We start from the raw sequence: 88,699 nt of genomic DNA on the forward strand, positions 1-88,699 counted from the left end.
AGAGCTAATGGGCCTTTACGACCAGTATCCGCTTTACCTTCGGCGCAGGCTTTGGCGATATGGCCAAATGTGTCAGAACCTAGATCCCCAAACTTGGCAGCGTCACCAGCAGCGCCCACGCCAAAGGAATCCAACATCATTATAACTGTACGTTTCATAATTCTTCCTTAAAGATCCGAAGCTCGAATATAAGCATAGATCTCAGGTGTTTTTTCTGGAGCGACTTCATCGATATGAATCGCTTTTTTCACCGCTTCTTCTGCCTGCGCAAAGGCTTCTTCAGATTGCGCGTGGATCACAGCAATCGGCGTAGAAGCATCAATTTTATCGCCAAGGGCACAGACTTGCGTCAAACCAACACTGTAGTCGAGTGCATCACCAGGTTTGCGACGACCACCACCTAAGGTAACCACGGCTAAACCGAGTTCGCGGGTATCCATGCTGTAGGCATAACCTTGGGTATCCGCAAAGACAGGGCGAATAATTTGCGATTGCGGTAAGTACTTACTGTAGTTTTCGACAAAATCGACGGGGCCACCGAGGCCTGAAACCATCTTGCCAAAGATCTCGGCAGCACGGCCATTATCGAGTACACGGTTTAACTTGGCACGGGCATCCGCTTCATCAGTCGCTAAGCCACCAAGGAGTAACATCTCGGCGCAAAGACCCATAGTCACAGCGTACAGACGAGGATTACGGTAAGCACCGGTTAAGAAGTCGATGGCTTCTTTCACTTCAACCGCATTACCCGCACATGAGGCTAATACTTGGTTCATGTCGGTGAGTAAGGCCGTCGTTTTAGTACCTGCGCCATTGGCTACCGCTGCAATGCTGCGAGCAAGCTCTTCAGAGGCTTCGTAAGTTGGCATAAATGCGCCGCTACCGACTTTAACGTCCATCGCCAATGCATCGAGACTACAAGCTAATTTCTTAGAGAGAATAGAGGCGGTAATGAGGGAGATGGATTCGACGGTCGCAGTGTTGTCACGGATGGAGTAGAAACGTTTATCGGCGGGGACCAGATCGCCAGTTTGGCCAATAATCGCCACACCAACGTCTTTAACCACTTTGCGGAACAATTCACTCGAAGGTTCGGTTTGATAACCGGGAATAGCGTCGAACTTATCGAGCGTACCGCCTGTATGTCCGAGTCCGCGACCCGAAATCATCGGCACATAACCACCGCAGGCAGCGGCCATAGGGCCGAGCATAAGACTAATCACATCACCGACACCACCTGTACTGTGTTTATCGATGACTGGGCCATTAAGACCAAGTGATTGCCAATTGAGTACAGTGCCAGAATCGCGCATTGCCGTAGTCAAAGCGATTCTTTCATCCATATTCATGTCATTGAAATACACAGCCATGCCTAATGCGGCGATCTGACCTTCCGACACTGCATTAGTGGTAATGCCCTTAACGAAGAACTGGATCTCTTCGGTACTTAAGGCTAACCCATTGCGTTTCTTACGTATAATTTCTTGAGCTAGAAACATGATACTGCCTCCAAGCTAAATACTAATACAACATATCCGTTATTTAGCTTTGCAATGAAACATCAAAACTGTAGCAATATTACAATCACATGCTATCGAAGTTTTGATGTTTCCAACTAGATTTAGGTCACACTTAATTAGTTTCGATATACGATTTTGGTATTAATCGAGATGCAATGTTCGATTAATAGCCTTGAGTCGGCTTAGGCGCATCGGCTAATTCTAACGTGTGTAACAAGCTATTGAGTAAGCTTGAAGCACCAAATCTAAAGGTACGTGGAGAGACCCAATCCGCACCAAGAATACGCTCAGCCACACCTAAAAACTCTGCAGCTTGAGCAGCATCACGTACGCCGCCAGCAGGCTTAAAGCCTACTTTGGTGTTCTTCTCACTGATCACAGTCAGCATGATTTCAGCCGCTTCAAGGGTTGCGTTGACAGGCACTTTACCGGTAGACGTCTTAATAAAATCAGCTCCGGCATCGATAGACAGTTCAGAGGCGCGGCGAATAAGCGCAGGATCGGCTAATACACCCGATTCAATGATGACTTTCAGCAATACTTCGCCACAGGCTTCTTTACAGGCTTTGACTAACTCATAGCCGACTGTTTCGTTGCCTTCCATCAGCGCGCGGTATGGAAATACCACATCCACTTCATCGGCGCCATAGGCAACCGCTGCACGGGTTTCTAATACCGCAATAGCGATATCGTCGTTACCGTGTGGGAAGTTGGTTACTGTCGCGATTTGAATGTCTTCGGCGCCCAATTCATCGAGGGTCTTACGTGCGATAGGAATGAAGCGAGGATAGATACAGATGGCAGCAGTATTACCCGCTGGCGTTACCGCTTTGTGACACAGGTCGATCACCTTCTGATCGGTATCGTCATCATTTAAGGTGGTTAAATCCATAAGTTCGATGGCGCGTTGTGCTGCTTTTTTTAAATCAGTCATAATAGCTCTCCAAAAGAAAAAACAAATAAATAGAAATCAGTCGCTTATAAGCAACGCTTAGAGGTGGCATTATTTTGATTATTTTTATATGGCCGGGCCTTCAGGCGATGCCGAGTAATTTGTGTAGGGCAAATTACATATTTATTAGGTATTCAATCTTGCCTATACATAACTAGGCATCCTGACACTTAAATTGACTATAAGTGATCACGACTTGAATCCTTGAAGACCGGAAGAGAGGAGACGAATAATATCTTGTTCCTACTTTTCCGCGAAAAATCCGTTTTAGCGCGAGAAAAACACAAACCTTTATATAAACGCACTGCTCAAATTATAAATGGGTTTAGATAAAGATTCATGACACATAAAAGATGGAGCCGCCATCGCGGCTCCAACGGCTCTTACAAGAAATTAAAACTTGTAAGTAGCAGACAGGTAGTGTGACCAACCTGTTGATTCTAGAGCCAGTGCACCAGCACCGTCTTCTAACAGGTAAACGTCTTTGAAGCCTTTCAGGCCATAGCCCAGAGCGTAACGATCTGAGTGCCAGTATAGACCGAAGAAGATGTTACCACCGTTAGAGGTTTTTGGTACGAAAGCAGTCTTGTCTTCGTCAGCACCGAATTGGTAATCGATATAACCTTGGAATGACAGGAAGCTCTTGTTGTCGAAGAAGTAGAAAGGCTTGAACCAGTTAGCAGAGAATTGGTAACCGTTCCACTCTTTAGCGTTCATGTCGTAGAAACCGTACAGGTTCATACCTGTTTTGCCTAACCAAGGCACGTTTACGTCAGCACCAACACCCCAGAAAGTAGAGTTAACGCCTTCACCGTTCAGACCATCCCAGTTGAACAGAGTAGAGAAGTAAACTTCTTGTACTGGGCCGAAAGATAAATCTTTACCCGTTAATGCATCGATAGAAACACGTGGAGCAAATTTCATGAACAGTTTGCTAGTGCCAGAACCTGGGTTCTTGTCACCGTTGCTGCTTGATTGGTTTGCTAAGTTGAATACGTCAACATAACCATAGAGATCGAATACACCAGAACGGCCGCCGAACTCCATTTCTAAGTAGTTGTGTTGGTCGCCAGTAGCTGGGTTATCAGGCTTTTCGCCGATAGAGTACATAGCGTTGAACTGCATCCACTTGTAGTCAGAACCGTGAAGGTCAGTACGGTCTGCAGCAAATGCGTTGCCGGAGATTGCTGCTACTGCTGTAGCGGCTAAAGCTAAAGTTTTAACGTTTTTCATCATCAACCCCATTATTTTGGTTGCTACCGTCTAGGGTAGCGTTCTTTTTGTGGCGCTCGCATTTTACCTCGATTAAAAAAAATCTCAATAATCTTGCGTAAAATCACGAACACAAAATTCTTAATTGTGAACAAAGTCGCGACTTATTGTTTACGACTAATTAACTTAACCGTACGTCACGACCGTAAGACAGCATCACAGCTAAAGTTTAGTTGTAATCTGACCTATACAATCGGAGAAACTATTCACTACAGGAATCACTACTGGAAAATGGTTGAATTAACTTAGGTCCTGCCCTGCATGGTCAGGACCTAGTTAGTGGGGAATCTCTCCCCAACGTTTCTGTGCTTAGATAGCTAAGAACAGACCCGCAATTGTTGCACTCATTAAGTTAGCTAACGAGCCTGCGATAACCGCACGAATACCCATTTTAGCTAAATCGTGACGACGGTTAGGAGCCATAGCACCTAAACCACCCAACAGAATCGCGATAGAAGACAAGTTCGCAAAACCACACAGTGCAAACGAAACAATCGCTTTGGTTCTGTCGGTCATAGCTAAACCAGTTTCAGCCACAACCATACCGCCATCAGCGATGTCTTTTAAGTATGGAGCAAAGTTCAGGTAAGCTACGAATTCGTTAACAATGATCTTTTGACCAATGAAAGAACCAGCAACTAATGCTTCATTCCAAGGCACACCGATAAGGAATGCTAAAGGCATGAACACATAGCCAAGGATCAGTTCCAGTGTTAAACCTTCAACACCAAACCAACCACCTACACCACCGATGATGCCGTTGATCATAGCGATCAAGCCAACGAAGGCTAACAGCATTGCACCTACGTTCAGCGCTAAATGCATACCAGATGAAGCACCCGCAGCAGCAGCGTCTAATACGTTAGCTGGCTTATCAGGATCTTCTGGTAATTCATCCATGTCGTTTTTAGCAACTTCAGTTTCTGGGTGCATCAGTTTAGCCATTAATAGACCACCTGGTGCCGCCATGAATGACGCAGCAACTAAGTACTCAATAGGCACGCCCATTTGCGCGTAACCAGCCAGTACTGAACCTGCAATAGAAGCTAAACCACCCACCATGATCGCAAACAGTTCTGATTGAGTCATAGTAGGAATGAATGGACGAACAACTAACGGCGCTTCAGTTTGACCAACGAAGATGTTAGCAGTCGCAGACATAGATTCAGTACGGCTTGTGCCTAATGCTTTTTGCAGACCACCACCGATGATACGGATGATCCACTGCATTACGCCTAAATAGTACAGAACGGCGATTAGAGAAGAGAAGAACACAATAACTGGCAACACGTTTACCGCGAAGATAAAGCCAAGTTTGAAGTTAGCTAAATCACCGAACAGGAAACCGATACCGTTTTGTGCATAACCGATAACGCTAGATACGGCGTCAGATACACCTTTCAGGATATCTTTACCGACAGGAACGTACAGTACAAAACCACCGAAGGCAGCTTGGATGGCTAATGCCCCACCCACAGTACGCAAGTTAATTGCTTTTTTGTTATTCGATAGGAGGAAACCTATCGCAAGTAGGACGACCACCCCTACTAAGCTCATCAATATATTCATTAACCATCACCCTATTGTTAACACTTTTTAATTATGTTGTTAATCAACCTATTTCCGAGTCAGATTATACCCGAGAGAAAGTCGAAAATCGTCGTTTTGATCAAAATTTTGGAGTTTAATTTCAATCGCTTAGAGCAAAATGCTATTGCGACATACACCTGTTTAACCAAAAACAACTAAAGGTCAAACAGTTGCATTGCATTCGACACCAAGTGTTCTGATATTAGAACACTAGATTTTTTTTGCAAAGTTGCAATTTTGTCTATAAAAAGTACAGCATTAGCGGGTTGATTGCGTTTTTCGGTAACATTTAGCGGAGTCATGGCAGGAGAATCAGTCTCAAGTAGGAAACTTTCTAAGGGCAATTCACTGACAGTTTTGAGCAGTTTTTTCGCATTCGGATTCATCACTAAACCACCAATGCCTAGTTTAAAACCTAGCTTAGTGTATTCGAGTGCAATATCAGGACTGCCAGAAAAGGCGTGTATTACGCCCGCTTTTGGGAGTTTATGGCGCTTTAAATGGAATAGCACCTCTTGATGTGCCTTTACCGCATGGACGATAACGGGCAAATTCTGCTCATAAGCAAGCGCCAACTGAGCGTCAAAAAATGCTAACTGGTTGCTCCAATTGTCAGCATAAAGTTTGTCTAACCCACACTCACCAATGGCAACAAAACGGGGACATTCTCGTAACTGAGCAACCTGTAATGTTAATTCTGTGATGGCCTTATCAACATCTTCCGGGCAAAACCAAGGGTGGATCCCTAAGGCAAAATAACACTGGTATTGCTCAGCAATGGCCAATTGTTTAGTCCAGTGTTGTGGTGATACTCCTGGGATAATCAGATTATCGATGCCCGCATGATGCATACGCTGTATGACTTGATCGCGGTCACTATCAAACTCGACAAAATCGAGGTGCGCGTGAGTATCTAGCATCATCAATCTGTCACTCCGTTTTTGTGTCTCCATTCGATGATTGCGCTTTTATTTGACAATCAGCTTTAGTTCGAATTAGTGGCGGATCTTCTAATCTTGGCATGCAACAACGGCGATTCTCGGGCGTGAGTCCCATCTTGTCGCACCAACGGATATAAGCCTGCCACGCGCGAGTTATCCAACTTATCATCAGTCACCTCACAAATTTTAGATACAAAAAAGGCGGTGAATCACCGCCTTTAACCCTAGAGCTACTTACCTGTTAGTGCTCGCGCGTTTTAGCGAACTCGATATCAGGGTATCTTTCCATTGAAAGATTTAAGTTAACCATAGTTGGCGCAATGTAAGTTAAGTTATCACCACCGTCGAGCGCCAAGTTTTGGCTACACTTGCGGCGGAACTCTTCTAGCTTACGCTCATCTTTACAATAAACCCAGCGCGCAGTTGAAACGCTAATACCTTCGTAAATTGCCTCAACGTTGTACTCGCTCTTTAAGCGGCCAACAACCACTTCAAACTGGAGTACACCCACGGCACCCACGATCAAGTCATTGGTATCTAAAGGACGAAACACCTGCACAGCCCCTTCTTCAGATAGCTGAACTAAGCCCTTAAGTAATTGCTTTTGCTTGAGCGGATCGCGCAGACGAATACGGCGGAACATTTCGGGCGCAAAGTTAGGTACACCGGTAAAGCGGAACTTTTCACCTTGAGTGAACGTATCGCCGATACGAATGGTTCCGTGGTTATGTAAACCAATAATATCACCAGGATACGCCACTTCAGCGCGCTCACGGTCGCCCGCCATAAAGGTCAACGCATCGCTGACGTTAACATCTTTGCCGATGCGTACATGGTGCATCTTCATGCCTTGCTCATAGCGACCAGAGCAAACACGCATAAAGGCAACACGGTCACGGTGTTTAGGATCCATGTTTGCTTGAATTTTAAACACAAAACCGGTGAATTTTTCTTCGTCAGGCATGATCATCCGCACATCACTTTCACGAGGTAGCGGTTTAGGTGCCCACTCCACAATACCATCGAGGATATGGTCAACACCGAAGTTACCTAATGCGGTACCGAAGAACACTGGCGTAAGCTCACCCTTTAAGAAGGCTTGATGATCAAACTCGTTTGATGCTCCGCGAACCAGTTCCATTTCATCACGCAGATCAGCGGCATAGCTGCCAATCGCTTTATCCAGATCAGGGTTATCGATACCTTCAATTACACGGCGCTCTTGAATTGTGTGTCCCAAACCGCTTTGGTATAGCACCACTTCATCGCGCAGAATATGGTAAACACCCTTAAATTCTTTACCGCTACCAATAGGCCAAGTAATAGGCGCACAGGCGATATTAAGTACGTTCTCGACCTCATCCATCAGTTCGATAGGATCGCGAATATCACGGTCGAGTTTGTTCATAAAGGTCACGATAGGTGTATCGCGCAGACGGGTCACTTCCATCAATTTGATGGTACGATCTTCAACACCCTTTGCGGAGTCGATAACCATCAAGCAAGAGTCGACCGCCGTTAAGGTGCGGTAAGTATCTTCCGAGAAGTCTTCGTGGCCAGGGGTGTCGAGTAGGTTAACGAGCGCGCCACCATAGGGAAACTGCATGACAGACGTTGTAATCGAAATACCACGGTCTTTTTCCATTTCCATCCAGTCAGACTTAGCGTGCTGACCCGACTTTTTGCCCTTAACGGTACCCGCTTTCTGCAGCGCGTTTCCGAATAACAGCACTTTTTCGGTAATGGTGGTTTTACCCGCGTCGGGGTGCGATATAATCGCGAAGGTGCGACGTTTATCGACCTCTACTTTATTGTCTGACATTTAACCTATGCACTCGTATCGCTAAAAAAGGCGCAAATTATAGCGCCTCAGTGCGTGCTTGGCTAGGCAAAGCCCAAGATGAGCCTCGGGCGATAAGACTTATTTTGTGCCTTCGAGCAACCCTTTGACCTTTGCCAGCTCAATTCGCGCATATCTGTGCTCAACAAAGTCATAAATATTAGTCGCAAGGGCGAGACGGAAATAATTTGCAGCCTCTTGATATTGCTTATTGGCAATAGCCATTTTGGCAAGATAGAAATAAGCTTCACATAAACGTTCAGCATATTCTTTAGGATGAGTGAGGCCTAACTTGGCATCGGCAAATACCTGTTCACGACTCTTAACGCCCAAATAATAATCAACAATCACGGTTGACCATGCATCCGCTTCAAGCCCCTTACGGTGTTCCTGTAGCTGGCGTTTAGCCTCAACGGCATTATCCTTTGATTGGATCAAATACAACCATAATGCTCGGTAACCATCTTTATTATCGGCAGCATAGAAGGATTGCATATCTTTTAAGGCAAGATCGTTACGGTCACCATAATAAAGCGCGATACCACGATTCAAGTAGGCATAATCATAGTTTGGCGATAACTCTAATACACCATCAAACGCCTCATAGGCACTATCGTATTCCCCCTCTTGGGTATAATAAATACCAAGGAAATTATAGGCATCGGCTAAGTCTGGTTGCAATTTTAGCGCTTGCATAAAATCGATGCGCGCCATTAAACGCAAGCCCACGCTGTCGTAAATTACCCCACGATCATAATGGAAACGAGCGCGCTGCTCGTTGGTCAATTCAACAGCTGATAAAATCTCATTGAGCTTAGCAAGGGTCACCTCGACTTTATAATCAGTCATCACCGGGGCGATAACCAATTTACCTTCAACGTCATTTTGGTTGTCTAAGGGGGATTGAGTGGTCGCACATCCAGCCAACATCAAGCTGGCACCCGCCAGCACAGCAACAACAGCGGTTCTAATTTTAAGACTCATCCATTTCTACCTTTTTAGATTCCCAACTCACGCAGAAGAATGTTCATGATAGCAATCCCACAACTGGACTGCTATTGAGGAATAGCATTAAACACAACTTTATTAAACCCAAACAAACAAAAAGGAGATCAATTGATCTCCTTTTAGTCACGTCACGTCGAAACTGACACCGATAATGTCTGTTTAGACCATTATTCAGCAGCTGGCTCTTTAGTCTGTGCTTCTTTGATTGACAGTCTTACACGGCCTTGACGATCCACTTCCATCACTTTAACGGTGACTTCTTGGTTCAGTTCAAGGTGGTCAGAGACGTTAGCAACACGCTCATCGCTGATTTGCGAAATGTGCACTAAACCATCTTTACCTGGCAGAATGTTAACGAAGGCACCGAAGTCAACGATACGGATAACTTTACCGTTGTAGATACGACCCACTTCAACTTCTGAAGTGATTTCTTCGATACGACGGATAGCTTCTTTGGTGGCTTCACCATTAGAAGAAGCAATTCTAACTGTACCGTCATCTTCAAGCTCGATAGTAGTGCCGGTTTCTTCAGTCAGTGCACGAATTACCGCGCCGCCTTTACCGATAACATCACGGATCTTCTCTGGGTTGATCTTGATAGTTGTGATACGTGGAGCATGGTCAGAGATATCATCACGGTGCGAACCAATCGCTTGATCCATCACGTTTAGGATATGTACACGTGCGCCATAGGCTTGTTGCAGTGCAATTTCCATGATTTCTTTGGTAATACCTTCGATCTTGATATCCATCTGCAGTGCAGTCACACCGTCACGGGTACCGGCTACTTTGAAGTCCATGTCACCTAAGTGGTCTTCATCACCTAAGATGTCAGACAGAACCACAAAGTCATCGCCTTCTTTCACTAGACCCATAGCGATACCCGCTACAGAAGTCTTGATAGGTACACCCGCATCCATCAGCGCAAGAGACGTACCACAGACTGATGCCATAGAGCTTGAACCGTTAGATTCAGTGATTTCAGAAACCACACGTACACTGTATGGGAACTCTTCAGCAGAAGGCATTACTGCGTTGATACCGCGCCATGCTAACTTGCCGTGGCCGATTTCACGACGCTTAGGTGAACCCACCATACCTGTCTCACCAACAGAATAAGGAGGGAAGTTGTAGTGCAGCATGAAGCGGCTAGTGCGCTCGCCCATAATGCTATCAATCTTCTGTGCGTCACGCTCAGTACCTAAAGTACAAGTCACCAGCGCTTGGGTTTCGCCACGGGTAAACAGTGCACTACCGTGGGTACGTGGTAATACGCCTGCCAATACGCTTAATGCGCGAATCATATCTGGCTCACGACCATCGATACGCGGCTCACCACGGATGATGCGACCACGAACTACTTTCTTCTCTAAGCTACCGAGCAGACCATCAACTTCACGTAAATCAATATTAGGATTGCTTGCTAATAACGCTTCTTTCGTTGCAGCTTTAACAACAGCAACTTGAGCATAACGATCTTGCTTTACTTGGATTTTATACGCATCGCCTAAACCCGCTTCAGCAAGCGCTTTGATTTGAGCAACCAGCGTTTCATCTTGCACTGGAGCAGTCCAATTCCAAGCTGGTTTACCGGCTTCTGCTTTGAATTCAGCAATCGCTTTGATAACCACTTGTTGTTGGTCGTGACCATAAACCACTGAGCCTAACATCACTTCTTCTGGTAAGGCTTGAGCTTCTGACTCAACCATCAATACCGCGCTCTCAGTACCTGCAACAACCAAGTTTAGTTGGCTGCTTTCTAACTGAGTCACTGTTGGGTTCAGTACGTATTCGCCATTGATGTAACCCACACGCGCCGCACCTAATGGACCGCTGAATGGAATACCCGAAATGGCAAGCGCCGCCGAAGTACCGATCATCGAAATAATATCGGGCTCGATTTGTGGATCGACAGATACCACAGTGATGATAACTTGAACTTCGTTGGTGAAACCATTAGGGAAAAGAGGACGAATTGGACGGTCGATCAGGCGAGCGATTAATGTCTCATCTTCTGAAGGACGGCCTTCACGCTTAAAGAAACCACCAGGAATTTTACCCGCTGCATAGCTCTTTTCTTGATAGTTAACAGTCAGAGGAAAGAAGTCACGGCCTGCATCGGCTTCTTTTTTACCTACAACAGTGACTAACACTGTCGTGTCACCCATACTCGCTAACACGGCTGCATCAGCTTGACGCGCTATAACGCCTGTTTCCAGGGTGACTGTATGTTGACCATACTCAAAACTCTTTACAATTGGATTCACGTGACCCATTCCTTAATTAATGACCTTGAATTACGCGCGTAAGTATACTGCAATTATGAACCATAGATAAAGAGCAGATAATGATGACAAACGGCTATCTTTTCACTAAAGTGGTTAAATCAACAAAGAGTTATGCTCTACAGTGATATAGGCAATCCCCTCTGGTGAAAAATAACAATTAAAAGGAAGATCTGAATGACGGGTCGTTTTAAATCCCTAACTTGGAAACAGACTAACCTCGTCGTTTTTACTGCGTTATTTTTTGCTATCGCTATTTTTATTGTTGAAATTGCCCTTGTGGTAGTGTCCACCAAACATCAACTCACGACCACTCAACAGGAATTACTCGATTCGGTAGAACAACCCTCTGCTAATGCCGTTTGGGCACTAGATGATAATCTCGCAAGACAAACCTTAGAATGTGCAATAAAAGTTGAGCATGTAGGCTCAGCAGTCATCGAACTCGATGATGGCTCCATGTTTGTGTCAGTGAGTAATAATCAAAAAACCAGCTCACAAACTTTTATAAGCCTCAGCAATAAACTGTTTGATGATCTTAAAGAAATTTCACGCCCACTGTATCGTCCCTTCTATTTCGAAGGCACACAAAAACAACAGCTTATTGGCACATTGACTATTTTCTATGACACACAGGAACTGACTAATACCCTCTTTAGCCAACTCAGGTTTAGTTTTTTTGCAACCTTAGCCCGTGCACTTTTGCTCACCTTGGTATTATCTGTCGTCTTCCACCGCTTCTTAACCCAGCCGATAGCCCGGATAAGTGAAGCAATCGATAAAATCGCACCCGATTCGCCCGACGAAAACCTGCTCCCCATGTCCAATGCCCATAAGGATGATGAATTGGGACTGGTAACGTCGAAATTTAATCAGATCTTAATTCAATTTAGTCAAACCCAGTCAAAACTTCGAAAAATGGCAACACGAGATCCACTCACCGGATTGCCTAATCGTACTTTACTGCTCGAAACAATTGCCGTCACAATCCAACGCTCTAGAGTACACAAACGTAGCTTTGCGCTGATGTTTATCGACCTAGATCGCTTTAAAAATATTAATGACTCCCTAGGACACGCCCTTGGCGATCAATTCCTCGCCCGTATCGCGCGCATCCTCGAACGTGTAGTGGGTGATAAAGGCACAGTATCTCGCCTAGGCGGTGATGAATTCGTTATTTTAGCCGACTCAGTTCACTCTCCTGACCAAGCTGCTGATTTTGTCGATAAACTCTTAGTGCAACTTAATGTACCCATCCAATTGAATGAACACGCGATTCACCCTGCGGCTTCTATCGGAATATCTATCTATCCTGAGGATGGAAATAGCGCCGAAGATCTTATCCGCCATGCTGATATTGCGATGTACAGTGCAAAAGCGGCAGGTTCTAATCAATGGGCTTTCTTCAAACAGCAAATGACAGAACGAGCTGCGGTTAGACTTCGGACAGAAGCATCACTACATGATGCACTGAAAAATAATGAATTTCTGCTCTACTTCCAGCCTAAGCTTGATCTGCAAACAGGTAAAATTACCGGATGTGAAGCCTTAATCCGTTGGCAAAAAGATGGCCGCTTAATTAGTCCCATATCCTTTATTCCGGTGGCAGAGGAAACCGGCATTATTATCCCTATCGGTCGCTGGGTGATAGAGCAGAGTTGCCGAGTACTGCGGGAGTGGCAGAAGAAATATAACTATGCCATTCCTATCGCAATTAACGTCGCCTCACAACAATTTGCCGACGCAAGCTTAGTCTCTGATATCAAACAAATGGCGCTACGATACCAAATTCAACCAGAGTTATTAGAAATAGAGATTACTGAAACCTCATTAATGAATGATATAGAACTTGCTATCAACAAATTAGAACAACTTAAATCGGCAGGATTTGGTATCGCGGTAGATGATTTTGGTACTGGTTATTCCTCCCTATGCTACTTACGCCATCTGCCAATCACCACCATGAAAATTGATCGCTGCTTTGTTTCCGATCTTCCCAAGGATAGTGCAATTGCATCAACAATCTTGATGTTAGGTAAGCAATTAAACCTAACTATTGTGGCTGAAGGGATTGAGAACGAGCTGCAACTCGATTGGCTTAAGAGTAATGAGTGCCAGATAGGTCAAGGCTTTTACTTTAGCCAACCTTTACCACAGGCTGAATTTGAGACGCTATATATTGCCAGTCAAACAGCAACCATTAGTAAGATTGATGGATTACGTGGTGCCTAATGTACTGAGGATATAGTTCAACATACTGAATTTTAGGCAATAAAAAAGGAGGCTTAGCCTCCTTTTTTACGTTAATCGACGAGAGATTAACGACGTAAACCTAACTTTTGGATCAGCTCATTGTAACGTGTAGCTTCGGTACGCTTCAGGTAAGCTAATAACTTACGACGAGCGCTAACCATACGTAACAGACCACGACGTGAGTGGTGATCGTGAATGTGCTCTTTGAAGTGATCTTGCAAATGGTTGATTTGAGCAGTTAACAGCGCAACTTGAACTTCAGTTGAACCAGTGTCGTTTGCGCCACGGCCAAATTCAGCCAGGATTTTTGCTTTCGCTTCAGTACTTAGTGACATGTGTCTCTCCAAATATAAAATGTGAATCCCTAGCCGATCACTAACTCAGCCAGAGGGCGCGCTATTCTACCCATAATCTTTGGCATGCGCAATAAAAGCGGTGGAATAATATCCGAGCAAATCCATTAAGATGCTTTAGGTTCGTCGTGAATAACGACTAAACGCTTCGGGGCCAGTAAGCCATCATCATTCATCTCACCGATACCAACAAAACGACGTGCAGTCCCTAAGGTAATCCGTACCAGCTTATTTGCTTCTAAGTTCGCGACTCGCACCGCTTGACCTTGCATTAAGTAAGCTGCACTCGCATCAGGGACATTGACCTCAGGAAAATCGGCAACCGCCGTATCCATAGGTAACAGTAACGAATCCAACAAACTGCTTGGATCAAGTTGTTGTTCCTGTGCTTTAGCGACTAAGGCTTCTAGCTGCTCAAGAGTGACCATTTTATCGTAGGGATAATGTGCAACTTGAGTACGGCGCAGCATGATCACATGGGCGCCACAACCGAGCATTTCGCCTAAATCGTCAATAATAGTGCGAATATAAGTGCCCTTAGAGCAATGAATGTCTAAGGTTAGCTCATCGCCTTCTAGACCGATGAAGTTCAGTTCAAAGACAGTGATTGGACGCGCCTCACGGGGCACTTCAATCCCCTCACGGGCATACTTATACAAGGGTTGGCCTTGATATTTGAGCGCTGAATACATGGATGGCACTTGCAAAGTATCGCCACGGAAATGCGCTAAGGCGGACATTAACTGCGCCTCTGTAAACTCGAGCGGGCGTGTTTGTACGACTTCGCCGTCTGAGTCGCTGGTATCGGTACGTTGTCCTAGTTTTGCCGTGACCAGATAACGCTTATCCGAATCGAGCAAATGCTGGGAAAACTTAGTCGCTTCACCTAAACAGATTGGCAGCATGCCCGTCGCCAGTGGATCGAGCGCCCCCGTATGCCCCGCTTTGTTGGCATTAAAAAAGCGCTTTACTCGCTGTAATGCAAAGTTGGAGCTCATGCCAGTAGCCTTGTCCAACAATACAATACCGTCAATAAAGCGGCCCTTTGAACGTCTTGCCATTACGCTTTACCTTCGGTGTCATCGCTCTCGTCAATGTCATTATCAACAACATCATCTTCAGCGCTACCAAACTGTTGTTGTTTGGCTTTATCGCTGTTGATGACTTGGCTGACAAGATTAGACATACGCATGCCTTCAACCAATGAGCTGTCGTAAACAAAGCGAATTTCTGGCATCACGCGCAATTTCATGCGGCCTGCCACTAAGGTGCGAATATAAGGAGCGGCAGCAATCAGCGCGTTCAGCTTTTCTTGCACAACTTCTTTGTCTTCTTCAAAGAAGGTGACAAAGACTTTGGCGTAACTTAAATCGCGAGAAACATCAACGTCATTGACGGTCACAAAACCAATACGGGGATCTTTCATGTCGCGTTGTAGGACAACAGCCAGCTCTTGCTGTAACTGCTGGCCTATACGACGTGTACGACTGAATTCTTTTGCCATAATAGAGTTACCATAATAGCTAATGTCATTAAATTGAAAGGGCGGCTAATGCCGCCCTCTTTATCGTTACAGTGTACGTGCCACTTCGACGGTTTCGAATACTTCGATTTGGTCACCCACGCGGACATCGTTGTAGTTCTTAACACCGATACCACATTCCATGCCATTGCGAACTTCGTTAACGTCATCTTTAAAGCGACGTAATGATTCGAGTTCACCTTCGAAGATCACCACGTTATCACGCAGAACGCGAATTGGTGCGCTACGCTTGATGGTGCCTTCAGTCACCATACAACCAGCGATTGCGCCCAGTTTTGGTGATTTGAACACGTCACGAACTTCAGCCAGACCGATAATCTGTTGTTTGAACTCAGGTGACAGCATACCTGTCATCGCCGCTTTCACTTCATCAATCAGATTATAGATAACGCTGTAGTAACGTAAGTCAACACTTTCGTTTTCGATAGTCTTACGCGCTTGCGCATCGGCACGCACGTTAAAGCCAACCATAATCGCGTTAGAAGCCGCAGCTAAGGTCGCGTCGGTTTCAGTCAGTGCACCTACACCACGAGCGATGATGTTTACTTTCACTTCGTCGGTAGACAGACCCATTAAGGAGTCGGTAATCGCTTCGAGTGAACCTTGAACGTCTGCCTTCAGAACGATGTTCAGTTCTTTCACTTCGCCTTCGGTCATGTTCGCGAACATGTTTTCCAGCTTAGACTTCTGCTGACGCGCTAATTTCACATCACGGAACTTGCCTTGACGGTACAGCGCAACTTCACGTGCTTTACGCTCATCACGCACAACGGTTGCTTCATCACCGGCTGATGGCACACCTGACAGACCTAAAATCTCAACAGGGATTGATGGGCCAGCTTCAGTGATTGAACGACCGTTCTCGTCCTTCATCGCACGGATTTTACCGTACTCTAAACCACATAGAACGATATCACCTTGGCGCAGTGTACCTTCTTGAACCAGAATCGTTGCTACAGGGCCGCGACCTTTATCCAGTTGAGACTCAATAACCACACCGGCAGCCATACCATCACGTACCGCTTTAAGCTCTAATACTTCAGCTTGTAGCAGAATACCTTCAAGCAGATCATCAACGCCTTCACCCGTCTTAGCAGATACGAAGGCAAACATGTTGTCTCCGCCCCATTCTTCAGACATCACGCCGTGCTGAGACAATTCGCTCTTCACGCGGTCGATATCGGCTTCTGGCTTGTCCATCTTGTTAACTGCAACAATTAATGGCACGTTACCCGCTTTAGCATGTTGAATCGCTTCAATGGTTTGCGGCATAACACCGTCATCGGCAGCCACAACGAGTACAACGATATCCGTCGCCTTAGCACCACGAGCACGCATTGCGGTAAACGCAGCGTGACCAGGGGTATCTAAGAAAGTGATCATGCCGTTTTCGGTCTCAACATGGTATGCACCAATATGCTGAGTAATACCACCGGCCTCACCCGCTGCCACTTTCGCGCGGCGGATATAGTCAAGGAGCGATGTTTTACCGTGGTCAACGTGACCCATAATGGTTACAACAGGTGCACGAGGCTCAAGCTTCACGCCGCCTTCTTCGTCACGCTCAGAAAGTACTTGTTGCTCTAATTCGTTTTCACGAATAAGTACCACTTTGTGGCCCATTTCTTCAGCAACTAATTGGGCAGTTTCTTGATCTAACACTTGGTTGATCGTAACCATTGAGCCCATCTTCATCATTTGCTTGATGATTTCAGTCGCTTTAACTGCCATTAAGTGAGCAAGTTCTGCTACTGTAACTGTTTCACCGATACGCACATCACGGTTAACGGCTGCTACTGGCTTATTGAAGCCATGAGCCATTGATTCTGGCGCTGTGCTGCGGTTACGCATGTGTTTTTCGCGACCATCGCGAGCATCTTTACCACCACGTTTGGTTTTGGCGGTATTTTTGTTACGCGCACGACGGCCACGTTTTTCTTCATCCATATCCGACGAATCTTCGGCAGCGCGAGCCACTTTAGAGGTAGTGATATGGTGATCGCTATAGCGCTCAGCTTCTAAACGTTGACGCTCTTCTTCGGCCCAACGCTTAGAGTTTTCTTCTGCTAACAGACGCGCTTTTTCTGCCGCTTTGGCGGCTTCTTCGTCTTGTTTACGTTTAGTCGCAGCTTCTTGTACTGCTTTTAAACGTTCAGCTTCCAAACGAGCTGCTTCAGCTTCTGGTGACATATCTTTGGCTACTTTCACTTCCGCTGCCGCTTTCGCTTTTGCTTTCGCTTCAGCTTCTGCCTTCGCTTTCGCCTCTGCTTCCACTTTAGCCTTAGCTTCGGCTTCTGCCTTCGCTTTCGCTTCAGCTTCTGCTTTGGCCTTCGCTTCGGCTTCTGCTTTGGCTTTAGCCTCTTCTTCCGCTTTAAGCACTGCGTCACTCACATCACGTTTAACAAAAGTACGGGTTTTACGCACTTCAACTTTAACGTCTTTAGATTGACCACCATTACCGGCCACACTCAGGGTCGATACGGTTTTACGTTGCAGCGTCATTTTAGTCGGCGCATTATCGGCGCCATGTTGCTTCTTCAGATAATCCAGTAACTGCTGCTTCTCAGCTTCAGACACGTTATCAGTGTGGCCTTTCTTAATTCCGGCCTGAGAGAATTGCTCAATCAGACGTTCAACACTTTTACCCACTTCCGTGGCCAATTTCTCTACGGTAGTATCTGCCATCAGTTAAATCCCCCTGTTGATCGACTTATGCTTCTTCGCCAAACCAACAGATGTTGCGGGCAGCCATGATCAGCTCACCTGCTTTTTCTTCTGTCAATTCTTCAATTTCGATCAAATCATCAATGCCTTGTTCAGCCAAGTCTTCTAGAGTCACGATACCTTTGCTCGCTAAAACATAGGCTAAGTGTCTTTCAACACCTTCAAGTGCTAATAACTCTTCACTTGGCTCCACACCATCTAGTGCTTCTTCGGATGCGAGCGCTCGAGTTGAGATCGCAGCCTTAGCACGTTCACGTAATGCTTCGACGAGATCCTCATCAAAGCCATCAATTGCCAATAATTCTGACACAGGTACATAAGCCACTTCTTCGAGCGAAGTAAAACCTTCATCAGCCAGTACTTGTGCAAAATCTTCATCTACATCCAGAGATTTCATAAATAAGCTCTTCACCTTAGCGCTTTCGGCTTGGTGTTTCTTATTCATGTCTTCCACTGTCATCACGTTCAGTTCCCAGCCTGTTAACTGAGTCGCTAAACGCACGTTTTGACCATTGCGACCAATAGCCTGAGCTAAACTTTCCGCTTCAACAGCGATATCCATTGAGTGATTGTCTTCATCAACGATGATAGAAGCCACATCAGCTGGCGCCATGGCGTTGATCACATATTGTGCTGGATTATCATCCCACAATACGATATCAACACGCTCACCACCGAGTTCATTCGATACCGCTTGCACACGTGCCCCACGCATACCAACGCAAGCACCAATTGGGTCGATACGACGATCGTTCGATTTCACTGCGATCTTAGCGCGAGCACCAGGGTCACGCGCCGCGCCCATCACTTCGATCAGTTCATCGGCAATTTCCGGCACTTCAACACGGAACAGCTCAATCAGCATGTCAGGCTTAGTGCGAGTTAAAAATAACTGCGCACCACGCGCTTCAGGACGAACAGAGTAAAGCAATGCACGAACACGATCACCAGGACGGAAAGATTCGCGTGAAATCAAGTCTTCACGGAATAATACGCCATCAGCATTGTTGCCTAAGTCCACAACTACACTTTCGCGGGTTGCTTTCTTAACGACACCAGTGATCAGCTCACCTTCTTTATCTTGGAACTGCTCAACCACTTGCGCACGCTCAGCTTCACGTACTTTTTGTACGATCACTTGCTTAGCGGTTTGGGTAGTAATGCGATCGAACGCCACTGATTCAATTTGGTCTTCAATAAATTCACCTGGTTGAATCTCTGGATCTTCGAAACGTGCTGCTTCCAGCGTAATCTCACGGTATGGATTTTCTAACGCAACACCGTTGTCATCAATTACCATCCAACGGCGGAAAGTTTCATAAGCGCCAGTTTTACGGTCGATAGCAACACGAACGTCGATATCACCTTCGTATTTTTTCTTGGTAGCGGTAGCCAGAGCAGTCTCCAGCGCTTCAAAAATCTTCTCGCGTGGAACGGCCTTTTCATTTGAAACCGCTTCAGCGACTAGCAGAATCTCTTTATTCATTTTGTCTTGCCTCGTTCACCTTGAAACCATCAAAACTTTGCGATGATGTTGCCTTTACGGATATTATCCAAGGCGACAACCAGCTCTTTACCATTTACTTTCACCGACAGCATTTGACCGTCAACCTGAGTAATGGCGCCTTTTAAATTACGACTGCCCGCGACAGGCATAGTCAGTTGAAGCTTGACATCCTCGCCGATATAGGACGCATATTGCTCAGCAGTGAACAGCGGTCTATCTACACCAGGCGAAGAAACCTCTAAGGTATATTCAGTAGAAATAGGGTCTTCAACATCGAGCACAGCACTGACTTGGCGACTTACGTTGGCACAATCTTCGATATTGATGCCATTCTCACCATCAATGAACACGCGCAGGACTGAATGGTTACCCGCTTGAACATATTCAATGCCCCAAAGTTGGAAGCCGAGTGCTTCCACAGGCACTGTGAGCATGTCTGCCAGTCTGGATTCTAATGTTGCCAAATTTGACCCCCGAAAAAACAAAAAAGGGCTTAATAGCCCTAGTAAAACGCCGTAAACAATACGACAAATTTAAAAGTCCCAGACAACAAAAAACCCCGTAATGACGAGGTTATTAGCTTCAAGAACCTGTAAACCATAATGAATTAAACAACATTCATTACTAGGAGCTGGTTGCGGGGGCCGGATTTGAACCGACGACCTTCGGGTTATGAGCCCGACGAGCTACCAAGCTGCTCCACCCCGCGTCAACTGTGTGCAAGTATATTGACTATCGTCTTTGCTTGCAATAACTAAGTCAGTTCTTGTTTGGACTTACTTAGTTTAATTATGGTGCCGAGAGCGGGACTTGAACCCGCACGTCCGTTAGGACACAGCCACCTCAAGGCTGCGCGTCTACCAATTTCACCACCTCGGCGACACCTTTTACTAGTCAGGAATTTTGGTTTCTGACTTTTCGGTTGCTTGATCAACTGGCTGGGTAACCTGTTCATCAGCACCTAAATTTTTCCATGCATCTTCATTTTTTGCGTGGTTTGCACTTAAGTTGCCGATCAGCAGACTCAACGTGAAAAACGCAATGGCAAGAATCGCCGTTGTCCGTGTCAGGAAGTTACCTGAACCGCTTGAACCGAATAAGGTACCTGATGCACCGACACCAAAAGAGGCACCCATATCAGCTCCTTTACCTTGCTGGATTAAGATTAGGCCAATTAAACCTAATGCAACCAACAAGTAAACAACCACTAAAACTTCATACATATTATGCGCTCATCGCTATGGTACACAGACTTAAAAACTCGGTAGAGTTTAAACTGGCACCGCCAATCAGTCCACCATCAACATCAGGTTGGGCAAATAAATCTGCTGCATTACTCGGTGTCACACTGCCACCGTACAAAATCCTGATATTTTCTCCGATAAACGGAGACACTTCAGAGAGACGCTTGCGTATAAACGCATGTACTTCTTGTGCCTGCTCTGGTGTCGCACTCTTACCAGTCCCTACAGCCCATAATGGCTCGTAAGCGATAATGGCGTTATCAAAAGCCATAGTGCCATTTTTCTGGATCACTATGTCCAGCTCTTCTGCAATCACCTCAAAGGTACGTCTTGCTTCACGTGCTGGACCCGATTCACCCACACATAAGATGGGGGTTAAACCGTGCTTTTGTGCAGCGGCAAATTTCTCCGCTACGATATTACTCGTCTCTCCGTACATACGGCGACGTTCTGAATGCCCGATAATCACATATCGGCATCCGCAATCTTTAAGCATCTGACCCGAAACTTCTCCGGTATAAGCGCCAAAGTCATGTTGACTTAAATTTTGAGCGCCCATCCTAACAAGTGAACCGTCTAACGCTTCCTTGTTTGCTTCTAGCAGTTGCCTGACGCTTTCTAGATAGATAGAAGGCGGGCATAAAACCACTTCAGCTGAATCATTTTGGAGCTTTGAGGCAAACTTCTTGAACAACTCTTGGGCTAGTGCCGCACTGCCGTTCATCTTCCAATTGCCAGCTACCATAGGACGTCTGAGTGCCATCACTGTCTCCTCTGAAAGCGGCGTGAATAATAGCGAACCACTTATTAAGTTACAATAGCTAAATTCGAATTTTTTCAGATATTAGGTTGGAATGCTTACTTTTTACACGCCAAACCCTGTTCCTGCTCATTAATGCAGCTAACACCTTCATTTTTAATCGGTATCAGCTGCACTCGACTAAAGATTGGTTTGATTAGCTCGCCGATTTTACCGCATCTGCAATCAAATTAGCGTGCGCTAACACAGCATTGTGATCATCACCTTCAACCATCACGCGAATTAACGGTTCAGTACCTGATTTGCGTAGCAATACGCGACCTCGAGCGCCCAGTTGTGATTCAACCAGAGCTTGAGCAGCTTTAACTTTATCAGAGCTTAATGGATCGTGTTCACCTTCAAAACGCACATTCACCAACACCTGTGGCAACATTTCCATTGGCGCAGTTAACTGCTCTAAGGTTGCGTTTTGACGACGCATGGCCGCCAGCACCAAAATACCAGCAACAATACCATCACCGGTCGTGCCATGGTCGAGGTTAAGAATATGCCCCGAGTTTTCACCACCGATGCGCCAATCGAGTTCTTTGAGTAACTCCATCACATAACGGTCGCCCACTTTAGAGCGAGCAAAGGGAATATCCAACGCCTGAAGTGCCAAATCAAGGCCAAGGTTAGACATTAACGTCCCCACCACACCTCCGCGTAACACACCACGGGCCTTGGCATCACAGGCTAGGATATAAAGAATTTGATCGCCATCGATAACTTCACCGCGGCTGTTGACCATCATAATTCGGTCACCATCGCCATCGAGCGCAATCCCTAAATCGGCACTTTCGGCCAAAACAGTTTCGCAAATCTTCGCCATGGACGTTGCGCCGACTTTGTCATTAATATTGACTCCGTTTGGTTTATCACCAATGGCAATGACTTCAGCGCCTAACTCGCGAAATACCGCTGGTGCGATGTGATAAGTAGCACCATGGGCACAATCGACGACAATTTTTAACCCTGTTAATGTGTGATCTGCAGGGAAATTACCTTTGCAGTATTCGATGTAACGGCCGCGTGCATCTTCAATTCGTGACACCTTACCCAACAGATGTGATTCAACACACTCTAAGGGCTTTTCTAATTCGGCTTCAATTTCAAGCTCAAGATTATCATCAAGCTTACTGCCATCAGTTGAGAAAAACTTAATGCCGTTATCATAGTAAGGGTTGTGGGAAGCACTAATTACCACACCTGCTTCGGCGCGAAAAGTACGAGTCAAATAAGCCACCGCTGGCGTTGGCATGGGCCCCATCAGCATCACATTCAAACCCGCTGCCGAAAGGCCAGCCTCTAAGGCAGATTCAAACATATACCCCGAGATACGAGTATCTTTACCAATAATTACTTTCTTGGTGCCGCTACGGGATAACACCCGTCCAGCAGCCCAACCCAACTTTAATGCCAGCTCGGGTGTCATCTGGCCTGAACCTACCTTGCCACGAATACCATCGGTTCCAAAAAATTTACGTTCGCTCATATCGCCCCACAAACTTCAATGTGTCCCTTCGATTGGGATCATAATATTAATGAAATACTTAACAAAAATAGCCTCTATAGATATGCCTGTGTCGCTTGTAACACTTTCAGCATATCGACAGTTTCAGGGACATCATGGACACGAATAATATGTGCCCCTTTCTGGGCCGCTATCATGGCGCCAGCAAGGCTCCCAGCTAAGCGCTCAGAGGTCGGCCTAGCAAGGAGGTTTCCTATCATGCTCTTACGGGATAAACCTATCAATATTGGCAGTTCGAACTGCGCAAAACGCTCTAACTTTGCTAGCAGTTCATAGTTATGTTCTAAGGTTTTACCAAAGCCAAAACCTGGGTCGATTAACAACCGTTCCCGCGGGATCCCAGCCTCCAAACAGGCTTGAATACGCTCATTGAGAAATTTAAAGACATCGGCAATAACGTCTTGATATTCGGGCGCCGATTGCATAGTACGCGGCGCGCCCTGCATGTGCATCAAACAAATGGGCACATTCAACTGCGCCGCAGTCTCTAGTGCCCCAGGCTCCAATAACGCCCGAACATCGTTGATCAAGTGCGCGCCAGCATTTACCGCCTGTCGCATCACATCTGGTTTACTAGTATCAACCGAAATCCACACATCATGGTGTTTCGCGACATATTCTACCAAAGGGACCACCCGTGCGAGTTCATCATCAACACTCACATCGGCCGCCCCAGGCCTTGTCGACTCGCCACCGATATCGATGATGATCGCTCCTTGAGCAACCATTTCATCGGCATGCTGGCAAGCCAGTTCAAAAGAAGAAAACTTTCCACCGTCGGAAAAAGAATCGGGAGTAACATTCAGAATGCCCATGACTACGGGCGAAGCTAAGGATAAGCGTTTGGTTCCAGCAATTAATTCAAACACGCATTGACTCCATTTGGGACAGCTTGCTAGCGCGTTTCATCCGTATTCTGCGCAGTTCACTCATGTAACTGATTTATATTGAATGACAGCGCAGTCAATTTTCTAGCAAGATAAAACAAGAAAACCCCTTAACGGGGTTCTCTTTCAATTAACAAACGTTATTTAGCGGGTGACTCATCGGCATCTTTCAGCTCTGACTCAACAGGCGCTGACTTAACCACTTCGTCGACTTTAACCGCAGGTTCACCTTTGCCATTGCCTTTGTCATTTGAACCATTGTCATCTGCTTGCCAATCAGCAGGCTGACGCACTTCACGACGGTTCATCAAATCGTCAATTTGCAGTGAATCAATGGTTTCATACTTCATCAGCGCGTCTTTCATCGAATGCAGAATATCGATGTTATCCAGCAGAATTTGCTTGGCACGGCCGTAGTTTTTGTCGATAAAGGCCTTCACTTCAGCATCGATAAGCGTCGCAGTCTCATCGGACATCGCCTTGGCTTTACCCATGCTACGACCTAAGAACACTTCACCTTCTTCCTCGGCATAGAGTAATGGACCAAGCTTGTCGGAGAAGCCCCATTGGGTCACCATGTTACGGGCAATCGATGTCGCGTATTTAATGTCTTGCGAGGCACCTGTAGACACTTTTTCGCTACCGTAGATCAGCTCTTCGGCTAAACGACCACCGTAGGCAACAGAAATCTGGCTTTCTAACTTACGACGGCTTTGGCTAATCGCATCGGCCTCAGGTAAGAAGAAGGTCACGCCGAGTGCACGACCACGTGGAATAATGGTGACCTTGTGCACAGGGTCATGCTCTGGCACTAAACAGCCCACAATCGCGTGGCCCGCTTCGTGATATGCCGTCATTTCTTTTTCGGCTTCCGACATCACCATAGAGCGGCGCTCAGCACCCATCATGATCTTGTCTTTTGCACGCTCGAATTCTTCCATACCGACCACACGGCGGTTACCGCGCGCCGCAAACAGTGCAGCCTCGTTAACTAAGTTGGCTAAATCGGCACCGGAGAAACCTGGCGTACCACGGGCAATCACGCTCGCTTTAACATCTTCAGAAAGTGGCACTTTACGCATATGCACTTTAAGAATTTGCTCACGACCGCGAACATCTGGCAAGCCTACAACCACTTGACGGTCGAAACGACCTGGACGCAGCAGCGCAGAGTCCAATACGTCAGGGCGGTTGGTCGCCGCAATCACGATAATCCCTTCGTTACCTTCGAAGCCGTCCATCTCAACCAGCATTTGGTTAAGGGTTTGCTCACGCTCATCGTGACCACCACCTAAGCCTGCGCCACGTTGGCGACCTACGGCATCGATTTCGTCGATGAAGATAATACAAGGGGCTGATTTCTTCGCCTGTTCGAACATATCACGCACACGAGATGCACCGACACCGACGAACATTTCTACGAAGTCAGAACCTGAAATGGTAAAGAAAGGTACCTTTGACTCACCCGCAATCGCTTTAGCCAGTAAGGTTTTACCTGTACCTGGTGGGCCAACCATGAGCACGCCCGTTGGAATACGGCCACCCAGTTTTTGGAATTTGGTTGGATCACGCAGGTAATCGACCAGCTCTTTCACTTCTTCTTTGGCTTCATCACAGCCAGCAACGTCAGCAAAAGTGGTCTTGATTTGGTCTTCGCTCATCAGCTTGGCTTTGCTCTTGCCAAAGGACATAGCGCCTTTGCCACCGCCGCCCTGCATCTGGCGCATAAAGAAAATCCATACCCCAATCAGCAGCAACATCGGGAACCAAGAAATAAAGATCTGGGTTAAGAACCCCGATTCTTCGGCTTCTTGGCCTTTCATGGTGATGCCTTTACGGTCAAGATCATTAATTAAATCTTGGTCATACAGTGGCATGATGGTCGTGAATTTTTCGCCAGTGCGCTTAGAACCTTCGATAGTACGTTGGTCACTTTTCACTTCAACGCTGGCGACTTGTCCATCACGAACATTGTCTAGGAAAGTAGAATAATCCATCTTCTGCGATGACGAAGAAGAGGGGGAGTAACCCTGAAACACTGACATCAGCACAACGGCGATGACAACCCAGAGTATTAGATTTTTTGCCATGTCACTCAAATTACTAGACCTCATAAAGTCTTGCGATGATTAACGCTAGAGTACTACAACTTGTACCCTGTCGCCACAAGATAGACCTCACGGGAGCGTGCCCGCGACGAGTCCGGTTTACGTGTTTTTACGACTTTGAATGCCTCTTTAACCGCCTTCATATATTCGTCAAACCCCTCCCCCTGAAAGACTTTGACCGCAAAACTGCCGTTAGGTGCCAACACTTGATGACACATATCTAACGCCAACTCGACTAAATACATGGCGCGCGGCTGATCGACACCATCTGAACCACTCATGTTGGGCGCCATATCAGACAATACAACGTCAACCTTATCCGCACCGACGCGAGTTAGCAATGCTTCGAGCACTTTCTCTTCACGAAAGTCCCCTTGCAAGAAATCCACGCCGACGATGGGATCCATAGGTAAAATATCACAGGCGATGACTTTACCTTTGTCTCCAGCTAGCTTAACAGCAACCTGTGACCAACCACCTGGAGCGGCCCCTAAGTCAACAACCGTCATACCTGGGCGGATCAATTGATCCTTTTGCTGAAGCTCTTCAAGCTTAAACGCAGCGCGAGAACGCAATCCCCGTTTCTGTGCTAGTTTGACATAATGATCATCAAAGTGTTCCAGCATCCAGCGATTGGAACTGGCCGTACGTTTTTTACCTGACATTTAAAATCCGCAACAATTGAGAGTTACACAAAGGCTATATAAGGGTAGAATAGCGGTTTTTCAACAGTAACTCAGCAAAAGTTGGTAGAAATGAACTTAACAACCAAACAAAAACAGCATTTAAAAGGCCTGGCGCACAATTTAAAGCCAGTGGTGCTGCTTGGTGCCAATGGATTGACTGAAGGTGTACTCGCTGAAATTGAAAGCGCACTCGCTTATCATGAATTGATTAAAGTGAAAGTAGCCTCTGCCGACAGAGAGCTAAAAAATGCCATCGTTGATGCCATAGTACGTGAAACTCAATCTGCAAAAGTGCAACTTATTGGTCATATTCTGGTGATTTATCGTCAATCACCAGAAATGAAAATTGCTTTGCCAAGAGCGAAATAATTTTCCAGCCTTAAACAAAACGGCCACTCAAATGAGTGGCCGTTTTGTTTTAACGTCTACGGTGAATCACTAATGGGTTTAACTTGATAGTGCTCAGGGGCTAAGCCGAGAAACTCTGGCAAGGAGGTCCCGACTGAGATCGAGGAGAACGTGCCGGTTAAAATGCCGATAAACATGGCTATCGAGAATCCTTCTAGCGGCCCACCGCCCATTATCCATAGTGCTCCAACCGTCATCAGAGTGGTCCCCGAGGTCACCATAGTGCGCGAAAATGTCGCGACAATCGCTTGGTTGTTAATCTCCTGAATCGCAAGTTTGGGTTTTGCAATCAATAATTCACGAATACGATCGGCAATAATGATTGAGTCATTCAGTGAGTAGCCAAGGATAGCCAGCACCGCCGCGAGCACGGTTAGATTAAATTCCATCTGTGTCAGCGCAAAAAACGCGAGTACAAAAATGACGTCGTGTACTAACGCAAATAACGCACCAGAGGCGAGGCGCCATTCAAAGCGGTAACTCAAATAGCCTAAGATAGCTAACATAGCGACTAATAACGCGAGCCCCCCCTGCTCTGCCAGCTCTTTACCCACCTGCGGGCCGACAATACTGGTATTTAGCACTTGCACTTCGCCCAGTGGCGCTAAGGTTTGCGCAATATCCACATTGCTTTGTGCAGTGTCGGCATAACGCAATACCCAGCGCCCAGGCTCACTGGCAGATATCACTGTAACTTCTTGCTGATAAGCCGCATTCAGTAATGGCTGCAATTCGCTAGTGGTGATTCTTTTATCAAGTTGTACTTCGGTTACCACCCCGCCAGTAAAATCTAAGCCCCAATTAAAACCCTTCACGCCGATGATAGTAAGTGAGGCCAGCATTAAAAAGATCGAGATAGCGCTCGAAATATAGCGCCATTTAGTCAGATTAATATTCTTCATTTTTATACCCTCACATGACGGCGCGCATCACGCCCATAAACAAGGTTAATCAAGGCTCTTGAAGCAAAAATACCGGTAAACATACTGGTCAGAAGACCTAAGCCTAAGGTCAAGGCAAAACCTTGGATCGGACCATTACCGATGGAATAGAGCACAACTGCGGTGATCATCGTAGTGAAGTTGGCGTCGAAAATGGTTGAAAATGCACTGTCAAAACCAGTATCGATGGCAAGGGCAAAGCTTCGTCCTTCCTTTAACTTATCTTTTATCCGTTCGAATATCAGCACGTTAGTATCGACCGCCATGCCGACAGTCAATACTAGACCTGCAATACCTGGTAAGGTCAGTACTGCACCAGGAATAAGCGCTAGTAGGCCAAACAGGATCACCATATTAGAAATCAGTGCCACGTTTGCCACCCAACCGAGGCGGCGATACCAGAGCGCCATAAACAGCAAGGTAATTCCCATACCAAGACCGAGTGCGGCAAAGCCGTTTTCAATATTTTCAGCACCAAGTGTTGGGCCAATCGTGCGTTCTTCAACGATTGTCACAGGCGCCGTCATTGAACCTGCACGTAGCAACAGCGCTAATTGTTGCGCTTCTTGATAAGTCCCTGCACCAGTAATACGGAAACGATCACCTAGTTGGGATTGAATGGTCGCGACGCTAATGATCTGTTGTGTTTGCTTAGCTTTGCCCTGCTCATCCCGGCTATATTCGCTATAGGATGTTGCCATCGGCTTACCGATATTGGCGCGGGAGAACTCCGACATCTTCTGCCCGCCAATACGGTCGAGGTGAATGTTCACTTCGGCCATGCCCATTTCACCAATATTGGCACGGGCATCGACAATATGATCGCCACCTAATACGGGCGTGCGTGCCACATAAACGGGATTGCCAGATTTGTCCTTCAGCACCTGCGCGTTCACTGAACCCGATTCTTTAACCTCAAAAAAGGCCAAGCTTGCGGTCGCACCAATCACGTTTTTGGCGGCGGCGGGGTCTTGCACACCAGGCAGCTCGATGCGGATACGGTGTTCACCCTGACGCTGCACTAGAGCCTCAGTGATCCCTAACTCTTCAATACGGCTACGCATGATTTGTAGGTTTTGCTGCACCGTTAAATTACGTAACTTAATTTGCTCATCTTGAGCAAGTTTTACCACTAAGCCATTATCCCCATTGGTTAATTGCCATGTTGGATAGCTTTGCTGGATAAACTGACGTATGGCAGCACGGGCGTTATTGTCTGATGCTGAAGCATCCGTTAATGCAATAGCTATTTGTAATCCGGCATCATCGCGCGTGTTGTCAATACGCACACTGGCGCCACGGATTTGTTGTTCGCGTAAAAATTGTCTTAAGGATTCGACTAGGGCATCTGCTTGGGCTTGGTAGACAGGTTGTACATCCACATCCAGCAAAAATTGCACCCCGCCGCGTAAATCAAGCCCGAGCTTAATCGGTTCAAAACCCATATTTTGCAGCCAACTCGGCGCAGCACTCACCAATGCCAGCGTGAGTTCTTTCGGCTCACTCACCATGGATGACACTAAGGTCTTCACTAAGGTTTGCTCGCTGTCATCATTGAGTACAATAAGGGTTTGCCCATCTTCTGAGCTATTGGCGTTGCCACGTTGGGCATGCTTAACTTCGATACGCTTCACCTCAACGCCCTGCGCTTTTAATTTATCCCGCAGTTCAATAGGGGTTAAGTTAAGCCCTGCTTTAGCGCCCACCTGCACGGCGGCGTCTTCACCATACCAAGTCGGTAAAGCGCTAAATAACATCACAATAATCGTGACAATTAGCACAACGTATTTCCAAGCTGAATAATGATTTAGCAGCTTTTTACTCTGAATTTTATCCATAGATATCACTCGCATAGTTTTGCACGCTCGGATAGTAATCAGTGGCGTATTAACGCCTTCAAACATGAGCGAACAATCACTGTATGTACGGTGAAACCTGTAAACACGAATTCAACAAAGAGTACGCTAAACGCAGCAAACTCAGTGGTGATAACCGATTCAAATCCGTCTAAACCGAATGCATTTAATCCAATGCAATTCAGTCGCACCTTCGGCGTACACACCGCAGGCTTTGATGTTAGGTTATCGGGTACAGGTTTCGAATGACAAAATGCAAAGTTAATCAAAGGCATCCTTAACGACCTATGGTTCAGATGACAAACTCAAACGGTATCGTTATGGATAAGCCTTGCTAACTTGCTACAGGGAGCGGTGAGTTAAGCTGCTTGCTGACTAAAGCGATATTGGAGGTTGGAGACTTTCCAGCCGGAGATCCGCGCGGGTGAAGATTCGGCTAAGAGGGTCCAATCCGGGCGAGCATCGAGGCGAATATTTTCCCCTAATGCGGGCGCAGGCTCGGGTTCGAACTCAAAGGCCAACAGGTAAACAGGCTTCACTTCGCGCATATCATGCTGAACAAGATTGATAAAACGCTGGGAGTTAACCGGGGCAAAATTAAAATCGTCAGAATGACTAACGAATTCAGGCTCGGAACAATCGGAGGCTTGCACCTTATCAGAAGCAATGCAAACCGCTTTACTCTCGTTCGCAGTCGATTGTTCAGTTGAATGGCGCGATGTCGTATTTTCTTGCGCTGCAATTGACGGCGTATCCGCAGTCAGCACAGTTGTCACTACTGTTTTAGGCGCAAAATGCTGAGCAGTTAAGCTGCGCGGCGCATAGCCACTCGTATGGGCGATCAAAATGATCGACACACAGAGTAACATTAATCCTTGGCGCCAGAACTTAATCAAACTCAGATCCTAAAAAGTGCACGCGGCAATTTACGTGAAAAATGTTTACAGGAAAAACAACGTTTTCTTGAATAGCTTTATTAAAAACATAGAAAGTTCCAAGCATGCAGCTTAAGTAACTGCCAACTCAGAGGCAAATTAAACTTTATCCATCTTGCTAAGTTTGCACTGCAAAGAGACTTATTGCGCAGCGTGTTAAGTATCAAAAAGACATAAAAAAGCCGCTAAAAGCGGCTTTCAATGGTAAATAACCTGATGATATAAAGGCTTAGATATATTGCACCGAAATAATTTCGTAGTCGGTCAAACCACCGGGGGTCGTGATAGACACTTCATCCCCTTCATTTTTACCCACTAATCCTCGGGCGATCGGAGAGTTGACTGAAATCAGGTTTTCTTTGATGTTGGCTTCATCGTCACCTACGATTCGGTAGGTAACTTCAGCATCGGTATCGAGATTTAAGATAGTCACAGTCGCGCCAAAAATAATACGACCGTTGTTCACCATCTTAGTCACATCGATGATCTGCGCGTTAGAAAGTTTGCCTTCAATATCACGGATACGCGCTTCACAAATACCTTGCTCTTCACGGGCTGCGTGGTATTCAGCGTTTTCCTTCAGATCGCCTAATTCTCTCGCTGAGGCAATCGCTTCAGTGATTTTAGGGCGACGTTCAAACTTGAGCATATCTAACTCTTTACGCAGTTGTTCTGCACCGACAACTGTCATAGGAACCTTAGTCATAACTTCTTTCGTCTCCTTTAAACAAAAGCAACCCGTGCCGACGCTAAGGTCAACACAGTAAAATCAGGGTGGAATTGCGCTATTCTAATCGTTATGCGCGTGGGATGCATCAAGAACTGTGCACCCTTGCAGCTTACTGAAGCTAGCGCCCAGATGCTAGTAGTAAAGAATGATAGTGCGATCTTAATTACGGCAAGAGCTAAAAACAAAAATGCCCACAAACTAAGTTTGTGGGCATTAATCACTTTAGTAATAAAGTCTTAGCTTATTCAAGCCCTGCTTCGAAGGTCAAAAAGATTTCGCTTACCGTCTTATCGGCAAGGGATTTATCTGGGCTTGGACGCTCGATAGAGGCATGCAGTAGATAACGACCGGCAGCTGGCAGCGTCATCGTCACTTTACCTTCTTTATCAGAGGTTAAGCTAATTTCCTCTGGCTTGTTACGGTATAGGCTACCGTCCTTCATAATGGCTACGCTGACGCCTTCAACGGGCTTTCCATCATAAACAAATTGCAGTGTTGCAGGTTCATTCTCAACAATATCAGCAGGATGCGTGATAGGTACTAATTCTAAGTATTCACCTTTAGGTGCCAGTACCTTATCGGTTGGTTTATTGCGAGTCACATAGGTTTCAACCCTAGCAACGGTTAATGAGCCTTTAAGATCATAGGCATCCTTTGGCATGACAGCTGCGGTCGCTTTTTTATCAAGACGACTACGCACTACCTCTTCTTTTCCTTTGACTTTGTAAACCGAAAAATACCGAGGCGTAACTTCTTTCTCGAACTTATAGGTGCCGTCTTGTAAGAGCTGCACATCAAAAACTGATTTACGGCCGCCAGTGTAGCTCGAACTTGGTGAACTCGACTTGCCATCGGGTAAATACACTTTCACATCGCTAGCCGTAACAGGCTTATCAACCATAAACACTTGGTTACTAGCGGAAACATCAGAAGTAATCCAAACTGCCTCATTACTTTCTGCCGACACATTGTAGTGGCTAGGTAGAATCCAGCGGTCATGGCTGCTGGCAAATGGGCTGATGCACAGTGCGCTAACTAAGGCAACAAAACGTAATTTCATCTTCATATCCTTTTCGTTAAATACTAGGCTTAGCGAGTCATGCCGCTTAAGCGAATATCAATAACGCCAGTTTCAGTGGTGGCGGGTAATTGGGCGGTAAAATCCCCCGCCGATAAATCAAAGTTTTGTCTGACCAAATCACGGCCACCATGCTCACGCACCACTTCGATAAACACCGTGTAGGAGGCAGGAACAAGAGGTTTACCTGCATCATCTTTTAAGTCCCAATCAATTTTGTAGTGGCCAGCAGGACGTGTTGCTGAGGCGATACCATCGACAAAGCTCATATCCTCACGTCCGGCTTTACGCCACCAACGACGAATATCCTTGAGCCATTTATGGCCTTCATCCCATACCCATAGGCTTATGGTTTTAACGGTTTGGCCCTTGGCATCCTCAACCCATACAGCCACATAGGGTCTGTGATACTGGCCCTCGGTAATTTCTGGCAAGGTTAAATCCACGGTCATTTTCGGTGCGGCCAATACCGCAGAACTCACAAACAACGCACCGATAGCGGTGGTGCGAATAAGATGACGCATCATCAATCGGCTCTCCCTATGGAACAAAATAAACATAAACAAGTGCGCAGCCAGAGCTGACGATCACCATATAAAACAACGATTTTTTTAATCTCTTGGTTTGAGGTAACAGTAAATAAGCACCCGTGAGTGAGAACAAAATAATCAACAGCGCACAAAGATCGAGTACCCAAGCCCAGACACTTCCAGTATTACGGCCCTTGTGCAGATCATTTAGCACTGCGACAACGCCATAATCTAAGGTCTCGACATAGGCTTTGCCGTCGAGCAGATCGAGGGTGACTGTGCGATAGGTACCAGGCCCCTTACTCACTAGGCTGATTTCATCCTCATCGATATCGGCAGTGGTAATATCCATATCCCATTGACTTTTAAGCCAATGCCCCGCAGCTAAACGCCACTCGGGCTCCTGCGACGCAGCGGGAATTAAATAACTGGGAATATCAAACTGCTCGCGCAGTGGCTCTTGATCCGCAGACGAAAACCAATTGGGGTGATTCAAGGTGATCCCCGTAACCGCGAAAAATAGCATTAACAAAAGCAACGCCATTGAGACGTAGACATGGATAATGCGTGCGTAGGAAAGAGATGATTTACTGACTTTAAATTTCAACGACTGACTCTCAAAAAAGGTATTTCAGGGATTGCTGCCTAAAATCGCCAAAACACTGCAGAACTTAGTGCTTGTATGAAATAAAATTAATTGACTGATAGTAAATGATATTTATTATCAAAAAGCACCAAGTTTACAATCTTTACATACTCAATACGGTAGCGTTAGATAAAAGCAGCGCTGATATAGCTTGAAGGGAGACAAACTCTCGAATAAAGAGACTTTGCAACATTTGGAGAATTACAATTAATTCATATAGATAAAAAGCAACATTTGGACTTAAAATCACACTTAAAATTTACCCTCTTCCCCCTCTCGTTTACAGAATCACAATCGGCTACAATCCGCCGCCGGCGACTTGCTGGTACTTCCAAAGGAAATATCATCTTGGGTACAACTCTGCTCAAAAAAATGCGTTGCCTTAACATTATTTGGCTCGCATTAATGCTAAACGCCTGTGTTGCTCCACTATTGTTAATGTCGCCTCAAGGCCAACTGATGTGGGCACTGCTAAAACCCCTCGTAGGATTAAATCCTAATGATGTCGGGCTATTCGAACAGCCTCTCATTAAAGATCGTATGAAGTCGCTACTCGGTGATAACTATGAGACCACAGTATCTCTGTTAAAAACTGCCGACAAAATTCAACAGGAAGGCCCCTTATTTTATATGGTGTCGACTTATACTCCAGTGCCTGAAATGGCCGAAAAAGCCGGATTTGTATGGAATTCAGAAACCAACCAAATGGCAGTGATGTTATTAACGGGTGGCTCGCCAAAAATTATCTCTGAGCAGTTTACCAATCAAGCAGAGAAACTCGTTCCAAGCTGGCCAAAAGAACTGGCTGACTATACGGATCCGCAAAAACTGCAGCAAAAGGCCATAGAAGCTGGCACGGAAAAACTGCAAGAACAAATCCCAGCAGCTGCGCCCCTAAAAGCGGTTGCCACAGGCGATGTAAAAGCTACACAGGAAACGGTGCTTGAAAAAGCGGTGAACGAAGTCGCAGCTCCCACAGCAGTTAAAGAAGTAAAACCCGTACAATAACCACTACTCAACGCTCGGCGAGCTTTTTAGTCGCATTTCACTTTTATCGGTGTTAGCCACAGTGTTTATTGAACACTGTGGCTTTTTTATCTCTATAAACACCTATCTAAGCCAATTAAGCGCATCTTAGCCATTAGTCATTCTCATATCGCCAAAACACTCAGCAATGCCATAACACACTAACAATGGAGAAGAAGATTGAAAAATAGCGAAGTAACCAGAGGATGAATCGACAAGCATATACAAACGACAGAAAGCAAAAAGCCCGTCAAAGGACGGGCTTTTTAACTATGGCTGGGGTACTAGGATTCGAACCTAGGTATGCCGGGATCAAAACCCGGTGCCTTACCGCTTGGCGATACCCCAATTAACTTGTTTTAACCGTAAAGGTTGCATTTTGATGGTACGGGAAGAGAGACTTGAACTCTCACACCTCGCGGCACCAGAACCTAAATCTGGCGTGTCTACCAATTTCACCATTCCCGCATCAAAATGTACCAGATTCACTCATACAAGCATCTCTGGATTTTTACCAGATAAACCAATTGATTTACGTGGATTTAAATATGGTAGCAATGGCGGGACTTGAACCTGCGACCCCAGCATTATGAGTGCTGTGCTCTAACCAGCTGAGCTACATTGCCATGGCTGGGGTACTAGGATTCGAACCTAGGTATGCCGGGATCAAAACCCGGTGCCTTACCGCTTGGCGATACCCCAAAAACTGAGAAACATGAAATGATGGCTGGGGTACTAGGATTCGAACCTAGGTATGCCGGGATCAAAACCCGGTGCCTTACCGCTTGGCGATACCCCAACTAAAACTTGTTTCATCACCCGCTAACGCAGATGTTTAAAATAATGGTACGGGAAGAGAGACTTGAACTCTCACACCTTGCGGCACCAGAACCTAAATCTGGCGTGTCTACCAATTTCACCATTCCCGCACAGTTTCAATTTTACATCCTGAAGCGATGCTAGCAAAAGCTAGTATAACGAAATGGTAGCAATGGCGGGACTTGAACCTGCGACCCCAGCATTATGAGTGCTGTGCTCTAACCAGCTGAGCTACATTGCCACTTCGTTATTGCGCGCCCCTCGTAGCGAGGAACGGGGCGTATTATGCTTATTCGAGGTATCGAGGTCAACAGCTTTTTTTCGCTATTTTCCTTGATACAAACCGTTCGGCTATTACTTCACCAAACTGAGCAACAGATACACTAAATCAGCCTCTGTTGCCCGTATTTTGCCTAACTTTCTACAGCTTAGCCCAATAATGACTAACTTATACGTTAAACAGGAAGTGCATCACATCGCCATCTTGAACGATATAAGTCTTGCCTTCTACACGTAATTTACCCGCTTCTTTGGCGCCCGCTTCACCTTTATAGGCAATAAAGTCGTCAAATGCCACCACTTGTGCACGAATAAACCCACGTTCGAAGTCGGTATGGATAACGCCCGCCGCCTGTGGTGCAGTCGCGCCTACAGAAACGGTCCAAGCACGCACTTCTTTTACGCCCGCAGTGAAGTAAGTTTGCAGGTTCAATAACTGGTAACCAGCACGGATCACGCGATCTAACCCAGGCTCTTCTAACCCAAGGTCTGCCATAAACTCATCGCGTTCTTCAACATCCATTTCAGCTAGTTCAGATTCAATTGCAGCGCACACTGAAACCACAATGGCGTTTTCTTTTTCAGCAATGGCACGCACTGCATCTAAGTGTGGGTTATTGTCAAACCCATCTTCAGCCACGTTGGCAATGTACATGGTTGGCTTTAAGGTTAAGAAATTTAAGTAAGCAACGGCTTCTAATTCTTCCTTAGAAAGATCCATCGAGCGCAGCATTTTGGCTTCATCGAGCACTGGACGCATTTTCTCAAGGACTTCTACCTCAAACTTAGCGTCTTTATCGCCACCCTTAGCACGTTTTTGCTGACGAATAACGGCGCGCTCTAAGCTATCTAAGTCGGCAAGCGCCAACTCGGTATTGATCACTTCGATATCACGAGCAGGATCCACTTTGTTTGCAACGTGAACAATGTTGTCATCGTCAAAACAACGTACCACATGACCAATCGCATCGGTTTCACGGATGTTAGCAAGGAACTTGTTTCCTAAACCTTCACCTTTAGAAGCACCTGCAACTAGGCCTGCGATATCCACGAACTCCATGGTGGTTGGCAGTATACGTTGAGGATTAACAATTGCCGCCAGCGCATCTAAACGAGGATCCGGCACAGGCACTACACCAGTGTTTGGCTCAATGGTACAAAACGGGAAGTTTGCCGCTTCGATGCCAGCCTTAGTTAACGCATTAAAAAGCGTTGATTTACCTACGTTAGGAAGACCAACAATGCCGCATTTAAAACCCATATTCTTACCTTTCTCTCGATGATTGGCTGGCAAGTCACACTCACCAGCAAGTTTTAGTCGCACTACCCCTTGGCAGCACATTGATAAATCGTCTTGACGTTTGAATAGCGACCTATAACAAAGCGCCTACCCAAACATTACTCCGCTTTAAAGGAGTGTAATCGAGTCATGGCTTTCACCATGTCCTCTTTAAATAAAATTTCAGTTGAGCGCACGGCTTCGTCTACGGCAGCATTGATCAGCTCTTGCTCTTTCGCGGGAGCCTTACCCAATACGTAGCCACTGACTTTATTTTTATCGCCGGGATGACCAATCCCAATCCGTAAACGATAGAAGTTTTTATCATTCGCTAATTTGGCAATAATGTCTTTTAAGCCGTTATGACCACCATGGCCGCCACCGAGTTTAAATTTAGCCACGCCAGGTGGCATATCCAGCTCATCGTGGGCCACCAGAATTTCTTCAGGTGTAATACGAAAGAAATTAGCTAAAGCACCTACGGCTTTACCACTTAAGTTCATATACGTAGTCGGTATGAGTAAACGCACATCTTTACCGTGTAATACGGCTCTGGCTGTCAGGCCAAAATACTTGCTATCGGCGACTAAGCTCACACCACAAATACGGGCTAATTCTTCCACATACCAAGCACCCGCATTATGGCGAGTCTGGGCATATTCAGCGCCCGGATTGGCAAGGCCTACGATTAATTTAATTTCGCTCATGACACTCACTAATGGCACTCAATACTGCGTTAATTAGTCGATGGCAAAGCACACAGGTCGACCATATTGAGCTAATAATGCCGCTTATACTCGTTAAAAACGCGGCATTTTAGCACTCAATGCGTAAGTCAACAAATACCGAGTGAGCAAGTGCTCACAACGAGGAACTAATTGAGCCCCATCGCATACTTAAGTACAGTTTGTTTGATGGGAGAATTGATATTGGCCAATTTTAATGCGCCATTGCGAAGTAATTTAAGCGGCAAAATATCATTACTAAAGCTAGCGTAAAACACATCCATGGTGGTCATCATCAGCTGATTATCAAGGTAACGTTTTGCTTGATATTGGCTTAACACCTCGGTTGACCACCATGGTTTATCCTCAGTTAATGCCGTCTTGATGGCTGTCAACAAAGCTCCAACATCTTTAAATCCAAGGTTAACCCCTTGACCAGCAAGCGGATTAATGGTGTGCGCTGCATCCCCTAAAATCACCACATTTGGCTTAAAATAAGCCTGAGCATGCCGGCGCGTGAGCGCAAAGCTGCCCTTGGCCTCAACCGTAAAATCACTGTCTAAACGAGATGGAAAATGCTGGCGAATTTGGTCGGCCAACTGTTTATTGTTCAGTTGCATTAACTGTTTGATGCGATTGGCATCATCATACCAAACTAACGAGGCATGATTACCGGGTAAAGGTAACAAGGAACGTGGGCCGCTAGGTGTAAATTGCTGCCAAGTCACATCTTGTTGACCTTGGGCGGTTTGGATATTAATCAGCATGGCCGATTGAGCATAGTCCCAACCCGAAATCCCAATGCCCGCCCATTGGCGTACTTGAGAATTCGCACCGTCAGCGCCAACCAACAGCTTAGCCTCGAGTGAATAACCAGATTGTAAGTGCACGCTTACCGTATCAACACCACGCGCAAAGTAGGCAACGCGCTCAGGGCAAAAGAGTTGAATATTTTCCCATTGCTGCATTTGCTCCCACAGGGCGAGCTGCACTAAACGGTTTTCAACGATATGGCCTAAATGGCTAGCGCCGATTTGTGAACTATGGAATTGAGTAATACAGCCATCAAGCTCCCAAGTCTCTAAGCCGAGATAAGGCACATTACGCATCTTAAGTAAGCTGTCTAATGCGCCTAACTGCTCAAGTAAATGTTCAGAGGCAACGCTTATTGCCGAAACGCGTACATCTAATGCCTGCTCTGAAGAATAAGCCTCGGGCGTAAAGGACTCAACTACAGCAACGTTAAGTCCTTGCTGTGCAAGACCAATCGCCGTTGCCGCACCCACCATGCCGCCACCGACTAAAACCACATCAAAGGATTGCATCTCTGATGTTATCGGTGCAGATTGCTGTGTTTGGCTCATTGTTCGGCTCATCTTAATTACCACTCATATTGTTGTTTAGACTTGTCAAATGCACCTTGTCACACCATCGCCATTCGCAACAGCTGCGCTGTAAATAATGCATAGGCTGCCACACCAACCATGTAAACGTTACCGTCAGTTACCGCAACAGGCTCGATTATGCCCTATATCATGACACCACGGAAATGTTGAACGTATTTCGACTCTAAATCCATGAAGACATTGGCATTTGCTCCAGCAATAGCTTGTTGCCAATGGCAAATGTCGCACTAAGTCACCAAGAATAAATCACCTAAAACCCATCAATAGCGATAAACCTAGCTTCTTTGTGGGTATCATAATCCGATAGGATTAGCGAGTAAAAATGTGGACAACGCTGGTCAGCAGCCACAACTGCGGGTAAAATGTCGCGCTATTTTGACTGGGCGGTCCATTGGACTTTTTACAAGGCAACGACGGCTCGGGACTCTTTTTACAGGGCAGCGTAGGGCAACACAACTGATGAGCAAAAAACTCCATATTAAAACTTGGGGCTGTCAAATGAATGAGTACGACTCATCTAAGATGGCGGATCTTTTAGGCGAATACCAAGGTTACACCTTAACTGAAGAAGCAGAAGAAGCAGATATTCTGCTGCTGAACACTTGTTCTATCCGTGAAAAAGCACAGGAAAAAGTGTTCCATCAGTTAGGTCGTTGGAAAACACTCAAAGATAAAAATCCTGACCTGATTATTGGTGTGGGTGGCTGTGTTGCATCTCAAGAAGGTAAAGCGATTAAAGACCGAGCTCATTGTGTTGACATCATCTTTGGACCACAGACGCTTCACCGTCTACCGGAGATGATCGAACAAGTACGCCGCGGCGATAAAGCAGTGATCGACGTGAGTTTTCCTGAGATCGAAAAATTTGACCGTCTTCCCGAACCACGCGCCGAAGGCCCAACGGCGTTTGTGTCTATTATGGAAGGTTGTAGCAAATACTGTTCATTCTGCGTGGTACCTTATACCCGTGGTGAAGAAGTCAGCCGCCCATCGGACGACATCATTCTTGAAATTGCCCAACTGGCAGAACAAGGTGTGCGCGAAGTTAACCTGCTCGGTCAAAACGTCAATGCTTACCGTGGCGCAACCCACGATGGCGGGATCTGTACCTTTGCCGAGCTATTACGCTATGTTGCCGCTATCGACGGCATCGACCGTATTCGCTTCACCACCAGTCACCCCATTGAATTTACCCAGGATATCATCGACGTTTATGAAGATACGCCTGAATTAGTCAGCTTCCTGCACTTACCAGTACAGTCAGGTTCTGACCGCATTCTCACCGCAATGAAACGTGGCCATATGGCGATTGAGTACAAATCTATCATCCGCCGTCTGCGTAAAGCCCGCCCTGATATCCAAATCAGCTCCGACTTTATTATTGGTTTCCCTGGCGAAACGAAAGAAGACTTCGCCGATACCATGAAGCTGATTGAAGATGTAGGTTTTGACCACAGCTTTAGCTTTATCTACAGTGCGCGCCCAGGCACGCCAGCGGCAGATTTACCCGATGACGTTGATATGGAAGAGAAAAAACAACGTCTGGCCATTCTACAAGACCGCATCACTCAACAGGCCATGCGTTACAGCCGCCATATGATGGGTACAGTGCAACGCATTCTGGTTGAAGGCCCCTCGGTGAAAAACCCGATGGAACTGCGCGGTCGCACCGAAAACAATCGTGTGGTGAACTTTGAAGGCTTACCAAAACACATTGGTACCTTTGTGGATGTCGAGATTGTCGACGTTTACACTAACTCACTACGCGGTAAATTTATCCGCGGTGAAGATGAAATGGATCTGCGCCGTAACCTGCGCCCATCAGATATTCTGGCTAAGCATAAGCAAGATGATGAACTGGGCGTAACTCAATTTAAACCTTAAGGGTTTAAATCTTGGGTGAGTGTACCTATATAAAGAGGGCGACAATGTCGCCCTCTTATTTTATGGCCTTAACAACTGCTGTAATTGATGATTTTCCGTTAGCAATTATGATAGATGGCTCGTAAACTGAAATTATCTTCTGATAAGAGGCAGCGATAGCAAACTGACATCGCACTTGGCTTTCACTCAGCACTTTGCTTGGTATTTGATAATTTGCTTGTTATTTGACAATAGGAGTACTGTTTGTCCAGTAAATTAACCACAATGAATTTGTATCTCGAACCCGCAGAAACCCGCCGTTTGGCTTCACTGTGCGGTCCCTTCGATGACAATATCAAACAGATTGAGCGTCGCGTTGGCGTTGAGATAGTCCGTAAGAACAACCATTTCCAAATTACCGGATTACCACGTCACTGTTTAAGTGCCAATAACTTACTTAAGCAGCTCTATATTGAAACTCAAACGGTCAAGGGCAGCACGCCGGATCTCGACCCTGAACAAGTGCATTTGGCCATTCAAGAAGCCATTGCCCTAGAGCAGGACGACAGCGGTGACGATAAAGCCTTATTTATCAAAACCCGCCGTGGCGTGATAAAACCGCGTAACCCCAACCAAAGCACCTATGTGGCCAACATTGTGCGCCATGATATTACCTTTGGTATTGGGCCTGCGGGAACGGGTAAAACCTACTTAGCGGTGGCCGCCGCCGTTGATGCACTAGAGCGTCAAGAAGTGCGCCGCATTCTGCTCACCCGCCCTGCGGTTGAAGCGGGGGAAAAACTCGGCTTCTTACCGGGCGATTTAAGCCAGAAGGTCGACCCCTATCTGCGCCCACTTTATGATGCCTTGTTTGAAATGCTCGGCTTTGAAAAGGTCGAGCGCTTAATCGAGAAAAACGTTATCGAAGTAGCGCCTTTGGCCTACATGCGCGGCCGCACCTTAAACGATGCCTTTATTATTCTCGATGAGAGCCAAAACACCACGGTTGAACAGATGAAAATGTTCTTAACCCGTATTGGCTTTAACTCACGCGCGGTCATTACTGGTGACATCACCCAAACCGACTTACCCAAACATGTTAAGTCAGGTCTGCGCCACGCCATTGAAGTATTAAGCCAAGTGGAAGAGATCAGCTTCAACTTCTTCGTGTCTCAAGACGTTGTGCGTCATCCTGTGGTTGCTCGCATTGTCGAAGCCTATGAGGCTTTTGATCGTAAAGAGCAGGCATTAAAGGCCGAAAAAGAGCGCCGCGATAATCAACAAGCGCACCCACAAACGCAACAGGAAGTTATAAAGCATGAGTCTTGATTTAGCCTTAGATGTGCAATACGCCACGGCGAGTGACTATCTTCCTAGTGAAGAACAATTTGCCCTCTGGGTAAAAACCGCCATTGGTAATAGCATGGAACAGGCGGAGCTGACGATCCGTATCGTCGATGCCCGTGAAAGCCAAATGCTAAACAGCACTTACAGAGGGAAAGACAAGCCCACTAATGTGTTGTCGTTTCCCTTTGAAGCACCGCCAGAAATTGAACTTCCGCTGCTTGGAGATCTTGTCATTTGTGCCGCAGTCGTTGAAAATGAAGCGCGTGAACAAGATAAAACTCTAGAAGCCCATTGGGCACACATGGTTGTACATGGTTGCCTGCATCTGCTAGGTTATGATCACATTGAAGACGAAGAAGCCGAAGAGATGGAGTCATTAGAGACTCAACTCATTGAAAGCTTAGGTTTTACTGACCCATATAAGGAACAATAATTAACTGAGATACTCTCTATCAAGGTTAATGAGAAAACTATGAGTGACGATATCCCCCCGAGTACGAGCGCCCAAAAGAAAAGCTGGTTTGACAGAGTAAGTCAGTTATTTCAGGGCGAACCTCAAAATCGCGAAGACTTAGTTGATGTAATTGATGGCGCAGAACAGCGCGAACTGATATCTGAAGACACCCGCGAAATGATTAAAGGTGTATTGGAAGTTTCCGATATGCGTGTTCGGGACATTATGATCCCACGAGCTCAAATTGTCGCGATTCAAATCGACAATACCGTTGAAGAGTTGCTCGCAACTGTTATCGGTTCAGGCCATTCTCGCTTCCCAGTGGTTAACGAAGACAAAGACCATATCGAAGGCATTTTACTGGCTAAAGATTTGATCCCTTATGGTTTCTCAAACAGTGAAGAACCCTTTTCCCTTGAGCGCGTGATCCGCCCAGCGGTTGTTGTGCCAGAGAGTAAACGCGTCGATGTGTTACTCAAAGAATTCCGCTCCCAGCGTTACCATATGGCGATTGTCGTTGATGAGTACGGTGGCGTATCTGGTCTGGTAACTATTGAAGATATTCTCGAAGAAATCGTCGGTGAGATTGAAGATGAATTCGATCACGATAGCCCTGAAGACACCGAAATCCGCAAAGTCGGCAATACTGTCTACATGGTGAAGGCGCTTACGCCTATCGAAGATTTTAACGAAGAATTCAACACCCATTTCAGTGATGAAGAGTTTGATACCGTTGGTGGCTTGGTGTCCCATGCCTTTGGCCACTTGCCGGAGCGGAATGAGAGCATCATGATCGAAGGTATTGAATTTAAAGTTATCAACGCCGATACCAGACGTTTAATCCAACTCAGAGTAAAACTCCCCGATCCCAATATCGGTGAAGACGTAGAATAACCCTCTGCGTAAGAATAACTCTCCTTGTAAGAAGAATGATCCGTGCTAACTAACATTCGGGCTTTTGCCCAACAAAAGTCTCGATTGAGTGCGTTACGCCTCGTACTGGCGTTTATTTTAGGCGCCAGTACAGCGCTTTCCTTTGCCCCGTATTCCTTCTGGATCATCTATCCTATCGCCATGGCGTTAGCCCTTTGGCAGAGTGAATCCTTAAGCCCTAAAGCAAGCTTTTTCCATTGGTTAAGCTTTGGTTTTGGCTGTTTTGCCGTTGGTATCAGTTGGGTGCATGTCAGTATGGACACCTTCGGTGGCCTCCCCTTAGCCGCTTCAGTAGGGCTAATGGCGCTGTTAGCACTCTATTTAGCCCTCTATCCGGCCTTAACGGGTCTGGGTTTAGCGTGGTTGACTCGCACTAATACTCCCTCGCTATGGCGTAACCTGCTCTTCTTCCCCGCGCTTTGGGTCTTAACCGAATGGGCCAGAGGCTGGGTTTTGACAGGTTTCCCTTGGATTTGGGCAGGCTACTCCCAAACTGAAGGCCCATTAAAGGAATTGGCGAGTATTATTGGCGCCTTAGGATTAAGTTTCATTATCGCCATGGTTGCGGGCGCATTGGCCTTGTGTTTTAGCAAGCGCTACAAAAGTCTGTTGATTTTACTGCCCATCATCGCAGCCGCTACTTGGGTCGCGCCTAAGCTTTCACAAATTAAGCCGACAGGCGAGTCGGTCAAGGTCGCGCTTGTGCAAGGCAATATTCCGCAAAGTATGAAATGGGAACCCGATGCACTCTGGCCAACCCTGTTGAAATACATGGATTTGTCCCGTGAACACTTTGATGCTGACATTATCGTCTGGCCAGAAGCAGCGATCCCAGCGCCTGACTACCAAGTGCAAGACTTTTTGGATAATGCCAATAAAGTGGCCAACCTTAACCACACCTCCATCATTACCGGGATTATTAGTCGTCAACATGACGATTTTTATAATTCACTGATTGTATTAGGTAACCATAATCTGAAACAGCAAGATAGCCCAGATTATGAAAGCGATGGCAGCAACCAGTTTAAAAAGCATCATCTGTTGCCAATTGGTGAATTTGTGCCCTTTCAAGCCTTACTGCGGCCGATTGCGCCTTTCTTTAATCTGCCCATGTCCTCTTTTGCGCGTGGCGATTATCAACAACCGAACTTGAGCGCGGTAGGCCATAAAATTGCGCCGGCAATTTGTTATGAAATAGCCTTCCCTGAACAATTGCGTGACAGCGTTAATCTCGGGACGGATCTGCTGTTAACCGTCTCCAACGATGCCTGGTTTGGCACCTCAAATGGTCCATTACAACATATGGAAATTGCTCAAATGCGCGCCATTGAGTTAGGTCGTCCTCTGGTACGCGCCACCAATAATGGTGTAACCGCCGTTGTCGATGAGCATGGCAAAATCACAGCTTCTCTGCCGCAATTTGAAACTGGTGTATTGCGAGCCACAATTCCACTGGTTACAGGCCAAACTTGGTTTGCTAAAATCGGCCAAACACCACTGTTAGCCTTATGTGGAGCTCTGCTGTTACTCGGTTTTATCCGTCGTCAAAAGCAGCAACAGAATTTGAAATGATTAATCAGAAACGCACTCAAGGTTTTACCTTAATCGAACTCGTGGTCGTTATCATAGTGCTCGGGATTTTAGCGGTTATCGCCGCGCCGAAATTTATCGGCCTGAGCAAAGAGGCGCGGGAAAAAAGTCTGCTGCAACTCCATGCCAGTGTAAAAGCCGCAAATACCTTAGCCTATTCCAAGACCCAAATGCCCAGCTTACAGAGTCAAGCCGTCGCAGGCCGTGATGATATTATTGACATCGACCTCAATGGTGATGGTGTGGCAGAAACCCGCCTAAAGTGGGGTTATCTGGACAATACCGATATCGAAAAATGGATAGAGAAAGATGATAAACTCGTCATTCAATATCAAGGTATTGATATTACATATATTGGCTACGACTTGGATGCTAATACCTTAGTCAACGATGACCAATGTTATTTCCGCTATACCCAAGCAGCCGATGCCAACACACCACCGCTTTACGATATCAATGTCCAAGGCTGTTGATGGCTAATAAAAAACGACGCTAAGCGTCGTTTTTTATTTCTGGCGCATCCACAAGGCTAAGGTGTTAACGCCTCACGGGTAAACTCTTCATGGTCACACTCGGGGCAATCGGGGATCACGCCCGGAAACTCAATACTCATTTCATGGCCGCAGTTAGTGCACACCATCACCCCTTGGCTAACAATATCACCACTCTGGTAATAGCCGTGGTGTTTAAAGTCTTGAGCCAGTTCATGCCATTCCACTTGGCTGCGGTCGGTGATTTCACTTAACCAATGCCAAAGGGTGTTTTCTAGAGTGATCACCGTTGGGCTGTGGCTTAAGCTGTCGGCATTTTGCTCACGCAAAAAGCTGGCGATATCACGCTTTAAGAATTGCTCAACTAACGCGAGCTCATCTTCCCCCGCTTGTTCTTTGAGGCGTAAGAACTCCTTCCCTTGAGTGACAGACTTAAATAAATTCTTTGCAGTCAGCGAGTTATCTTCCGCAAATTGCGCTTTCACTTCGTTAATTAAGGCTTGATACAGTCCTAGTAGCGCACTACTTCTATCATTCATAACCAATACTCCTTCATAGAACCTTTTTAATGCATCGCTTCTAGTTTATTCTATGCAGATCTTATTCGCGTCGATATGGCGTTAGATCAAATAAATAGGCGGCACTGCCGGAAATAGCGTGATGCAAGAGCAATATAATCCCTCAGAAATTGAAGCCTTAGTGCAAAAGCACTGGCACGACAACAAAACCTTTGAAGTTACTGAAGATGCAAACAAAGAAAAGTTTTATTGCCTTTCGATGTTTCCGTACCCTTCAGGTCGACTCCACATGGGACACGTTCGCAACTATACCATAGGCGATGTGGTTGCCCGCTTCCAGCGTCTTCAAGGCAAAAACGTGCTACAACCTATCGGTTGGGACTCTTTCGGTTTGCCTGCAGAAAACGCCGCAATCAACAACAAAACGGCCCCAGCACCATGGACTTATCAAAATATTGAGTACATGAAGAATCAGCTAAAACTGTTAGGTTTTGGCTATGACTGGAGTCGTGAAATCGCCACTTGTACCCCAGAATACTACCGCTGGGAACAATGGTTCTTCACTAAACTGTACGAAAAAGGCTTAGTTTACAAGAAGACAGCTTCTGTTAACTGGTGCCCTAACGATGAAACCGTACTGGCAAACGAGCAGGTACAAGACGGTTGCTGCTGGCGTTGTGATACCCCTGTAGAACAAAAAGAAATTCCACAGTGGTTCATTAAAATCACCGCCTACGCCGAAGAACTGTTAAACGATATCGACACCTTAGACGGCTGGCCAGAGCAAGTTAAGACCATGCAGCGCAACTGGATTGGTCGCAGCGAAGGCGTGGAAATGACCTTTGGTGTAGCGGGTAGCGACAAGTCATTCGATATCTACACAACCCGTCCCGATACCTTAATGGGCGTAACCTATGTGGCGATTGCTGCGGGTCATCCATTAGCAGAATTAGCCGCTCAATCTAACCCAGAGCTGGCTCAATTTATTGAAGAGTGCAAAAACAGCACCACGTCAGAAGCCGATTTAGCCACCATGGAAAAACGTGGTGTCGCGACTGGCCTTTACGCGATTCACCCCATCTCTGGCAAACAAGTGCCCATTTGGGCGGCGAACTTTGTACTGATGAACTACGGCACCGGCGCCGTGATGTCAGTTCCAGGCCACGACCAACGCGATTACGAATTTGCGAAAAAGTACAATCTGCCAATCGAAGCGGTTATCAAACCTGTTGACGGCGAGTTAGACATCAGCGAAGCAGCTTACACCGAAAAAGGCGTGCTGTTTAACTCTGGCGAGTTCGACGGTTTAGACTTTGACGGCGCCTTCAATGCCATCGCCGACAAATTAGTGGCTGAAGGTAAAGGTAAACGCCAAGTAAACTACCGTCTGCGTGACTGGGGTGTATCACGTCAACGTTACTGGGGCGCACCAATTCCTATGGTGACCTTAGCCGACGGTACTGTTATTCCAACACCTGAAGATCAACTGCCGGTGATCCTGCCAGAAGATGTGGTGATGGACGGGATCCAAAGCCCAATCAAGGCCGATAAAGAATGGGCGAAAACCCAAGTTAACGGCCAAGACGCGCTGCGCGAAACCGATACCTTTGATACCTTTATGGAATCTTCATGGTATTACGCCCGTTATTGCAGCCCACAGGCTGATCAAATGTTAGATCCAGCCAAGGCTAACTACTGGTTGCCAGTGGATCAGTACATTGGTGGTATCGAACACGCCTGTATGCACTTGTTATATTTCCGCTTCTTCCACAAGTTGCTGCGTGACGCTGGCCTAGTAAACACTAACGAGCCAGCAAAACAACTGCTGACCCAAGGCATGGTTCTGGCCGATGCCTACTACTACACCAACGATAAAGGTGCCCGTGTATGGGTGTCTCCGCTGGATGTAGTCACTACCGAAAAAGACGACAAGGGCCGAGTGACTAAGGCTATCGATAAAGACGGCAACGAACTGGTTTACACCGGTATGTGCAAAATGTCTAAGTCGAAAAACAACGGTATCGACCCACAGGTAATGGTAGAAAAATACGGTGCCGACACAGTTCGTCTGTTTATGATGTTCGCATCACCACCAGAATTAACGCTGGAATGGCAAGAGTCTGGCGTTGAAGGCGCGCACCGCTTTATCAAACGTCTGTGGAAACTGGCCAGCGATTATGTGGCGCAGGATAACAGCGAAGCCTTAGACGTCAGCAAATTAACAAGCGAGCAAAAAGCGCTGCGCCGTGAAGTGCACAAGACTATCGCTAAGGTGACCGATGATATCGGCCGTCGTCAGATGTTCAACACTGCGGTTGCCGCCGTGATGGAACTGATGAACCACCTGCAAAAAGCGCCGCAAACCACAGGCCAAGACCGAGCCATTATCGGCGAAGCTTTAACTGCAGTAGTGCGTTTACTGTACCCCATCATCCCGCACGTGAGCTTCACCCTGTGGAATGAGCTGGGAAACACCAACAGCATCGAAGACAGCCAATGGCCTGTTGTGGATGAATCTGCTCTGGTTGAAGACAGTAAACTCATCGTGGTGCAAGTGAACGGTAAAGTGCGTGCTAAAATCACAGTCGCGGCCGATGCTGACCAAGCGTCTGTTGAAGCACTGGGTATGGCGGACGAGCAAGTCATCAAGTACTTAGATGGTGTTACGGTTCGTAAAGTGATCTATGTACCCGGTAAACTGCTCAGCATCGTTGCCAACTAACATCGTTGATGTGATAAACAGATGCTGTCCACAAGACAAACAGGAAACCGCGAAAACTTATGCTAATTAAACGCTTAGCTTTCGCAATCATGGCGCTGGTCATTATGACCAGCGCAGGTTGCGGTTTTAAGCTTCAACGTAGCTACCAAATCCCCGAGCAGCTCAATCAACTCAGTTTGAGAAGCTCGGACGAATACAGCGAACTCACTCGTTTGGTGCGTGAGCGGTTACGTTTGAACAACGTCAAGATTGTCGATGCTGCCAATGATGTGCCAGTGTTAAGGCTTATCACCGACTCCTTAGAGCGTTCGACCCTGTCACTTTACCCTACGGGCAATGTGGCCGAGTATGAGCTTATCTATTTCGTCGAGTTTGCCGTGGCCTTGCCGGGCAAAGAGGCACAACCTTTCAAGATTGAAATTCGCCGCGATTACTTAGACGATCCTCGCACAGCACTGGCTAAAAGCCGTGAGATGGAACTGTTAGTCAAAGAAATGCGTATCCAAGCGGCCGACAGGATCCTGCAATCCCTGGCCAGCACAGAGGTGAATTAATGCAGGGTCCAAATTAATGTGGCACTGCAATAAAATGTGGAGAGTGGTTTAAATGCGTGTTTATCCTGATCAACTCTCCCGCCATCTCAATCCGCTTCACGCTTGTTACCTGATTTTTGGTGATGATCCTTGGTTGCTCGAAACCTCCAAGGATCAGATCCGCCAAGCCGCCAAACGCCAAGGGTTTGAAGAGCGCGTTCAGTTAATTCAAGAAACGGGTTTTAACTGGGGTGACTTGACCCAAGAATGGCAGTCCATGAGCCTGTTTTCTAGCCGGCGCATCATTGAGCTAACACTCCCCAACGCAAAACCCGGTGCAGATGGTTCGGCGGCGCTACAAGCGTTACTGCAAACGCCGAATCCCGATGTGCTACTGATCCTCGAAGGCCCAAAACTCGCCAGCGAGCAGACCAATAGCAAGTGGTTCAAAACCTTAGATAGCTTAGGAATTTATTTACCCTGCACTACGCCAGAGGGCGACCAATTCAGACGTTGGCTCGACTCACGCATTGCGCACTTTAAGCTGAATTTACAACCCGATGCGCGCGCTATGTTGTACACTCTCTACGAAGGGAATTTACTCGCCGCCGATCAGGCCATGCAGTTGCTACAACTGTTAAGTCCAAGCCAGCCTATCGGTGCTGACGAGTTAAGCCATTACTTTGAAGATCAGTCCCGCTTTACCGTGTTTCAGCTCACGGATGCACTGCTGAATAATCGCCAAGACAGTGCTCAGCATATGCTGGCCCAGCTCAACGGTGAGGGTACGGCCATGCCCATTTTACTCTGGGCCTTGTTTAAAGAGCTGCAGTTGCTGCTCAGCCTCAAGAGTGAACAGGCGCAAGGTACGCCGCTCAATAGCCTGTTTGGTAAATATCGGATTTGGGATAAACGCAAACCTTTATACCAAACCGCGTTGCAGCGCTTAAGCCTCACCCAAATCGAACATATGCTTGCCTTCGCGTCCAAGCAGGAATTGAACTTAAAGCAATTAGGCCATGAAGATTGGACAGGGCTTAGCCACCTGTGCTTATTATTCGATCCCAAGGCCCACGGCCATTTGGCCCATATCAGCTTAGATTAAGGCACTGACTGAATGCGTATCGGTATTTTAGGCGGCACCTTTGACCCCATACATTACGGCCATATTCGCCCCGCGATGGAAGTTAAAGCCAGTCTCAAGCTGGATAAAATCCTGCTGATGCCCAACCATATTCCGCCGCACAAAAACACTACCCACTCTACCACAGCGCAGCGGCTCGAAATGGTCGCGCAGGTATGTGAGGCATTAACAGGTTTCGAGCTCTGTGATCTCGAAGCTAAACGCGACAGTCCATCCTATACCGTTGTCACCCTTAAGCAGTTAAGTCGGCTTTATCCCGATGACGAACTGTTTTTTATCATGGGGATGGATTCATTTATTCAGCTGCATAGCTGGCATAAATGGCAACAACTGTTTGAATTTGCCAATCTTGTGGTTTGCCAACGCCCAGGCTGGCATTTAGCAGCACAGAGCCCTATGCAGCACGAGCTTAACACTCGCCACGCGTCAATTGATGCCTTAAATCACTCGAATCAGCCACAACATGGGCGGATCTTTACCGTCGATATCAGCCCACAGGATATTTCGTCCACCCAAATTCGCTCACAACTGGCCATGGGAGAAATTCCACAGGACGCCCTCCTGCCCGTCACTTTAAATTACATTCAAAAACAACGGCTTTATTTTTCTTAGGCCGAAAATCAAGCGCTAAGAGTACAAACTCAGCCGCTAAGATCGCTAAGAGAATGTATTCCCCCGCTTAAGACTGATATACTAGCGCGCTATTTAAAATGAATGAGGTACATCAGCGTGCAGAGCGCCGAATTAAAACAGTTTGTTGTCGATAAAATCGACGATTTAAAAGCCCGTGACGTCGTGGTTATCGATGTCAGCAACCAATCTAACATCACCGACTACATGGTGATTTGTTCTGGTACATCTAAAACTCACGTTAAAGCGATCGCCGAAAATCTCGTCATCGAAGCGAAAGCCGCAGGCATTCCACCTATCGGTATCGAAGGCCGCGACAGCAGCGAATGGGTATTGGTGGATATGGGCAACGTGATCCTGCATGTTATGCAAGATCAAACCCGTGATTTCTACCAGCTTGAAAAACTCTGGTCAGAAAAGCAAGCCTAATGAAGTTGCAACTTATCGCAGTGGGGACACGGATGCCCGATTGGGTTACCCGCGGTTTTGAAGAGTATCAACGCCGCTTTCCTCGGGATATGGCGCTGGAACTTATCGAAATCCCTGCTGGTAAACGCGGAAAAAATGCTGACATAGCACGCATCCTGCAAAAGGAAGGCGAGCAAATGTTAGCGGCGATTCCTAAGGGCAATCACATTGTTACCTTAGATCTTCCCGGCAAAAACTGGACTACGCCAGAATTAGCGACAGCCATGAATAAATGGCAACTCGATGGTCGTGATGTGAGCTTACTGGTCGGCGGCCCCGAAGGCTTAGCACCCGCCTGTAAGGAAGCCGCCCATCAGAGTTGGTGCCTGTCGGCATTGACCCTGCCCCATCCTCTGGTGCGGATTGTGGTTGCCGAAAGCTTATACCGCGCGTGGAGCGTGAACACTAATCACCCTTATCACAGAGAATAGCGGGATCTTGATGTTAACGAGTGTCAACCACCCGGATGGGATCAGCTGGAGATAGCCTAAGTGTCGCCAAAAAAGCGGATAACCATGCACGACCACGCCGCCGAGGCGTCACTGTTTAAGCGTCGTGCGCTGTTCACTTTTGTTTGTGTTGTCGCCCTCCTTAGTGTGTTGGTGACCAATCTTTATCATCTTCAGGTTGAATCCTATAAAGATTATGAAACGCGCTCTAATGATAACCGCATTCGTGTCGTGCCTATCGCCCCAAGCCGTGGCTTGATTTACGACAGAAACGGCGTGTTACTCGCCGAGAACCAACCCTTTTATTCTCTCGACTTAGTGCCGGAGAAAATTGCCAATATGTCCGAGACCTTGGACGAATTAGGCAAGTTAATCGAAATCACTCCAGATGAGCGTGAAACCTTTACCGAAGCGCTAAAGTTTCACCGCCGCTTTAAGCCCTTAACCCTTAAAAATCAGTTGACCGAAGAACAGGTCGCCATTTTTAGCGTTAACCAACATCGCTTTCCTGGGATCTCCGTTGAGGCAGGTTTAAAACGTAACTACCCCTATGCGAGCCAGCTCACCCATGTGCTGGGCTATGTAGGTAAAATCAACACTCGAGATCGTGCTCAATTGGAGCGTAACGATCAGTGGAAAAACTATGCCGCCACCAAGGATATCGGTAAGCAAGGCATTGAAAAATACTATGAATCACTCCTTCACGGTACACCTGGTCATCTCGAAGAAGAAGTAAACAACCGCGGCCGAACTATCCGTACGCTTAAAATTGTACCGCCGGAGCCGGGACAAGATATTTACTTAACTCTCGATTTACAATTACAGCAAAAAGCCGTGGAACTACTCCAAGGCCATAAAGGCTCAATCGTTGCTATCGATCCAAGGGATGGCGGGATTTTAGCTTTAGTGTCGAGCCCAAGTTACGATCCCAACCAGTTCGTGCAAGGGATTAACAGCAAGGATTACAGTGATTTATTGAACGACAAATCACGTCCGCTGATTAACCGCGCTACCCAAGGCCAATATGCGCCCGCATCAACGATTAAACCCATTATTGCCCTACTGGGACTTGATGAAAAAGCCGTGACCGAACACACCCGTATTTGGGACCCTGGTTTTTGGCAAATCCCAGGGGTTGAGCGTAAATATCGCGACTGGAAACGTTGGGGCCATGGCTGGGTTAACGTCTATAGTGCTATCGTGGAATCCTGCGATACCTACTTCTATGAATTAGCTTATAAAATCGGTGTTGATCCCATCGCCCGTTTTATGGAGCAATTCGGCTTTGGCCAAAATACTGGCGTCGATATTTTTGAAGAGTCGGCGGGTAATATGCCGTCGAAGGAATGGAAACGCTTAAAATACAATCAAGCTTGGTACATAGGTGACACCATTTCAGTCGGTATCGGTCAAGGTTACTGGACCGCAACCCCGTTACAACTGGCCAATGCTACCGCTATTCTCGCCAATAAGGGCCGCCGTTTTCCGCCTCACTTATTAAGATCGATTAAAGATAATACGGCCAAAATTGACTCGCCGATTAACGAGTTACCACCGATTGAGCTTAAAAATCCGCGCAACTGGAATATCATTAACGAAGCCATGCGCCAAACCGCCCATAAGTCTCGCTTCACTGACGCAAGCTATACCGCGGCGATGAAAACCGGTACGGCGCAGGTGATTGGCGTGGCCGAAAACACGAAATACGATGCTAACAAGATTGCCGAGCATTTCCGCGATAATGCCCTCGTCGTCGCCTACGCGCCCTTTGAAGATCCTAAAATCGTGCTGGCTGTGGTAATGGAAAACGCCGGCTGGGGTGGCGCAAACGCAGGCCCCGTCGCTCGCGCTATGCTCGATGAATATATGCTCAGAGACACTTGGAAACCAACGCCATGAGTGCCCATCAACGTCAAAATATCTGGCAACGATTACATATCGACCTGCCTCTGTTGCTCGGCCTATTGGCTGTAATGGGCTTTGGCCTATTTGTTATCTATTCCGCCAGTGGTGAAGATCTTGGCATGATGGAACGCCAACTGTTTAGGATGTTTTTATCCCTAGGCATTATGTTTACCATGGCGCAAATTAATCCTGAGGCGCTAAAACGCTGGGCATTACCCATTTACCTTGCAGGCATTGTGTTACTGCTTGGGGTGCATTTTTTTGGGGAGATTAACAAAGGGGCACAACGCTGGTTGAACTTAGGCTTTATGGAGTTTCAACCATCTGAACTGATTAAGCTCGCCTTCCCTATTACTATGGCTTGGTATATCAGTAAATTCCCACTACCGCCCAAAAAACGCTATCTAGCGGGCGCAGGTGTCATTCTACTGATACCCACATTATTAATTGCTAAACAACCCGATCTCGGCACTTCTATTTTAGTTGCGGCATCAGGTATTTTCGTACTGTTTTTATCGGGTATGAGCTGGGTGATTGTGGGCGGTTTTATTGCCGCCGTGTTGGCATTTTTGCCTATTCTCTGGTACTTCCTAATGCACGATTACCAAAGAACCCGCGTCTTGACCCTACTCGATCCAGAACAAGATCCCCTCGGTGCGGGTTACCACATTATCCAATCGAAAATTGCTATTGGCTCAGGTGGCCTCTGGGGTAAAGGTTGGCTCGATGGCACTCAATCCCAATTAGAATTTATCCCCGAACGTCACACCGACTTTATCTTTGCGGTGATCGGTGAAGAATTTGGTCTGATAGGTAGCATTATCCTGCTCCTGATGTATCTCTACATCATCGGACGCGGCTTAGTCATTGCCTCTCGGGCGCAAACCAGCTTTGCCAGACTCCTTGCCGGCAGTATCACATTGACTTTCTTCGTTTATGTTTTTGTGAATATTGGTATGGTTTCAGGTATCCTGCCTGTGGTGGGTGTACCTTTACCCCTTGTCAGTTATGGTGGCACATCGATGCTGACATTAATGACAGGGTTTGGCATTCTTATGAGCATTCATACCCATAGACGTTTTGTAGATAGATAATTTTTAGGGACTTCTTAATGCCTATTCTTCGAGCTTGTTTGGCTCCACTGGCAATGCTTTGCCTCAGTTCATACCTTATTGGCTGTTCAACCGCTAACGAGTCCGCGACAACACAGCCAAGTGCCGCCGTGACCACACAGGCTCCCACACCGGTATTAACCGAGGCACCAGTATTACCTGAGGCCTTGAAGGCTGAGTTTATCAAAACCCAAATGGCACAAGGCTTTACCCAAGCCGAAGTCGAAAATTTCTTGGCCAAAGCCAACTACAACCAAGCGGTTATCGATGCGATTTCGCGTCCTTGGGAAGCTAAACCTTGGCATCAGTATTATCCGATTTTCTTAACCGAAAAACGCCTCAACGCGGGTCTGGCCTTCTGGAAAAAACACGAGGCGACGATTGCCAAAGCCGCCACTAAGTACCAAGTCGAACCACAAATTATTGTGGCTATTATTGGTATCGAAACTTTCTATGGCCAGTACACGGGTAATTATCCGGTTATCGACGCACTCTATACCTTAGGATTTTATTACGAGCCAAGAGCCACCTTCTTCCGCAAGGAATTTGGTGAATTAATGAGGCTGGTAAAAGAAGAACACTTAGATATCAATAACCTCAAAGGCTCCTACGCTGGCGCCATGGGCTTTGGTCAGTTTATTCCTTCAAGTTACCGCCACTATGCTGTGGATTTTGATGGCAGCGGCAACCGTGATTTACTCCAGAGTCCAGAGGACGCCATTGGCAGTGTTGCCAATTACTTCCATGAACATGGCTGGCAATTGCATGCCCCCGTTGCTTTACCCTTAGTGAATAGCAGTGCCAATGCACCTAAAGCCAAAGTGTGGGCAGGCGAGAAGTTACAATACAAGGTCTCTGATATTCTCTCCCCGAGCTTATCGCTAGCCAACGCCCGCGATTTAGATGCCTCGCAAAAAGCCATGCTTATCGAGCTAGAACAAGTGGGAAGTAAAGATTACTGGTTAGGGCTCAATAACTTTTATGTAATCACCCGTTATAATCGTAGCCCCTTGTATTCCATGGCTGTTTATCAATTTAGCCAACAACTGAAGCAACAACATGACGCTAAAAAATAATCTTTTATCGCTTTTGATGCTCGGCTGCTGTTTTGCGCTCGCGGCCTGCTCGAGTTCTAACTCTGGCTCAGCCAGCGTGAAGAATAAGAATATGGATCCCAATAAGGGCCGCTACGCGCTTAAAAACGATAAGATGCCCCTTAATCCACCCAATGTAGATCATGTACCGAATGCGACCCCAAAATATGAACCCTATAGCCGCCGCGGTAACAAACCCTATACGGTTTATGGTGAGTCCTATACGGTATTAGACTCGGGGGAAGGCTTTTCCGAAATGGGTCGCGCCTCATGGTACGGCGAAAAATTCCACGGTTATGAGACATCCAATGGTGAACCCTACGATATGTTCGGCATGTCTGGTGCCCATAAGACCCTACCCCTACCAAGCTACGCTCGCGTCACTAACTTAGATAACAATAAGCAGGTGATTATTCGCATTAATGATCGCGGTCCGTTCCATTCTGACCGGATTTTAGACTTATCCTATGCCGCCGCCTATAAGCTTGGTATGCTAGGCACAGGCACGGCACGCATAAAACTGGATGTCATCTATATTGGCAATAAAACCGCAACCCAATCGGCAATAGCCAATATTCAATCCTCAGGAAACCACTATATACAGTTAGTGGCTTCGAAGGATAAACAGCGACTCCATAAAATAGCGAAGGATCTGGAGAAGAAATATCAGGTCAAGACTCGTGTACAACCGGCAAACAATATGTTTAGACTACAGCTCGGTCCGATTGGTCAAACGGAGCTTGCCGACCGATTACTCATTAAAGTGAAACAAGATGGCTATCCCGAAGGCTATATGGTTTTGGAATAGTGAACACTCACATTATGGAGTCAATTTAGCTTAAAAATGCCGCAGATGAAGGAACCTTCACTGAAAACCTTTGTCGAAGGGTGGTATACTCGCGAAACTATTTTGCCTTTTCTTTCAATACAACCAAAAAGACGTGCTAAGTTAATGATGAATTTTGTAAAAAGTCCCATTAAGACATTGCTGCTAATTTCGAGTGTTTCTCTTCCTGTTTATGCTGCGCAGCCGATTGTTACCCCTGATGCACCAACCGTAGCCGCCAAGGCTTACATCTTGATGGATTATAATTCAGGCCAAATCATTGCCGAAGAAAATGCATACGAGAGTTTAAACCCCGCCAGCTTAACGAAGATGATGACCAGCTATGTGATTGGTCAGGAAATTAAAGCCGGTAACGTATCTCCCGATGATGATGTCACCATCAGTAAAAATGCTTGGTCGAAGAACTTCTCTGACTCATCGAAAATGTTTATCGAAGTGGGTAAAACCGTAAAAGTTTCTGACTTAAACCGCGGCATCATCATTCAATCCGGTAACGATGCTTGTGTCGCGATGGCCGAACATATTGCGGGTACTGAAGGCGCCTTTGTTGACATGATGAACTCGTGGGCAAAGCAGCTTGGTATGCGTGATAGCTACTTTGAAAACTCCCATGGCCTAGATTCAGAGAACCATAAAACGACGGCCTATGATATGGCACTTTTAGGTGCAGCACTCATTCGTGACGTGCCAGAAGAATACCGTGTCTACAGCGAAAAATACTATACCTTCAACGGTATCAAACAATATAACCGTAATGGTCTGCTGTGGGATAACAGCATGAATGTGGATGGTATCAAAACCGGCCACACTTCTGGAGCGGGTTATAACTTAGTCGCTTCTGCAACTAAGGACGGCATGCGTTTGATTTCAGTGGTATTAGGCACTCAAAGTGAAGCCGCTCGTAAAGCCGAAAGTAAAAAACTGCTGACCTATGGTTTCCGCTTCTTCGAAACAGTAACCCCTTACAAGGCCGGCGACAGCTTCGTGACGCAAAAAATTTGGTACGGTGATAAGAGTACCGTCGATTTAGGTGTCGCTACAGATGCACCAGTTACCGTCAGCCGTGGCCGTGCAAAAGACTTAAAAGCCAACTTTGAACTGACCAAACCACTGGACGCACCACTGAAAAAAGGTGAAACAGTGGGTCGCTTATACTTCCAGTTAGATGGCAAAGATATTGCGCAATTCCCGCTAGTCACCTTACAAGAAGTCAACGAAGGCAGCTGGTTCAGCAAATTAGTTGATTACTTTAAGCAACTGTTTTCTGGTTGGTTTAGCTAATCCGGCTCACAAAACTCAGCCACCTTCGGGTGGCTGAGTTGTTTTTGGGGGAGTATCGCCCTTGAATCGGGTATAATCGCCACCATATAGTTCCTATTAAAATGGTTATTGAGCACGACTATGTTAAACACAAAATTTGATGAACTCATGGAGTTTCCCTGCGCCTTCCCATTCAAAGTGGTTGGCGATGCCCACGAAACCTTAACGGATAGAGTAGTTGCGGTAGTGCAAAAACACGCTCCAGGTGATTATTCACCAACAGTTAAAGCATCGAGCAAAGGGAGCTACTATTCAGTGACCATCCGCGTCACAGTGACCAGCAAAGATCATATCGAAATACTGTACACTGAGCTTGCCGGTATCGAAGGCGTTCGCCGCGTACTATAAGTATTCCTCAAGGCTATAAAATGTGATCTATCTTACATTTATGGCCAAGAGGCGTATAATAGCGCCACTCAATTATAGGGGAGAGGTTGCCCTTGCAAGACACCACTTTGCATATTCGGCATCTGGGACAGCAGGATTATGAGTCTGTGTGGCATGCAATGCAGCATTACACCGACACTCGCAACAGCGACAGTCCAGACGAACTGTGGATCGTTGAACATCCACCCGTATTTACCCAAGGCCAAGCCGGTAAAAGCGAACATATTTTGAATCCGGGCGATATTCCCGTGATCCAAGTGGATCGTGGTGGTCAAGTCACTTACCACGGACCAGGGCAATTAGTTGTCTACCCTCTCCTCGATATTAAACGCAGTAAAGTGGGTGTCCGCCAGCTTGTGACCCATATCGAGCAAAGCATTATCGATATGCTTGCCAAATACGCTATCACTGCCTACGCCAAGGCCGATGCACCGGGGGTGTATGTGGATGAGCGCAAAATTGCCTCTTTGGGTCTAAGGATCCGTAAAGGCTGTTCATTCCATGGCTTAGCACTGAATGTGGATATGGATCTAGCGCCGTTTCGACGCATTAACCCCTGTGGTTATGCTGGTCTTGAGATGGTGCAATGTAAGGAACTTGGCGGCCCACAAACCGTGATTGAAGCAGGCGAGCAACTCATTATTACCTTTAGCCAACTACTGGGCTACCAACATCTAGTTCATCATCAAGGATTAGCAGCGTCATGAATAGGCCTGAACGTTTACAACCCGGAGTCAAATTAAGAGATGCCGATAAAGTCTCACGTATTCCGGTTAAAATCGTGCCCTCTGAGCGCGAAACCATGTTACGCAAACCCGATTGGTTAAGGGTTAAACTGCCCGCCTCTAACCAACGCATTCTCGATATTAAGCAAGCGTTACGCGCTAACGGCCTGCACTCGGTCTGTGAAGAAGCTTCTTGTCCTAACTTGGCAGAATGTTTTAACCACGGCACTGCGACCTTTATGATTTTGGGCGCAATTTGTACTCGCCGCTGCCCATTCTGCGACGTGGCCCATGGTCGTCCACTCAAGCCCGATGCGGAAGAGCCTGTTAAATTGGCGCAAACCATCCGTGATATGAAGCTGAAATACGTGGTAATCACCTCGGTTGACCGCGATGATTTGCGTGATGGCGGTGCCCAGCACTTTGCCGACTGTATCCGTGAGATCCGTAAGCTCAATCCCGAGATTAAGATTGAGATCTTAGTGCCCGATTTCCGTGGCCGAATCGACGCCGCTCTCGATATTCTGTCGACTGAGCCGCCTGATGTGTTCAACCACAACCTCGAAACTGCGCCTATGCATTATCGCAAAGCGCGTCCAGGTGCGAACTATCAATGGTCACTCGACCTACTGAAGCGCTTTAAAGAGCGTCATCCCAACGTGCCGACAAAATCGGGACTGATGATGGGGCTAGGCGAAACCAACGAAGAAATCGCCCAAGTGCTGCGTGATTTACGTGAGCACAAGGTTGAAATGTTAACCTTAGGCCAATATCTGCAACCGTCTAAGTTCCATCTGCCGGTTGAGCGTTACGTCTCACCAGCCGAGTTTGATGAGCTTAAAGCCCTTGCCGATGAGCTAGGCTTTACCCATGCTGCTTGTGGTCCATTAGTGCGTTCAAGCTACCATGCAGACTTGCAAGCTCAAGGTAAAGAAGTGAAGTAACCTTCGCTTTATTAGCCCCATAAAAAACAGCGCTAATGCGCTGTTTTTTTATATCTACTTTTAAACCTTAAACCGTTTCGATTAAGGCTAAATCCATCAAAATCGCATCTTCTTTGCCCTCAGCCAAAGGATAATAGCCTTTGCGACGACCGGTTTCGACAAAGCCTAGCTTCTGATAGAGTGCGCGCGCGGCAAGATTTGATTCGCGAACCTCCAGCATCAGCACCACCGCCTTGGCAGCCTTAGCGCAGTCGACAACCGCCGTGAGTAGCAGATGCCCATATCCTCGCCCTTGTTGTTCTGGCGGCAAACAAATATCCAGCAGCGTTGCCTCATCGACAATCTGCTGCACAATCGCGAAGCCGAGCAACTCGCCATTGCTTTGCATTAATCCAATAACGCGGTACAAGTGGCCAAAACAATCGGCAAGGTTATTCTCACTCATAGGATGGGAATGAGCACTCGCTTCAATGCGCGCCATTTGACTCACATCCGTTGGCGTCAGAAGTACGATTTGCAATGATTCGTTAAGGGTATTAAGGACTTGATGACTCACGGGAAAATCCAAATTAAAAGGTAACTCACGATAATGTGTACTGGACACGACTAGGCCGTTAATTGCTGCTCACGCCACTGGCAAATCTGCCCCCACAAGGCACGCTTTGCCTCACTGTGTGACAGCAAGTCCGCAAGGGGATCCGACACTAACCAAGCCACTCTGGGCCTAACCCTGTGGCGGCGTAAATCCCAAACTATGGTTTTGCCCTTATGCGGCTCAGTGTTGAACTCACAGTCATCCTTACTGATCCCTATTAAGCCAAGGACAGTATCAATCAGTGGCTCAGCGGCAGACGACATATCATCAACATCCAAAACCACTTGATAAGTTCGCACTTTAGTATCGCGAAGCTGCCAAGGAGTTATCTCCATCGCGGCTAAATAGGCAGATTTATTCATAGGGTTATTGGGGTTTCATTAGGCACTGACACCGCATAAGGATACCAGCTAAATGGGCCGAATGTTATTGCCAAAAACAGTTCATGACTCAAGTCAAACGTTTGCTTACGCTTTAATCTATAAAATAGATTTGTGGAATCTATTTTAACCGCTTTAGATGTTTAGCTTATTTGATAATCTATCTTTATTGAGTAGGACAATAGGAGGAATTTCCATGATTAACATCGGCATCAACCAAGCTCATAGAGAAGAAATCGCCGCAGGGTTAAATCAGTTATTGGCCGACAGCTACAGCCTTTACCTTAAGACCCACAGCTTTCACTGGAACGTTACAGGCCCCATGTTCACTAGCTTGCACTTATTGTTTGAACAGCAATATACCGAGCTTGCCTTAGCGGTCGATTTAATCGCCGAGCGGGTACGAGCATTGGGCGCAAGGGCATTAGGTTCCTATTCGGCCTATGCCAAGTTGACCGAAATCCGTGAAGATCAAGGTGTCACTAAAGCTGAAACCATGATCCGTGAACTGTTAAGCGACCAAGAAGTAGTGATTAGAAATGCCCGTGCGCTCTATCCCTTGGTTAGCCAAGCTAATGATGAGGCAACGGCGGATTTACTCACTCAGCGTATCCAACTCCATGAAAAAAATGCGTGGATGCTACGTAGCTTATTAAGCGAATAACCCTTTCATCATCCCCAAGCCAAATGGCCGAGCAGTCACGCGCTCGGCCATTTTTATTGGGCATTGTTTTAGGGTAAAGCTAATTTAGAGATACTTAAGCCAAGCCTGCTGACTCTGTCCTTTGTAACGGCTAAACCAGCGCACGGGATAATAGAGCAAAGGAATTAAGACTAAGCTTATCAGCCATACCCACCCCATATGCGCTACGCCAAACAGCTCACCATGGTTGGCGCCAAATATCCCTTTAGCCAGCGAATATAGCAACAGCAGCACATATAAGTGCAAGATATAGAAGAACATAGGTACAGAGCCAAACACTGCTAACCTCTGCCCCATCCAACCTAATACTATGCCTGTAGCAAAATAGCGCTCAAACACCACTAAGCCGTAGAACATCCCGCACAAGGTCACCAACAAAAAACTCAGTGATGGCGGATACTTAGTTAGATTAAATACCGACATTAAGGTTTGACCTAGGGTATCGCCAAACTGCCAAGGCAACGTCTCGCCGTAGAGATTGAACCCACGCAGCAAGCCAAACAGCAGAGCGCAGCCAAGCCCTAACAGTATTAATTTTTGCTGACGCTGCCACGCATCTCCCCCTCGGCCAAAGACGGGGCCTGCTACATAACCCAATAAAATCACGCCAATCCAAGGTAGCGCTGGGTAACTTATCTTCAGCTTAAGCTCACCCTCGGCAATTAAATAACCTCGGTCATGCAATATCGTCCACAGACTATAACCCCACTCGTCTGGCGTAAAATGGATAGGCGACAATAGGTTATGGCCAAAGACAATCAATAGCCCGAGTAATGCCATCCATAGCCTTGGGAGCTTGATTAATGCCGCGAGGGCCAACATGCTCAGTCCTATCACCCAAATCACCTGCAACCACAGGGTGTGATAATTGCCCATCCATGAGACATTAATCACCAATACTTCGAGGGCGATTAAGAATAGTCCGCGCTTGATTAAAAACTCGCGTGCAGAGCGCGGCTCGCCATAACCACGATTGGCATAAAGCCAAGCAGAAACCCCAGTTAAAAAGACGAAGACAGGCGCGCAAAAGTGCGCCGCAAAACGGCTGACAAACAGCGCCCAGTTGGTTGTGCTTAAATCCATTGGGTCGCTCACCTGCATATGCAGAAAAAACCGCTCCCGCACATGGTCGAGCAACATAATCAGCATCACTAAGCCGCGCATCATGTCGATGCTATTGATCCGCTGACGCCCTTGCAGCTGAGGCGTCTCAGGCGATGCGGCGGGTGTCACTGTGACATTAGAATTCATAGCTAACACTCACTTTAACGTTACGTGGCTCACCCGGCACGGCCCACAGCGCCGAATAACTGCTGGCGATATAGTGCTCATCCAGCAGGTTATCGACATTGAGTGCGAGACTTAAGTTGTCAGCAAGTCGAGTCGTGAAAAACATTCCAAGTAACTGATAACTCGGTAATTGAAAACTCGGATCGGCCGAATCACCCAAACGAGAGTCCACATAACGCCAACTCAGCCCTAAATGACCGTCGATAGAAAGATCATTTAAGTCCTGTTTGAGGATGATACTGCCCGTGTGTTTTGGCACATTGACCAGTGGACTTCCCGCCGGAATTAACACGCCCCAATCCAGATTCAGGCTGTCGTTCACCGTGCGAGTATTCAGGTAGGCATAGGACAAAGTCACTTGTAAGCTTTCTGTTAACTCGGCCGCGACATCCAATTCAATCCCCGTGCTCTTGGCTTCACCAAGGGTCGCCGAAAAGCCCACATTGACGGGATCTGAGGTCAAGATATTGCTCTTTTGCGCATCAAACCAAGCCAAACTGCCATTCACGGGTAACTCAAACCAAGTGTTGTTGAACTTAACCCCTAACTCGACGGATTTACTCTCCTCTGGTTCGAAGGGATTACCCGCATAATCAGTGCCTGAAAGCGGTAAAAATCCTTCCGAATAGGAGCCGTAAACACTTAACGCCTCAGACCATTGATACACTAATCCGACTTTCGGACTGACCCTGTGATCGCGTTGATCCGACAGACTCGCGTTGACCTGCTCAGCGATTTCTTGGGAATAACGGTCAAACCTTAACCCTAAATGCAATTTCCAGTGATCGGTTAACTCCAATTGATCCTGTAAATAGGCGCCCCAGGCATCTTGAGTCTCTCGGTTTTCATACAGCAGACTGACCTCTGGCTGAGCCGCGCCATATTGAGGTGCCAAAATATCGATAGCATAGGCGCCCTTCTGACCTCGATAACGGTAGAGTCCCGTTTTTAGTCGATAATGATAGGCATCCGTCCCGAGCAGCAGATTATGTCTTATGCTGCCAGTATCAAACTGGCCGCTGAGTTCGGCACGCACTGAATGGTCTTCAGAAGCGTAATCTCGATAGCGATGCTGCCGCGTCAGAGTTCGGCCATCGTCATATAAGGATTGACGTCCCCTTGCTAATTCGGCATCCGATGAGTAGCCATTTAGACTCGAATCACGATAGTTATAACCCGCGGTAAGCGACCAATCCTCATTTAATTCATACTCATAGGTAAGCTGATGCCCAGTCGCATCCACTTTAGTTGGCCCATCGTTGGGCTCGCCCAAGTAACGCGAACGGGGCACGGTATTAAAGTCGTTATTGAGCACCACTACGCCACGGTCAAATAACTGTTCTTGCCTAAGATATTCAACCTCATACAGGAGCGATGACTTATCCGACAGTTGCCAGCGCAGCGATGGCGTGACGATTTTTTTATCGCTAAATACGTAATCGCGAAAACTGTCATGCTCCTGCCAAGCACCATTGATCCTAAAGGCCAAGGTATCGGTCAGCCCCGAGGTAAAATCCCCCTCCAACCGATATTGATCGAAACTCCCTGCGGAGGCTTTTAAATAGCCTTGCGCCTCGTACTGCGGCTTTTTAGTCACAATATTCACAGTCCCGCCAGGCTCCGAGCGTCCATAAAGCGCCGAACCCGGGCCTTTGAGGATTTCCACATAGGCCACGTTCGATAGGTCTCTATGACCACTAAAGCCTCGACCACCATTAAAACCATTGATTAAATAGCCCGATGGCATGTTTTCATTCCCAGGAAAGCCCCGTAATGAAAAACTATCCCACAGTCCACCACCGTTGTTTTGCCGCGCGACACTGGCGGAATAATCCAACAGGTCTTGAAAACGTGTCAGCCCAGTATCTTTAATCAGTTGCTCATCCAGCACAGTAATCGCTTGGGGCAACTCAGTCGCCGGCACATTGCCGCGGTAAGCCTGACGATAATGAATACTTAAACGCTCTATATCATCATTAAGTCCAGTGCTATCAGTTTGCACCGCCTCAGCGGCCAATAGGGGAACACTCGTATCCAACGCCAATAACGCCACGCCCAGCACTAATGCCGAGCGCTTGTGGCTCAAATAAACAGCCATTTTTTACTCCAAAAATAAACAGCATCGTGCACCTTAGTTAAGCCAAGGCGCTCGAAAAATAAGAGAAATAGATAAAAAGCAGGAGTTAGGCTGTTAGCGGCGGCGCGCGGCTATGGAAGTGGCGCCTAAATGGCGTCTTAAAGGAAAGAACATCAAACTCAACCGAGATAACACCCTGTTGAGAAACTTGAAAATCTAACGGAGAGTATGAGATCGCATGCTGCAATTGATGCTGATGCAAACACAGCGCGCAGTGGGCCTTGGTATCATCATTGATGTGGGAAACACTGTGCAGCGCAAACGCAACAGACAGCAACACTAAGATGGCTGCAAGCCATAGTGCTAATCTTCGCCTTGTTTGTATCACAGAGCTCAAACCATACATCCTCAAACCAAATGGATTGCGATTGTATGTTAGACACTACGAAAGTTGCAAATACCTTTACTTAACAAATGTAAGCAAATGCGGTGAGAAAATTTATCGCGCGCAAAATAAAACGGCTCGCATATTTCTATGCAAGCCGTTGTTTTATTTGGCAGGGGTGGCAGGACTCGAACCCGCAACCATCGGTTTTGGAGACCGCTGTTCTACCAATTGGAACTACACCCCTGTTGACGTGGGGCATTATGCTAAAAGCACTCTCAAAGGTAAAGGACTTTTTATGACAAACTTAATTAACTGAGGAATTTTCAAACAAGTTTGCCATCTACTGTTGATTTAATTGGCATAAAGCTGAAAAAGTCGTCATGTAAGTTCATTGCAGAATGTTCAAAACCCGCTGGCAACGGCGTAAACGGTGAAAACTGATGCACTATCTATGACCCAGAAACTCACAAAAGAGTCGTGAAAACGACTTAAAGGATAAATTTAAGCGCAGTAGGTCCCATACACTCGCGACTAAATCCCCTCGCTGATGGTTAATCATCAAGGGTTGAGATAAAAATCCGCCGCAAATCATTGTCCCAAAGCTGGATAATCTTGCGGGTCTTATCCTTATTCCAAAAACACTTACCAAACAGGATAAGCCCTGCGCCCTCTAAATCCCGCTTATCTTCGATATTAAAGCGCTTAAACAGTTTGGTTTTGACCGCCTCGATTGGAATACCTATGTCTTTACTGTCGGCGGGATTGAGCCAACATAACGTCGGGTCGCTGTGGGAGATAGTGCCCCAATACATATGGGGTTTGTTATCCGTCGGATCTGCATCGGCAAAATTCATAAACAAATTCTTCGCACGCCAGCGGTACTTACGCTCATCATCGGTGTAAACCCAAAGATCGGAAGTCGCCAGATCGGAGCCACGCAGCAGGCTATGGAGTAACTTTTCTAGCCCTTGGCTCGGAGTACGCTTTGCCGTGATGGCTATCTCGGGCTTATCGGCCGCCACCTGATAGCCAGCTTTGGGCTCCTGTACTGACTCTAATTGCTCGGTATCATTTTCAATTTCACTTTTGGCTCCAACCTCTTGCTCTTGGGGAGCGTTGATTTTGTGCGCTGAGTTAGATGGTCTCTTATTACTGGGATTAAGCGAAAAATCGATTACCAAAGCATCGGCGTCGAGCAATTGTTGCTGCACTTCGAGGGCATCTTGTTCTTCACGGGACTTTTGCGCCGACGGATTAAATTCGATGCAATCGAGCTCATGGTAACGGGAGCCAAAACAGGCGGCCTTACCATCCTTAGATGCTTTGCGAAAATAGGCTTTGCCATAGCAGGCGGGGCAATATAAATGCTGGCGCAAACGCTCAATCTCAGCCTCGGGTAACTGCTGAAACTTGAACACACTGTAGGTGACACCAGCCTGAGCATGAGGATTGAGTCGTAATGGTGACGAAGCCTGCTCTGCCGCAGCCTCGGTTGTGAGTACACAAATCGCATCCAACATCTCTTGCTCCCTAATCCTTATCTTCGCGACCTTATCTCAAGTCTTAAGCTGGATGAAAATAGCTCGCGAGTCGTGCAGCTAAACTCGGCGGCAATAAGGGTTTATTAGCGACTGTCGTTTTGCCATAAAAACCTTGCAGCTTGTCGATTAACTGCCAAAAACATTGGTTCGCTGCCAATGCATCGAGGGCGGCGTACTGAACTTGCGCTTGAGATAAAGGCACCTGTTGCCAATTCGAGAGAGTCATTTTTTTAGGTTTATCGATGCGTTTATGCAGTAATGCCGCCACCAATTGCCGCGTGCCCATCTCCTTTCCAGCCCCGAGCTGCGCCATCGCCCAATTAAAATCGAGTCGAGGGGAGACCTGAATATCCCAATCCCGTTTCAGTGCTTGGCCATCGCCCCTTAATCCAATCCCCACTTTGAGGATCTGCTCATTTTCGAGCAAAGGTTTAAGCTCAGCGAGCCTCTCACCCAATACCGCCTGTTGAAATAAATAACAGGTATCGGAGGTCGCCAATTGCACTAAGCTCAAGGGATGTTGAACACCCGGCTCAAAGCTTGCCCGCGTTTCGGTATCAAACCCCAGCACGGATTCACTGCTAAGTTGTTGTAAGGCGGCGGTAAGCTTATCAGACGAAACTAACTCGACCCGCACATCCACCAGCGACAGTGGCGTAAGATTAGCCAGCTCGGCATCTGTTAAGCGCGTGGTTAAGGCAAGCTTTTGTTGAAACCATGCAAACTTGAGTTGCGAATCGCCTGCCGATAAATCCCCCGCTTGGAGCTCGGTTAACTCCGCCAGATAGTTGCTGCCCGCCGCATCCATCGCCGCCAGCAGTTTGTCGGTATGTTCGCCTAATTCCTCACGCAGCCAAGCCAACTTATTGGGGGAAAGGCAATAACGCATTAATTGCATAATTCGTCCTTGAGCGCTGAAATAATCGCGGCGAGCACCTTCGCACTCGCACAACTCGGATTAGCTGACGCTATAATCGCCAGCAATAAAAGGATGAAAACGGATCAGCTACGCAGCTTTTGGAATCCGGTCATCACCAACACCGCTAGGGCGCCCGCCGCAATACCAAAGAGCGCATTAAGCACACTCGGCGTCAGTAAACCAAGCATGGGGCCGACTAGGGCAAAGGTTTCCACAAATTGCTCGGCATGGTGAATTTGCTCGCCGACCCAATGTAAACCATGGGTCAGAATGCCGCCCCCCACCATAAACATGGCGGCGGTCCCGATAATGGTTAGGCTCTTCATCAACACGGGCGCCGCGCTGAGTAAGCCAAACCCCAACTTACGATTAAAGCGAGTGAAGCCCGACTCGCCCTGACGCTGGCTAAGATAAAGGCCCGCATCGTCCATTTTGACAATGGCTGCCACCAAACCATAAACGCCTATGGTCATCACGATACCAATAATGGCGAGGGTAAAAAATTGCGTTGAGAGCGACTTATCCGCAACTATGCCTAAGGTGATGGCGATAATCTCAGCCGAGAGAACAAAGTCGGTGCGGATAGCACCCTTCACTTTTTCCTTTTCATAGGCCGCAAGATCGCTTATCTCGGGTATGTCAGATTCGGCCTGCTCCGCGTGTTTGTCTTTGCGGTGGCTATAGCTGTGGTGTAATTTCTCAAAGCCTTCAAAACATAAAAACAAGCCGCCGAACATCAATAAGGGGGTCACCGCCCAAGGAATAAAGGCGCTGATCAACATGGCTGCAGGCACTAAAATCAATTTATTGCGAAACGAGCCTAAGGCGACCGCCCAGACCACAGGTAATTCGCGGTCGGCACTCACGCCCGTGACTTGCTGGGCGTTTAAGGCCAAATCGTCCCCTAACACCCCAGCGGTTTTCTTGGCCGCGACCTTACTCATCACTGCCACGTCATCCAAAATGGATGCAATATCGTCGAGTAAGGTTAATAAACTTGCCCCTGCCATACACACTCCCTTAAACCAATGTTTTATTTTGCCGATTCTGCTTTGGCAATAGTAACTTAGTTAGATTAAGCCCGCATAGAGCATTGTCTCTATCCAGATGTACTTTATCTTAAAGCACTTCCCTTTATACACAGATTAAATCAGTGCGGGCTGTAAGCAAGATCACAGCCATAGTGCAATAGCACCACACTATTTGGCGGAAAAGAGTATACTAAGCCCAGAATTTTTTACTCATTTGCCATTACAGGATGTCAACATGACTCAAGATGAAATGAAAAAAGCCGCAGGCTGGGCTGCTCTCAAATACGTTGAGAAGGACAGCATTGTAGGTGTGGGCACAGGCTCAACCGTTAACCACTTTATCGATGCTTTGGCGACCATGAAGGCCGATATTGAAGGTGCGGTATCAAGCTCAGAAGCCTCTACCCAAAAGATGAAAGCCCTTGGCATCCCGGTTTATGACTTAAACAGCGTCGATAAATTATCCGTGTATGTCGATGGAGCCGATGAAATCAACGGCCATATGGACATGATCAAAGGCGGCGGCGCGGCATTAACCCGCGAGAAAATCGTTGCGGCTGTGGCTGAAAAGTTTATCTGTATCGTGGATAACACTAAACAAGTGGATATTTTGGGTGAATTCCCGCTGCCCGTTGAAGTGATCCCAATGGCGCGCTCTTACGTGGCCCGTGAACTCGTCAAACTCGGCGGCGACCCAGTGTACCGTGAAGGCGTTGTGACTGATAACGGCAACGTGATCCTCGACGTTTACAACCTTAAGATCATCAATCCTAAGGAATTAGAAGAGAAGATCAACGCCATCGTCGGCGTAGTAACCAATGGCCTGTTCGCAAAACGCGGCGCCGATGTGTTACTGGTTGGCACCCCTGAAGGCGTGAAAACCTTTACCGCTTAAGGGCTGATTGAGTCGAAAGACCAAGACTCCCATGCGAGAAACAAAAATGCCGCTGCAACTGCACCGGCATTTTTTTATAACGTTTACACAATCAAACGATTACCACACTCGAGCCACTAAGCCCTTGAGGTAAAAACCTTCGGGGAAGGCGCTGCCAATCGGGTGATCGCTCGCCTGGCTTAAACGCTCGATAAATTGGATTTCACGTTTGGCATCCAGCGCAGCATCGGCAACGATTTTTTGGAACAGATCCGCAGGCATTAATCCCGAGCAAGAGAAGGTCAGCAGCACCCCGCCCGGATTTAATAATTGCAGCGCAATCATATTGATATCTTTATAGCCGCGACAAGCGCCGTTGAGCTGCGACTTATTGTCGGCAAACTTTGGCGGGTCGAGTACGATTACATCGAAGGTTTTACCCTCATCGCGATACTGACGTAACAGCTTAAACACATCGGCTTCGTTGTAATGCACATTATCATCACTTAAGCCATTGACTCGCATATTCAAACGCGCAGTATCGAGGGCAAGTGATGAGACATCGACGTTCTCAATGCTGGCCGCGCCCGCCTTAGCAGCATAGAGGCCAAAGGTGCCGGTGTAGCAAAAACAGTTCAGTACCGATTTGCCCTTCACAAAACGGGCGGCGATGGCGCGGTTATCGCGCTGGTCGAGGTAGAAACCGGTTTTATGACCCTTAGTCACATCAACGGCGATTTTGATACCGTTTTCTTCAATAATGACGGGCATTTCAGGCAGCGTGCCATGGAGTAAACCCATGGTAGAGGCTAAGCCTTCTTTCTTACGGGAATCGACGTCTGAGCGCTCATAAATCGCGCAATCGGGGTACAGCTCGGCGAGCACATCGACAATAGTGTCACGCCATACATCGGCGCCCATGCTCAGCAATTGGCAGACCAACACATTGGCGTATTTATCAATGGTAATACCGGGCAAACCATCGGACTCGGCGGCAATTAAGCGGTAGCCGGTTAAGCCTTGCTCACGAATAAGATCATCGCGTCCCGCTTGTGCACGCAGAATACGACGCTTAAAAAACTCACGGTCAATTTCTTCTTCGCGATCAAAAGTCCAAATTCGTACTTGGATTTGAGACTCAGGAGACCAAGCACCACGGCCCAACCAATGACCATCGTGGGCAACCACATCGACGGTCTGCCCCGGTTCAGGCTTACCTTTAACGTTGTGGATCCCGTTGGAAAAGACCCAAGGATGACGACGCTCAAGGGACTTTTCGCGACCGGGTTTAAGTTTGATTCTGATAGCCATAGTACCGCCTTTGATAATTGTACCGCCTGTGTGTTGTACCACCGTAATCAATAGTACCGTTCGAACACTAGGCGCCGCCCTCTAAAAATGGAAGCGGATAATATACCTAATAGGGTTCGAGTGCGAGCCATCTGTCCAAAACATCAGCTCTCCATTCCCATGGTCTGCGATCATACTCCAGTTTCGCGGGTAAAACCCTGGGCCGAGGGCGTGTTAACGCTTCAAGATGAGCTGTTGTTCTTGATGGCATCCTAGCCAGCTATTTTTACCTACTAACGCCGCAGCGCCAACTCTACCCATACCGGTGCATGGTCAGTACTGTAAGCATCGCGCTCATATTCGGGCCTGACTAAGTGTCTATCGCAGGTTTGATAATCCACCACCTGAGCCAAACTGCAACTATCACTGGCATCAAACTCATTGGAAAGCAAAATATAATCGAGTACCGAACCTTTAGGGCCGTAGTAATGGGTTGCAGCTCGATGCTCCCGAGAATGGACTAGGTTATCGGGCATATTCGCCGCAATAAATAACTCGTAAGCATCTTGCAGTCGATATTGGGCAAACACAGCCGAACGTGCAGTATCAGACAAATGCCCAAGTCCCGCGGCCTTGATATCGTTGCTGTGGAGATGCTCGCCTTGGAGCGTTAATGCATCCAACGCCCCCATGGACAAACTATCGTTAAAATCACCCATCAGGATCACCGGATATCTTATGCTTTGCCGCCGCGCGAGAATAGCATGGAACAACAATGCCGCCTCTGCGCCCCGCTGCATGGTCGATGCCCAGCGACCTAGGGCTTGCTCAGTTAATAACTTAGTCTCAGAGTGCAACGCAAGCGTGGGCGGCGCACTTAAGGTTAAGCCTAAGGGATGTGGCTCTAACGCAAGTCCCGGGCGCTTAGATTTAAAATGCACCACATAGCAATCACAAGCGCCAATTTGCGGTATATCCACCGTCGCCCGCAGCACTTTACGACTAAAGGTAAATTGGCTCGATAACCCCATCGCTGCCACTAAATGTGCATCGGGTTCAATCGCATGCACCTCAAGGATAGGAAAGCGCGACGCTAGCGCAACCACAGGGCTTTGATAAATGTAATCACTGACCAAAGTGGCGCTATCAACTATGGCAAAATGTGTTAACCCTTGCTGCGCCGCAAGTTGTTTTAATGGCTCAGGGCTAAACACTTCCTGAAACCCGACAATATCCGGATGATATTGGTTTAAAAGCTCGCCAAACCACTGACACTTCTTTTGCCACTGGCCATGGCTATAGATATTTTCAAAATCGTAAAAGGCTAAAGGTGGTTCAATAAAATTAAATAGATTGATAGTCACAATACGAATATTCGAGTGGCAGTTTTCAGCCGAAATGGACTGCTGTTGGGAAGCAAATGTCACTGGTGATTCCTCTTTAGCCAAACCGTTGTGCTAATTAAACTCGGTTTTTAACTGATTGCGTAAATCGATTTTATCATTAAATACATCCATTAACTGGCGCAGAACAACAGCAATTAATAAATATCAAACCTTATAAAAATACAGTCCGACACCCTAAGGCAACCTGCTAAACACCAAAATGCAACACAGCAAAAACCTAAAACAAAAATTAACTCAAGAATAAAAGCAAAATTGAAACATAAACATAGGTAATTGCCTATTGGGTTGACTTTCATTGTCAGCGGTTTAGAATCTAGCCGATTTTACCATTAGGAGACCCACTGTGGGCACACACATAAGCGACAGTAGATGCCCTGTCCAAAAGACAGGATTTAACGCCTAGCACTAGCCCGCAATATTTTGCTGCTACCTGCTAAGCAGGGTAGTAGCGTGACACATCTCACCCCACTCCCGTACATTCAATTTCAGACCTTAATATTAGCCAGTCATGCTAGCGTTAGCGCTCGCCTATTGGTTTTTTCCGGCATTGAGCCGGAGAATAAGTGCTGCCTATTGAATACATCTTCACGCCTATTTTGCCCCAGTTGGCTCCCCACACTCAGGGAGTTAAACCATGGCGTACACAAACAAGCCATTCACCTTTGCTTTTCAGTCTTGGGCATTTTTTGGGCTATGTATTAGCGTCGCAACACATGCCTCTCAACTCGATGTGGATGATCCCAGCATCGCCGAACACTGCGAGTTACAGCTAGGTTGGCAACAGCCGAGATCCGATCACAGCGCAAAACAGATAAACGGCAGTGGCACCTGCAACCCAGGCCAGTGGGAATGGCACTTAGGCATTGAACAACAAAGCAATAATGCTATCAATGAGCAGCAAACCGAGCTGGGGTTCAAATTGCCATTAAATGCAGACTATGCCCCTTGGCAAAGTGCGCTGGCTGTTAATTTGCAAAAAAATCATCAAGGCAGCCACCCTCTAACAACGCAAATTGTGGGGATTTGGGGATATGACTTGCCAGCTCAGAATTTACGCCTCTATAGCAACCTAGGTATCGATCAGTATGGCGCTCAATCGCCCCAGCTTATTGCAGGAGTTGCTATCGCCTTCGAATACGACACTGAGCAGCAATGGATAGCCGAATTTTATCGCCATGAGTCCCATGAACGAGCCTACAAACTCGCATATCAATATTTACTTAAAAGACAGTTACAACTTCAACTAAGCCTAGGCAACAGCCTAAAAGGAAACACACAACAGCTGGGCGCTGACTTTACCTTTTTCTTTAATTAATAGATCGTTGGGAGAATGAACTATGAACATGAACAACAACCAAAAAAATACTAAGCAAATCGTCGTAGCTATCCAAAATATTTTAGAGCAGCGCGATACAGCAGGCATTACGGCTTTAGCGAAAGAGCGTCACCCCGCAGATATTGCCGCTGTAGTTGGTAGCTTTACTCAGCCACAGCAATTACGGTTTTTGCAACTTGCGCCCGCCAAAATTGCGGCGGATTTATTTCGTTATTTACGTGATGAATTACAAACAGAATTAGTGCAGCAGTTAGATAAAACCACGCTGTCATCGCTGTTGCTCACTATGGCAGCGGACGAGCGCGCCGATCTTTATAACCTGCTCGAACCTGAACAACAAAAACGACTATTGCCCGTGTTAGCACAGGCAAAACGAGAGGATATGCGCACTTTAGCCGCCTACGACAAAACCAAAGTCGGTGCAGCGATGACATCGGATTACACCCTGCTCAATAGCCGTCATACCGCCGCCCAGGCGATTGAAATGCTGCGCACAGAAACCGCCGATAAAGAGACGATTTATCAAGCCTATGTGGTCGATATGTTAGGCCGTTTAATTGGAACGGTATCACTTAGACAATTACTTTTAGCGCAGCCAGAAGAGCGAGTGGTCGACTTTATGAAACACAACCCCATCGCCTTAGATGCCAACGCTCAATGCCAAGAAGCGGTGCAGATGATCGCCCATTACGATTTATTGGCTCTCCCCATCATCAATGGCAAGGGACAGTTAGTCGGTATTGTCACCTATGACGATGCGATGGACATTGCCAGTTCACAGGTTGATGTTGAATTTACTAAAACTGCGGCCATCGGCAATATTGATCACAATTTAAAAACCGCCAGCATAGGCTTGCTCTATCGTAAACGAGTCGTTTGGTTGGTCATTTTGGTGTTTGGTAATATTTTCTCAGGCGCTGGCATCGCCTTTTTTGAAGATACCATTGCCAGTTATGTTTCTTTGGTGTTCTTTCTTCCCCTGCTCATCGATAGCGGCGGTAATGCGGGTTCGCAATCAGCCACCTTGATGGTGCGAGCCTTAGCCACGGGCGAAGTGATACTCAAGGATTGGCTCTCATTGCTGGGGCGTGAATTAGGGGTAGCAGGATTACTCGGTGCCAGCATGGCCTTGGCAGTATCGCTACTTGGGTTTTGGCGCGGCGGTCCAGAAATCGCCTTGGTCGTTGCATTAACCATGCAGATCGTAGTGATCATTGGCAGCCTGATTGGCATGTCACTGCCCTTTTTACTCAGCAAGTTAAAAATGGATCCGGCTTCAGCCAGCGCACCACTTATCACCTCAATCGCCGATATCATTGGTGTGCTCGTTTACTTTAGTATTGCTACAATGATTTTAGATTTACCTGTGGCTTAAAAGAGTTACAACGCTTTTGCTGCGATGCTGATGAAAAGCGTTAACACTCAAACTAGCAAGCTCAATTAAGGTTGAATCGCAATTTGTAGAAATACAGTACGAGATATTCACTTGTTATCCAAAATGGACTTGGGCAATTTATTTGCTCAAGTTCATAAATTCATTGTTATTCAATAAAAAAGTAAGATTATGGCATTGATATACGTTAATATTTTCTTACCACACTTTCCTACTTACCCTAATACCGCAGGGATTGCACCTTAGACGTTATTAATTCAGTGGCCATAACAATATCAATAAAAGTTTAGAGGTTTTTATGTGGTTTAATTCAAGACTCAAAGCAGAAAACGAAGTGCTGAAGCAAAAGCTCATTGATCAACAAGATAGATACGAAGTTGAAATCGAAGAGCTAAAAAATATGGCCCGCGAAAATGAAGCCATGCAACAACAGTCCCGCCAAAATACCGATCATTATAGTGCAGTGATTGCCTGCCAAAATCAGGGCGGCGAGATGTTAAATGCAGTGAGAGATGGCCTTGCCAGCAGTGCAGAGCTACTCACTGAAGAAAAAGAAGCACTGTCCGAATTAGATAAAATTTTTGATCAAACGCGGGTAGCCATTATTAATTTAGGTAATAGAGCAACCTATATAAATGAACAAGCCACCAGCAGCATGACTGCTGTAACCGAGCTCGATAGTACCACTTCTTCTATTAACCAGTTTGTTGCCGCCATTCAAGGGATCTCTGAGCAAACCAACCTACTCGCCCTCAACGCAGCAATTGAAGCCGCCCGAGCGGGCGAAGCTGGACGAGGTTTTGCGGTAGTTGCCGATGAAGTCAGACAATTAGCCAGTAAAGCTCACGAAGCGAGCAGCCAAATCGAAAAACTAGTAAAACAGATTGTTACACAAGCCTCTAATATTAAAGAGATTGTCCATAATAACCAAAACAGCGCTCTTGATGTTGCCTCATCTTCAACACAAATAGGGCAAGTCGTTGAAGATGTACTGCAACGTTCTAATAAAATGCAGCAGGTAATCCATAATGCCGCGACAGCCTCATTCTTAAATACCACTAAACTCGACCACGCCGTTTGGAAGAGTAATGTGTATCAACTTATTGAAAAGAATCAGCACAGCCATGGTGTGAACTCCCATACTGAATGCCGTTTAGGCCAATGGTATTTTAAAGGCTTTGGTGCTGAAAATTATCAACATTTGAGTAACTTTAAGGCCTTGGATGCTCCCCACAAAGCGGTGCACGATGCAGGTAAAGCAGCACTCGCGGCAAGGCAACAGGGCAATTTACCCGAAATGGTTAGGCAACTACGTTTAATGGAAGACTCAAGTATGCGGGTCGTCAATTGTCTCGATAATCTACTACGTGATGTTTATCGCCAGTAACAGCAATATATACCCATGAATAGCGCGCTTTTTAAGTGACCTATTCATGGGTCATCAATCAGCAACCTCACTCATCTAAAGCTCACTAAAACTGATATAGCGCATCGGCAGCCTCCTTTGCACAACAAGGAGGCAACTCTATCTTGCCTCAATGACCAATATGATTTATCGATAATTTTCTAACCCAAGAGTACAGATCACAAAATAACCCTAAAGTGGCTTGCGAGCTTAAGAGTTGTCATCTTTAATTCAATATGAGCACGCCGTGAGACTCGCATATAACATTCTAATTCCTAGGGTTATTAATGACATTTTTTACCCATTTAGTGCGCGTTATGCTTCTCTGCGTTATCCCGCACACAGCTCAGGCCACACTCAATATTTATACAGAAGAATGGGCTCCGATTAGCTTTTCGGTTGATGGCCAACCCGATGGATTAGCTGTACAAGTCGTGCAAGAAATCCAAAAACGTATCGATAACCAAGATCCTATCAAGATTGTGCCCTGGGCTCGCGGCTGGAAAATTATCACCGAACAACCCAACACGGTGTTATTCACAATGACACGTACCGCAGAGCGTGAGCGTATGTTTAGTTTGATAGGCCCTGTCGCGGTTGGCACAACAAACTTTTATGCTCTAAAAAGTAGCAAGCTTAACATTGACTCAATTGAAGGTGCTAAGCAGGCAAAAGCAATTGGGGTGTATCGTTCCTCAGTCGAAGAACAATTATTAATGGATCATGGGTTTACAAATCTCGCCCCCTCATCAACACCACTACTAAGCGCAAAGCAGTTAATGAAGCAGCGAATCGATCTCTGGTGCAACGCTAATCTCACGGCGCCAAGTATTCTTGCAGAAGCCGGAGCCAGTATTGATGATGTAAAATCCCTCTACACCATCAGCGCGAATCATCTCTATATTGCGTTTTCTCAAGGCACACCAACGGAGGAAGTTGATAAATGGAAAGAGGCACTAGTCAGCATCAAGGCCGATGGCACCTTTGCACAAATTTATCACCGCTGGCTGCCCAATGATGCGCCGCCAATGGAAACCGAGCGCATTGGGCAATAAATCTTTTACCCCTTAAAAACAAAGGCCGGATAACTCAGTTATCCGGCCTTTTGATTGCAGAGGCTTATGGCTTATTTAGCCAATACGCGCTGATGCAGCTCTTGCACCGAAGTCACGTTAGTGCGATCGTCCGCAGCGTGTGCCATGCAAGTGGCAAATGCCGCGTTCATGGTCGTGGTGTAGTTCACTTTGTAACGCAGTGCACCGCGACGTAATTGACGAGAGTCTTCAATCGCTTGACGGCCTTCGGTGGTGTTCACGATATAGGTGTACTCACCGTTCTTGATGCGGTCAAGAATATGTGGACGGCCTTCGTGTACCTTGTTGACTAAGCGTGGGTTAATACCCGCTTCACCTAGGATTACCGCAGTACCGTGGGTGGCATCGATTTGATAACCCAGCTCAATCAACTTAGCGGCTAAGTCGGCAACGCGTTTCTTATCGCTGTTACGCACAGATAGCAGCGCACGACCAGACTTAGGCACTTCAGAAGTCGCACCTAACTGCGCCTTAGCATAGGCTTCGGCGAAGGTATCGCCCACGCCCATCACTTCACCTGTTGAGCGCATTTCTGGGCCTAACAGTGGGTCAACACCAGGGAACTTGTTAAATGGCAGTACCACTTCTTTCACAGAGTAGAAAGGTGGAATCACTTCTTGAGTGAAGTTTTGCGCTTTTAAGCTTTGACCTGCCATCACACGGGCGGCAATCTTAGCTAACGGCACACCAGTCGCTTTCGACACAAATGGCACGGTACGCGCTGCACGTGGGTTAACTTCAATCATGTAGATTTCGTTATTCTTCACGGCAAACTGCACGTTCATCAGACCGACAACACCCAGCTCCATCGCCAACTTGCCGACTTGCACGCGCATGCGATCTTGGATTTCTTGGCTTAGGGTGTAAGGGGGCAGAGAACAACCTGAGTCACCTGAGTGAACACCCGCCTGCTCGATATGCTCCATAATCGCGCCGATAACTACGGTTTCACCGTCACATACTGCGTCGATATCTACTTCGATAGCATCGTCTAGGAAGTGGTCTAGCAGTACTGGTGAAGCGTTAGATACGCTTACCGCTTCGTTGAAGTAGCGCAGTAAATCCTGTTGGTCGTAAACGATTTCCATCGCGCGGCCGCCCAGTACGTAGGATGGACGCACCACCAGCGGATAACCGATACGCTCGGCGGCAATTACCGCACCTTCTACCGTGGTGACGGTATCATTTTCAGGCTGCTTCATTTCCAGGCGTTGAATCGCTTGCTGGAAACGCTCACGGTCTTCTGCACGGTCAATCGCATCTGGGCTAGTACCAATAATCGGCACACCCGCCGCCTCAAGGGCGCGAGCCAGTTTCAGCGGAGTTTGACCACCGTACTGCACGATAACGCCCTTTGGCTTCTCGATACGGACGATTTCTAACACATCTTCTAGGGTAACAGGCTCGAAGTACAGACGATCTGAGGTGTCGTAGTCAGTAGAAACGGTTTCAGGGTTACAGTTCACCATGATGGTTTCATAACCGTCTTCACGCAGGGCTAATGCCGCGTGCACGCAGCAGTAATCGAATTCGATACCTTGACCGATACGGTTTGGACCACCACCTAACACCATGATTTTGTCACGGTCAGATGGGTTCGCTTCACACTCTTCCTCGTAGGTTGAGTACATGTAAGCGGTGTCAGTCGCAAATTCAGCCGCGCAGGTATCTACGCGCTTGTAAACTGGGTGGATGTCGAAACGGTCACGCAATTTACGGACTTCAGTCTCGTTTACGCCAAGGACCGCCGCCAGACGCGCATCGGCAAAACCTTTACGCTTAAGCTTACGCAGCAGTTCTTCGTTAAGACCGGCTAAACCGCCTTCGGCCACTTGGCCTTCCAGCTTAATCAGCTCTTCAATCTGGACTAAGAACCATGGGTCAATATTGGTTAAACGGAAGATTTCATCCAGGGTTAAACCCGCACGCATCGCATCGGCGATGTACCAAATACGGTCACAGCCAGGCTCTTTTAGCTCGAGGCGGATACGGGCTAACGCATCAGGCTTAGACATGTCAGTAATCGGGTCTAAACCGTGACGGCTTACTTCTAAACCGCGCAGTGCTTTTTGCAGTGACTCTTGGAAAGTACGGCCAATCGCCATTACTTCACCTACAGACTTCATCTGAGTAGTTAAGCGGTCGTTAGAACCAGCGAACTTTTCAAAGTTAAAGCGAGGTACTTTAGTCACAACATAGTCAATTGCAGGCTCGAACGACGCTGGCGTACGGCCGCCAGTAATGTCGTTCATCAGCTCATCGAGGGTGAACCCCACCGCTAACTTGGCCGCAATTTTTGCAATTGGGAAGCCAGTTGCTTTTGATGCCAATGCCGATGAACGCGATACCCGTGGGTTCATCTCGATGATCACCATACGGCCATCTTTCGGGTTGATACCAAACTGTACGTTCGAACCGCCCGTTTCAACCCCAATCTCACGCAGTACGGCCATAGAGGCATTACGCATGATTTGGTATTCTTTGTCAGTCAGAGTTTGTGCGGGTGCTACTGTGATAGAGTCGCCAGTATGCACACCCATTGGGTCGAAGTTTTCGATAGAGCACACGATGATACAGTTGTCGTTACGGTCACGAACCACTTCCATCTCGTATTCTTTCCAACCGATTAAGCTCTCGTCGATGAGTAGCTCTTTGGTTGGCGATAAATCTAAACCTTGAGAACAGATTTCTTCGAACTCTTCCTTGTTATAGGCAATACCACCGCCCGAGCCACCCATAGTGAATGATGGACGGATAATACAAGGGAAACCCACTTGTTCAAGCACGCCATAGGCTTCTTCCATGCTGTGGGCGATGCCCGCGCGTGGACATTCTAAACCAATGCTCTTCATGGCTTTGTCGAAGCGGCTACGGTCTTCGGCTTTATCAATCGCGTCGGCAGTAGCACCGATCATTTCAACGTTAAATTCAGCCAGCACGCCTTTAGCCTCAAGCTCAAGCGCGCAGTTTAGAGCGGTTTGACCGCCCATGGTAGGCAGAATCGCATCAGGACGTTCTTTGGCGATAATGTTACGTACTACTTCCCATTGGATTGGCTCGATGTAAGTGGCATCGGCCATTTCTGGGTCGGTCATAATGGTGGCAGGGTTAGAGTTCACCAGAATGACGCGATAACCTTCTTCACGCAGGGCTTTACAGGCTTGAGCGCCTGAATAGTCAAACTCACATGCCTGACCAATGACAATCGGGCCTGCACCTAGGATAAGAATACTCTTTATATCTGTACGTTTTGGCATTGCTTCTCTCTTCTCCTAGCTTGCGTATTACTTAGCGTTCTGACTTTTCGTTACAAGACGATAGTGTTCAATAAGCTCGATAAAGTGATCGAACAGTGGGGCCGCATCGTTCGGACCTGGGCTCGCTTCAGGGTGACCTTGGAAGCTGAACGCAGGTTTGTCCGTCAGATGGATACCTTGCAGTGAACCATCGAACAGTGACTTGTGGGTCACTTTGATATTGGCAGGTAATGTGGCTTCATCGGCAGCAAAACCGTGGTTTTGGCTGGTGATCATCACGTTACCTTTTTCGATATTGCTCACTGGGTGGTTAGCACCGTGGTGACCAAACTTCATCTTTAAGGTTTTCGCGCCTGATGCCAATGCCAGTAATTGGTGACCTAAACAGATACCGAAAATCGGCGTATCGGTTTTCAGGATTTGTTGAATCGCTTCAATCGCGTAGTCGCATGGCTCTGGGTCGCCGGGGCCGTTAGAGAGGAACACACCGTCTGGGTTCATCGCTAACACGTCAGCAGCGGGTGTTTTTGCAGGAACAACCGTCACATCACAGCCACGGTCAACCAACATACGCAGGATGTTTTGCTTAACGCCGTAGTCGTAGGCAACCACTTTGTATTTAAGCGCTTCTGCTGGAGTATCTTCAGGCAAACCGCCCACTAAACGCCAGCTACCTTTACGCCATTGGTAGGCTTTGTCAGTCGTGACTTCTTTCGCTAAATCCATGCCTTTTAAACCAGGGAAGGCTTTAGCAGCTGCAAGCGCTTTGGCTTCATCCAAGTCAGCACCCGCCATGATGCAACCCGCTTGGGCACCTTTTTCACGGAGGATTCGAGTTAATTTACGAGTATCGATATCTGCGATGCCAACAACATTGTTTGCTTTGAGATAATCGCTAAGGGTTTGTTGATTACGGAAACTACTTGCTATGAGCGGAAGATCGCGAATGATTAAACCACAAGCATGAACCCCATTGGATTCGACATCTTCATTATTGGTACCAGTATTACCAATGTGGGGGTAGGTTAAAGTTACTATCTGGCGTGAATAAGAGGGATCAGTTAAAATTTCTTGGTATCCCGTCATCGAAGTGTTAAAAACAACTTCACCAACTGAGAGACCATCGGCACCTATTGCTGTGCCAGTGAATACGGTTCCATCTTCGAGTACGAGTAAGGCAGACTTTGTCAACGCGACCTCCATAAAGAGCCAAGCCACTGAAATATAATGTTTTTATGTTATGTTAAGATACCAATTTCCGCTGATTTACGAAATTTTGACAAATTCCAGCGAGTTTACAGGATAAACTCAAACTCGTCTATACATTGGTATCTGAGTTCAAAAAAAAACGCCAAATGGCGTTTTTTAATTTTAATGTAAACCTAATACCTGCTGCATATCATACAGACCCGGTTTCTGCTCCACCAACCAATGAGCGGCACGCATAGCGCCGTTGGCAAAGGTCATACGACTGGAGGCTTTATGGGTGATCTCTAAACGTTCACCAATATCGGCAAACATGGCGGTATGCTCGCCCACTAAGTCGCCTGCGCGCACAGTCGCAAAACCGATGGTTTCACGGTCGCGCTCGCCCGTGATCCCTTCGCGGCCATAGACGGCGCATTTTTCAAGATCACGACCTAAGGTCTTGGCAATCACTTCACCCATTTTTAGTGCCGTGCCAGATGGCGCGTCTTTCTTATATCTGTGGTGACCTTCGATAATCTCGATATCAGTGTAATCGCCCATGACCTCAGCGGCCAACTCAAGCAATTTCCACATCAGATTGACCCCCACAGACATATTCGGCGCCATCACCACCGGCGTTTGCTCGGCAAAGGCATTGATTTGTTCTTTTTGAGCATGATTGAAACCGGTTGTGCCGATCACCATGGCTTTCTTATGGCGTACGCACCAATCTAAATGGACAATACTGGCCTCTGGCGCAGTAAAATCAATCAGCACATCAAAGTCATCGGTCGCATAGTCAAGCGAATCCATGATAATGACATTTAACTTACCCACACCGACAAGCTCGCCCGCATCCACGCCAATTAAGCTTGAACCTGAACGCTCAATCGCCGCGCCTAAGCGAATGTGCTCTTGATGATAAGCCGATTCAATAAGAGTCCGTCCCATGCGTCCACCCGCACCGACAATTGCAACTCTCACTTGTCCACTCATTTCAATCTCCTCAATCTTTTTTGTCTTCCATACAAAAACGCCTAAGACTGGCTTAGGCGTTTCAATCACATTAGACGATGTCTAATAACTCGACTTCAAACACTAAGGTTGAGTATGGAGGAATAGAAGCACCCGCACCACGCTCACCGTAAGCTAAGTGATGTGGAACGAATAATTTTAACTTGGTGCCTACTGGCATCAGTTGCAGTGCCTCAGTCCAGCCAGCGATAACGCCAGACACAGGGAATTCAGCTGGTTGACCACGAACAACAGAGCTGTCGAACACGTCACCATTGATGAAAGAACCATGGTAGTGAGTACGAACAGTATCTTCGTAGGTTGGTTTTGCACCACTACCTTGAACTAATACTTCGTATTGCAGACCAGAGTCAGTCACGATCACGCCTGCACGCTTAGCGTTTTCCACTAAAAACGCTTCGCCTTCAGCAGAAGCCGCAGCAGCTGCTTGCTCTTGAGCCGCTTGAATGCGACGGCTGATCTCAGTGAATGCAACTTGCATATCTTGCATAGATACAGCGCTTTCAACGCCAGCAAACGCATCGGCTAAGCCTGCTTGAACGGCAGCAATATCTACACCGTCAAAAGAATTGGCAGCCAGTTGCTCGCCCATTTGACGACCAACACCATAGCTTGCTTGCTGTTCAACAGTACTGAATTTATCAGACATAATTAACGACTCTCAATGTTCAATGGAATTTTGCGCGCCAGTTTACCATAGTTCCACGCCCTATGCTGATAAACTGACTGCTTATTTAACTTTGGCGGCGATTTTACGTAACCGATGCGTATTTATCCAGCAATAGCGCCTAATTGCGGCAAGATAAGGCCTGCATCTAAACGATCGCCACGCTCTGAATGACTATTTAGGCAACACGCATTGGTTTTTGATACTCGCCTTTGCCCTCTGATACAAAGGCTGCATTTGCCCCTGTAATTGCTCGAGTTGGGCAATGCGATTGCTGTTTGATGGATGCGTAGATAACAGCTCTGGCCCTTGGCTACCTCCCGCTTTCGACATATTGTGCCACAGCACCACACTCTGGGCGGGGTCAAACCCTGCCCGCGCCATCAACTCCAGCCCCATGACATCCGCCTCACTCTCCTGAGCGCGGCCAAAGGGTAAAATCACCCCGACCTGCGCACCAAGCCCTAAGGCCGACATATATAAGTCACGGTTTGAAACGCCGCTCGCGCCAAGGGCGGCATCGGCGATTTGCATCCCCATCCCCGTCATCTGCGCCCGTGAGACCTGTTCATTACCATGCTGCGCTAATACGTGGGCCACTTCATGGCCTAAGACGGTCGCGAGTTGATCCGGCGTGCTCGCGACTTTTAATAATCCGGTATACACGCCAATGTGCCCGCCAGGCAATGCAAAGGCGTTCACTTGCTCGGAGTTGAACAAGACGACATCCCACTTCTGGCTTTGATCGGGTAGCACAGCAGTCACCCGATTCGCCACGCAATTTACGTACTGGGTGAGTTTTTTATCGCTGCTAATCTTTTGCTGCTTTTTCATTTCTTCAAAAGAAGCATCCCCCATTTGCTGCATTTGCGATGCCGAATACAGCAAGGTTTGGCCACGCCCCGTAGGCGATTTAGTGGTCGCGCAGCCCGATAATCCTAACGTGAGTCCAACCGCCACTAAGGCGAGTGTTATTGATTTCATAGGGAACTCCTTAATCCGAACGAGGCTGAAGCTAGCAGACTCAACTAATCATGATTAAGATTTTACTGAGATAGCAAGCAGAAGCCAAACGAGATTCAGAATCTTGTCTGGTAGCACGAGTGAGCCTAGCGCCATTAACGTGCAATATATTCTTCCCTTAACATGGCATAGAGATACTCATCGCCCCATGCGCCCTTAAAGAAGATATTTTTGACATAATAGGCTTCGCGCCGAAAGCCGAGTTTTTCGAGTAATCTACAGCAGGCAAGATTGTCTACATCGGTTATCGCAATAACACGATGCTTATTTAATTCCACAAAGAGATAACCCAGCAATGCGCTGACGGCCTCAAACGCAACCTGCTGGCCTTGATACTCAGGCGCAATCGTAAAGCCGATTTCCATTTGCTGCTCATCGATAAAATGCAGCGCCAAATCGCCCACTAAGGTGGCAGGCGTCGCAAGCGATGCCTCAGAGACAATTGCCAATTGAAACCAAGTGTCTGCCGCGCCAAATTGCGCGTAATCCATGTTCTCGAATAACGAGACAGCATCGCTATAAGAGTAATCCGTCCAGCTTTGATATTTGGCGACCTTAGGCTCGGCTCGATAGGCGGTAAAAGCTTCAAGATCCGCTCGCTGAAATGGCCGAAGCGTAAAACGTTGGGTCGTTAAACCGTGATTTACCATGTGGTGAAGTGCGTTACCTATCGCCAATGTCGACGCCATGCCTGATCCTGTAAATGTAGTAATCCACGTTCCGAGGTTAACTATATAGTTCACCCAGCGGAAACCGGTAAACAGTACCAATAAGTGCTAGCAGTTTATGGATAGCAGCGCAGGCTCACTCTCAACGCTTGCCTTTAAAGGCTTTGACGCTGTGCTTATTAATACTGCGACGATTCGCCTGTTTATCCCGAGGTGGACGCTTAGGCGCAACATTATGCTCAGCACCATCCTCTCTAGCTCTGTCGCTCGGCTTATCGGTCACCGGAAAGTCTGCCAATGATGCTAACGGTAACTCACGCGCCGTCAAGTTGCGGATCGCGGTTAAGCTTGGCATCTCACCATGGCACACCAAAGAAATAGCGAGCCCTTTGGCGCCCGCCCTTGCGGTACGGCCAATACGATGCACATACACAGGCGCACTGGTGGGTAAATCTAAATTGATCACCACTGGTAAGGCATCAACATGAATACCTCGGGCCATTAAATCCGTCGCCACCACCACTTGAATACGATTGGCTTTAAAGTCGGCCAAGGTTTGGCTGCGCACGGTTTGATCTTTTTCACCGTGCAGCGCAGCAGCATTTATCCCCGCCTTAACGAGTCGTTTCGCTATCGCATCGGCATCATCGCGGGCACTGATAAACACTAGCACTTGCGGCCATTGATATTGTTTGAATAACGCAATCAATGCCTGCGCCTTACTGCCCTTATTGACTAAATACAGTCGCTCTTCGATTTCGGCTGCGACAGCATTGCGTATACTGGCCTCAACCCGCAGGGGATTATTGCTCAGCAATTTCCCCGCCAAGGAATCCAACGCCTCTGGCAAGGTGGCTGAAAACAGTAAGGTTTGCTTACGCTTTGGCATCATTGCCATCAGCTTTTGCACATCAGGCCAAAATCCCATTTCCAGTAAGCGGTCGGCTTCGTCTAACACTAGGTATTTAATCAAGTCGAGACTGATATGGGACTGTGTGCATAAATCCAATAAGCGCCCAGGGGTTGCCACGACAAGCTGCGGATTAGCGACAAGTTCGGCTAATTGCTCTTCCTGCGCGATACCGCCACAGAGGAGCTGAATATTCAAAGAAGACGATAACTTACTCGCCAGCGCGTGCAGCGCCTCGCTCACCTGCTGCGCTAACTCACGCGTTGGCACCAACACTAATGCTAGTGGATTAGCCGCAGGCACGGATTTAGCCATCGTTTGCGCAGCAATTTGTTGCAAGAGGCTTTGCAGCAGAGGCAAACCAAAGGCAAAGGTTTTACCACTCCCAGTTTGCGACAGCGCCAGTAAATCCCGCCCAGCAAGAATCGCCGGAATCGCCAGTTGCTGTACCCGTGTTGGATACTTGAGTGCGGCAGGCAATACCGAACATAACGCCGCATTGACGCCAAGCTCGGCAAAGGTTAACGACTCAGGGGAAGACTCTGTGGAAGGAGAAGGCTTAGGAATGATCATCGCAACACCAATAAAAACATGGGAGCGAAAGTTTACGCAGAGTTGGCTGCTAATACCAATGTTGTTTCGGCTTTGACTAAAGCCTTGGGATAGTTGTTTTCATTATTTGCATTCGTGCAAAGGTTTACTCTCTTTCGGCTGAGAATAATTCAATGTCCAAGCTTCGTTTGGATTTTCTAATCAAAATCAAAGTCAAAGTCGTGGGGCTTCACCCCACACACGACCAAAAGGGGAAAAACGCCTGTTCCCCTTTTGGAAATCCCCCGGCGTCCCTAGCGAAGTTACATGCATTGGTTACTAGCCTTGGTCTTATGGATAAATTGCTATCGCTTCCGATGGTACATCCTGTACCCGAAAGCTAGCCGGTCATATATGGACCCATCCGGTTTGCAAGACATTCGATAACGATTTTGAGAAGAGTTCATTGCACCCATATATCCGGCCTGTTATTGAGGGATCCCTCTGGCCCTGATGGA

79 protein-coding genes and 10 tRNA genes (1 of these 89 running past the window's edge) are annotated in these 88,699 nt (G+C 47.1%); 29 read left to right on the plus strand and 60 right to left on the minus strand.

Annotated features, from left to right (window positions below):
* The 10 genes from M0413_RS11910 to pnp form a co-directional block, all read right to left on the minus strand.
* A protein-coding gene (locus M0413_RS11910; RefSeq protein ID WP_069453334.1) for a phosphopentomutase crosses the window boundary here: on the minus strand, window positions 1–158 show its 5' end (the start). 1,057 nt of this gene lie to the left of the window's left edge; 158 of the gene's 1,215 nt are visible here — the first part of the coding sequence; it begins with the start codon at window positions 156–158; the stop codon falls past the left edge of the window.
* A gap of 9 nt (window positions 159–167) precedes the next feature.
* Window positions 168–1,499, minus strand: a complete 1,332-nt coding sequence (gene deoA, locus M0413_RS11915; protein WP_037415345.1) for a thymidine phosphorylase — start codon at window positions 1,497–1,499, stop codon at window positions 168–170.
* A gap of 184 nt (window positions 1,500–1,683) precedes the next feature.
* A complete protein-coding gene (deoC, locus tag M0413_RS11920; RefSeq protein WP_011625501.1) occupies window positions 1,684–2,454 on the minus strand; it encodes a deoxyribose-phosphate aldolase in 771 nt (256 codons plus the stop codon).
* Window positions 2,455–2,865: 411 nt separating this feature from the next.
* Entirely contained in the window at window positions 2,866–3,705 is an 840-nt protein-coding gene (locus M0413_RS11925) for a nucleoside-specific channel-forming Tsx family protein (protein WP_037415346.1), read from the minus strand.
* 348 nt (window positions 3,706–4,053) lie between these two features.
* Window positions 4,054–5,313 carry a NupC/NupG family nucleoside CNT transporter gene (locus tag M0413_RS11930; protein WP_037415347.1) on the minus strand — a complete coding sequence of 420 codons (1,260 nt, stop codon included), beginning with the start codon at window positions 5,311–5,313 and terminating at the stop codon, window positions 4,054–4,056.
* A gap of 176 nt (window positions 5,314–5,489) precedes the next feature.
* Window positions 5,490–6,254, minus strand: coding sequence for a TatD family hydrolase (locus tag M0413_RS11935; RefSeq protein WP_172587603.1), 765 nt, complete (start codon window positions 6,252–6,254; stop codon window positions 5,490–5,492).
* Window positions 6,255–6,264: 10 nt separating this feature from the next.
* Window positions 6,265–6,447 (minus strand): DUF5363 family protein, encoded by a 183-nt coding sequence (locus tag M0413_RS23025; protein ID WP_306299126.1) that lies wholly within the window; start codon window positions 6,445–6,447, stop codon window positions 6,265–6,267.
* 69 nt (window positions 6,448–6,516) lie between these two features.
* Complete coding sequence (gene prfC / locus M0413_RS11940) at window positions 6,517–8,097, minus strand: peptide chain release factor 3 (RefSeq protein WP_037415348.1); 1,581 nt, start codon at window positions 8,095–8,097, stop codon at window positions 6,517–6,519.
* A 99-nt stretch (window positions 8,098–8,196) separates the two neighbouring features.
* On the minus strand, window positions 8,197–9,099 hold the full coding sequence (gene nlpI, locus M0413_RS11945) for a lipoprotein NlpI (RefSeq protein WP_037429687.1): 903 nt from the start codon (window positions 9,097–9,099) through the stop codon (window positions 8,197–8,199).
* Between the two features lie 191 nt (window positions 9,100–9,290).
* The gene (pnp, locus tag M0413_RS11950) at window positions 9,291–11,390 is read right to left on the minus strand and encodes a polyribonucleotide nucleotidyltransferase (RefSeq protein ID WP_144345730.1); all 2,100 of its coding nucleotides are present in this window, start codon (window positions 11,388–11,390) and stop codon (window positions 9,291–9,293) included.
* 195 nt (window positions 11,391–11,585) lie between these two features.
* Between pnp and M0413_RS11955 the strand changes: the two genes are divergently transcribed.
* Window positions 11,586–13,640, plus strand: a complete 2,055-nt coding sequence (locus M0413_RS11955; protein ID WP_249554363.1) for a putative bifunctional diguanylate cyclase/phosphodiesterase — start codon at window positions 11,586–11,588, stop codon at window positions 13,638–13,640.
* Window positions 13,641–13,726: 86 nt separating this feature from the next.
* On the opposite strand, the gene rpsO is transcribed toward M0413_RS11955, so the two are convergent.
* The 14 genes from rpsO to rlmE form a co-directional block, all read right to left on the minus strand.
* On the minus strand, window positions 13,727–13,996 hold the full coding sequence (gene rpsO, locus M0413_RS11960) for a 30S ribosomal protein S15 (protein WP_037415266.1): 270 nt from the start codon (window positions 13,994–13,996) through the stop codon (window positions 13,727–13,729).
* Window positions 13,997–14,121: 125 nt separating this feature from the next.
* Window positions 14,122–15,075, minus strand: coding sequence for a tRNA pseudouridine(55) synthase TruB (gene truB, locus M0413_RS11965; protein WP_037429691.1), 954 nt, complete (start codon window positions 15,073–15,075; stop codon window positions 14,122–14,124).
* Window positions 15,075–15,518 carry a 30S ribosome-binding factor RbfA gene (rbfA, locus tag M0413_RS11970; RefSeq protein WP_047535354.1) on the minus strand — a complete coding sequence of 148 codons (444 nt, stop codon included), beginning with the start codon at window positions 15,516–15,518 and terminating at the stop codon, window positions 15,075–15,077. Before rbfA ends, truB begins: the two co-directional genes overlap by 1 nt.
* A 66-nt stretch (window positions 15,519–15,584) precedes the next feature.
* Entirely contained in the window at window positions 15,585–18,242 is a 2,658-nt protein-coding gene (gene infB, locus M0413_RS11975) for a translation initiation factor IF-2 (RefSeq protein ID WP_037415258.1), read from the minus strand.
* Between the two features lie 25 nt (window positions 18,243–18,267).
* Window positions 18,268–19,767, minus strand: a complete 1,500-nt coding sequence (gene nusA / locus M0413_RS11980; RefSeq protein WP_037415246.1) for a transcription termination factor NusA — start codon at window positions 19,765–19,767, stop codon at window positions 18,268–18,270.
* A gap of 29 nt (window positions 19,768–19,796) precedes the next feature.
* A complete protein-coding gene (gene rimP, locus M0413_RS11985) occupies window positions 19,797–20,252 on the minus strand; it encodes a ribosome maturation factor RimP (protein ID WP_047535349.1) in 456 nt (151 codons plus the stop codon).
* Between the two features lie 168 nt (window positions 20,253–20,420).
* A tRNA-Met gene (locus M0413_RS11990) sits at window positions 20,421–20,497 on the minus strand.
* 83 nt (window positions 20,498–20,580) lie between these two features.
* Window positions 20,581–20,667 (minus strand) — tRNA-Leu (locus M0413_RS11995).
* A gap of 11 nt (window positions 20,668–20,678) precedes the next feature.
* Entirely contained in the window at window positions 20,679–21,011 is a 333-nt protein-coding gene (gene secG, locus M0413_RS12000) for a preprotein translocase subunit SecG (protein ID WP_249554364.1), read from the minus strand.
* 1 nt (window position 21,012) lies between these two features.
* Window positions 21,013–21,795 carry a triose-phosphate isomerase gene (tpiA, locus tag M0413_RS12005; protein ID WP_011071430.1) on the minus strand — a complete coding sequence of 261 codons (783 nt, stop codon included), beginning with the start codon at window positions 21,793–21,795 and terminating at the stop codon, window positions 21,013–21,015.
* Window positions 21,796–21,988: 193 nt separating this feature from the next.
* Window positions 21,989–23,326 carry a phosphoglucosamine mutase gene (glmM, locus tag M0413_RS12010; protein WP_055647286.1) on the minus strand — a complete coding sequence of 446 codons (1,338 nt, stop codon included), beginning with the start codon at window positions 23,324–23,326 and terminating at the stop codon, window positions 21,989–21,991.
* Between the two features lie 74 nt (window positions 23,327–23,400).
* On the minus strand, window positions 23,401–24,234 hold the full coding sequence (gene folP / locus M0413_RS12015; protein WP_249554365.1) for a dihydropteroate synthase: 834 nt from the start codon (window positions 24,232–24,234) through the stop codon (window positions 23,401–23,403).
* A 158-nt stretch (window positions 24,235–24,392) separates the two neighbouring features.
* Window positions 24,393–26,366, minus strand: a complete 1,974-nt coding sequence (gene ftsH / locus M0413_RS12020) for an ATP-dependent zinc metalloprotease FtsH (protein ID WP_037429699.1) — start codon at window positions 26,364–26,366, stop codon at window positions 24,393–24,395.
* A gap of 29 nt (window positions 26,367–26,395) precedes the next feature.
* A complete protein-coding gene (gene rlmE / locus M0413_RS12025) occupies window positions 26,396–27,025 on the minus strand; it encodes a 23S rRNA (uridine(2552)-2'-O)-methyltransferase RlmE (RefSeq protein WP_011625490.1) in 630 nt (209 codons plus the stop codon).
* Between the two features lie 90 nt (window positions 27,026–27,115).
* Between rlmE and yhbY the strand changes: the two genes are divergently transcribed.
* Window positions 27,116–27,415, plus strand: coding sequence for a ribosome assembly RNA-binding protein YhbY (yhbY, locus tag M0413_RS12030; RefSeq protein WP_011071425.1), 300 nt, complete (start codon window positions 27,116–27,118; stop codon window positions 27,413–27,415).
* A 56-nt stretch (window positions 27,416–27,471) separates the two neighbouring features.
* Here yhbY and secF read toward each other — a convergent pair whose 3' ends face one another.
* The 7 genes from secF to M0413_RS12065 form a co-directional block, all read right to left on the minus strand.
* Complete coding sequence (gene secF, locus M0413_RS12035) at window positions 27,472–28,356, minus strand: protein translocase subunit SecF (protein ID WP_249554366.1); 885 nt, start codon at window positions 28,354–28,356, stop codon at window positions 27,472–27,474.
* Window positions 28,357–28,358: 2 nt separating this feature from the next.
* Complete coding sequence (gene secD, locus M0413_RS12040; RefSeq protein WP_249554367.1) at window positions 28,359–30,233, minus strand: protein translocase subunit SecD; 1,875 nt, start codon at window positions 30,231–30,233, stop codon at window positions 28,359–28,361.
* A 377-nt stretch (window positions 30,234–30,610) separates the two neighbouring features.
* Entirely contained in the window at window positions 30,611–31,120 is a 510-nt protein-coding gene (locus M0413_RS12045; RefSeq protein ID WP_037431841.1) for a hypothetical protein, read from the minus strand.
* 295 nt (window positions 31,121–31,415) lie between these two features.
* Window positions 31,416–31,892, minus strand: coding sequence for a transcription elongation factor GreA (greA, locus tag M0413_RS12050; protein ID WP_011071421.1), 477 nt, complete (start codon window positions 31,890–31,892; stop codon window positions 31,416–31,418).
* 265 nt (window positions 31,893–32,157) lie between these two features.
* Window positions 32,158–32,976, minus strand: coding sequence for a DUF4198 domain-containing protein (locus tag M0413_RS12055; RefSeq protein ID WP_249554368.1), 819 nt, complete (start codon window positions 32,974–32,976; stop codon window positions 32,158–32,160).
* A gap of 29 nt (window positions 32,977–33,005) precedes the next feature.
* Window positions 33,006–33,518 carry a DUF2271 domain-containing protein gene (locus tag M0413_RS12060; RefSeq protein WP_037415282.1) on the minus strand — a complete coding sequence of 171 codons (513 nt, stop codon included), beginning with the start codon at window positions 33,516–33,518 and terminating at the stop codon, window positions 33,006–33,008.
* Between the two features lie 16 nt (window positions 33,519–33,534).
* Window positions 33,535–34,131: a PepSY-associated TM helix domain-containing protein gene (locus M0413_RS12065; protein ID WP_249554369.1), complete on the minus strand. Its 597-nt coding sequence runs from the start codon at window positions 34,129–34,131 to the stop codon at window positions 33,535–33,537.
* Window positions 34,132–34,542: 411 nt separating this feature from the next.
* Here M0413_RS12065 and M0413_RS12070 point away from each other — a divergent pair, with 411 nt between their 5' ends.
* Entirely contained in the window at window positions 34,543–35,178 is a 636-nt protein-coding gene (locus M0413_RS12070) for a hypothetical protein (RefSeq protein WP_047540206.1), read from the plus strand.
* Between the two features lie 291 nt (window positions 35,179–35,469).
* On the opposite strand, the gene M0413_RS12075 is transcribed toward M0413_RS12070, so the two are convergent.
* From M0413_RS12075 to M0413_RS12120, 10 genes are all read right to left on the minus strand, one after another.
* A tRNA-Gln gene (locus M0413_RS12075) sits at window positions 35,470–35,544 on the minus strand.
* A gap of 35 nt (window positions 35,545–35,579) precedes the next feature.
* Window positions 35,580–35,664 (minus strand) — tRNA-Leu (locus M0413_RS12080).
* Between the two features lie 81 nt (window positions 35,665–35,745).
* Window positions 35,746–35,822, minus strand: a tRNA-Met gene (locus M0413_RS12085).
* Window position 35,823: 1 nt separating this feature from the next.
* Window positions 35,824–35,898, minus strand: a tRNA-Gln gene (locus M0413_RS12090).
* Between the two features lie 22 nt (window positions 35,899–35,920).
* Window positions 35,921–35,995: transfer RNA gene (locus tag M0413_RS12095), tRNA-Gln, on the minus strand.
* A 45-nt stretch (window positions 35,996–36,040) separates the two neighbouring features.
* Window positions 36,041–36,125 (minus strand) — tRNA-Leu (locus tag M0413_RS12100).
* 54 nt (window positions 36,126–36,179) lie between these two features.
* A tRNA-Met gene (locus M0413_RS12105) sits at window positions 36,180–36,256 on the minus strand.
* Between the two features lie 207 nt (window positions 36,257–36,463).
* Window positions 36,464–37,555 (minus strand): redox-regulated ATPase YchF, encoded by a 1,092-nt coding sequence (gene ychF / locus M0413_RS12110; RefSeq protein ID WP_037431408.1) that lies wholly within the window; start codon window positions 37,553–37,555, stop codon window positions 36,464–36,466.
* Between the two features lie 137 nt (window positions 37,556–37,692).
* Window positions 37,693–38,280 (minus strand): aminoacyl-tRNA hydrolase, encoded by a 588-nt coding sequence (pth, locus tag M0413_RS12115; RefSeq protein ID WP_037415200.1) that lies wholly within the window; start codon window positions 38,278–38,280, stop codon window positions 37,693–37,695.
* 167 nt (window positions 38,281–38,447) lie between these two features.
* Entirely contained in the window at window positions 38,448–39,662 is a 1,215-nt protein-coding gene (locus tag M0413_RS12120) for an FAD-dependent oxidoreductase (RefSeq protein ID WP_249554372.1), read from the minus strand.
* A gap of 501 nt (window positions 39,663–40,163) precedes the next feature.
* On the opposite strand from M0413_RS12120, the gene miaB reads away from it, so the two are divergent.
* The 6 genes from miaB to M0413_RS12150 all read left to right on the plus strand — a co-directional run bounded on the left by miaB (window position 40,164) and on the right by M0413_RS12150 (window position 46,364).
* Window positions 40,164–41,588, plus strand: a complete 1,425-nt coding sequence (gene miaB / locus M0413_RS12125) for a tRNA (N6-isopentenyl adenosine(37)-C2)-methylthiotransferase MiaB (RefSeq protein ID WP_037415195.1) — start codon at window positions 40,164–40,166, stop codon at window positions 41,586–41,588.
* Window positions 41,589–41,831: 243 nt separating this feature from the next.
* Window positions 41,832–42,896, plus strand: coding sequence for a PhoH family protein (locus M0413_RS12130; protein ID WP_055648089.1), 1,065 nt, complete (start codon window positions 41,832–41,834; stop codon window positions 42,894–42,896).
* Window positions 42,886–43,347, plus strand: coding sequence for an rRNA maturation RNase YbeY (gene ybeY, locus M0413_RS12135; protein WP_023268295.1), 462 nt, complete (start codon window positions 42,886–42,888; stop codon window positions 43,345–43,347). Before M0413_RS12130 ends, ybeY begins: the two co-directional genes overlap by 11 nt.
* 39 nt (window positions 43,348–43,386) lie before the next feature.
* Complete coding sequence (corC, locus tag M0413_RS12140) at window positions 43,387–44,262, plus strand: CNNM family magnesium/cobalt transport protein CorC (RefSeq protein WP_037415189.1); 876 nt, start codon at window positions 43,387–43,389, stop codon at window positions 44,260–44,262.
* Between the two features lie 42 nt (window positions 44,263–44,304).
* Window positions 44,305–45,873, plus strand: a complete 1,569-nt coding sequence (gene lnt, locus M0413_RS12145) for an apolipoprotein N-acyltransferase (protein ID WP_249554375.1) — start codon at window positions 44,305–44,307, stop codon at window positions 45,871–45,873.
* On the plus strand, window positions 45,870–46,364 hold the full coding sequence (locus M0413_RS12150) for a type II secretion system protein (RefSeq protein ID WP_037431688.1): 495 nt from the start codon (window positions 45,870–45,872) through the stop codon (window positions 46,362–46,364). The genes lnt and M0413_RS12150 overlap by 4 nt, the downstream gene beginning before the upstream one ends.
* A gap of 56 nt (window positions 46,365–46,420) precedes the next feature.
* On the opposite strand, the gene M0413_RS12155 is transcribed toward M0413_RS12150, so the two are convergent.
* Window positions 46,421–46,921 (minus strand): zinc ribbon-containing protein, encoded by a 501-nt coding sequence (locus M0413_RS12155; protein WP_023268299.1) that lies wholly within the window; start codon window positions 46,919–46,921, stop codon window positions 46,421–46,423.
* A 121-nt stretch (window positions 46,922–47,042) separates the two neighbouring features.
* Between M0413_RS12155 and leuS the strand changes: the two genes are divergently transcribed.
* The 14 genes from leuS (at window position 47,043) to lipA (ending at window position 61,180) form a co-directional block, all read left to right on the plus strand.
* Complete coding sequence (gene leuS, locus M0413_RS12160) at window positions 47,043–49,622, plus strand: leucine--tRNA ligase (RefSeq protein ID WP_249554377.1); 2,580 nt, start codon at window positions 47,043–47,045, stop codon at window positions 49,620–49,622.
* Window positions 49,623–49,681: 59 nt separating this feature from the next.
* Window positions 49,682–50,176: an LPS-assembly lipoprotein LptE gene (locus M0413_RS12165; protein WP_249554379.1), complete on the plus strand. Its 495-nt coding sequence runs from the start codon at window positions 49,682–49,684 to the stop codon at window positions 50,174–50,176.
* A gap of 52 nt (window positions 50,177–50,228) precedes the next feature.
* Complete coding sequence (holA, locus tag M0413_RS12170; RefSeq protein WP_249554381.1) at window positions 50,229–51,260, plus strand: DNA polymerase III subunit delta; 1,032 nt, start codon at window positions 50,229–50,231, stop codon at window positions 51,258–51,260.
* A 12-nt stretch (window positions 51,261–51,272) separates the two neighbouring features.
* Window positions 51,273–51,911, plus strand: a complete 639-nt coding sequence (gene nadD / locus M0413_RS12175; protein ID WP_249554383.1) for a nicotinate-nucleotide adenylyltransferase — start codon at window positions 51,273–51,275, stop codon at window positions 51,909–51,911.
* Window positions 51,912–52,028: 117 nt separating this feature from the next.
* The gene (rsfS, locus tag M0413_RS12180; protein WP_011071401.1) at window positions 52,029–52,358 is read left to right on the plus strand and encodes a ribosome silencing factor; all 330 of its coding nucleotides are present in this window, start codon (window positions 52,029–52,031) and stop codon (window positions 52,356–52,358) included.
* On the plus strand, window positions 52,358–52,828 hold the full coding sequence (rlmH, locus tag M0413_RS12185; RefSeq protein WP_037415165.1) for a 23S rRNA (pseudouridine(1915)-N(3))-methyltransferase RlmH: 471 nt from the start codon (window positions 52,358–52,360) through the stop codon (window positions 52,826–52,828). The genes rsfS and rlmH overlap by 1 nt, the downstream gene beginning before the upstream one ends.
* Before the next feature lie 60 nt (window positions 52,829–52,888).
* Window positions 52,889–54,745, plus strand: coding sequence for a penicillin-binding protein 2 (gene mrdA / locus M0413_RS12190; RefSeq protein WP_172587448.1), 1,857 nt, complete (start codon window positions 52,889–52,891; stop codon window positions 54,743–54,745).
* Window positions 54,742–55,845 (plus strand): rod shape-determining protein RodA, encoded by a 1,104-nt coding sequence (gene rodA, locus M0413_RS12195; protein ID WP_037415160.1) that lies wholly within the window; start codon window positions 54,742–54,744, stop codon window positions 55,843–55,845. Before mrdA ends, rodA begins: the two co-directional genes overlap by 4 nt.
* Before the next feature lie 17 nt (window positions 55,846–55,862).
* A complete protein-coding gene (gene mltB, locus M0413_RS12200; protein ID WP_249554385.1) occupies window positions 55,863–56,939 on the plus strand; it encodes a lytic murein transglycosylase B in 1,077 nt (358 codons plus the stop codon).
* Window positions 56,923–57,765: a septal ring lytic transglycosylase RlpA family protein gene (locus M0413_RS12205; protein WP_037415153.1), complete on the plus strand. Its 843-nt coding sequence runs from the start codon at window positions 56,923–56,925 to the stop codon at window positions 57,763–57,765. Before mltB ends, M0413_RS12205 begins: the two co-directional genes overlap by 17 nt.
* 144 nt (window positions 57,766–57,909) lie before the next feature.
* A complete protein-coding gene (locus M0413_RS12210; protein ID WP_037430803.1) occupies window positions 57,910–59,085 on the plus strand; it encodes a serine hydrolase in 1,176 nt (391 codons plus the stop codon).
* A 120-nt stretch (window positions 59,086–59,205) separates the two neighbouring features.
* Window positions 59,206–59,472: a DUF493 family protein YbeD gene (gene ybeD, locus M0413_RS12215; RefSeq protein WP_037415150.1), complete on the plus strand. Its 267-nt coding sequence runs from the start codon at window positions 59,206–59,208 to the stop codon at window positions 59,470–59,472.
* A 92-nt stretch (window positions 59,473–59,564) separates the two neighbouring features.
* Window positions 59,565–60,218, plus strand: coding sequence for a lipoyl(octanoyl) transferase LipB (gene lipB, locus M0413_RS12220; protein ID WP_037430802.1), 654 nt, complete (start codon window positions 59,565–59,567; stop codon window positions 60,216–60,218).
* Entirely contained in the window at window positions 60,215–61,180 is a 966-nt protein-coding gene (gene lipA / locus M0413_RS12225) for a lipoyl synthase (protein WP_023268311.1), read from the plus strand. The genes lipB and lipA overlap by 4 nt, the downstream gene beginning before the upstream one ends.
* A gap of 67 nt (window positions 61,181–61,247) precedes the next feature.
* Here the strand turns inward: lipA and rimI are convergent, their stop codons facing one another.
* Both rimI and M0413_RS12235 read right to left on the minus strand, forming a co-directional pair.
* On the minus strand, window positions 61,248–61,700 hold the full coding sequence (rimI, locus tag M0413_RS12230; RefSeq protein WP_374906414.1) for a ribosomal protein S18-alanine N-acetyltransferase: 453 nt from the start codon (window positions 61,698–61,700) through the stop codon (window positions 61,248–61,250).
* A gap of 86 nt (window positions 61,701–61,786) precedes the next feature.
* Complete coding sequence (locus M0413_RS12235) at window positions 61,787–62,137, minus strand: DNA polymerase III subunit psi (protein WP_055648081.1); 351 nt, start codon at window positions 62,135–62,137, stop codon at window positions 61,787–61,789.
* Window positions 62,138–62,351: 214 nt separating this feature from the next.
* Between M0413_RS12235 and dpsA the strand changes: the two genes are divergently transcribed.
* Window positions 62,352–62,819 (plus strand): DNA starvation/stationary phase protection protein DpsA, encoded by a 468-nt coding sequence (dpsA, locus tag M0413_RS12240; RefSeq protein WP_055648080.1) that lies wholly within the window; start codon window positions 62,352–62,354, stop codon window positions 62,817–62,819.
* Window positions 62,820–62,903: 84 nt separating this feature from the next.
* Here dpsA and M0413_RS12245 read toward each other — a convergent pair whose 3' ends face one another.
* The 7 genes from M0413_RS12245 to M0413_RS12275 form a co-directional block, all read right to left on the minus strand.
* A complete protein-coding gene (locus M0413_RS12245; RefSeq protein WP_249554387.1) occupies window positions 62,904–64,109 on the minus strand; it encodes an acetyltransferase domain-containing protein in 1,206 nt (401 codons plus the stop codon).
* Window positions 64,099–66,246 carry a TonB-dependent siderophore receptor gene (locus M0413_RS12250; RefSeq protein WP_249554389.1) on the minus strand — a complete coding sequence of 716 codons (2,148 nt, stop codon included), beginning with the start codon at window positions 66,244–66,246 and terminating at the stop codon, window positions 64,099–64,101. The genes M0413_RS12245 and M0413_RS12250 overlap by 11 nt, the downstream gene beginning before the upstream one ends.
* A gap of 85 nt (window positions 66,247–66,331) precedes the next feature.
* A complete protein-coding gene (locus M0413_RS12255; RefSeq protein WP_249554391.1) occupies window positions 66,332–66,622 on the minus strand; it encodes a DUF2946 domain-containing protein in 291 nt (96 codons plus the stop codon).
* A gap of 158 nt (window positions 66,623–66,780) precedes the next feature.
* Window positions 66,781–66,857: transfer RNA gene (locus M0413_RS12260), tRNA-Trp, on the minus strand.
* A 307-nt stretch (window positions 66,858–67,164) separates the two neighbouring features.
* Window positions 67,165–68,133 (minus strand): hypothetical protein, encoded by a 969-nt coding sequence (locus M0413_RS12265; RefSeq protein ID WP_249554393.1) that lies wholly within the window; start codon window positions 68,131–68,133, stop codon window positions 67,165–67,167.
* A gap of 43 nt (window positions 68,134–68,176) precedes the next feature.
* Complete coding sequence (locus M0413_RS12270) at window positions 68,177–69,052, minus strand: 3'-5' exonuclease (RefSeq protein ID WP_249554395.1); 876 nt, start codon at window positions 69,050–69,052, stop codon at window positions 68,177–68,179.
* Window positions 69,053–69,156: 104 nt separating this feature from the next.
* Window positions 69,157–70,083, minus strand: a complete 927-nt coding sequence (locus M0413_RS12275; protein WP_188870267.1) for a DUF808 domain-containing protein — start codon at window positions 70,081–70,083, stop codon at window positions 69,157–69,159.
* 256 nt (window positions 70,084–70,339) lie between these two features.
* On the opposite strand from M0413_RS12275, the gene rpiA reads away from it, so the two are divergent.
* Window positions 70,340–70,999, plus strand: coding sequence for a ribose-5-phosphate isomerase RpiA (gene rpiA, locus M0413_RS12280; protein WP_188870269.1), 660 nt, complete (start codon window positions 70,340–70,342; stop codon window positions 70,997–70,999).
* A gap of 99 nt (window positions 71,000–71,098) precedes the next feature.
* Here the strand turns inward: rpiA and M0413_RS12285 are convergent, their stop codons facing one another.
* Together M0413_RS12285 and M0413_RS12290 are read right to left on the minus strand one after the other, a co-directional pair.
* Window positions 71,099–72,289, minus strand: a complete 1,191-nt coding sequence (locus M0413_RS12285) for a class I SAM-dependent rRNA methyltransferase (protein ID WP_037430568.1) — start codon at window positions 72,287–72,289, stop codon at window positions 71,099–71,101.
* A 272-nt stretch (window positions 72,290–72,561) separates the two neighbouring features.
* Window positions 72,562–73,695 (minus strand): endonuclease/exonuclease/phosphatase family protein, encoded by a 1,134-nt coding sequence (locus M0413_RS12290; RefSeq protein WP_249554397.1) that lies wholly within the window; start codon window positions 73,693–73,695, stop codon window positions 72,562–72,564.
* A 613-nt stretch (window positions 73,696–74,308) separates the two neighbouring features.
* Between M0413_RS12290 and M0413_RS12295 the strand changes: the two genes are divergently transcribed.
* From M0413_RS12295 to M0413_RS12310, 4 genes are all read left to right on the plus strand, one after another.
* Window positions 74,309–74,989 (plus strand): hypothetical protein, encoded by a 681-nt coding sequence (locus tag M0413_RS12295; protein WP_249554399.1) that lies wholly within the window; start codon window positions 74,309–74,311, stop codon window positions 74,987–74,989.
* A 22-nt stretch (window positions 74,990–75,011) separates the two neighbouring features.
* Window positions 75,012–76,385, plus strand: a complete 1,374-nt coding sequence (mgtE, locus tag M0413_RS12300; RefSeq protein ID WP_037415108.1) for a magnesium transporter — start codon at window positions 75,012–75,014, stop codon at window positions 76,383–76,385.
* Window positions 76,386–76,701: 316 nt separating this feature from the next.
* On the plus strand, window positions 76,702–77,790 hold the full coding sequence (locus M0413_RS12305; protein ID WP_249554401.1) for a methyl-accepting chemotaxis protein: 1,089 nt from the start codon (window positions 76,702–76,704) through the stop codon (window positions 77,788–77,790).
* 305 nt (window positions 77,791–78,095) lie between these two features.
* Window positions 78,096–78,863: a substrate-binding periplasmic protein gene (locus M0413_RS12310; RefSeq protein WP_099456861.1), complete on the plus strand. Its 768-nt coding sequence runs from the start codon at window positions 78,096–78,098 to the stop codon at window positions 78,861–78,863.
* A gap of 71 nt (window positions 78,864–78,934) precedes the next feature.
* Here the strand turns inward: M0413_RS12310 and carB are convergent, their stop codons facing one another.
* From carB to M0413_RS12345, 7 genes are all read right to left on the minus strand, one after another.
* Entirely contained in the window at window positions 78,935–82,159 is a 3,225-nt protein-coding gene (gene carB, locus M0413_RS12315; RefSeq protein ID WP_037430414.1) for a carbamoyl-phosphate synthase large subunit, read from the minus strand.
* Window positions 82,160–82,186: 27 nt separating this feature from the next.
* Window positions 82,187–83,362: a glutamine-hydrolyzing carbamoyl-phosphate synthase small subunit gene (gene carA / locus M0413_RS12320; RefSeq protein ID WP_139122587.1), complete on the minus strand. Its 1,176-nt coding sequence runs from the start codon at window positions 83,360–83,362 to the stop codon at window positions 82,187–82,189.
* Window positions 83,363–83,530: 168 nt separating this feature from the next.
* Window positions 83,531–84,343 (minus strand): 4-hydroxy-tetrahydrodipicolinate reductase, encoded by an 813-nt coding sequence (gene dapB, locus M0413_RS12325; RefSeq protein WP_037415093.1) that lies wholly within the window; start codon window positions 84,341–84,343, stop codon window positions 83,531–83,533.
* A gap of 70 nt (window positions 84,344–84,413) precedes the next feature.
* Window positions 84,414–85,031 (minus strand): BamJ family beta-barrel-assembly machinery protein, encoded by a 618-nt coding sequence (bamJ, locus tag M0413_RS12330; protein WP_037415090.1) that lies wholly within the window; start codon window positions 85,029–85,031, stop codon window positions 84,414–84,416.
* Window positions 85,032–85,223: 192 nt separating this feature from the next.
* The gene (locus M0413_RS12335) at window positions 85,224–86,033 is read right to left on the minus strand and encodes a M48 family metallopeptidase (protein WP_249554403.1); all 810 of its coding nucleotides are present in this window, start codon (window positions 86,031–86,033) and stop codon (window positions 85,224–85,226) included.
* 134 nt (window positions 86,034–86,167) lie between these two features.
* Complete coding sequence (locus M0413_RS12340; RefSeq protein WP_249554404.1) at window positions 86,168–86,761, minus strand: GNAT family N-acetyltransferase; 594 nt, start codon at window positions 86,759–86,761, stop codon at window positions 86,168–86,170.
* A gap of 121 nt (window positions 86,762–86,882) precedes the next feature.
* Window positions 86,883–88,223, minus strand: a complete 1,341-nt coding sequence (locus M0413_RS12345) for a DEAD/DEAH box helicase (protein WP_249554405.1) — start codon at window positions 88,221–88,223, stop codon at window positions 86,883–86,885.
* Window positions 88,224–88,699 lie beyond the last annotated feature (476 nt).

Origin of the sequence: Shewanella sp. 8A (genome assembly GCF_023475945.1) — a bacterium.
In the GTDB taxonomy this organism is placed as follows: domain Bacteria; phylum Pseudomonadota; class Gammaproteobacteria; order Enterobacterales; family Shewanellaceae; genus Shewanella; species Shewanella xiamenensis.

Coding starts and splice junctions, on each gene's coding strand:
- rlmE (WP_011625490.1), bottom strand. CDS start 27,025: ATGTCAGGTAAAAAACGTACGGCCAGTTCCAATCGCTGGATGCTGGAA.
- rodA (WP_037415160.1), top strand. CDS start 54,742: ATGAGTGCCCATCAACGTCAAAATATCTGGCAACGATTACATATCGAC.
- holA (WP_249554381.1), top strand. CDS start 50,229: ATGCGTGTTTATCCTGATCAACTCTCCCGCCATCTCAATCCGCTTCAC.
- mltB (WP_249554385.1), top strand. CDS start 55,863: ATGCCTATTCTTCGAGCTTGTTTGGCTCCACTGGCAATGCTTTGCCTC.
- nusA (WP_037415246.1), bottom strand. CDS start 19,767: ATGAATAAAGAGATTCTGCTAGTCGCTGAAGCGGTTTCAAATGAAAAG.
- truB (WP_037429691.1), bottom strand. CDS start 15,075: ATGGCAAGACGTTCAAAGGGCCGCTTTATTGACGGTATTGTATTGTTG.
- M0413_RS12165 (WP_249554379.1), top strand. CDS start 49,682: ATGCTAATTAAACGCTTAGCTTTCGCAATCATGGCGCTGGTCATTATG.
- M0413_RS12070 (WP_047540206.1), top strand. CDS start 34,543: ATGCGTTGCCTTAACATTATTTGGCTCGCATTAATGCTAAACGCCTGT.
- yhbY (WP_011071425.1), top strand. CDS start 27,116: ATGAACTTAACAACCAAACAAAAACAGCATTTAAAAGGCCTGGCGCAC.
- M0413_RS12285 (WP_037430568.1), bottom strand. CDS start 72,289: ATGGCTATCAGAATCAAACTTAAACCCGGTCGCGAAAAGTCCCTTGAG.
- M0413_RS12060 (WP_037415282.1), bottom strand. CDS start 33,518: ATGCGTCATCTTATTCGCACCACCGCTATCGGTGCGTTGTTTGTGAGT.
- M0413_RS12210 (WP_037430803.1), top strand. CDS start 57,910: ATGATGAATTTTGTAAAAAGTCCCATTAAGACATTGCTGCTAATTTCG.
- M0413_RS12205 (WP_037415153.1), top strand. CDS start 56,923: ATGACGCTAAAAAATAATCTTTTATCGCTTTTGATGCTCGGCTGCTGT.
- dapB (WP_037415093.1), bottom strand. CDS start 84,343: ATGAGTGGACAAGTGAGAGTTGCAATTGTCGGTGCGGGTGGACGCATG.
- dpsA (WP_055648080.1), top strand. CDS start 62,352: ATGATTAACATCGGCATCAACCAAGCTCATAGAGAAGAAATCGCCGCA.
- M0413_RS12235 (WP_055648081.1), bottom strand. CDS start 62,137: ATGAATAAATCTGCCTATTTAGCCGCGATGGAGATAACTCCTTGGCAG.
- M0413_RS12250 (WP_249554389.1), bottom strand. CDS start 66,246: ATGGCTGTTTATTTGAGCCACAAGCGCTCGGCATTAGTGCTGGGCGTG.
- M0413_RS12295 (WP_249554399.1), top strand. CDS start 74,309: ATGGCGTACACAAACAAGCCATTCACCTTTGCTTTTCAGTCTTGGGCA.
- deoA (WP_037415345.1), bottom strand. CDS start 1,499: ATGTTTCTAGCTCAAGAAATTATACGTAAGAAACGCAATGGGTTAGCC.
- rpiA (WP_188870269.1), top strand. CDS start 70,340: ATGACTCAAGATGAAATGAAAAAAGCCGCAGGCTGGGCTGCTCTCAAA.
- ybeY (WP_023268295.1), top strand. CDS start 42,886: ATGAGTCTTGATTTAGCCTTAGATGTGCAATACGCCACGGCGAGTGAC.
- rlmH (WP_037415165.1), top strand. CDS start 52,358: ATGAAGTTGCAACTTATCGCAGTGGGGACACGGATGCCCGATTGGGTT.
- secF (WP_249554366.1), bottom strand. CDS start 28,356: ATGAAGAATATTAATCTGACTAAATGGCGCTATATTTCGAGCGCTATC.
- pth (WP_037415200.1), bottom strand. CDS start 38,280: ATGAGCGAAATTAAATTAATCGTAGGCCTTGCCAATCCGGGCGCTGAA.
- M0413_RS11955 (WP_249554363.1), top strand. CDS start 11,586: ATGACGGGTCGTTTTAAATCCCTAACTTGGAAACAGACTAACCTCGTC.
- M0413_RS12055 (WP_249554368.1), bottom strand. CDS start 32,976: ATGAAATTACGTTTTGTTGCCTTAGTTAGCGCACTGTGCATCAGCCCA.
- ybeD (WP_037415150.1), top strand. CDS start 59,206: ATGTTAAACACAAAATTTGATGAACTCATGGAGTTTCCCTGCGCCTTC.
- rpsO (WP_037415266.1), bottom strand. CDS start 13,996: ATGTCACTAAGTACTGAAGCGAAAGCAAAAATCCTGGCTGAATTTGGC.
- greA (WP_011071421.1), bottom strand. CDS start 31,892: ATGACTAAGGTTCCTATGACAGTTGTCGGTGCAGAACAACTGCGTAAA.
- M0413_RS12335 (WP_249554403.1), bottom strand. CDS start 86,033: ATGAAATCAATAACACTCGCCTTAGTGGCGGTTGGACTCACGTTAGGA.
- ftsH (WP_037429699.1), bottom strand. CDS start 26,366: ATGAGGTCTAGTAATTTGAGTGACATGGCAAAAAATCTAATACTCTGG.
- M0413_RS12155 (WP_023268299.1), bottom strand. CDS start 46,921: ATGAATGATAGAAGTAGTGCGCTACTAGGACTGTATCAAGCCTTAATT.
- M0413_RS12265 (WP_249554393.1), bottom strand. CDS start 68,133: ATGTTGGATGCGATTTGTGTACTCACAACCGAGGCTGCGGCAGAGCAG.
- corC (WP_037415189.1), top strand. CDS start 43,387: ATGAGTGACGATATCCCCCCGAGTACGAGCGCCCAAAAGAAAAGCTGG.
- nlpI (WP_037429687.1), bottom strand. CDS start 9,099: ATGAGTCTTAAAATTAGAACCGCTGTTGTTGCTGTGCTGGCGGGTGCC.
- M0413_RS12120 (WP_249554372.1), bottom strand. CDS start 39,662: ATGAGCCAAACACAGCAATCTGCACCGATAACATCAGAGATGCAATCC.
- deoC (WP_011625501.1), bottom strand. CDS start 2,454: ATGACTGATTTAAAAAAAGCAGCACAACGCGCCATCGAACTTATGGAT.
- infB (WP_037415258.1), bottom strand. CDS start 18,242: ATGGCAGATACTACCGTAGAGAAATTGGCCACGGAAGTGGGTAAAAGT.
- M0413_RS12305 (WP_249554401.1), top strand. CDS start 76,702: ATGTGGTTTAATTCAAGACTCAAAGCAGAAAACGAAGTGCTGAAGCAA.
- M0413_RS12275 (WP_188870267.1), bottom strand. CDS start 70,083: ATGGCAGGGGCAAGTTTATTAACCTTACTCGACGATATTGCATCCATT.
- M0413_RS11925 (WP_037415346.1), bottom strand. CDS start 3,705: ATGAAAAACGTTAAAACTTTAGCTTTAGCCGCTACAGCAGTAGCAGCA.
- miaB (WP_037415195.1), top strand. CDS start 40,164: ATGAGCAAAAAACTCCATATTAAAACTTGGGGCTGTCAAATGAATGAG.
- carA (WP_139122587.1), bottom strand. CDS start 83,362: ATGGAGGTCGCGTTGACAAAGTCTGCCTTACTCGTACTCGAAGATGGA.
- nadD (WP_249554383.1), top strand. CDS start 51,273: ATGCGTATCGGTATTTTAGGCGGCACCTTTGACCCCATACATTACGGC.
- ychF (WP_037431408.1), bottom strand. CDS start 37,555: ATGGGTTTTAAATGCGGCATTGTTGGTCTTCCTAACGTAGGTAAATCA.
- M0413_RS12340 (WP_249554404.1), bottom strand. CDS start 86,761: ATGGCGTCGACATTGGCGATAGGTAACGCACTTCACCACATGGTAAAT.
- secG (WP_249554364.1), bottom strand. CDS start 21,011: ATGTATGAAGTTTTAGTGGTTGTTTACTTGTTGGTTGCATTAGGTTTA.
- leuS (WP_249554377.1), top strand. CDS start 47,043: ATGCAAGAGCAATATAATCCCTCAGAAATTGAAGCCTTAGTGCAAAAG.
- M0413_RS12045 (WP_037431841.1), bottom strand. CDS start 31,120: ATGTTACTCTGTGTGTCGATCATTTTGATCGCCCATACGAGTGGCTAT.
- lipA (WP_023268311.1), top strand. CDS start 60,215: ATGAATAGGCCTGAACGTTTACAACCCGGAGTCAAATTAAGAGATGCC.
- M0413_RS12270 (WP_249554395.1), bottom strand. CDS start 69,052: ATGCAATTAATGCGTTATTGCCTTTCCCCCAATAAGTTGGCTTGGCTG.
- M0413_RS12245 (WP_249554387.1), bottom strand. CDS start 64,109: ATGAATTCTAATGTCACAGTGACACCCGCCGCATCGCCTGAGACGCCT.
- glmM (WP_055647286.1), bottom strand. CDS start 23,326: ATGAGCGAACGTAAATTTTTTGGAACCGATGGTATTCGTGGCAAGGTA.
- carB (WP_037430414.1), bottom strand. CDS start 82,159: ATGCCAAAACGTACAGATATAAAGAGTATTCTTATCCTAGGTGCAGGC.
- bamJ (WP_037415090.1), bottom strand. CDS start 85,031: ATGTCTGATAAATTCAGTACTGTTGAACAGCAAGCAAGCTATGGTGTT.
- M0413_RS12150 (WP_037431688.1), top strand. CDS start 45,870: ATGATTAATCAGAAACGCACTCAAGGTTTTACCTTAATCGAACTCGTG.
- M0413_RS11935 (WP_172587603.1), bottom strand. CDS start 6,254: ATGCTAGATACTCACGCGCACCTCGATTTTGTCGAGTTTGATAGTGAC.
- mgtE (WP_037415108.1), top strand. CDS start 75,012: ATGAACATGAACAACAACCAAAAAAATACTAAGCAAATCGTCGTAGCT.
- tpiA (WP_011071430.1), bottom strand. CDS start 21,795: ATGGCACTCAGACGTCCTATGGTAGCTGGCAATTGGAAGATGAACGGC.
- prfC (WP_037415348.1), bottom strand. CDS start 8,097: ATGTCAGACAATAAAGTAGAGGTCGATAAACGTCGCACCTTCGCGATT.
- M0413_RS12345 (WP_249554405.1), bottom strand. CDS start 88,223: ATGATCATTCCTAAGCCTTCTCCTTCCACAGAGTCTTCCCCTGAGTCG.
- M0413_RS11930 (WP_037415347.1), bottom strand. CDS start 5,313: ATGAATATATTGATGAGCTTAGTAGGGGTGGTCGTCCTACTTGCGATA.
- secD (WP_249554367.1), bottom strand. CDS start 30,233: ATGGATAAAATTCAGAGTAAAAAGCTGCTAAATCATTATTCAGCTTGG.
- M0413_RS12310 (WP_099456861.1), top strand. CDS start 78,096: ATGACATTTTTTACCCATTTAGTGCGCGTTATGCTTCTCTGCGTTATC.
- rbfA (WP_047535354.1), bottom strand. CDS start 15,518: ATGGCAAAAGAATTCAGTCGTACACGTCGTATAGGCCAGCAGTTACAG.